Here is a 110,161-nt window from a genome sequence, read left to right on the forward strand (position 1 = left end):
GCCGACGCCCGGTTCGATGGTGTACGAGCGGAGCATGCCGAGGCCCGCGTACTGGGTGAAGGTGTCGCCGTCGACCATCGTCATCACGGTGTCGAGGTGCATGAAGGCACGCCGTTTGGGCATGTCGAGGGCCACGATCGTCTCGGCGGACCCGGCGGCGAACAGCTTGTGCGCGAGCATCTCCACGGCCTGCGGGGTGGTCCGCTCGCTCATGCCGATGAGCACCGCCCCGTTGCCGATGACCAGCACGTCACCGCCCTCGATGGTGGACGGATAGTCGGCCTGCCCCTCCGACCACACCCGGAACGACTCGTCCCGGAAGAGCGGGTGGTGCCGGTAGATCGCCTCGAAGTGCACGGTCTCGCGCTGCCGGGCGGGCCAGCGCATGGCGTTGATGGACACGCCGTCGTAGATCCAGGCGGAGGTGTCGCGGGTGAACAGGTGGTTGGGCAGCGGGCCCAGCAGGAAGTCGTCCAGTTCCATGACGTGGAAGCGCACGGAGGTCGGCTCCGGGTGCGCGTCGAGGAACTCGCGTTTGGTCATGCCGCCGATCAGGACCTCGGCCAGGTCCCGCCCGGGCATGTTCTCGAAGGCGGCTCGCAGCGGGTCGGTGGCCAGCGGGCCGTACTCCTTCTCGTCGAAGACCCGGTCCAGGACGAGGGATCTGGCCGCCGGAACCTCGAGTGTCTCGGCCAGCAGGTCACCGAAGAGGTGGACGGCGACGCCCCGGTCGCGCAGCACGTCGGCGAACCCGTCGTGCTCGGCGCGGGCCCTGCGCACCCACAGCACGTCGTCGAAGAGCAGCGAGGTCTTGTTGCTGGGGGTGAGCCTTTTGAGCTCGAGATCGGGCCGGTGCAGGATGACGCGGCGCAGCCGCCCGGCCTCGGAGTGGACGTGGTATGCCATGCCTCCATCCTGACCACCGGAGGGTGTATTGACGCGCTCCTCGGCCGTTTCCGTGACCACCGGTTCCCCTCGCGCCGGTGGCGGAGGCGACAGGGCCGGGCTCACACGCGCGGCGACGGCTACAGCAGTTCCTCCGGCCGCGCCAGCGTCCGGCGGGCGGCCCGCCCCGGTTCGAGGATCGTCCGGGCGACGATCCAGCCCGCGAGCGCGTGCGGTTCGGCCGGGGCGTCGGCCAGGACGCCGGCGTACCGGGCGAGCGCGGCCTCCGCGTCCCCGGCGGCGAGGTGCTCGTCGGCGGTGCGCGGGACGGCGGGGCGGGTGGCGAAGGCGTGGGTGCGCACATCCGGCCAGGAGGTCCGGTCGCGGCGGAAGCGGAGCTCCGCCGGCCCGGCGGCCCGGGCGGGCACGACGTTGCGCAGACGCCATTCGGTGCGGTGCAGGGCGGCGGCGGTGCGGGCGCGGCCGAGGGCGGCGGACGGGACCGGTTCGCGCAGCCAGCCGTCGAGGGTGCGGGCGAGCCCCGTCACGAGGACCCGGCCCTGCGCGGTGAGACGGCTCTCCACCAGCAGCGTGCGCACGACCAGCCGGCTCTGCAGGCGGCGCAGCGCGAAGTGGTAGCCGGCCAGGTCGGCCGCCCGGGCGTCCCGCGCCGCGGCCAGGCGGTCCCGCCAGAACCCGGCGACGCCGGTGAACGCGTACGCCCCGTGCAGCAGCCCGGTGAGATGGCGCGGGTCCGGACGCCATGGGGCGTAGTAGCGCTCCCTGCGGTCGTCGTCGAGCAGCGGGAAGAGGTGCAGCAGGGCGGCCAGCTTGCTGTGCTGGAACTCGTGCACCAGCGTCTCGGCGAGCGCCGTGCCGCACGACGGGCGGGCGATCACCATGGCCCCGAAGGAGTCACCGCTGGAGGCGGACACCGACACGGTGGGCGGCGCGGGGGGCAGCGTGGTGGTACGCCCCCAGGGCACCACGGCCCGGATCTCGCGGACGTCGAACCGGCCGGGCCCGTCGCCGCCCGGCACGGCGAGCAGCGCCGCGGCCTCCTCGAACAGCCGCTGCCAGGTCCGGGCTTCGTCGAGGTCGAGCCGTGCGGGCGGGAGGGGATCGTCCAAGTCGCGGTAGGGGTCCAGGTCTTCGAGGGGGATGCCGACCGGGCCGTCGGGGGTGCGATGGGTGAGGGTGCGCAGCGGCAGCCAGGCGGGGGTTTCCGCCGACGGTGCCGACAGCGGCCGTGTCGCCGGGCGGACCGTGGCGGCCACGGGGACGCCCGCGCGGCCGGGCCCGGACAGCAGCAGCTCGCCCTCCCCGGTGCGGGCCCGGCCGACCGTCAGCCCCTGCTTCGCCGCCGCGAGTCGGGCCAGGCCCAGGCCCGGCAGCGGCAGCGTTCCGTCGGTGAGGGGCACCCGGAGGTCCGCCCGCGTACCGGCGCGCAGGGACGCGGCGACGGCCAGGGCGCACAGATGCCCGGCCTCGGCCCACAGCGGCGGGCCCGACGCGGTGCCGTGCAGCCGGCGCAGGAGGTGGGCGATCCAGCCGCCCGTGGCCGGGGCGAGCAGCAGCCGGTCGACCGGGCCGGGCGCCGCCGCGGCGGCCTCTTTCAGAACGCCCCAGGCCTCGGCGGCGGAGCTCAACGGCGTGCTCAGCGCGTCGAGCCGGTCCAGCAGGGTCCGCAGGAGCAGCAGTCGCCGCGCCCGCTCGGCGCGTTCGAGGAAGGCGACGGCCTCCGCGGAGCCGCCCCCCGCCGCCAGTTCCGCCAGGATGCGCTCGGGCATGCGGAACGGAGCGTGGCGCGGCTCGCTGGGCATGCGGGACCTCCGGTCGCGGGTGCGGGCGTGGGCCCCGGCACAGTGTCGAGGCCACGGGCGGGCCGCCTGCCGGGGGCTGGAGACCTATTCGGCCCGGGCGCTCCCCTCGCTGCCCCCTCTGATGCCGGCGCGTGCCCGCAGGACCTCACCGAGGAGACGGGCGGAGGGAGCAAGTGGGGCGAGACCGTCCACCTCGGTCAGGGGCAGCTCCGTCAGGTCGGCGAGATCCGACTCCCACACGGCGGTACCAGCAGCCGCGGCCGGCTCGCGGACGGCGACTTCGGCGTGGCACAGAGCGGGCTGCTGGTCCAAGATGCTCCCCCTTCTCGCACGGTGGCACGCGATGCCCCGTGCCCGTTCATTTCCATCATGGCCATTCCTGCCCGGGTCGAAAACCGTACGATCACGCCACCCGATCATTTCCGATCGCTCGGGCGTCGCGCCGACGCCGCGAACTCGGTCAGTGCCGCGCCCAGTTCGCCCTTCAGTTCCGGTGTGTCGTCGAGGGAGACCACGGCGTCGAACAGCTCCCACAGCACCTCCGGCCGACGCCGGGCCACACCGGTGAGGATGCTGACGACATCGGTGCGCGCCTTGCTGTGGCGGGCCAGCGTCGCTGTGACACGGGGGTCCAACGAGGCGATGAGTGCCTGCCGTTCGGTGGGGTCCTGCATCAAGGGGTAGGCGAGGAGAGCGTTCACGGCCCGCTGCAGCGGTGGGACCGGCCGGTCCTCGGGGCCCCGCTCCGCCGGCGCCACGATCTCGGTGCGTTCCGGGCCGCGCAGCCGAATCTCCGGATACTGCAGAGTACGTCCCGCTTCCCTGAGGGCCGCGATACGTGCCCGCACGGCCGGAAACAGTCCCTCCGGATCGGGTGGTGCGGGAAGGACGGCGGCCCGGTCGGCCAGTAGCCCGAGCAGGATCTCGGAGAACAGACCCGTCCCGCGCTCCGGGTCGTTGGCGGCGGTCCGCCCGCGCCCGGCGGCCTGCAGCAGCGTCTGCCGGTGGGCGTGGTTGCGCCACCCCACCGGCAGGGCGTCCGGCGGCAGTGGTTCCCGGAAGGCGAGGTCTTCCTCGAAGGTCTCGCAGGCGTCCACGATCCACAGCTGCTCGCCGAAGGCCGGTACGGCGTCCCCGGCGAACCGGTCGAGCGCGCTGTCCAGGTCGATGCCCAGCTTGTCGGCGGTGCTGGCGTCGGAGCAGAACAACCGCAGACGGCCGGCCCGGTCGAGCACTCCGTGCCCGCCCCACCAGACCCACAGGACGTCGCCCTGCTCCACGGGCAGTTCCCGGACGAGGACACGGCGCAGGGTGGCGTGGTCGGCGGGCCGATGGGCGACGCCGGGGGCGTAGGACGCCAGGGGGGCGAGGTGGAGCCGCAGTCGCTCCTCCGGTACCCCGGCCTCGCGCAGCAGCCGGTGGAAGGCGACCGCGTCGCGGGCCGGGCCGGGCAGGTCCCAGCCGGGCCCGGCGTCGTAGCGCTCGATGCCGACGATCAGGGCGTGCACACGGGCGGGGTTCACGGCAGCCGGTCCACGATGTGCCGGTACACCTCGGGGTTGGTCCAGTAGGCGCTGTGGGAGGCCGGGAAGGGCTGGCGGCTGTCCACCCGCACGTCCGTGACGCGGCCCGGGAAGAGGCCCGCGCCGAGGTAGGAGAGCAGGTCGCGCGGGTCGTAGAGGTTCAGCCAGTCGGGCAGGTGCGGCGGGAGCGGCGACGGGTGTTCGAGGGAGGGCAGCGATCCGGACTCGTAGAGGAAGGGCCCCTGGGAGCCCGCCGTCACCAGGAGCCGGACCTGGGGCAGCGGGGTGGAGATCAGGGTGTCCAGGGCGATGACGCCGCCCAGGCTGTGGCCGACGACGGTGACCGGCGGTTCCAGCCCCTTGACCACCTCGCGCAGGTCGGCGCGGACCGCCTCGCCCCGGCTGAGGTAGCGCAGGATGTCGGCCGCGGCCGGATGAGCGGCCTCGGTGAGGGCGCGTCGGCGGCGCAGGACGGCACGGGATGCCATCGGGCCCGCCACCCGCAGCACCAGGGAGCGCATCCCGCGTTCGGTGCCCCGGGGCGTTGCACCGAGTGCCACGGCCAGTCGTTCGGCGACGGTGTCGCGGCTGTCGCCGACCGGTACGAGGGGGGCGTCCGAGTCCAGGGCGTCGGCGATCATCCGGGCGGTCAGGCTGCGGGCGACGAGGTGCGCGAGGTCGTCGGGGGTGAGGGCAGCCGCGGCCGGTGCGAGCAGGGAGTGGGCGGCGAGGTCGGAGGCGGCGCGGGTGAGGCCGGGCCCCCACTCCACCGCGGGGTGGTCCCCCCGAGTCGCGAGGTCCGCAAGCCGTGCGCGTATCGCCTGGTCAGGGGGCAGGGATCCGGGTGCTCGCTCGGCGGCCCGCGGAGCGCCGGCCGCCGCGAGGGCGAGTTCCGCGTACGGGTCGGTGTAGAGGGCGGCCCAGACGGCGGCCGTCTCCTCCTCGGGATCCGGTCCGGCCGGGCCCCGGGACGTGCCGCCCGGCGCGGCGGGAAGACTGGCGCCACCGGCCGCGAGCGTGGCGCCGTGCGTGTCGCCCCAGTAGTACGGCACGATGCGGAGTTCCCCGCGCAGGGCGGTCAGTCCGGCCGCCACGCGCCCCGCAAGCTTCGAGAAGCCTGGTTCGCGCACCCCTGTTCCATGGATGAAGACGACCGTCGCCATGTGCCCCCCGTGACTCCGGTGCAGTGTTGTGTACGACTGCCGATACGCCGTCAAGTTACCTCTATCATAGGAAGGTTGGGGTCGCGCAGCGGCGCGGCGACCCGTCCGCGGCCGTGGTGCGGGCCACGGCGACTGGACACGGGGGGACGCTGTGAGCCCTGAAACGGTGGTCACGCATTTCCTGTTCGCCTCCGCCCTGATCCTTGCGGTCGGCCATGGCGCCGGCTGGCTGGCCCAGCGGCTGAAGCAGCCGTACATCGTGGGTCAGCTGGCGGCGGGCATCGCCCTCGGCCCCTCGCTGCTCGGCAGCACGGCGCCGGATGCCTACACCGTGCTGTTCCCCCGGGAGATCAGCACCGCGCTGACCGGGCTCGCGCAGTTCGCCCTGGTGGTCTTCCTGTTCGCGGTGGGGTACGAGCTGGATCCGACGGTCCTGGGCGACCGGGCGCGCACGGTGGTGACGGTGGCGGTGGCGTCGTTCGTGGTGCCGATGGCGGTGGGCAGCGGCTGTGCGCTGCTGTTCCGGGGGCAGTTGCGGGAACTGGACATGCCCGCGCCGACGGTCGGCACGGTGCTGTTCGCGGGGGTGGCTCTGTCGATAACGGCCGTACCCGTGCTGACGGCCATCGTGCGGGAGAACAACCTGGCCGACACGGTGCCGGGGATCCTCGCGGTGTCCGCGGCCGGGCTGCTCGATGTGATCGGGTGGACGGTGCTGGCCGGGACGATGCTGGACAGCGACAGCGGTGAGCCCGCCCTGGGCTGGCCGGGGCGGGCGCTCATCGCGGCCGTGTTCGCGGTGCTCATGCTGCTGGCGGCCCGGCCGGTGCTGCGCAGACTGCTGTGGCGCACCCGGATGGAGCCCTCGCTGCGGCTGGCACTGCTCATCGGCTTCGCCTGCGCCTCGGCGTCCGTGACCCAGTTCCTCGGGCTGCACGCCCTCTGCGGTGCGCTCCTCGCCGGCATCGTCTGCCCGCGCGAGGACGACGGCACCCTCGACCCGGATCTGCTGCGACCGCTGCACGTCGTCAGCTCACTGCTGGTGCCGTACTTCTTCGTCTTCTCGGGGCAGTCCGTCGCGCTGAACAACATGGACACCACCGGATGGCTCACCCTGCTGGTGGTGACGGTGCTGGCGGTCCTCACGAAGGTCGGCAGCGGCACGGTGGCGGCCCGGCTGGGCGGGCTGGACCGGGACGACGCGCGCACGGTCGGCGTCCTGCTGAGCGCCCGCGGGCTGACGGAACTGATCGCGCTCAACGCGGGTCTCCAGGCGGGCCTGCTGAGCAAGCCGCTCTACACGGTGCTGGTCTTCATGGCCCTCGCCACCACCCTGCTCACCCAGCCCCTGCTGCACCTGGTCCGCCGCCTTGCGGACCACGAGCCGACCCGCGCCCCGGGACGCGCCGAAGCGGTCCCCGCGCACGGCCCTGGCCCGGTTGACGGTGCGCCCACCACGCCGGTGGCGGACGCGGGCTGACCGTCCGGGGTGGCGTGAGCGCCACCCCGGCGAGCACGCCCGCTACAGCGGCATCGGCGCCATGTCGCACTCGATCCGGCGGCGTTGCCGGGCCGCGAGCAGCCACGGGTGGTCGGCACGCACCACGCGGGCGAACCCGTCCGTCGCCCCGCGCTGGAGCTCGTCGGCCTCCGCTCCGCGTCCCAGACCCCGCAGGTCGAGCCCGAGGTTCGCCATGCAGGAGAACGTCAGCGGGTGCTCCTCGCCCGCGACCTCGGCGAGCAGCGCCAGATTGGCCTGATCCAGCTCGTGCGCCCGTTCGAAGTCGACCCGCGCGTACGCCGTGTTGGCCTGCCCGATGGCCACCGTCAGGGTGGTGACGTGCCGGGAGCCCACCCGTTCGGCCAGCCGGCTCGCCGCGTCGTCCTCCAGTTCCTGGGCCTGCTCCAGGGCGCCCTGCGCGCGCAGTGTGGCGGCCAGGTTCGCCTTGGTCAGCAAGGTGTACGCGTGGTCCGGACCGAGACGCTGCTCGAACCGCCGCAGCGTCACCTCCGCCAGCTCGCGGGAGCTGTCGAGATCACCGGCCAGCCGCTGGTCGACGGAGACGTTGGTGGCCGAGGACATGGCGTCGAAGTGGTCCGGGCCGTAGCGGGCGATGAAGCGCCGCAGGGTCTCCTCCGCGAGTTTGGCGGCCTCCGCGTGTGCCCCGTCGCGGCGTCGGCAGATCGCGAGGTTTCTGGCGACCCGCAGGGTCAGGGGGTGCTCCTCGCCGAGTTCGCTGCGCGCCCTGCGGTACGCGTCCTCCTGGAAGTCGCGGGCGCCGGGGTAGTCACCGCTCTCGCGCATGTCGATGGAGAGCGCGTTGAGGGTGTTGAGGGTGAAGAAGCTGGCCGGGCCGAACAGCAGCTCACGCTGCTGGGCGTTCTCCTGGTCGAGCGGCAGCGCCTCCTTGAACCGGCCGCACAGCCGCAGCGCCACGCCCCAGGCGTGGGTGGCGCGCAGTGTCATCGGATCGTCCGGCCCGAACAGGGACCGGGCCAGCTCGGTGGCCTCCTGCGTCAGGGCCCGGGCTTCCTCGAACCGGCCCTGGTAGCCGTGGGCGTCGGCCATCTCGCACAGCGAGTCGATCAGGTTCTCCGGGTCGACCTCGGTCCTGCGGGAGATCTCCAGGGCCTTCTCGGTGAGCGGAATGGACTCGGGGACCTGGCCGATCTGCCGCAGCAGGAACCCGAGGCTCTTCATCATCCGCAGGACGTTGACGTCCTCCTCGCCCGACGCCGCGAGCCAGGCGCTCCAGGCCTGGCGGGCGAAGCCGGCGGCGCCGACGTGGTCTCCCCAGTAGTAGAGGAACCACACGGTGTCGAAGACCAGCTCCCGCACATAGGTGTCGGTGCTGCTCACGGCCTGGGAGGTGAGCACGTGCGGCAACAGGGCCTGGTAGGCACGCCATTCCAGCGACGAGCCGTAGGGGCCCGGCTTGGCGGCCGAGAGGAGTTGATGCGCGGCGTCCCGCATCCGCTCCCGTTCCTCGGCGCTCAGCTTGGCCAGGAGCACGGTCTGGAGCAGGCGGTGCATCTGGAGGGTGTCGGACCGTGGGTCGACCTTGACCAGGGAGAACTGGCTGAGGTCACGGACGGCGCGGTTCAGTTTGATCGACTCGCGCAGCAGGGGGTCGACCTCGGGCGTGACGTTGACGCCGCGGCTGCCGCGCAGCATCGCCCGGGGAATGGGCTCGGGCGCCATGCTGGCGCAGATGTCGAGCAGTTGCCGCGCGCCCGGGTTGTTCTCCTTGATCCGCTCCAGCGAGATGTCCCAGGCGGCCGCGACGGAGACCGGGTAGTCGGGGGCCGGGTCGAGCTCGAGGATCTCGGGGCTGCGTTCGGCGAGCAGATCGAGGTACTCGTCGACCTGCATGCCCGTGACCGCTCGCCACGCTCCCGCCTGCTCGACCGCGAGCGGCAGGTCGCCCAGCGCCTCCGCGAGCCGGTCGGCGTCCTCGAAGGACAGGTCGGGCGACCGCTTCTGGAGGAGTTCGACCGATTCCTCGCGCTCGAACACGTTGACGGGCAACGACGTGGCCACCCTCTCCCACGCACGGTTCCGGGACGTGACGATGACCTTGCCCGGGCCGTTGGTCGGGAAGAACCGGCGGACCGCCTCGACGTCTTCGGCGTTGTCGAAGACCAGCAGCCAGTTGTCGTAGGGCGCCCCGGTGCGCAGGGCCTCCAGCACGGCCGGGACGGCGGTGTTGGCCGCGGGGGCGCCGAGGTCCTGCGTGGGAGCGACGCCCAGCTGCGCCGCCAGCTGGGCCAGTGCGGCGAGGATGAGGCTCTCGCGCTCGGCGGGGATCCAGCAGATCACCCGGTAGTCGTGCTGGTGGGTGTAGACGTACTCCAGTGCCAGCTGCGACTTGCCGACGCCGCCGAGCCCGTGCAGGGCATTGGGCAGCACCGCCGCCGTGTCCTGCGCCCCGAGCTGCTCCTCCACGGCACTCAGCAGCGCCTGCCGGCCGACGAACGAGGTGTTCCGCAGGGGAACGTTCACCAGGAGGGCGGGCGCTGACGAGGTCGTCATGGTGCTCGGCATGGGGGGCTCAGCCTCCGGGGGTTCTTGAGGGGTGACATCGGATACCAGGGGTGGCACGGGGGGTTCTCCAGGTTCGTTGGGGTCGTTCGACGGTGGCAGACTTCCCGATCCGTCCGACAATCCCCCACGATCCGCTTGGTTCACCTCAGAGAGTGCAGTCCCGGACATTCCCGGACTCACTCGTTCGGTGGCACCGGGCCCGCGGGCCCGGGGCGGTCCGGGCTCGATCCGGCGGGCCCGCTCGGAGTACGGCCCGGAGAGCGCGCGCATCACGGCCAGCTCGCTGCGCACCCAGCCCCGCTCGGCCGCGTCCGGCAGCGTCGCCCCCATCGGATCGCGCAGGGCGGCGCGCAGCGCGACGCCCCGGGCGCCCGCGGCGGGCAGCTCGCCCACCACGCTGACGGTGTGGGCGAGTTGGCTGCGGGTGGTGGTGGCGAGCAGTTCCTCGCGGACCCCGTCGGCGAACTCGGGGTGCCCCTGGCCGTCGCTGTCCCAGTCGATCAGCCCGCCCATCAGGATCTCGGCCAGGTGGTCCGGACCGGTCTCCGGCATGGTGCGCCGCCGCAACTGCTCCACGAGGTCGAAGTCGAAGGGGATCGCGGCCAGTTGGGTGGCCAGCCGCCGTGCGGCCGGGGTGGCGAGCGTGAAGAAGCGACGCACGGCGGCCTTGGCGGCGCGAGGGAAGCGCGGGGCACGCAGTCCCGGCGCGGGCGAGCCCTTGGTGAGGGTGCCGGCCAGGACGACCGGCAGGGCGCGGCGCACTCCGCGCTCCCCCGTGACGAGATCGGCCCAGGCGGCGAGGGAGCCGGGCTTCAGGGAGAGCACCGGCACCGGCACGAAGCCGTCACCCGCGTCGGGCAGCGGTCGCAAGGGGTCGGGGCCACCGGGCGGCGCCCAGTGTTCGAGTCCGTCGTTGGCGACGCCGAAGCCGCCGGCCTCCAGAACGGCCGGGTGGGGGTAGAGCGAGGTGCGGTGGCGCAGATGCGGCGGCAGGAGGTGCACCAGCGCCGTGGGGCCGGCATGGGCGAGCCGGCCGAGCAGGTCGTCGGCGGCGGGCGCGGCCCAGCCGTGGGCGAGTCCGTCGGTGACGACGAGGAAGACACGGCCGCCGCGTCCGTCGAGCAGTTCGGCCGGGTCGGCGGCGGCCCGGCCGGTGGACCAGCGCAGGGTGGCGGTCCCGGTGCGCGGCAGACGCACCCGGACCGTGCGGACGGCCCGGAAGGCGCCGCTGTGTTCGGCGGCCTGGGCGAGACGGGCGGTGGACTCCTCCCAGATGCGCAGGGTCGGCGCGTCGTCGACGAGGACGACCAGGTCGAAGGCGGCCGCCCGGGCGGGCCTCACGAAGGGCATCCACATGCCGTCGACGACGCCCTGCTCGGCGGTGGTCTCCTCGTCGAGCTCCAGCGCTTCGTGGGAGGGCACGCGCCGGGCCAGCTGGTGCAGGGCACGGGCGAACAGGGCGGTGGTACGCCCCGGGGCCTGCCCGGTGCGGTCGTCGGCGGGCAGCAGCGGCTGTCCCAGGCGCAGGGTGAAACGGCCCTCGGCGTCGGGTAACAGGCGGGCCGCGCCGGCCGGTTCCGCGGGCAGGGCGGGACCGGCGGCCCACGGCGGCGGGCGGTCGCCGGGTGCGTTCGGAGGAGCCGGGGCGGCGGGGGCCTGCGGGGGGCGTACGGCGTCGGGGTCCGGGTCGGCGGGGCCGCGCCCGGCGGGCGGGGGCGGGTCCGGTCGGCCCGCTTGGTCCGGGCCCTCCGCGTCCCGGGATGGTGCGGGGGGCGGGGCCGGAGGTGTCGCCCGACGGCCCGGCAGGAGCTCCGGGCCGGAGGGGGTGGGCCCGCCGTGGCGGTTCCAGTACGCGGCGAGCCAGACCGCGTCGGCGAGGTCCTGCCAGCGCGGGACGGGCGCCTCCGGGGCGTCCGGGACCGCCGCTCCGTGCTCTGCCGCCTGGTCGGCGGACTCGGGGAACGCCGAAGGGGGCGACGACCCCGAAACGGGAAATCCGTCGCCGAGCCCGGATGCGTGCTCCCTGGGATAGCCCTTCATTCAGCGGCCCTTCGCGAGGTCGCGCAGGAGCATTTCCACGAGCTTACGCCCGTCACCATCCGCCTGGAAACCACCCGTGGTAGTCATATGGACAGCGCTGAGTAGCTGGTCCAGGGAGTGGGTTCCGCCGGACTGGACACGCTGGACGAACAGGTCGACCAGGTCTTCGGTGCCCTGCGGACGGCTTCCGAGGTGCCCTTCGACCATGGCCAGGAGCTGCTCCCGGCTGGGGGTGCGCATCTCCAGCGGCAGACAGCGCCGACGGAAGGCCGCGGGGAACTCCCGCTCCCCGTTGCTGGTGATCACCACGACCGGGAACTCCCGGCACTCGACCCGCCCGTCGCCGACATCGGCGCGGCCCCCGGGGTCACTGGTGTGGACGCTCGCGGTGTCCGCGGCGTCGCGCACCAGCTCGGGGACGTCATAGCTTCCGTTCTCCAGGACGTGCAACAGGTCGTTCGGCAGGTCGATGTCGCTCTTGTCGAGCTCGTCGACGAGAAGCACCCGGGGACGATCGTAGGGCAGCAGCGCGGTCCCCAGGGGGCCCAGCGTGATGAAGTCACCCAGAAGCGGGGGAAGTTGACGAGGTTTTTGAGAATCCGCCGTGTTGACGTCCGTGGCTTGGCCGGCATCGTCCGGATCCGGGTCCCACGCCGCCGCGTGCCGCAGTCCGGCCCGCCAGGCGGCGATGGCCTGGGCCCGGCCCATGGCGTCGTGGGCGTAGAGGCCGTCGCGCAGGGTGGTGCGGCTGACGATGTTCCACTCCAGGACCCGGCCCAGGTCCAGCTCACGGGAGATGAGGTAGGCGAGGGTCGACTTGCCGACGCCGGGCGGGCCGGTGATCAGCAGGGGCCGGCGCAGCAGCAGGGCCGCGTTGACGATGTCGATCTCTTCTTCGCCCAGCTGCGGGGTGACGTCACCCGGGCCCATCCGGCGCAGCGCCGCCTGCGGGTCGGCCGGCGGCACGGGCCGGGGCGGGCCGCCGCGGAACCGGCGCCAGGGCGGCGGCGCGGGCAGGGCCGGTGGTGCGGCGGGGGCACCGCCCGTGCCGTGGAAGACCCGCCAGCCGTTCGGGGCCGTCTGCTCCTGCGCGCTCATGCCGGTGCCTCCTCGCTGGCGAGATCGCCTGGGTCGGTGGGCTGGAAGTCGACGGGACGCGTCGGATCGTCCCAGAGAAAACCGATATGTCTTCCGAGGAGTTCTCCGGGTCCCCGGCCCTCGCTCTCGGCGTTCCTGCGCAGGAGGTGGACGGCCATGGGGATCCTCGCCGGGGTGGGTGCCGCGGCGAACAGGGCGGTCACCACCTCGCGGCGCTCTTCGCGGAAGACACCTCTGCGGTCCCAGATCGCGATCCCTATCCCCTCCGCGATGGCGGCCTTGAGGGCCTCGAGTGCCAGGACGTCGGTCGGGGCGTCGAGCACCACCGCCGTATGCCGTGGTTCCCCGGCGAGGCCGGACTGCCACGCGCCGAGCCGGCCGCCGTCCGGTGCGCGCCAGCCGTGCACCAGGACGCCGTCCTCGCGCAGGGTTCGCCAGCGTTCCCGCCACTGGTCCCGGACGAGGGCGTCGTCCGTGCGCATCCGCTCCAGACTGCGCAGGTGCACGCCGTACTTCAGGCTGAGCGGAAGCGGCTGCCCGTCGCCGATCCGGAAGGTCAGACCCGCCACATCGTGGTTGAGAAGGTCGTACGGGAGGACGAACTCGATGTACGGCGGTGGCTGCCGCCGTCCACGCGGGTCGGGGTCGCGGGGCGCCGACCAGAGGCGGGCGCCCTGCCGTAACGCGCGCTGGACCGCCGTGCCCAGTTCGTCGAGGGTGGTCGTGGCGGGTTCACCGGGCTGCGGGTTCCAGTGTCCCGGGACGGTGTTGAGCCAGGGGCGGACGACGATCTCGCCGGTGCCGTCCCGGGTCGGTTCGACGGCGACCACCAGGCAGCGCGGGATGTCCGGATCGCCCGTCACCGCGCCGCGCGCCGCACGGCGTTCCTCCATCGCCCCGGTCAGACCGGCGCGCCGCGCCCACTTCTCGGCCCAGCCGGCGAGCGCGGCGCGGTGCGTGGGAGTGGCGGCGAGCCGGGCGGCGTGGTCGACGAGGAGGACGGCCGGGGGCAGCCCGTCCGGCTGGACGTTCCAGTCGAGGACGTGGGCGAGGAGTTGCTCCGGGGTGAGTCCGGTGGGCAGGTCGAGTCCGTTGAGCTCCTCGACGAGGGCGTCGCGCAGTCGGGCCGCGGGCAGGTCCCCCTGGGCGAGGAGGGCGCGGGCGCCGGTCTCGTCGTCGCGGGTGAGGGGGCCTCGCAGCGCGGGGGGCGGGGCGGGCGCGAGCCACTGGTCGAGCAGCTGGTCGAGCTCGTCGCCCGCCAGGTCACCCTCGAGGATCCGCACCACCTCGACCAGTACGCGCTCGCCGCCGGGCATGTTCAGCGCGGCGCGCACCAGCAGCACCACGTCCTCGCGCAACTTGACGCCACGCAGGTCGATCTGACGCCCCAGCAGGTCTCCGAGGACGACACCGAAGTGCAGCCGCCCCTGCGCGTCCTCCATGCAGCCGAGGCCGCACAGGGCGTTGGTGAGCCCCAACAGCAGCCGTAAGCCGTCCCCGCGCCCGGACCCGCCCTCGGGTTCGCCGAGCCCCGCCTGTGTCTCCACCGACTTTCCCCCTGAGCCGGTACACCTGCCTGACCGACCAGCGAAGTTAGCACGGTTACCAGCGGTTAACCAGGGACGAATGGGAACGGAAGGGCGACGTCAGGCCAGGAGTGTCCCAGGCGGGACAAGCCTGGCCGAAATCGTGTGGCCTCCGGCTCACAGCCACGAGCCGACCGGCTCTGGGGCCGACCGGCTCACAGCCTCGGGCCGACCGGCTCACACCCTTTGGGCCGACCGGCTCACAGCCTCGGGTCGACCGGCTCCGACTCCAGCGCCAGCACCCCGAACACCGCCTCGTGCACCCGCCACAGCGGCTCGCCCTCGGCCAGCCGGTCCAGGGCCTCCAGGCCCAGCGCGTACTCACGGATCGCCAGTGACCGCTTGTGGTTGAGGAACCGTGAGCGCAGACGGGCAAGGTTCTCCGGGCGGGTGTACTCCGGGCCGTAGATGATCCGCAGGTACTCGCGGCCGCGGCACTTGACGCCGGGCTGCACCAGGCGGCCCTGGCCGTCGCGGACCACCGCGCCGACGGGCTTGACGACCATGCCCTCGCCGCCGCGGCCGGTCATCTCCAGCCACCAGTCGACGCCGGCCCGCACCGACTCCGGGTCGGCGGTGTCGACGTAGAGGCGCCGGGTGGTCTGGAGCAGGCCGCTGCCGTCGTGCTCGACGAGCCGGTCGAGCAGAGCGAGCTGCTCGTCGTGCGGCAGACCGGCGAGGCTGCGTCCCTGGACGGCGAGGATCTGGAACGGTGCCAGGCGCACGCCCTCCAGGCCGTCCGTGGTCCAGCAGTAGCGGCGGTACGCCTCGGTGAACGCGGCGGCGTCGTCGGCGCGTTCACCGGTGCGGGACAGCAGGCCTGCCACGTCCACCCCGCGGTCCGCGGCACCCCGCAGCGCGGCCAGCGCCTGCGGGAGGACCGCGCCGGACGCGGCGCCCACGGCGGCGTACTGCGAGCGCAGCAGGCCGGAGGCCTTCAGCGACCAGGGCATCAACTCGGCGTCCAGCAGCAGCCAGTCCGTCTCCAGATCGTCCCAGAGACCGGCCTCGCCGGCCGCCGTGCGCACCCGGTCGAGGATCTCCTCGGTGAGGGTCTCGTCGTCGAGGAAGGGGCGGCCGGTGCGGGTGTAGAGGGACCCGGTGGGCCCGCTCACGCCGAAGCGCTTGCCGGCCGCCTCCGCGTCCCGGCACACCAGGGCCACCGCCCGCGAGCCCATGTGCTTCTCCTCGCACACGACCCGCGCGACACCGTCCGCCGCGTACTGGGCGAAGGCCTCGGCCGGGTGCTCCAGGTAGCCCTCGACGTGACTCGTGGCCGTCGGGGCCATGGTCGGCGGGAGGTACGGCAGCAGCCGCGGGTCCACCGCGAAGCGGCTCATGACCTCCAGGGCGGCCGCCGCGTTCTCCTCACGGATCGAGACGCGGCCCTGGTGCCTGGTCTCCACGACCCTGCGGCCGCGCACGTCCGCCAGGTCCAGCGGACGGCCGTCCTGCCCGCCGGGCGCCTCGCTGCGCAGCGGCTTCGCCGGCTCGTACCAGACCTGCTCCGCCGGGACGTCGGCCAGCTCGCGCTCCGGCCAGCGCAGCGCGGTGAGCTTGCCGCCGAAGACCGCGCCGGTGTCCAGGCAGATGGTGTTGTTGAGCCAGGTCGCCTCCGGCACCGGGGTGTGGCCGTAGACGACCGCCGCCCGGCCCCGGTAGTGCTCGGCCCACGGGTAGCGCACCGGCAGGCCGAACTCGTCGGTCTCGCCGGTCGTGTCGCCGTACAGGGCGTGGCTGCGGCCCCGGCCGGAGGTGCGGCCGTGATACTTCTCGGGCAGACCGGCGTGGCAGACGACCAGCCGGCCGCCGTCCAGGACGTAGTGGCTGACCAGGCCGTCGAGGAACTTCCGTACCTCGGCGATGAACTCCTCGCTCTCGCCCGCCATCTGCTCGATGGTCTCGGCGAGGCCGTGGGTGTGCTGGACCTTGCGGCCGCGCAGGTGACGGCCGTACTTGTTCTCGTGGTTGCCGGGCACGCACAGGGCGTTGCCGGACTTCACCATCGCCATCACGCGGCGCAGCACGCCCGGGCTGTCCGGGCCGCGGTCGACCAGGTCGCCGACGAAGACGGCCGTACGGCCCTCCGGGTGGACTCCGTCGACATAGCCCAGCTTGGCCAGCAGGGCTTCCAGTTCGGCGGAGCAGCCGTGAATGTCGCCGATGATGTCGAACGGGCCGGTGAGGTGGGTCAGGTCGTTGAAGCGCTTCTCGGTGACGACCGTGGCCTGCTCGACCTCGTCGACGCCGCGCAGGACGTGCACCTTGCGGAAGCCCTCGCGCTCCAGGTGCCTGAGGGAACGGCGCAGTTCGCGGGTGTGGCGGGTGATGACCCGGCGGGGCATGTCGGCGCGGTCGGTGCGGGCCGCGTTGCGCTCGGCGCAGACCTCCTCGGGCACGTCGAGCACGATCGCGATCGGCAGCACGTCGTACTGCTTGGCCAGGTCGATCAGCGGGCGGCGGGCGTCGGACTGCACACTGGTCGCGTCCACGACGGTGCGGCGGCCGGCCGCCAGGCGCTTGCCCGCGATGTGGTGCAGGACGTCGAAGGCGTCCTTGGTGGCGCTCTGGTCGTTCTCGTCGTCCGAGACGAGGCCGCGGCAGAAGTCGGACGAGATGACCTCGGTGGGCTTGAAGTGCCTGCGGGCGAAGGTGGACTTGCCGGAGCCGGTGGCCCCGACCAGCACCACCAGGGACAGGTCGGTGACGGGCAGCACGCGCCCCTGCTGTGTGTCGGTCATGCCACCTTCGCCTCCTTCGGCGCGGTCTGGGTGAACACGGCCATCTGGGTGGGCGGCCCCACCTCGGGGTCGTCGGGGCCGACGGGGACGAACTCGACGCCGTAGCCGTGCCGTTCCGCCACCGCATCCGCCCAGGCGCGGAACTCGGCGCGGGTCCACTCGAAGCGGTGGTCGCCGTGCCGGACGCGGCCGGCCGGGAGGGACTCCCAGCGCACGTTGTACTCGACGTTCGGAGTGGTCACGAGGACCGTCCTCGGACGCGCGGAGCCGAACACCGCGTATTCCAGGGCGGGCAGCCGGGGCAGGTCGAGGTGCTCGATGACCTCGCTGAGCACGGCGGCGTCATAGCCCTTGAGCCGGACGTCGGTGTAGGCGAGGGAACCCTGGAAGAGCTGGACGCGGGAGGCCTGCCGCTCGCCCATGCGGTCCAGCTTCAGCCGCCGGGAGGCGATGGTGAGCGCGCGCATCGACACGTCCACGCCGACGATCTCGGTGAACGCCGGGTCCTTGAGCAGCGTCTGCACCAAGTGGCCCTGTCCGCAGCCGAGATCGAGGACCCGGGCGGCTTTGGACTGCCGCAGCGCGGTGACGATCGCCTCGCGGCGCCGCACGGCCAGCGGGGCCGGCTTCTCCTCGGCCTCGGTCTCCGCCGCGACGGCGTTGTCGATCTCCTCGACCTCGCTGTCGTCGGCCTCGGCGAGTCGCACCAGCTCCAGGCGCTCGGTGGCCTGCCGGGTCAGCGCCCAGCGGCGCGAGAGGTAGCGGCTGGTGATCAGCCGCTGCTCGGGGTGGCCGGGCAGCCAGCCCTCACCGACGCGCAGCAGCTTGTCGACCTCGTCGGGGGCGACCCAGTAGTGCTTGGCGTCGTCGAGGACGGGGAGCAGGACGTAGAGGTGGCGCAGCGCCTCGGCGAGGGTGAGCGCGTCCGATTCCAGCACGAGGCTCACATAGCGCGAGTCGCCCCACTCGGGGAACTCGGTGTCCAGCGCCACGGGCTCGACGGTGACGGCCCAGCCGAGCGGCTCGAAGAGCTTGCGTACGAGGTCGGTGCCGCCGCGGGCGGGCAGCGCGGGCACCTCGACACGCAGCGGCCTGACCTCGCCGGGGAGCTCCGGCCGGGCCTTGCAGACGCCCTTCATCGCGCTGGAGAAGACGCTGCTCAATGCCACGGCGAGCAGGGAGGAGGCCGCGTAGGGGCGGTCGTTGACGTACTGCGCGAGGGCCGCGTCCGGAGCGCCGCCACGGCCCTTGCCCTTGCCGCGCCTGACCAGTGCCACCGTGTCGACCTCCAGCAGCAGCGCCGCCGTGCAGCGCTGGGCTTCCGCCTCGGGGTAGAGGACGTGAGCCGTGCCGTAGGAGGTGGAGAACGCCTGCGCCTTGTCGGGATGCTTGTGCAGCAGGTAGCCGAGGTCGGTGGCGGGGCGCTCTGGGGTGCCGGTGGTACGGATCGTCAGGAACATGCGGAGGGCCTCTCCGGCCGGGTGGACGGTGTGGGTGTGATACGTGCGAGAGCCCCCAGGAGGGTGATCCTGGGGGCTCGGCAGGACGACGCCCAGCTTCGCACACCCGTGCCCACCAGCGCCTTCGTTTATCGAGGGCGCCTCGGCGGCCCCCCTACGACAGCTGCGGACGCACCTGCGCGGAGATCAGCTCCAGGTGGTCCAGGTCGTCGAGGTCGAGGATCTGGAGGTAGATGCGGCGGGAGCCGATGTCGGCGTAGCGGCCGATCTTGTCGACGACCTCCGCCGGGGAGCCGGCCAGGCCGTTGAGCTTCAGCTCGTCCACCTCGCGGCCGATCGCGGCGGCCCGGCGTGCGACCTCCGCCTCGTCCCGGCCGACGCAGACCACGAGGGCGTTGGAGTACGTCAGCTCGTCGCTGCGGCCCGCCTCCTCGGCCGCGGCGCGCACCCGGCCGAACTGGCGCTCGCTGTCCTCGACGGAGGCGAAGGGCATGTTGAACTCGTCGGCGTACTTGGCGGCCAGCCGCGGGGTGCGGGACGGGCCGTGGCCGCCGACGAGCACGGGGATCTTCCGCTGCGCGGGCTTGGGCAGCGCGGGCGAGTCCGCGAGGTCGTAGTAGGTGCCGTGGAAGTCGAAGGTCTTGCCGGGGTCCGTCGCCCACAGGCCGGTGACGATCTCCAGCTGCTCCTCGAGGCGGGCGAACTTCTCCCTGGGGAAGGGGATGCCGTAGGCCTTGTGCTCCTCCTCGAACCAGCCGGCGCCGAGGCCCAGCTCGACGCGGCCGCCGGACATCTGGTCGACCTGGGCGACCTGGATGGCGAGCACGCCGGGCAGCCGGAAGGTGCCGGCGGTCATCAGGGTGCCGAGCCGGATGCGCTTGGTCTCGCGGGCGAGTCCGGCCAGGGTGATCCAGGCGTCGGTGGGGCCGGGCAGGCCGTCCACGTTGCCCATGCGGAGGTAGTGGTCGGAGCGGAAGAAGGCGTCGAAGCCGAGGTCCTCGGTGGCCTTGGCGACGGTGAGCAGAGTGTCATAGGTGGCCCCCTGCTGGGGCTCGGTGAAGATGCGCAGATCCATGCGCTCCATCCTGCACCTGCGCGACGGGTGGTCACGGGATCGGCCCCCCGTCCACGCCGGTCCCCGGTGGGGTGAAATTACGTCCATACCGCGAGAGCCGGGTGACCGGGCCAGTGACCGGCCCCGGTGGTGATCGTTGGCTCGGGCGGAGCCGGAGCCCCCGGCTTCCGCACCGGGGGTGGACCGCCGGGGCGTCACCCGCGTCGGCCTCCCCGGGGGCCAGGGGCCGAGGAGGCCGTCATGTCCGAAGAGACCGTGCCGCAGCAGGGCGGGACCGGGCAGCCGAAAGGGCTGTTGCAGCAGATGGAGGAGCTGATGGCGGCGTTGAACGCGGACCTGTCGGCGTTGGGCGCGGATCTTCAGGCGGCGGGGGACGTCGAGCGCGGGGCCGTCGAGGAGGGGCGGGCGGGTTAAGGGCCGTACGTCCCGCCCGGCTTCCTGCGCCCGCACGCCCTCGGGGGCTTCGCCTACCCCGCCTCTCGCTCCGGCAGGGGCTCCTCCCGGTCGGCGAGTCTGCGGAGCATCTCCAGGACGCGGTCGCGGGACTCGTCGGCCGCGTCGATGGCCTCCATGCACTGCCAGTACGTGCCCTCGTCGTCGGCGGCGCTGGCCAGGGCGACGAGGGCGATGCCGACCTCGCCGAGGAGACCGCCGAGGCACATCAGGGTGTGGCGGGCCTCGCCCAACTCGGTGAGCCGGCCCGCCCGCAGCTCGCCGGGGGCCAGCTCGGGCGGGTCGAGGACACCGCAGCCGCGGCCCGCCAGTTCCGTCAACCCCAGCGCCTCCCCGCGCAGTTCGGGCGGCCCGGCGACCGCGAGACGGCTTCCTATGGCCTGAGCGAGGGCCTGCGCCTGCCACACCTCGGCCAGGATCTCCCGCGCGTCGCCGCCCGCCGCCAGGGACCGCCTGCTCGTCACGATGAGCCGCACCGCGTCCATGCGCTGCCCCCGTCTTGTCCGACGCGCTGTGCGCGTCCGTCTGCCCGAACTCCCTTGTTCACTACCCAGAGTGAGAGGGAGTGAGACGAAAAGCCAGAGGAAGACGGAAATCTGCGGACAACAATTCGGAATCGGGCCGGATTTTGATTACTCAGCGTACAAGTGGACTGTTCGACTCCCCGGGGCGGGAGCGCGCCGTCAGATCGGGAACCTCCGTTCGTTCCGGTCGATCTTCGCGTCCAGCGCCGCCAGCGGGTCGATGCCGAGCACCTCGCACAGCTGGAGCAGATACGCGAGCACGTCGGCGACCTCGTCGGTCACGCGGTGCGCGGTGCCCGGGTCGGCCATCACCCGGGCCGACTCCTCGGGCGTCAGCCACTGGAAGATCTCGACCAGTTCGGAGGCTTCCACGCTGAGGGCGGAGGCCAGGTTCTTGGGGGTGTGGTACGGCTGCCAGTTCCGCGCGGCGGCGAAGTCGGCCAGCCGGCGTTGCAGTGCCGCCACGTCCGGGGGTTCGCGGCGGGGGCCGGGCGGCGGTGCGTCCAGTGGATCAGTCACGGTCCAGGTGTACCACCGTGGCCCCGTCCGTCCCGGCGGCCCAGGAGCCGTCGCTGACCGAGCCGACGAGCCGGATGTGCCCCCGTTCGCACATCCGGGCCGCGATGCCCAGGAGTTCCCGCCGCTGCCGAGGGTCCAGGCCCCGGTCGAAGCCGTCGGCGAGGACGGTGAGCGTCTGGAGGGCGGCCGGCACCTCGCCGGCCGGGTCGACCTCCAGCACGCCGGGTCCGGTGAAGAGCACCAGCGCGAGGGCGAGGTAGCGCAGTTCGCCGTGGCCGAGCCGCCCCAGGTCCGTACGGGCGCCGTCGCCCCGGTCGACGGCGGCGGTGACCGAGCCGGTGCCGTCCGGCCGGGCCAGCACGTCCGCGACCGGTCCCGCGCATCCCGCCCGCACCGCCGCCACGAACTGCGCGTGCCGCCGCCCGCACTCGGCGCGGGTACGCCACAGGACGTCCGCGAGGTTGCCGCAGCCGCCCAGCAGACGGCCGGATCCGGCCGCCACGGGGCCGCGCATCCTGGCGGGTTCGGGGTCGCAGGCGAAGGCGGAGCGCAGGGCGACGACCATCTGCTCGGCGGCGGCCAGCACCCTGCGCTGCCCGGATGTCCGGCCGGCCACGCGCAGCGGCAGCAGGGGGGTGCCGAGCCGGTCGTCCGGGAGCGGCCCGCGGGTCACCGGCGTCGGCCCGGCGGTGTGCCAGGCGGCCTGCACGGCGCGCTTGCCGGGGTCGCGCAGCGCGGTCTCCAGCAGGACGAGTCCGTCGGACGTCAACCGCTCGCCCACAACGCGCAGTTCGGGCTCGGCCTGCACGGCCACGTCGAGCCGGACCGGCCCGGCGGGGCCGTCGGCCGTGCAGCCGATCCGGAAGCCGCGGCGGCGCTGCGCGTCGGGGCGGGCGCGTTCCGGTACGCAGGCGACGGGGTCGGGGAACGCCTCGCCGAGCTCGGCGCCGCCCCCGAGCCGGGCGAGGGCCTCGTACGCCCGCAGCGCGCTGGTCTTGCCGCAGCCGCTGGGACCGGCGAGGAGGGTGAGGGGCCCGAGCGGGAACGCGGCGCGGCGGTGGGTGGCGAAGGCGGACAGGCGCAGTTCGGTGATGCGGGGGCGGTCGGGGAGGGCGGGCTGGGTCATAGCTGGACGGTAGACCCCGTCGGCGGGACGAACCGTTCCGTCTCCGGGGGCTTCCTACGATCGGGCTACGGTCACATCCCGGGGAGCCCCGCTCCCTCCATCAGTCCGGTCACCTCGGTGCCCGCCGGCGTCAGCAGGAAGACGTTGCGGTCCACCCGGTGCATTCCGCTCGCCAGACCGAAGACGACACCCGTGCTGAAGTCGAGGACGCGCTTGGCGACCTCCGTCTCCGCGCTGGTGAGGTCGAGGAGGACGGGGACGCCCGCCATCAGCCGCTCGGCGACGTCGCGGGCGTCGGCGAAGACGTTCACGCGCAGGACGACGAAACGGCGGCGGGTCTGCGTCTCGGCCTCGGGTATGGACCGGTGGCCGACGGAGGACGGCCAGGCGTCCCGGCCCCGCAGCGGTACGACCTGGGCGAGCCCCTCCCACTGTTCGTCGGTGACATCGTGGCTGTTCACCGGCATGCTCCGTCCTGGGTCGCGCTCGCTGTCTGCATCGGGCAATTCTTGCGCAGAGTCACCCGTTCGGCCCAACAGCGACACGCTCCGCGACCTCATTGCACCTCACAACGGCCTGAGGGCGGCTGTGTGACGGGCGTAACCCCTGATGATCAAGCCGTGTCACAGCGACGTAACGGGCGATTCGTACCGTCGGGGCATGACCTCGACCCCCGGAAGCCGGCCGGACACGCGGCAGGTGCGCACCGTCTGCTCGTACTGCGGTGTGGGCTGCGGTCTGGTCCTCGATGTCGGGACGGGCCCGGACGGGCGGCACACGGTGCTGAAGGCCTCCGGCGACAAGGCGCATCCGGCGAACGCGGGGCGGCTGTGCACCAAGGGCGCCACCACGGCCGACATGCTGGCCGCGCCCGGACGGCTGACCACCGCGCTGGTGCGGGACGACCGGGGTGAGGAGCCGGCCCCGGTGCCGGTGGCCGACGCGATCGCCGAGACGGCCGCACGGTTGCGGGCGATCGTCGACGAGCACGGGCCGGACGCGGTCGCCTTCTACGTCTCCGGGCAGCTGAGCCTGGAGGCGCAGTACCTGGCGAACAAGCTGGCCAAGGGGTTCGTGGGGACGAACCGGATCGAGTCGAACTCACGGCTGTGCATGGCGAGCGCGGGCACCGGCTACAAGCTGTCGCTGGGCGCGGACGGCCCGCCCGGCTCGTACGAGGACTTCGACCGGGCGGACGCCTTTCTCGTCATCGGGTCGAACATGGCCGACTGCCATCCGATCCTCTTCCTGCGGATGATGGAACGGGTCAAGGCGGGCGCCAAGCTGATCGTCGTCGATCCCCGGCGGACCGCCACCGCCGCCAAGGCCGACCTGTTCCTCCAGGTCAGGCCGGGCACCGATCTCGCGTTGCTGAACGGCCTGCTGCGTCTGCTGCACGACAGCGGCCGGGTGGACGAGGAGTTCGTCGCCGCGCACACCGAGGGCTGGGAGGCCCTGCCCGGGTTCCTGGCCGACCACCACCCGGCGGCCGTCGCCGAGATCACCGGTCTCGCCGAGGACGACCTGCGCGAGGCGGCCGGGATCATCGGCGCGGCGGGCCGGCGGTGGATGAGCTGCTGGACCATGGGCCTGAACCAGTCCACCCACGGCACCTGGAACACCAACGCCCTGGTCAACCTGCACCTGGCGACGGGAGCGATCTGTCGTCCGGGCGCCGGGCCGTTCTCCCTGACCGGCCAGCCCAACGCGATGGGCGGGCGCGAGATGGGGTACATGGGGCCGGGGCTGCCGGGGCAGCGGTCGGTGCTCGTCGCGGAGGAGCGGGCGTTCACCGAGGACATCTGGGAACTGCCGCCGGGGACGCTGCGGGCCGACGGGGCCGGGCAGGGCACCGTCGAGATGTTCCGGCGCATGGCCGACCGGGAGATCAAGGCCTGCTGGATCATCTGCACCAACCCGGTCGCCTCGGTCGCCAACCGCCGTACGGTCATCGAGGGCCTGGAGGCCGCCGAGTTCGTCGTCACGCAGGACGTGTTCGCGGACACCGAGACCAACGCGTACGCCGATGTCGTCCTGCCGGGCGCGATGTGGACCGAGGCGGAGGGCGTCTTCGTCAACAGCGAGCGGAACCTCACCCTGACCCCGGCCGCCGCGGACCCGCCCGGGGAGGCGATGGCCGACTGGCGGATCATCGCGCGGGTGGCGTGCGCGATGGGCTACGAGAAGGGGTTCTCGTACGACAGTGCCGAGCAGGTCTTCGAGGAGATCCGGCGGTTCCGGAACCCGAGGACGGGGTGGGACCTGAGCGGGGTCACGTACGAGCGGCTGCGTCGGACACCCGTGCAGTGGCCGGCCGCGCGGGAGGACGGGCCGGAGCGCAATCCGATCCGGTACGTGGGCAACGAGGGGCTGCGCTTTCCGACCCCTTCGGGGCGGGCGGTCTTCTTCGCGCGGCCGCATCTGCCCGCCGCCGAGATGCCGGACGAGGACTATCCGTTCACGCTCAACACCGGGCGGGTGCAGCACCAGTGGCACACGCTCACCAAGACCGGGAAGGTCGCCAAGCTCACCAAGCTGGATCCCGGGCCGTTCCTGGAGCTCCACCCGGAGGACGCCCCGGCGCTCGGGATCGCCGACGGCGACCTCGTCGAGGTGGCCTCGCGCCGGGGGCGGGCCGTGTTGCCCGCGGTGGTGACGGACCGGGTGCGGCCCGGGTGCTGCTTCGCGCCGTTCCACTGGAACGACCTGTTCGGCGAGTACCTGAGCATCAACGCGGTGACGAGCGACGCGGTGGATCCGCTGTCGCTCCAGCCGGAGTTCAAGGTGTGCGCGGTGTCGCTGGCGAAGGTGGCGGCGCCCGCCCCGCAGGCGCCGGTCCCCCAGGCGCTCGCCCCGCAGGCGCCGGCCCTGACGCCCACGGCCGTGACGCCGGGCGTCGCGCACCCCTTCGGTCTGGAACCCGCCCCTCCCCCGGTGCTGTCCGCCCAGGAGCGCCGGTACCTGACCGGCTTCCTCGCCGGGCTCGGCTCGGGTGCCCCCGGGGTGCCGGTGCTGCCGCCCGACGCGCCCTTCTCCCCCGAGCACGCGCTGTGGGTGAACGGGGTCCTGGCCGGCATGTACTCACGGACCGGGGCGGTCGCGCCGCAGGTTCGGCCCGGACGGGAGGTCGTCGTGCTGTGGGCCTCGCAGACCGGGAACGCGGAGGAGTTCGCCACCGCCACCGCCGAGCGGCTGACCTCGACCGGGCACCGCGCGACCCTCGTCGGCATGGACGACGCCGACGTCGCCACCCTCGCCCGCGCGGCGGACCTGCTCTTCATCACCAGCACCTTCGGGGACGGCGACGCGCCCGACAACGGTTCCGGCTTCTGGGACGCGCTCGCCGCCGAACAGGCACCGCGGCTGGACGGGGTGCGGTACGCGGTGCTGGCCTTCGGCGACTCCTCGTACGACGACTTCTGCGGGCACGGGCGGCGGCTGGACGCGCGCCTCGACGAGCTGGGCGGGGTGCGGCTGGCCCCGCGCACGGACTGCGAGCCGGACTTCGAGCCGTCCGCCGGGGAGTGGCTCGACCAGGTGCTGTCGGCGCTGGGCGAGAAGGCCGTCGCCCCGGCCGGGAAACCCACCAGGGCACGGCCCAAGCCCGTCACCACCGCCCGCCTCGTCGGCAACCGGCTGCTCAGCGGGGCCGGGGCGGGCAAGGAAGTGCGGCGGTTCACCTTCGACACGAGCGGATCGGACCTGACCTACGAGGCCGGGGACGCGCTCGGCGTACGGCCGGTCAACGCCTCCGCCCTCGTGGAGGAGTGGCTGGCGGTGACCGCGGTGGACGCGGAGGCGGTCGTGACGGTCGACGGTGTCGGGGAGGTGCCGTTCGGCCAGGCGCTGCACCGGCATCTCGACATCACCCGGATCACCCCCGAGCTGCTGCGCTTCGTCGCCGAACGCGCCCGCGACAAGCACGAGTTGCGCAGGCTGCTGCGGCCCGACAACAAGGACGGGCTGGCGCGGTGGAGCTGGGGGCGGCAGGCCGTGGACGTGCTCGCCGAGTACGCGGTGCGGGCGAGCGCCGAGGAGTGGACCGGGATGTTGCGCGGGCTCCAGCCACGGCTGTACTCCATATCGTCCAGTCCGCTGGCCGATCCTCACCGGGTGGCCCTGACGGTGTCCGTGGTGCGGTACGAGAACCTGCACGGCCGGGCGCGCGGCGGGGTGTGCTCGCCGTTCCTCGCGGACGCCGGACCGGACACGCGGGTGCCGGTGTTCGTGCAGCGTTCACCGCACTTCCGGCCCCCGGCCGACGCCTCGGTGCCGATGGTCATGGTCGGCCCGGGCACCGGCGTGGCGCCCTTCGTGGGCTTCCTGGAGGAGCGGCGGGCGCTCGGCCACCGGGCCCCCAACTGGTTGTTCTTCGGGGAGCAGCACCGGGCGACGGACTTCTACTACGAGGACGAGCTGACGGCGCTGCGCGACGAGGGCGTCCTCACGCGCCTGGACACCGCCTTCTCCCGGGACCAGCGCAACAAGGTGTACGTGCAGGACCGGATGCGCGAGCACGGGCCGGAGCTGTGGCACTGGCTGTGCGAGGGGGCCCGCTTCTACGTCTGCGGCGACGCCTCCCGCATGGCGAAGGACGTGGACCGGGCGCTGCGGGACATCGCGATGGCGCACGGAGGGCTGGGCGAGGCGGAGGCCGCCGCGTACGTGAAGCAGCTCGCTGCGGACAAGCGGTACATGCGGGACGTGTACTGAGGCGGGTCCTGAACGACTGGTGAAGCGGGGGGGGGGACGGTGACGCTGGTCCGGCCGCGGATCATGCCCAGCCGGTTCCCGTCACGAAGGAGCAGCCCGAGCCGCGCCCCGGGACGGCCGGTGCCTTGGCCCGGCCGGTGCCCTGACCGGCCGGAGCCCTGACCGGCCGGAGCCCTGACCGGCCGGAGCCCTGACCGGCCGGTGCCCTGGCCCGGCCGGAGCCCTGGCCCGGCCGGAGCCCTGGCCCGGCCGGAGCCGGGAGGCCGGTGACCTGGCCCGGCCGGTGCCCGGAGAGCCGGTGACCTGGCCCGCCGGTGATCTGGCCCCACCAGTGCCGGGAGGGCCCCGGTGATCTGGCCCGGCCGGTGCCGGGAGGGCCCCGGTGATCTGGCCCCACCGGTGCCCGGAGAGCCGGTGACCTGGCCCGCCGGTGATCTGGCCCCACCGGCGGCCTAGGACGGCAGGTGGTCTGGGCCGACAGGCGCCGGGAGAGCCGGTGCCGCGACGGCCAGTGACCTGACCCGGTCGGCGCCCTGGGCCGGCCAGTGCCAGACAGCCGGAGCCGGGGCGGCCGGAGCCGGGGCGGCCCGGTGCCCGGACGGCCGGTGCCCTGGGCCGCCGCCGGGCCTACAGGCCTGCGCGCCTACAGGCCTGCGGGACTGCGGGCCTGCGGGACTCCGGGACTCCGGGACTGCGGGACTGCGGGACTCCGGGCCTGCGGGACTCCGGGCCTGCGGGACTGCGGGACTGCGGGCCTGCGGGACTGCGGGACTGCGGGCCTGCGCAGACTCCGCGGGATATGCCCGATGCGCCGCTTGCGCGGGTCTGCGCCGCGGAGAGTCGCCGCGGCCCCCGCGGCGCCTCGCGCTCCCGGGCGGCTTCATCTACACGGCCGTAGAATCCGGGAACACCGGTGTGACGACGAGCGTTGTACCGGAGACACACCACACATAAGGAGCACGTCCTTGTCCGCCAGATCGACGGACCCTCCGGGGCACAGTCCCCGACCATCCCGCCACGACATGAGTGACCGCGGCACCCGGCGGGGTGGTGTTCGATGAGTGCCGCCGAGGCCTTGCTGGGCCTGCTCGCCGTGTTCGTGCTGACCGCCGGCACCGGCTACTTCGTCGCCCAGGAGTTCGCCTACGTCTCCGCCGACCGGCTCACCCTCGCGCGCGAGGCCGAAGCCGGGGACCGCGGGGCCGCCCGCGCCCTCAAGGTGCTGGAGCGGCTGTCGTTCATGCTGTCCGGCGCGCAGCTCGGCATCACCGTCACCGGGCTGGTGGTCGGCTTCATCGCCGAACCGTCCGTGTCGGCGCTGCTCAGGCCCGCCCTGACGGGGTTCGGCCTGCCCGACGCGGCCGTCGGCGGCATCGCCGTCGCCCTCGCCTTCGTGCTGGCCACGGTCGTGCAGATGGTGCTGGGTGAACTCGCCCCGAAGAACCTCGCGATCGCCGTGCCCGAGCGGCTGGCGAAGGCACTGGCCCCGTCCACACTGGCGTATCTGAAAGTCGTCGGCCCTGTCGTGAGGATCTTCGACAGCGCGGCCGACCGGCTGCTGCGCAGGGCCGGGATCGAGCCCGTCGAGGAGCTGCACCACGGCGCCACGCTGGAGGAGCTGGGTCACCTCATCGGCGAGTCCCACGAGCGGGGTGAGCTGCCCGAGGACACGGCCGCGCTGCTGGACCACGCGCTGGAGTTCTCCGAGCGCGCCCTCGACGAGGTGATGGTGCCGCGCGTCGACGCCGTGTTCATCCGCAAGGACGCCGGCGCCGAGGAGGCGGTCGGCCTGATCGCCCGGCACGGCCACTCCAACTACCCGGTGCTCGGCGACCACCCGGACGACATCGTGGGTGTGCTGGGCGTGCGCGAACTGATGGCGCTGCCCGCCGCCCGGATGGCCGGTGCGCGGGCCGGTGACGTGGCCCGGCGGCCGCTGCTCCTGCCGGACACGCTCGCGCTGCCCGACGCGGTGGCGCGAATGCGGGAGCAGGACGACGAGTTCGCGGTCGTCCTCGACGAGCACGGCGGCGTGGCGGGCATCGTCACGTACGAGGACATCGCCGAGGAGCTGGTCGGCGACATCGCCGACGAGTCCGACCAGGTCACCGTGCTGGCCGTCGCGGACGGCGACGGCTGGCTGGTGGACGCCGGCCGCCGGGTCGACGAGGTGGCCGAGGCGACCGGTGTCCGGCTGCCGGAGGACGAGGACTACGACACCGTGGCCGGCCTGGTCGTGGACCGGCTGGGCCGCTTCCCGACGGTCGGCGACCGGGTCACGGTCGAACTGCCCGGGGGCGGCCGGGCCGTGATCGACGTCCGCACGCTGGACCGGCACGTGGCCGACCGCGTCCGGATCAGCCCGCTCGTACGGGCCGAGGAAGCCGAGGAGATGGCGTGAGTTTCCCGATGGCGGTCTTCGTGACCGTGCTGCTGCTGATCGGCAGCGGCTTCTTCGTGGCGGCCGAGTTCGCGCTGGTCGCCGCCAAGCGGCACCGCATGGAGAAGGCGGCGGCCGAGGGGCGGCGCGGTGCCGGGGCCGCGCTGGCCGGGATGCGCGAGCTGTCGCTGATGCTGGCCGGCGCCCAGCTCGGCATCACCGTGTGCACGCTGGGCCTGGGCTCGGTGTCCAAGCCGGCGATCTCGCACGAACTCGATCCGCTGCTGCACACCCTGGGCCTGCCCGGTGCCGTGAGCTACGGCGTCGCCTTCGCCGTGGCCATGGTCGTGGTGGTGTTCCTGCACATGGTGGTCGGCGAGATGGCCCCCAAGTCCTGGGCCATCGCCCACCCCGAGCGGTCGGCGATGCTGTTGTCGCCGGCCTTCCGGGCCGTGGTGCGGGTCGTACGTCCCGTGATCCGGCTGCTCAACTGGGTCAGCAACGCCCTGGTACGGCTGTGCCGGGTGGCCCCGCGCGACGAGCTGGCCTCGGTCCACAACCGGGAGCAGCTGACGCACCTGGTGGAGGAGTCGGAGCGGCTGGGACTGATCAGCGCGACCGATTCGGAGCTGCTGACCCGCTCGCTGACCGAGCCGGAGACACCGGTCGCCGCGCTGCGGATCCCCGCCGCCGAGATCACCTGGGCCGAGGGCGGCGCGGATCTCGACGCGCTGCTGCGCTTCGCCGCCGAACACGACCGCACCCGGCTGCTGGTCCGGGAGAACGGCGTCGTCCTCGGCTCGGTTCACGCCCGGGACGCCCTGGTGGCCCGGGCCCGGGGCCGGGACACGACCGCGCGGGACCTCGCCCGGCCGGTGCCCGAACTGGCGGAGACCGCCACGGTCGCCGACGCGATCGAGGTGCTGCGCCGCCGCCGGTCGTCCCTGGCCGTGGTCCGCGACGGCTCGGGACGGCTCACCGGTCTGGTCACCCTGGACGACCTGCTGGCCCGTCTGATGCAGCCGGACGCGGCGGCCTGACGCCGACGGGGCCGGAACATCCAGCACATCTGCACACCGCGTGCCGGGAGGCGGCGGGGCGCCCGGCCCGCCGCCGAATCCGAGGGTCGCCATGGGAACTTGGCGGGGAAGTGCCCGCTTCGCGAATCGGGGCGCAACCCTTCGGCGGCCGTCCGGGCGACGGGCTGTGTGAAGGAGTGGGCGCATCCGGTGACCTCGTGGTCACAGCGGTGAAGGCGGTCGCGGAACCCGGCCGCACGGCGCCGGTGGGCGGTTGGTCCTCCTCCCCGGGGAGTGCTTTGATCCTCCGCACGGCGGGAGCGGCCGGGGCGGGATCCAGGTCCCCGGATTCCGGCGTCACCCCGTGCTCACCGCCACTGCGAGACATTCACGCGAAGGGAAACACCCCATGAACCTCACCTCTCGGGTCGACACCGCCGAGCTCTCCGACGCCGACCTGGACACCGTCGCCGGCGGCAACGCGGGCGGCGTCGGTGTCTCCGCGGACCTCGCGGGCGGCCTCTCCGCCGGCCTGGTCGGACCCCTGACCGGCGAGGCGTGCGCCACCGTGCAGGCGGTCCTCTCGCCGGAGGGCGCCGCCGCGGGCGCGCACGCGGGCGTCCACACGACGTCGCTCTGACGACATCGGCACCGAAGGGCCCCGGGAAGCGATTCCCGGGGCCCTTCGGGTGCGCCCGGCAGGCGTCGGCCGTGGGTTGCGGACGTGGGTCGCTGACGTGGGGGATTCGCGAAGCACGTGAAGGAAATCGGGACACCACGGGGGTGGGTAACGCGGTGGGAGGCCGTGACGCAGACTTACTCGGACCCTTCAGATCCCGACTGCAAAGCGATAGGAACACCACTGTGACACCCGACTCGCCCCGGACCGGAGAGCTGCCGATCTACGAGAGCCTCATACGCGAACGAGGTGATGTCGTCGAGGAGACCCGTGTGGTGGCCGAGGAGACGCAGCACCAGATGAGCCAGGCCCTGAGCGGCGTCGCCCCGGCCCCGCAGGAGACCGGCGCGCTGTGATCCCCGGGGGCCGACGGATCTCCCCCGACCACGGACCTCCTCCAGGGGGCGCTCCCGGCGGCCGGGTCCTCACCCGCCGAGCGGGTCGTGGCCCCAGTTCATGAGGGAGTGCCGCCACCGCGTGTCCCGTACGTCCCCGGAGGGCCGCTGGGCCAGGTGTCGGCGGACATAGCCGACGACCTTGCGCATGTGCCGGTAGTCGTCGTCCGTGAGGTCGCCCTTGTCGGCCCGCAGGATCGCCACGATCCGCCGGCCGGAGGCGTGCCCGGTGGACTCGCCCCCGTCCTGATGCTGCCCGGCGCTCCGTGACGCGTCGGACGCCAGCCACTTCTCCAGACCGGCCGGTGTCATGTTCACCAGCTCACGGAAGTCGCTCCAGGTCTCCTCGCGCTCCTCGTCGTCCACGCCGCCTCACTTCTTCTTCGTGAGCGCGGACGGCTTGTGTACCGCGGTCCTGCCGGACTTCTCGCTGCGCACCTCGTACTGCGGGTCGTCCGGCGAGGCGTCGACCGTGCGGCCGGATGCCTCGGTCCGCTCCGTGATCTCCCTCTCCACCTCGCCCTCGGTGCGGCTGCCGTGACTGCTCCAGGTGACCTGGTCGCCCTTCTTCGGCTTCCCGCTGTCGCTGCGGCCCTTCGCCATGCCGGTGCTCCCTCGCGCAGACGCGTGCTGTCCCTCCAGCGTGCGGGCTCGGCGGTCAGGGCGCAGCTCAGCACCCACCTGCCCGGGTCGTGGCCGTGTGACGGAAGGCCCGCGCCATGCCGGGCTCCGTCACCCAGCGCAGGACCCGTGGTGCGGGCGGTGCCCGCCGCGAACGTGTGGTGCACGGGCCCCGGCCTGCCCGTGCCGAGGTGACGCCGGCGGCCTTACGGCTCCTTCCACACCAGCACGGTCAGTACGGCGCTCGCGACGGTGACCGGCACGACGGCCTGGTTGAGCAGCCGCACCCGCGCGCCCCGGCCCGACGCGATGCGCTTCGTCACCGGCAGGACGGCGTAGGTGCTGCCGCCCGTCCCGACGATCTCGTGGATCGGGTGGTCCGCGCGGAGCTGGTCCCCCTGGTACTCCGACATGCGCGCCTGGAGGACCGCGCCCGTCGGCAGACCGTCGATGTGGAGACTGAGGGTTCCGCTGAAGCGGGCCGGGCCTCGGACGAAGACACTTCCGCCGGTGGCGTGGTCGCCGGTCTCGTCGGTCCACTCCGCGGTGAACTCGACCGAGTCCCAGGCGCCGGGCGCGAGTCGATACTGCGCGGTGGCACCGAGGTTGACGTACTCGGGCATGGGGTCCTCTCCTTCCCACCGGCCCGCCGGACGGGCCAGGGCGTCGGCGACGTCACGGCGGAAGCCGGCCATGTCGAATCCGCGCGGATCGACCTTCCAGTCGCTCCATTCCAGGTGGCCGATGGCGCTTTTGGGGCCCCAGCCGTGTGCGCGGCAGATCGCGGCGGTGGCCTTGACCATGGCGACGTACTGGGCGGGCGGCCACGGGTCCCTGCCGTCGCCCTTGTTCTCGCACTCCCAGCCGTACAAGCGGGCGTTGCCGTCGACCGCGCCTCCCGAGCCGTCGTGTTCGTGCGTCGGGGGCGGATACGCGCCGTATGACTCGGTGATGACGGCGTTGAGCACGTCGCCGTCGCCGCCGCCGGCGTGATTGGCCCGGCCGTTGCCGACGAGGTGGACGACGCCGTCCTTGGTGATGCACCCGGTGGCGAGCGGGCCGGGCAGGGCGCTGTGGCCGTGGAAGATCAGTCTGACGACGTCCGTGCCGGGGCCGGTGACGGTGTGGTGGATCACCACACCGTGCACGGGACCCCAGGGGCCTTTGTGGTTGCGGTTGTTGGTGCGCCAGCCGGCGACCTCGTGAACGGCGCAGCCCTCGGCCTTCAACGCGGCGACGAGCCGGGCGGCGGTGAGCGGGGTGGCCATGAGTCAGTCCTCCGTTCCGGCGCGTGGGGGCCGGTCTGAAGACGGTCCGATCACAACTGGGGAGCGCGCCTGTTCGCGCGGCGTGCCCGATGTGGGGGTGGTGCTGATCTCGGAACGTGCTGATCTCGGAGCGAGCCTGGGGGGAGCGTGCGTCAGGCTCCCCCCATTCTCGCGCCGCTCACCTCGTCGCTCACCTCGCCGTACACAACGTCCGTGAAATCGGCGCGATTGCGACGCTGCGGCACCAGAGAGGGCGACGTCGGCCGGTACTTGGGGAAGGACTGGGCGCGGTGACGCGGCCGGGGTGTCAGGGGTTCGGCGGAGACTCGACCGGCGTCCGCGTATCCGGCGCCGACGACGATGGCGTCGTAGGGCTTGCCGTCGGCTGCGGCGGCAGACCCGTCGCGGTGACGGCACCGGCGGTGAGCGCGGTGGCGCCCGCCGTCTTCAGGAGCGTTCTTCTGGTGACACGTCCGTGGGCGCGAGAGGTCGTGCTGTCGCCGTTTACGGTCATGGAACACACCTTTCGCGAAGAGCGGGAATTGCGCGACGGAAAAGGCACGGAAGCGACGGACGCAAACGAGGGACGAAGGGCGCGGCCGATTCCGGGACGCCGGTGTTTCGGGCATGGGGAAAGGGCCGGTTCCGACGGGGGATTCGGAACCGGCCCCTTCGTCAGGGGGCGAAGCGAATACCGGGCCCGGTGCTCACTGGTTCGGGCGGCGGTAGGCCTTCACGACGCTGGCGTAGCTGTTCTTGGCGTGGCCCTGGGCGATGATGCCCTCCATCAGCGCCTCGGAGTACTTGGGCAGTTCGGTGTCGACGCCGAGCGCCTCGCTCTCCTCGACGAGGTGCTTGAGCGCGCCCAGGTGCGTCTCCAGGGTGGCGTCGTTGGCCGGGAACTTCTCGTCGCCGGCGTCGATCTGGGCGGCGTAGTCGGCCGTGAACATCTTGATGGCGTCGAGCCACATGTGGGCCCAGGGCAGGTACTCCTGGGCCTTGACGCCGCCGGTCTCCACGATGGCCACGCCGTGGAGGAAGCTGTTGAGGGCACCCCACATCAGACCGAGCAGCGACACGTCGAACAGGGCGGGCTTGCCGTGGTCGGTGCCGAGGTAGGTGGTGCCGCCCCCGAGGAGCTTGAGCACCGGCTCGTGGGCGTCGAAGACGGCCTGGTCACCGGCGTAGAAGAGGACGGAGGTCGCGGCGCCGATACCGGGCGGAGTGATCATGATGGCGCCGTCGAGGTACTGCGCGCCGTTCTTCTCCGCCCACTCGGCGGTCTGCCGGGCCTGCTCGGAGGAGCCGGTGGTCAGGTTGACGACGGTCTTGCCGCGCAGGGCGTCGCCGAGCGAGCCGATGACGTCGTGCACCACGTCGTACGTGGACACGCACACGACCACGAGGTCGCCGGCGGCGACGGCCTCGGCGGGGTTCGCGGCGAGGACCGCGCCGTCCGCGACGAGGCCGTCGGCCTTGTCCGCCGACCGGTTCCACACGGTCGTGGCACGACCCGCCTTCAGGAAGGCGGCGGCCAGGGCCTGCCCCATCAGGCCGAGGCCGAGCACCGACACCGAGGTGTGGTTGTCACCCATGAATGTGTTCCTCCAGTACGAAAGTGGTGTGCTGTACGGTCCGGCACGCGGGGCGGGCCGGTGAAAAGACGGTCCGACCTCGGTGTTGGCGAGGGCATTCAGGGAGAAGCCCTGGCTGTGCGCCCGCCGCCCACCACGTCAAGCGGTCCGAGAACCTTGAATTCCACGCCTACCCCGGTACGTCGAACGCCCGTGATGAGTCATGGCAGGCGTCGTTGCCCACCCGAGCGGCGCTCGCCGAGCGGACGCCGCGCAGTACCACCCCGGCCACGTCGTCGAGCCGCTGGTCCACATAGAAGTGGCCGCCGGGAAAGACCCGCACCTCGGTCTCGGCGTGGGTGAACGCCCGCCAGCCGGCCGCCTCCTCGACGGAGACGACCGGGTCGGCGTCGCCGCACAGCACGGTCACCGGCGTGTGCAGCGGCTCCCCGGGTGTCCAGGAGTACGCGGCGAGGGCCGCGTAGTCGGCTCGCAGGGCCGGCAGCACCATGTCCACCAGCTCCGGATCGTCGAGCAGGGCCACGCCGGTTCCCCCGAGCCGGCGTACGGCGGCCAGGATCGCGTCGTCGTTCGCCGGCACGTCGTGCGGACTGCGCCGCGGCCCCGGCGCTCCCCTGGCCGAAAGGAAGAGCCTGCGGGGTGGCCGGGCCCCGCGCCCTTCCAGGATGCGGGCGGTCTCGTAGGCGACCAGGGCGCCCATGCTGTGGCCGAAGAACGCGAAGGGCGTTCCGGTGTCCCCGGTCCCCCCGGCGCGGGCTTCGGCCTCCGCCTCGTCCTCCAGCTTTCGGGCGACGGTCGCGGCGAGTTCCCCGATGTCCGCCACCGGCGTCTCCAGTCGGCGGTCCTGCCGGCCGGGGTACTGCACCGCCCGCACCTCGACGTGCGGCCGGAGCAGCCGGGACAGCGGCTGGTACGCGCTGGCCGCGCCCCCGGCGTGCGGGAAGCAGATCAGCCTGAGAGCGTCGGGCTCGGGATCGCCGAAACGTCGGAACCACTGGCCGTCCATGACGCGTTGCGCTCCTGTCTGTTCACCTGGGGTATGGGGTAGCCGCGCTCCGCCCGGGCCCGGTGCAGCACACCGGCCCACCAGCTGAGGCGGTCGAACATCAGCCGGGCCGACAGGTCCCAGTCGTCGGAGGCGGCCGGCGAGCCGTCGGGCCCGAGACGCTCCCAGTAGTTGTGGAAGCTCAGCCAGGCCGTGGCGAGGTCTATGACGTCCACGTCGAAGTCGGGCCGCAACCGGGCCCGGGAGGCCAGCCATTCCGCCGCGACGTGTCCGAACCGGCCCTTCCTGATGCTGCCGATGATGATCGCCAGCCGCAGTCGTTCATTCTCGGCCACCTGCCCCCGCATTCCGCACCAGCGCCGAACCGCATTCCTCGGGGAACCCTGGCACATGCTTCTTCGGATTCGCTTCGGACGACTTCGGAAACGCTGCGGGGACGCCCTTCGGGACGGTGGCCGAGCCGTCTTCGTCACATCTCGCGCCTGTCGTCGGCCGGTTACGCTGAGATCATGGAATTCGGGGTGCTCGGGCCGCTGGAGGTGCGCACGGACGAGAGTCGTGTCGTGCGGGTACCCGAAGTCAAGGTGCGCATGCTCCTCGCCGGTCTGCTCGCCCAACAGGGGCAGGTCGTCCCGGCGGCGCGGCTCATCGAGGACCTGTGGGGCGGCTCGACGTTCACGGCACGGCCGACGGCGTCGCTCCAGGCCAAGGTCTCCCAATTACGGCGGGCCCTGGAGGACGCGGAGGCGGGCGGCCGCGAACTGGTCGCACACCGGCCGCCCGGATACGTCCTGGACGTCCCGGCCGGAGCGCTCGACGCCGGACGGTTCCGCGACCTGGTCGCCCGGGCCCGCTCCGGTGAGGACCCGGTGACGCGGGCGGCGCTGTACACCGAGGCCCTGGCGCTGTGGCGCGGCCCGGCCTTCGCCGAGTTCGCCGACCAGCCGTCCGTGCGGCCGACGGCGGCCGGCCTGGAGGAGGAGCGCCTGACGGCGGTGGAGGAACACGCCTCGGTGCGGCTGGAGTTGGGTGAGCACAGCCTGCTGGTGGGCGAGCTGACGGAGCTGGTGGAGCAGCATCCGCTGCGCGAGGGGCTGCGGGGCGCGCTGATGTGGGCGCTGTACCAGGCGGGGCGCTCCTCCGACGCGCTCGACTGCTTCAACGATCTGCGGCGCCGGCTCGACGAGGAGTTGGGGCTGACCCCCGGACCGTCCCTGGAGGCGCTGCAGCGGTCCATCCTGCGCCACGACCCGGTTCTGGCCCGGCCGGAGCCGCCCGCGGCGTCTGCCGCGGGGCTGCGGGCGGGGCCGGGCCCGACCGGTTCGGCCTCGCCCCTGGTGGGCCGCGAGCAGGACGTACGGGCGATCAGGGCGCTGCTCTTACAACGCCGCCTGGTGACGCTCACGGGCCCGGGCGGGGTCGGCAAGACCCGTCTCGCGCAGGCCACGGCGGAGAGTCTGGCGGGCGTGTTCGGCGAGGGCGTCTGGCTGGTGGAGCTCGCGGACGCCGGGGGCCTGGAACGGTTCGCCGGGGCGGATGCGCTGGCCGAGCAGGTCATGGCGACGCTGGGCATCCGGGAGAGCACCGCGGACGACCCCGCCAAAAGTCCGGCCGACCGCCTGGCGCACGCCCTGGCGGGCCGGCGGCTGCTGCTCGTGCTGGACAACTGCGAACACGTCGTGGAGGCCGTCGCGCACCTGGCCGGCCAGGTGCTGAGCCGGGCCGCACACCTGCACATTCTGACGACCAGCCAGGAACCTCTGCGCACCCGGGACGAGACGGTGTACCCGGTGGCGCCCCTGTCGCTGCCCCCCGAGGACCACCCGGACCTCGACGCGCTGACGAGCGCGGGGGCCGTACGCCTCTTCCTGGACCGGACCAGGGCGACGGACCCGGAGTTCGTGCTCGACACCACCACCGCCCCCCTGGTCGCCGATGTGTGCCGGCGTCTCGACGGCATCCCGCTCGCGTTGGAACTGGCCGCCACGCGGGTGCGATCGCTGGGCATCAGGGAACTGCACGACCGGCTCGACGACCGCTTCAAGGTGCTCAACAGCGGCTACCGCGACGCCCCTTCGCGCCACCGGACGCTGCAGGCCACCCTCGACTGGAGCTGGAGCCTGCTCGACGACCGCGAGCGGACCGTGCTGCGCCGGCTGTCGGTGTTCGCCGAGGGATGCGGTCTGCGGGCCGCCGAGGACGTGTGCTCCGGCGGCGGCGTGTCCCGCTCCGACGTCCTCGACGCGCTGAGTCTGCTCGTGGAACGCTCCCTGGCCGTCCGCACCGAGTGCCCGCAGGGTCCCCGCTACCGGCTGCTGGAGTCGGTCGCGGTCTACGCGCGTGACAAGCTCGCCGAGTCCGGTGAGCACGCCGAGACCGCCGCGCGGCACCTGCGCCACTGCGTCCGGCTCGCCGAGCGGGCCCGGCCGCATCTGCACGAGCGGGAGCAGTCCCGCTGGTTCCAGTACCTGGACCTGGAGGCGGCCAACGTGCAACGCGCCCTGGCCGAGGCCGACCGGGCCGGGGCCGCGCAGGAGGCACTGCGCCTGGTCAACTCACTGACCTGGTACTGGTATGTCCGTGGCCGTCTGGGCGAGGCCCGCAGGGCGCTGGCCACGGCCCTGGACACGCCGGGCGAGGCCGCGCCCGAGGAGCGCGTGGAGACGGTGTTCTGGTACACGGGCATCCGTCTGCTGCTCGGCGAGCACGACCGGGCGTGCGACACCCTGGAGGAGTACCCGCCCGGGTCGACCCTGGAGTCGACCAGGGCACAGTGGTTCCTGGCGCACGCGCAGTGGACGGTGGGGGCGCTGGCCATGGGCGAGCAGCGGGTCGAGCGCGTCCTGGTCCGCTTCCGCACCCTGCGCGACGCGTGGGGCACCGCCGCCGCGCTGACCACACGCGCCTGCTTCGCCCTGGCCCGCGGGGACTTGGAGTCGCTGCGCTCAAACGCCGAGGAAGCCCGCGCCCACTTCGCGGAACTGGGCGATCTGTGGGGCCGTCTGAAGACGACCGACGTGCTCGGCAGGCTCGCCGAGATCAACGGTGACTACGACCTGGCGGCCCAACTGCACCGGGAAGGCCTGCGGATCGCCCAGGCCCTGGAGACCTGGCCGGAGATGTCGACGAAGCTGTCGGGCCTCGGCAGGATCGCCCTGCTCACCCAGCGCTACGACGAGGCCGACGACCTGCACACGCGGGCCCTGCGCATCGCGGTCGGGCAGGGCAACCAGCCGGCCGAGCAGTTCGCCGCGCTGGGCCTCGCGCTGAGCGCCCGCCGCCAGGGCCGCCTGGACGCCGCCGAGGAGTGGCTGCGCCCCTGGCTCGCCTGGAACCGCCGCCGCGGTGACGGCCCGGGCCTCGCACTGGTCCTGGCCGAGCTGGGCTTCATCGCCGAACAGCGCGGCGACGCCGGCCGGGCCCTGGCCCACCACCGGGACGGCCTCGCCGCCGCCACCACGACCAAGGACCCCCGCTCGGTCGCCCTGGCCCTCGAAGGCCTGGCGGGCGCCTACTCCCTGGCAGGCTCCCCGGAACGCGCGGCCCGCCTCCTCGGCACGGCGGCGGCGGCCCGGGAGCGGGCCGGCGCCCCGCACCCCCGGGCGGAGCGGGGAGACGTGGAGCGCATCGCGGCCCGCCTGCGCGCCACCCTGGACGAGGCCGCGTACACACGCGCGTTCACGGCCGGCACCCGGCGCCACCACGAGGCCGAGGCCCTGGCGGAGTCGACGCCCCCGCAGCCGGGGACGGGTGGCGCGGACGGGTAGCCGTCGGTGCCCCGTCCCGCCGTCCGGCCCGGTCAGACGAGCGGATCCAGGAAGGTCAGCACGGAGGCGTCCTCCTCGATCAGCGGGGTGAGGGCGGCGTTGAACGGGCCGCCGTACGGGGCGTTCAGGTGCGCCTGGAAGGCGTCCTCGTCCCGGTACACCTCGAAGATCCAGAAGGCGCGCGGGTGGGCTGCCTTGGTGTAGACGTCGAAGGCGAGGTTGCCTTCCTCCTCGCGCACCTTCAGGGCGTAGTCCCCGATCATGCGGGCCACCTCGGCCTCCGCTCCCTCACGGGCGGTGAACTCGGCGAGCAGGGTCTTCTTCATGGTCCGGTGTCCTTGTCAGTCGTGTGCGGAGTCGAGGTGCCAGACGCGGGCGCGGTCCAGCCTCACCGAGCCGTTCTCGGCGAAGATCTGCACTCCCTGGGCGGCGGGGTCGGGGAAGATCTGGTCGGTGATCACGGCCTCGCCGCTGCCGCCGAAGACCTCGACGGACGACCAGTCGACGAGGATCCGCAGCCTCACCTTGCCGTTCTCGGCCTTCAACGGCGCGGTCTGGACACCGGGGAAGGTGCTGTGGAAGTCCACGGCACCGGAGCGGGTGCGGTCGACGTACAGCTCCTGGGTCGTGGTGTCGTAGCCGATGACGGTCTCCTCGCCTCCGGCGCCGGTGCGCACCTTCAGGCCGAAGCGTTCGGCGTCCTCGAGGGAGAAGGTCGCCTCGATGTCGAGTGCCTTGCCCTGGGCGGCGGGGCCGATCAGTGGCCGGGTGGCGCTTTCGACGGTGACGCCGGACGCCGTCGGCGGCCCGCTCTTCCGGAGGGACTTCAGGCTGTCCACCGGCTTGCTGGTCAGCCGGATCCGGCCGTCGATCGTGCGCAGGGCCATCTCCCGGGGAATGCTCTGCGCGCCGCGCCAGGGCGAGGTGGGGGTGGCGCCGCTGTAGTCCCAGTTGCTCATCCAGCCGATCATGTGGCGCTTGGCGCCCGGCGCGTTCTCCCAGGACACGGCCGCGTAGTAGTCCTTGCCGTAGTCGGCCCAGTCGGCGCGCTGTACGGCGGACCGGGCGGGGGCGTCGGCGGCGGTGAACCGGTCGGCCAGGATGTGGCCCCAGCCGCCGGTGTTCAGGTCGACGATCTGGATGCGTGCCTTCTTGCCGGCGTAGGGACGCAGGTCGAAGGAGGCCCAGTCCAGGGTTTCGCTGTCGGCGCCGGTGGCGCTGCGGACGATCCGGCCGTCGACGACCAGGTTGACGGATGTCTCCCGGGAGACGGGGTGCGCCTCGGCGTCGGACAGCATGATGTGGTCGACGTTGATGTGACCCCAGCCGCCGGTGTTGTCGTCGACGATCCTGATCCGCGCCTTCTTGCCGGCGAGGTCCTTGACGTTCCAGGAGGCCCAGTCGAGCGCCTCGCCGTCCTTCCCGGTGGTGCTGCGGACCACCTGGCCGTCGACGAGGAGTTCGACTGCGGTGGGGTGGTCGGTGCCGGTGGGATGGTTGCCGCCGCCGACGAGGAAGTTGACGTGGTCCTTGTCGAGGGTGAATTCCGGCGAGGTGAGGGTGCCGGTGGTGGAGTCGCCGTTCAGGTAGCTGTTGACGAGGCCGCCGCCCCGGAACCCGGAGACGTGCTGCTGGTCGGGGAGGGTGCCGGTGGCCGGTGCCGAGCCGAAGGCCTGGCCGGTCGTCGTCCAGTCGCCGTAGCTGCCGCCTTCGAAGTCGGCCAGGACCGTTCCCGCGGGCGGGTCGCCCTGTTCCAGGGGCGTCCCGGACACGTGCGGGTGCCGTCCGCCACCGACCTTGAAGTTCAGGTAGCGGCTGTCGACGGTGAACTCGGGCGAGGTGAGGATGCCGGTGGTCGCGTCACCGCCGTGGAAGCTGTTGGCGAGCCCCTTGCCGTCGAAACCGTCGACGGTCCCCTGTCCGTCCAGCGCCCCGGCCGCCGGTCCGGCGCCGAACGCGGTACCGGTGGTCGTCCACGCGCCGAAGTCGGTGTGCTCGAAGTCCTGCGTCACCGTGCCGGCGGGCGGGGTGTAGGTGCCCTTGTCCTCGGCGGTGAACTTCTTGCCGTCGAAGTCGCCGAGGAAGTACTGGGCGGCCGAACCGCCCGCGATGCCGCCGGGGTTGATGTTGACGACGAGGACCCACTTGATGTTGTCCTTGTCCCCGTCGACCGCGAGGGGGAACAGGTCGGGGCACTCCCACACGCCGCCCGTCGCGCCGGCCGGCCCGAAGTCGCTGAGCAGCTCCCAGTCCTTGAGGTTCTTCGACGCGTAGAACCGCACCTTGTGCTCGGTGGACAGCGACACCGTCATCAGCCAGCGCTTGGTCGGCTCGTGCCACTGGACCTTGGGGTCGCGGAATTCCTTGGAGCCGATGTCGATGACCGGATTGCCCTGGTACTTGGTCCAGGTACGGCCGCGGTCGGTGCTGTAGGCGAGCGACTGGGCCTGGATGCCCGTGCTCTTGTGATGGCTGGTGTAGACCGCCACCATGGGCGGGTTCTGCCTGGTGCCGAAGCCGGTGGTGTTGTCCCGGTCGACGACCGCGCTGCCGGAGAACACCATCTCCTCGTCGTCGTGCGACAGAGCGAGCGGCAGTTCCTTCCAGTGCACGAGGTCCTTGCTCACCGCGTGCCCCCAGGACATGTCGCCCCACACGTTGCCGCTCGGGTTGTACTGGTAGAAGAGGTGGTACTCGCCCTTGTGGTACACGAGGCCGTTGGGGTCGTTCATCCAGTTCTTCTCCGGGGTGAAGTGGAACTGGGGCCGGTATCTCTCGGAGCGCGGCGGGGGATCGGCGGCGACGGCCTGGGGGGCCGGTACGGCTGCGGACAGGGCGCAGACGGTCGCCACAGCGGCGATCATCCGTGCACGGGCCTGCCGGGATGCACGTCCTGAGCTCATCGCGTCTCCTGTGCTGCGGCCGTCCGCACGGCGGAGTCCGACGCCCGGGCGGAACCGGCCAGAGAGTGACACCCTCCGGGCGCTGTCGTCCACCGCGCGGAAAGGGGTGTCATCGTTGACTTGTGTCATCGATGACATCGAGTGGCCCGATGATGGACGCAATCCGGTCGACGCGTCAACGGTTCGGCCAGGATGCCGTGTTGGGCGGGTCGACCGTCCCTCATACGCGGTCGGCTGCGGCGAACTGCTCCAACTGGCTCTGCCACGGAGGGTTGGGGCCGGCGACCGAGCAGGTCAGGGCCGCGACCCGGGTGGCGAAGCGGCACGCTTCCGCGATGTCGTCGAGACGGGTCTCCGCCAGGCGGCCCCCGAGGAGGCCGCGGACGCCGAGGTGGTGCAGCAGCCCTGCCGTGAAGGAGTCCCCCGCCCCGACCGTGTCGGCGACAGTCGTCTGCACGGCAGGCACCTCCACCCGTTCGCCGGCGAGCGAGGCCAGGGCGCCGTCGCCGCCCCGCGTGATCACCACGAGCCTCGCGCCGGCCGCGTGCCAGAGGTCGCACGCCTCCTCGGGCGGCGTGCCCGGCAGCAGCAGTTCCAGGTCGTCCTCGCTCAGCCGCAGCACGTCGGCGAGGCCGCACCAGTGCGCCAGCCGGGCGCGGTAGACATCGGGGTGGACGAGCAGCGGCCGGACGTTGGGGTCGATGCTGATGGTCGCGTGCGGGGCGGCCGCCGCCAGGAAGTCCTCGACCACCGCCGCTCCGGGCTCCCGCACCAGGGCCAGGGAACCGGTGTGCACGCAGGCGGTCGCGGAGAGGTCCACCCGTGCCAGTTCCCGCGCCGTCCACTGCCAGTCGGCCGTGTTCTGCGCGTGGAAGGAGAACGCGGCCCGCCCCTGGGCGTCCAGCTCCGCCACGGCCAGGGTGCTGGGTTCCGCGGCCCGGACGGCGCTCGACAGGTCTACACCGGACGTCTCCAGGTGGGCACGGAACAGGCGGCCGAAGACGTCGTCCGACAGCCGCGCGAGGAAGCGGGCCGGGGTGCCGAGCCGGGCCAGTGACACGGCCGTATTCGCAGGTCCCCCGCCGGGCAGCACCCGCAGGGCGAGTTCGCCGGAGGCGCTTGCGGGTTCGGCGAACGCGTCCGCGACGCACTCCCCCAGGACGGTGATCTGGCGCGGGCTCATGGGCTGCTCTTCTCTGACGGACGTACGGGCACACCGGGCGGGTGGTGGCGCGGTGGGCGGGCGGGGACGGTGCGGACGGCCGCGGCGTCGGCCGCCATCACTGCGGGGAGGTCGCGAGGCGTTGCCGATTTGTGACGAACGCAGGGCATTGACGTTTCCGGGAGAGGGAGTCCATCATCCTCGCCATGCGGTGTCAACGATGACATAAGTCAACGATGACACTCCGAGCGGCCAGCTCCGTCGCCAGCCCTCTGCCGCTCGCCACACCTCAGGAGTCGAACATGCCTCGCACCACTCGTCTGTCCTCCTCCCTCCTCAGAGCGGCCGCCGTCACAGGTGTCGCGGCCCTCACCCTGACGGCCTGCGGATCCGGCTCCGGTTCGGGCTCCGCCGGCTCATCGGGCTCGGGCAGTGTCAAGGTCGGCCTGATCACCAAGACCGACACCAACCCGTTCTTCGTGAAGATGAAGGAGGGCGCGGAGAAGGCCGCCAAGGAGAACGGCGCCGAACTGTCCACCGCCGCAGGCAAGTTCGACGGGGACAACGCCGGTCAGGTCACCGCCCTGGAGAACATGGTCGCCGCCGGAGTGAAGGGCATCCTGATCACTCCGAGCGACTCGAAGGCGATCGTGCCCGCGATCGAGAAGGCCAAGGCCAAGGGTGTTCTGGTCATCGCCCTGGACACCCCGACCGACCCGCAGAGCGCGGTCGACGCCCTCTTCGCCACCGACAACCTCAAGGCGGGCGAGCTGATCGGCCAGTACGCCAAGGCCGCCATGAAGGGCAAGTCCGCCAAGATCGCCGCCCTCGACCTGGCGCCGGGTGTCTCCGTCGGCATCCAGCGGCACGACGGCTTCCTCAAGGGCTTCGGCGCCACCGACAAGGACGTCGCCTGCGCCCAGGACACCGGCGGCGACCAGGCCAAGGGCCAGACCGCCATGGAGAACTGCCTCCAGAAGGAACCCGGCATCAACGTCGTCTACACGATCAACGAACCGGCCGCCCTGGGCGCGTACACCGCGCTCAAGGCCAAGGGACGGGAGAAGGACGTGCTGATCGTCTCCGTCGACGGCGGCTGCACCGGCACCCAGGCGGTCAAGGACGGCAAGATCGCCGCGACCTCGCAGCAGTACCCGCTGAAGATGGCCGCCGAGGGCGTCAAGGCCGTCGTGGCGTTCGCCAAGGACGGCAAGAAGGCGTCCGGTTACACCGACACGGGCGTCACGCTGATCACCGACAAGGCGCAGGACGGCGTCACCTCCAAGGACACCGGCTACGGCCTGGAGAACTGCTGGGGCTGAGCCGCCCCGACGACCGTACGACGGCGCCTCCCCTCCCTCGGGGCGGCCGGCCCCTCCTCCCGACCGAGGGGACGGCCGCCCCCTCGTTCCCTTGTCCTCCGGCTTCTGCTCTTCCTCCGGCTCCTCCGCCGAGGGCGGACGGGGACGGACAAGGACTCCGTCTTCCGACAAGGACTTCGCATGACCGCCACGTCCACGCCTCCGAGCACGTCCTCGCCGTACGCCGGGCTCAAAGCGCCGACCACGGCCCGCCGACTGCTCACGGCACCCACCACCGGCCCCCTGGCCGCCCTCCTCCTGGCCTGCCTCTTCTTCTCCTTGTCGACCGAGCAGTTCCTCACGGGCGGCAACTTCTCGCTGATCGTGCAGCAGGTCATGGTCGTCGGCACCCTCGCCATCGGCCAGACCCTGATCATCCTCACGGCGGGCATCGACCTGTCGTGCGGCGCGGTGATGGCGTTCGGCAGCATCATGATCGCCAAGATGGCCGCCGAGGGCTCGCTGCCCCCGCTCGTCGCCATCGCCGTGGGCATCGGCGTCTGCGGCGGATTCGGGCTGCTGAACGGGCTGTTGGTGCAGAAGATCCCGCTGCCGCCGTTCATCGTCACCCTCGGCATGCTCAACGTGGCGTTCGCGCTGACCCACATCTACTCCGAGGAGCAGACGGTCACCAACCTGCCCGGCCCGCTGACGGCCCTCGGACAGACCTTCCCGCTCGGCAACACCGACATCACCTACGGCTCCCTGGTCACCATCGCCCTGTTCCTCCTCCTCGCCTACGCGCTGAGCAGCACCGGCTGGGGCCGTCACGTCTACGCCCTGGGCAACAGCCAGGAAGCGGCGCGGCTGAACGGCATCCGCACCTCCCGCCTGACCATCGGCGTCTACACCACGGCCGGCCTGCTCTACGGCATCGCCGCCCTGCTGCTCATCTCCCGCACCGGAGTCGGCGACCCCCAGGCGGGACAGACCGACAACCTCGACAGCATCACCGCCGTGGTCCTCGGCGGCACCAGCCTCTTCGGCGGACGCGGTGCGGTGCTGGGCACCTTCATCGGCGTCCTCATCGTCGGTGTCTTCCGCAACGGACTTCAGCTGATGGGCGTCGCCTCCATCTACCAGACCCTGATCACCGGCGTCCTGGTGATCCTCGCGGTGACCGTCGACCAGATCTCCCGGAAGAAGGCCCGATGACCTCCTCCACGCCCGTCCTTCAGGCCCGCGGTCTGGTCAAGCGCTACGGCCATGTCACCGCCATCGACGGCGCCGACTTCGACCTGATGCCCGGTGAGGTCCTCGCCGTCATCGGAGACAACGGAGCGGGCAAGACCAGCCTCATCAAGGCACTCACCGGTGCGGTCGTCCCGGACGAGGGCGAGATCCGCCTCAACGGCGAGCCGATCCAGTTCTCCGGCCCGCAGAGTGCCCGCGCCCACGGCATCGAGACGGTCTACCAGGACCTGGCCGTGGCCGCGTCCATGGACATCGCCTCGAACATGTTCCTCGGCCGTGAGCTCCGCCGCCCCGGCGTCCTCGGCAGCGTCTTCCGCATGCTGGACAAGAAGCGCATGCGGAAGGAGGCCGCCGAGCACATGGCCGACCTGAAGATCGGCCTGCGCTCGCTGACCCAGTCGGTCGAGACGCTCTCCGGCGGACAGCGGCAGGCCGTCGCGGTCGCCCGTTCCGTCGCCTGGGCCCGCAGTGTCGTCGTCATGGACGAGCCCACCGCCGCCCTCGGCGTCAAGGAGTCCGGACAGGTCCTCGACCTCATCCGCCGGGTCCGCGACAAGGGCATGCCGGTGGTGCTGATCAGCCACAACATGCCCCATGTCTTCGAGATCGCCGACCGGATCCACATCCACCGGCTGGGTCGGCGCGCCGCCGTGATCAAGCCGGCCGACTACTCCATGGCGGAGGTCGTGGCCATCATGACCGGCGCACTCACCGTCGACGCGGCCGGGGATACTGTCGTAGCGGATTCCGCGGCGGCGAAGGCCGCTGGAGTCCAGGCCAACTGAAGCACTCACAGGTACCGGCCGAGGCCGCGGCCGGGACCGACGAGCACAGGAGACTGTTTCCTCCATGGCAGCGAACCGCCGCCCGACCATGGCAGACGTCGCCCGAGAAGTGGGCGTCAGCGCCAAGACCGTCTCCCGGGTTCTCAATGAGGACGGATACGCCTCGGAACAGACCAGGGAACAGGTTCTCGCCGCCGTTGCCAAGCTCGGCTTCCAGCCGAACCTCATGGCCCGCAACATCCGGGTGGGAGGGCCCGACACCACGATCGGACTGGTCGTCCCCGACCTGGCCAACCCCTTCTTCGGGGCCGTGGCCAGGAGTATCGAGGACACGGTCCGCGACCGGGGCCTGACCCTGCTCGTGGGCTCCTCCGCGGACGACCCCGACCGCGAGCGCTCGTTGACCGACAAGTTCCTCGCCCGCCGCGTCAGCATCCTCATGGTCGTACCGTCCGTCGGCGCCGACCACTCCCCTCTCAAAGCCCACCGCACCGCGGGACTGCCCGTCGTCTTCATCGACCGCCCCGGCACGGGCCTGGCCACGGACAGCGTCGTCAGCTCCAACCGGGACGGCTCCCACGAGGGCGTCGCCCACCTGATCGCCCATGGACACCGGCGCATCGGCTTCATCGGCGACCTGCCCACCAAGCTCTACACCCGCCGCGAGCGCCTGGCCGGCTACCGCGCGGCGCTGCAGGAAGCCGAGATTCCCTACGACCGCTCACTCGTCGTCAGCGCGCACGACCAGCAGGGCGCCGAGGCGGTGACCGCGAAACTGCTCGACCTGGCCGATCCCCCCACGGCCCTGTACGCGGGCAACAACATCATGGCGATGGGCATAGTGGCCGAACTCGCCCGCAGCAAGCGCAAGGACGTCGCCTTCGTCGCCTTCGACGACGTCTCGCTCGCCGAAGCCCTCGAACCGGCGCTGACCGTCGTGGCCCAGGACCCCGGGGAAATCGGCAGGACCGCGGCGGCGACCGCCCTCGCCCGCCTGGACGGCGACCGGTCCCGGGCACGGACCGTCACCGTCCCCACCCGCTTGATCGTCCGAGGCTCGGGCGAACAGCGGGCGCCCGGCACACGGGAGTCATGAACGGGCCGTCTCCGCCGGGGCGGGGGCATCTGCCCTGTCATGTGGCCGGGCCGGACACGGACTCGATCCACTCCTCGACGGCGACGACATCCGCCCACTGCGGGAACAACCGCTCGATGAGGACCCGGTGCACCTCCGGGTCGGTGTCCAGGCAGGCGTCGGCGAGGACGGTGAGCCCGAAGTCCAGATCGTTCGCCTGGCACACGGTGGACAGCACCACGGCGCTGGTGGCGATGCCGGTGAGCACGAGGCTGTCGATGCCGCGCGCCCGCAGCACCACGTCGAGATCGCTGCCCGAGAACGCGCTCGCCCGCCTCTTGGTGACCACCACACCCGGCCGGGGCGCGACCTCGGGGTGGATCTCGGTGCCCGGGGCGCCCTCGACGTAGAGGCCGGCCTGTGCGACGGCGGCGAGAGCCCTGTTGCGCGTCCCGACCTCCGGGAAACCGGGACGCAGTGCGATGACCACGTAGATCACCGGGATGCCCGCCGCCCGGGCCCCGTCGATGGCCCTGCGCAGGCGCGACAGGTATCCGGAGCCGTCGTCGGCGATGTCCACGATGGCCCGTTGGACGTCCATCACGAGTAAGGCGTTGCTCAAGTGGCCTCCAGAAGAGTGGAGTTCAGGTGCCGGAAGGGTCCGGCTTCCGACGGTCGAATCGTACGGCCCTAGGCCCCGGGGGGCTGGACGCCGCTTCGACCGGTGGCGGGGCCGGGATCCGGCGGAACTCAGCGAGGAGTGTCGGATACGCCATCGCCGCGTGGCGCCACATGGAAGTCGAACGCGAGCGTCCCGGGATCCAGGGCCGTCGCCCCGCCGTCGACGGTGAGCACGGCGCCATTCACATACGACGCCGCCGGGGACAGCAGCCAGTCGACGGCCTCCGCGATCTCACGCGGCTCACCCGGCCGACCCAGGGGAAGGAGCCTGGTCACCTCTTCGTAGGCCGCCCCCACACCGTCTCCTCCCAAGTCCGCTTCCTCGGCGAAACGCGCCATGCGGCGGTCGGCCATCTCGCTTCTCACCCAGCTGGGACACACGATGTTGGCACGCACGCCCTGACGTCCGTAATCGACGGCGACGGAACGGCAGAGCTGGAGCAGGGCCGCCTTGGACGTGGCGTACGGGGCGTTGCTCGTGCCGTTGCGCAGCGCGGACACCGAAGCGACCGCGACCACAGCCCCGCTCGTCTCCACCAAGTGCGGGATCGCCGCGCGAAGGAGCAACAGCGGGCCGGTGACGTTGGTGCGCATCACCTCGTCCCAGTCCTCCATCGACAGGTCGCCCACGGCCCCACCACGCCCGATACCTGCGTTGAGTACGAGTCCGTCGATGCGTCCGTACGCGGCCAGGGCGGCTCGGACGAGACCGCCGACGGCCTCGGGGTCCCCGATGTCGGACGGATGCGCGAGTGCTCCGGTCTCCGTCTCAAGGCGTCGCAACGGCTCGCTTCGCCGGCCGGAGACGACCACGTGGTGACCTTCTTCGCGCAGGAGCCGGGCGGTGGCCTCCCCAATGCCCGTACCTCCACCGGTCACGATGACAACTCGTCGGTGCACGACTGCTGTTCCGGCTCCTTCCGGGTCGCAGGACGCAGCCGAGTCTAGAACCCGCTGATGCATCGCTGACGACTTTGAGACACAGCACGGTGCGGTGGCGGTGGTAGGGGGAACCCGCCACCTGATTACCTGTCGTCCAGCCGAGGCAAGCCCTTCACCCGGCCCGCCCGCGGCATCGGCACGTCCTGGCCGGAACGTGCTCGCCGCATCGCTCCCACGGCCTTCTCGGCTTTCAGAAGTCAACTTGGCACAGCAAGGCGCCGCTCCGGCTCTCGAGCCATGCCGGAGCCACTGGGCGGGCAACTGGTCCGGATGGAACAAGGGTTCACGCACCCCGCCGTCGTGGGAGCGACGGCGGGGTGCGCACGGTTCACGGTCCTGCCGACGAGCGGCCCGCGAGCGAACGAGCAGGCTCGGCCTCGCGCCCACCGGGTAACGGGGCCCGTGCCCGCTCCCGGCAGAAGGGCCGTAGGCCTTCGGTCACTTGGCCAGGAAGGTGAGGAGCGCCTGGGTGACTTCCTGGGCGTGGGTCCACAGCAGGCCGTGCGGCGCGCCGTCGATGACGACGTAGTCGGCCTGCGGGAGTGCCTGGTGGAAGAGGTTGCCGGTGGCCTCGATGGGCAGGATGCGGTCGGCGGTGCCGTGCAGGATCAGCGCTGGGACGTCGATCTTGGGAAGGTCGGCACGGAAGTCGGTGGACCAGGTCGCCACGCAGGCCAGGGAGGCGTACGCGGAGGCTCCGGCGGCCACGTTCCAGCTGTTGCGTACGGCTTCCTCGCTGATGCGGGTCCCGAGGTTCTCGTCGAGGTTGTAGAAGTCCTCGTAGAACGCGGTGAAGTAGGCGTAGCGGTCGGCGGTGACGGCCTCTTCGATGTCCTTGAAGACGGCGCCGTCGACGCCGCCGGGATTGTCGTCCGTCTTGAGCAGGAACGGCTCGAGGGAGGCGAGGAAGGCGGCCTTGGCGACCCGGGCGGATCCGTAGGTGCCCAGGTAGCGGCCGACCTCGCCGGTGCCCATGGAGAAGCCGACCAGGACGACGTCGTTGAGGTCGAGGGTCTCCAGGACCGTGTGCAGGTCGGCGGCGAAGGTGTCGTAGTCGTAGCCGGTGGTGGGCCGGCTGGAGCGGCCGAAGCCGCGCCGGTCGTAGGTGATCACGCGGTAGCCGGCCGACAGCAGGGCGGCGGACTGCTTCTCCCAGGAGTGGCCGTCGAGCGGGTAGCCGTGGATCAGCACGACCGGCTGCCCGGCGCCGTGGTCCTCGTAGTACAGCTCGATGCCGGTCGAGTTCTCCTGGCCGACGGTGATGAACGCCATGGCGGTTACTGCCTTTCGGTGGATACGCGTCTGGTGATGCAGTGCCCTGGTGGGCGCGAGTGTGGGGCGTGTGCTGAGACGACGGTGTGGAGCCGTCGGTCAGCGGACCGTGCGGGCCGCCCGCTCCACGATGCGGGCGACGGCCTCGGGGCGGGACACGGATACCGCGTGTGATGCGTCGACGGTCGTGGTGCGGGCCCCGGCGCGGGCCGACATGTAACGCTGGGCGGCCACGGGGATGTTGAGATCCTCGGTCGTGACCAACGACCAGGAGGGGATCGTCTTCCAGGCGGCTTCCGTCGACTTCTCCTCCAGCGCCGCGGCGGCGATCGGACGCTGTCCCGCTGCCATGAGCCTGGCCTTGGCCGCCGGCACGTCCGCGGCGAACTGGTGGCGGAACTTCTCCGGCTTGATGTACACGTCCGCGCCCTGATCGCCGTTCGGCAGCGTGTAGTTGACGGACTCGATTGCCTGGCCCAGGGTGCTGCCGGGGAACTTGTTCGTCAGCCCGAGCGAGCTCTCGCCCGTGTCGGGCAGGAACGCGGCGATGTAGACCAGCGCCTTCACCTTGCCCTCCAGGCCCGCGGCGGCCTGGCTGATAACGGTACCTCCGTAGGAGTGACCGACCAGGACGACGGGCCCCTCGATGTGGTCGACGACGCTGCGCAGGTAGGCGGCATCGGTCGCCGGACCACGCAGCGGGTTGGCGGCGGACACCACGGGGTGGCCCGCACGCTGCAGCCGAGTGACCACACCGTCCCAGCTTGCGGCATCGGCGAAGGCCCCGTGCTCCAGCACGATCGTGGGACGTATCGGATGATGGGGCGCCGCACCGGCCGCGCCGGGCAGGGTGACGGCGGCCACGGACAGCCCCACGGCCGCTGTGGCACCGAGCAGGGCGGTTCTGCGGCTCGGACGGGCCAGGCGGGTGATGCGCATGCGTGAATGTCCTCTTCCTTGGTTGTCGGCCCTCACCGGGCCGCGCCGGAGCGGCGAGTGCCTTTGTGGATGACCGAGTTGATGTGCGTTCCGTCTGAGCCGGCTGGTCGGCACGGATCGGAGGATGGTGGGCGACGCGCGACTGCGGCCCGGAGAGCGGCCGGCGGGCTGCGGCCCGACCCGGCCCCGGAGCATCGCCCGACCCCGCAACGGCCGGGGCGGAACGTCTTTCGTCCTGTCCTGCGAGGAGAGGACAGGGCCGGTTCACCCCGGGAACGGGATGTTCGTTCGCGGGCGTCGAACGTGGCTGCGTGAGGCCGGGTGGTCCGCCACTTCCCGATGTGATCGAGCCTGTGGTCGTGGGCGTTCCTCGGTTCTCACGCTTCGTGAGGATCCTCAGTCGGTGGAGTCCAGGACGTCGTAGACCTGCCTCATGTAGCTGAGGGTGCGCTCCGAGCCGAGGATTCCGTCGCCCAGCCGGTTCATCGTGTACGAGAACGTGACGCGCCGGTCGAGGTCCATCATGACGATCGAACCGCCCCGGCCGACCCAGAAGCAGACTCTTCCGGTGGGCATGTGCGGCATCGTCCTCGCATCGGCGAGCGCGAAGCCGAGGCCCCAGCGCACGGGAACGCCCAGGAACAGGTCGACCCCGTCAGCCTGTACGTCGAGGGCCTTCTCGACCGTCTCCGTGGAGAGGAGCCGTTGGCCGTTGACCTGTCCGCGCCGTGAGATCACGGAGAGGGCACGGGCCATGCCTCGTGCGTTACCGTGCCCGTTGACGGCGCCGAGTTCGGCGCGGCGCCACCGCGGGGTGTCGACGTGCTCGTCCCGGGCGGGGCTTCCTAGCAAGGTCTTGGTGAAGATCCCCTCGGGGTCGAGGCCGGCGGGTATGCCGGAGAGCGGCGACGGGGCGACCAGCTCGGCGATACGCGGCCAGTCGGCCTCCCGCGCACCGATCTGGACGTCGGCTCGCGACGGTGCGGCGATCTCGGTGTCGACGAACTCGGTCAGCGTACGGCCGCTGACCCGCCGGACCAGCTCTCCCACGAGCTGCCCCTGAGTCTGCACGTGGTAGCCCGAGGCACTGCCCGGCTCCCACCAGGGCGCCTGCGCGGCCAGCCGGGCGCTCGCGGTCGGCCAGTCGTACAGATCGTCCACGGTGAAGGGCTGCTCCCAGCCGGAGAGCCCCGAGGTGTGGGCCAGAACATGCCGCACCTCGATGCCCTGCTTGCCCTGAGCAGCGAATTCGGGCCAGTAGTGCGCGACCGGACGGTGAAGGTCCAGTGCCCCCCGGTCGACGAGGACGAGGGCCGCCAGATTGCTGAGGGTCTTGGTGGTCGACCACAGGCTGACCAATGTGTCCTCGTGCCACGGGACGGTCCGCGCTTCGTCGGCATGCCCTCCCCACAGATCGACTTCCATGACTCCGTCCACATCGACGGCGATCGACGCCCCCAGCTCCTCGCCGGACTCCAGGTGCGCTGCCAGCGCCGCTCGGACCGGTTCGAACCGGGCGGTGTTCGTTCCTGCGACGATGACCATGTCTTTCCCTCGCTCCTGACGACGACCGTTCGCTCCGTCAACGGGGAGAAGGCCACGCTGGTTCACGCCGCGTCGCAGGTGAGACGCGTCTGTATCGCTGCCTTTCGCGCAGGAGGTCATTGGCCGTCCCGATCCGTGGCCAGGGTGGTCGAGCACCCTGGCATGGCCCGTGCGCGCGGCCGTCACCTCCCCCTCGGCGAGCACTCGGCCGAGGCATGCCGGCGGCGGGGGCGGCCGACGTGGCGGCCGGTCCGGTGTTCGAGCAGGCTGGTCTCGTCCCGATCCACGGCGCACACCGTGCTCGGCGTTCCACGGACCGGGGCTCCCCCGTGGGCGAGGGAGCCGCACAGCGTATGGCCGCCGGCAGGGGCCTTCCGGTCAGGACGGGCGGCGTGCGGCGTGGCTGCGGGTCCCGCCGCGTGGCGGGAGCGCCCTCGCCACGGCGGCCCGTCACGGCTCCGACGACGTCGATCGCGCCCGGTGGCGCCCTGCTAATGTCCTGACCGGTATGCGGGAAGCGGACGACGAGGTCCTCGCCCCCCCCTCCCCTACTCCGGTCCCTCGCTTCGGCGGACGGGTCACCGCGTGGGAGAGCCGCGGGGGCCCGGGTGGGCCGGCACCCGATGTTCGTCACCGCGGCAGTGGCAGTGGATCTCCCACATGTGCGCGGGTCATGGTCATGTGGGTGGCCCGACGGTGGCGCCGTCGAGCAGGATTCTGGGTGGGTACGGTGACAGCTGCGGGGCGGGGTCTCGACTTCGGACTGCTGGGTCCGCTGGTGGTACGGCAGGCGGGCGCGGTACTCGATCCGGGCCGGCGCAGGCAGCGGCTTCTGCTGATCCGCCTGCTGCTCGCCGACGGCCGGGCGGTCGCTCCGCAGACGCTGTGCGAGGAACTGTGGCCGCAGCGACCGGGACAAAAGCCGGGCGGAGCGATGGGCTCCCTGCACGCCCATGTCAGCAAGATACGGGCGGTCCTGGAACCCCGGCATCTGCGCCGGGAGGGCCCCTTCGAGGTACTGGTCACCGAACCCCTGGGCTACGCCCTGCGGGTACCGCCCGAGAGCCGTGACACCGTGCGCTTCGAGCAGACCCTCGCCCAGGCACGCCGGTTCATGGATCAGGGCCGGGCCGAACGTGTCGTGGAAGAGGCCGGAAAGGCCCTGGAGATGTGGCGTGGCAGCGCGTTCGCCGACGCCGCGCACCACCTGTTCGCCCTCCACGAGGCTGCACGCCTGGAAGAACTGCGGCAGACCACCCGCGAGATCCGCACCACTGCCCTGCTCCTGCAAGGACGGGTTGCCGAAGCACTGGACGCGGCGCAGGGAATGACGACAGAGCATCCCCTGCGGGAGACCGGCTGGGCCCTGCTGCTGCGTGCCCTGTACCTCGCCGGCCGGCACCCCGAAGCGCTTCAGCGTTACACCGACCTGCGTCGGCACCTCGCCGACGAACTCGGCCTCGAACCCGGCCCCTCCCTGCGCGCTCTGCACCACGGCATCCTCCACCACGATCTGCCTCCCCTCCGCTCAGCCGATGAGCTGCACAGGTCCGGCGCGGCTACGGTCCGCGGCGAGGCGTCCGGGCGCGGCCACGCCCCGGTCGGCCCCGCCGTGTCCGGAGGCCCTGACGAGGGTCAGGCGGCAGCGTCCGCCGGCCCGGCCGCCGACGAACCGGCCGAAGCAGCCGATCCGTCCGGTGCGAGTCGCGACCCGGCCGCGGATGACGAGGGAGCCGTGCCGGCGCCCTCGGCACGTCCGGCACAACTGCCGCGCGGTCTTCCGGTGTACGTGGGGCGGGAGGCCGAGGGCGCGTGGCTGTCGGCCGTGAGCGGTGCACCGGGCAGGCTCGACCCGGCCGTTGCCCCTGTCGTCGTCATCAGTGGTGCTCCCGGTGTCGGCAAGACCACCTTCGCCGTCCACCATGCCCACCGCATCGCCTCCGCCTTCCCCGACGGACAACTCTTCGTCAATCTGAACGGATTCCACTCCCACGCACCCGCCGTCGAACCCGGCAACGCCCTGCACGGCTTCATCACCGCCCTCGGCGTTCCCGCCCAGCGCATCCCCGAAGACACCTCCGGCCGCAGTGCTCTCTTCCGCAGTCTCCTCGCCGACCGGCGGGTCCTCCTCGTCCTGGACAACGCCCGCGACGAGCAACAGGTGCGCCCCCTGCTTCCCGGGGGAGCGGGCTGCCTCACCCTGGTCACCAGTCGCAACCGACTCCCCGGCCTGATCGCCACCGACGGCGCCAAACCCCTCACCCTCCCGCTGCCCTCACAGACGGAAGCCCACCAAGCCCTCGAACGACGCCTGGGAACCGAACGACTGGTCGACGAGCCCACCGCCACGGCCGACATCATCCGCCTGTGCGGACGACTTCCCCTGGCCCTGTCCGTGGTCGCCGCCCGCGCCGAACTCGATCCCTCCCTCCCCCTTCTCGCCATCGCCGACGAGCTGCGGCACACCCACGGCGGCCTCGACGCGTTCACCGGCTTCGACACCACCACCGACGTACGCGCCGTCTTCTCCTGGTCCTACCAGTTGCTGGACGAGTCCACGGCCCGGCTCTTCCGCCTTCTGGCCCTGCACCCCGGGCCCCATGTCACCGCACCCGCCGCCGCCAGCCTCGCCGGGCTCACCCTCGCGCGAACACGCCGCGCACTCGCCCACCTGCTCGGTTCCTGCCTCGTGGAACAACCGCTGCCCGGCCGCTACAGCCTGCATGACCTCCTGCGCGGCTACGCGACCGAGCTCACGCACCTCCACGACACCACCCAGGAACGCCATGACGCCACTCTGCGGTCCATGGACCACTACATGTTCACCGCCTACGAGGCCAACCAACTCCTCAAACAGGACACGTCGTCCGACCTCGACCTCGGTGCGCCCGCCCCGGGAGTCACCCCGGAGAACCTCCCCACCGTGCAGCAGGCGGCCCGGTGGCTCGCCGCCGAGCACCGGGTGCTGTCCGGTCTGCTCCACACCGCGGTCGGCCGGGAACTGGACCACCACACCACCGGGCTGGCCTGGTCCCTCAAGGAGTACCTCAACCGCCAGGAGTTCTGGCCCGAGGCCATCGCCGCGCTGACTCCCGCCCTAGAAGTGGCCCGACGCCAGAACAACCGCCTTGAGGAAGGCCGTTGCCTACAGCACCTCGGCGGCATCCACGGTTATCTCGGCCACGAGGAGCAAGCCCTCCAGCACCTGCGACGCGCCGTCGCGATCTTCGAGGAGCTGGACGCAACCGGTGAGCAGGCCCGGGCCCACTACGTCACGGCGTGTGCGCTGTTCCTGTCCGGCCGGACCGAGGAAGCCGTGACGTCCTCCGAACGGGGGCTGGAGCTGTCCCGGGAGACAGGTGAGGAGCTGTGGTTGGCCGAGTGCCTCATCGAGCTCGCCTGGTTCCACTCCAACCTGGGACATCTCGAGCAAAGCCTGCTGTACAGCGAGGAGGGCATCGCCCTGTTCCGGCGTCTGGGCGCGCCGTGGCAGCTGGCCCAGGCCTGGGACATCCTGGGCTACAACCTCCGTATGCTCGGCCGTCACGAGGAATCGGTGGCCACCTACCTGCAGGCGACGCGGGCGTTCGAGGAACTGGGCGACCACAGGAACGCCATCGGCTCACTGATGCGGCTCGGCGACACCCGGCTGGCCCTGGGTGACCGGGAAGGCGCACGAGCGGACTGGGTCCACGCCCTCGGCAGGGCCGACGAGCAAGCCATGTCCCACACCGCCCAGCAGGTGCGTGACCGGCTCATCGCCCTGGACATGGATGCGGATCCCACGCCCACCGTGCCGGAGAGGGCGGTGGGAAGCCATCGGCTCCCGGTCCCGAGGAGTGTGGATCCTGCGCGCCAGGACTCCGACCGGGACGGTTCGGCAGATGGTCACTCGTCCTCGTCCGCCCTCCGGTGAGCCCTCGGCGGGCGAAGGGTTTCTCCCCTCTCTGCATGTGCCGCTCTCCTGTGAACGACCGGAGCAGGGCGGCGGTTCACCCTGTCTCGCGAAAGCCCCGCCGCCCGGGCGCGATTCCCGCCGGTGATGACCGGCATCACCTGCCGGCCGCCGACCTCCCCCTGCTCCTTGTCGCTCTCGCCCAGAGGCACGACAAGGAAACGACAAGGATGGGCCAAGGGCTCCCAACGAGTGTTGAGCCACTCGACCGCGCTTGCGGAAGAGCACGCCTCAGAACACTTGAACAGGAATGGGCACTACCCATGAACGGGATCATGGACGCGGGGGCCACCCTCCTCGCTCCGGCTCGGGCGCACGCCCGGCCCGTCGCATCGGACACCGACTGCGATGCCTTCGTCCGAGACATCTACGATCAGTACGGGCCTCTGCTCCTGCGGTACGCCACACGGCTGCTGGACGGCGACTGGCACAAGGCCGAGGACATCCTCCAGGAGACCGCGGCCCGCGCCTGGAAGCACGCCCGGTTCCTGGGCACCCGCGGCGAGCACCTGCGGCCGTGGCTGTTCACGGTGACGAGGAATCTCGTCACCGACCACCATCGGGCCCGGCACATCAGGCCGCTGGAGCTTGCCCCGGTCGAGGACCGGGACGCCTCATGGGACAGCACGGAATCCACGATCACCTCCCATGCGGTGCTGAAGGCCCTGCGGGAACTGAACGAGCAGCAGCGAACCGTCATCCGCCTCATGTATTACCTGGAATGCAGCGTCTCCCAGACGGCCGAACACCTCGGCATCCCACCCGGTACCGTCAAGAGCCGCGCCTTCTACGCCGTGCGGGCACTGCGCAAAGCGTTGCGAAAGCAGGGGGTTTCCGGGCCATAGCCACGGCACGACGGTCGAACCCCCCGGACCCCACTGCCAGCACGACAGGCGTCACCCTGCCCGGACTCCCCTCCTGAGGGACAACGGGGAGCGGGACGGGCGGTGGGTGTGCAGCACGAGCAGAGCGAGGGCGCCGGTCGCCGCGGACCAGGTGACGGAGAGCAGGCCGTGGGACCAGGGAATGTGCGCGGTGAGGGCTGAGCTCAGCGCCAACTGGTTCACGCCGTACAGAGGAAGGGCGGACACGCCGGCCACATCCATGAGTGTGTTGAAGACGGGGTTCTGCAGGCCGGTGTCGACCAGGCTGAGCATGATGATGAGGAAGAAGCCCTCCAGCTCGCCGCGTACCAGAGAGCCGAGCAGAAGGCCGATGCCGCCGTAGGCGAGGCCGGCACCCGCGAGGGCCAGCCCCAGGGGGACCGGGTGGCGTACGGGCAGGGAGGTCCAGAGCAGGATCGTGGTGTAGAGGGCCAGCAGGGCGGCGGTGAGGGCGACGGCGGCAAGCTTCGCCAGCAGCATCGGCAGCCGGGGGTAGCCGGCCAGCAGCAGACGGCGGTCCAGCTGCCGGGACTGGAAGGTCTCGATGAAGGTGACGAAGCCCGCGACCATGGTGACGGCGCCCAGCGCGCTCGCCACCTGGCCCACCTGACTGGCCGGGGAGGAGACGGGGGTGCTGATGGCGTCCAGGCGGATGCGCACCACCTGGTCGGAGGTGCACAGGTGCGCCACGGCGATCCAGACGGGGATGAACACGACCGCCAGGACCAGAGCCAGCCGGTTGCGCAGGTGGCCGAGCAGAGTGCAGCGCAGCAGTTCGGTGAAGGCCGTCCAGGTGAGCCTCAACGGTCGGTCTCCTCGAAGTGCAGACGCCCTTGGCGCAGGTGAGCGATCGCGTCGAAGTGGTGCTGGTCGTGCAGCAGATGCGACACCACGATGATCGACCGGCCCTGATCACGCAGGTCGGCGGCCAGGGTCCAGAACCGCTGATGGGTGTCCCAGTCGAAGCCCTGGTAGGGCTCGTCCAGGACCAGCAACTGTGGATCGTGCATGAGGGCGATCAGCAGATTCAGCTTCTGCCGCGTTCCGCCACTGAGTTCGCCGACCTGCTGTCCTCGGCAGCCGGTCAGCGCCAACAGCTCCATCAACTCGCCGGCGCGCTCCAGCGTCGGCATCCGGTAGGCCATCTGGAACAACCGCAGATGCTGTCCGACGGTGAACGCGTCGTTGAGTACCGCCTGTTGTGGGCAGTACCCCACCGCCCCGGTCCGTGTCACCGTTCCTCGATCGGGTGCGAGGTGTCCCACGGCGATCCGCAGCAAAGTGCTCTTGCCCGCGCCGTTCTCGCCGACGACTCCCACCAGCGTCCCGGCCGGCACGTCAAGGTCGACGTCGCGCAGGACCTGCCTGCCGCCGAACGCCTTGTGGACTCCGCTGATCCGCAGTCGTGGCCGGTGCCGCGTCGTCACTGCCTGCACGTGAGCCCTTCGAACGATCGGACAGATGGAGCGAGTCGACCCGGAACCGCCGCGGAGACCGTGCCGCGCAGGCCCGTGTCCTCTGGCCCGTCTCGCTCATGACTGTTCGGCTGCGCCCGGCCGGAGGATCCGGGCGCTGGGCGGCCCCCCGCGCACGCAGGGCACGCTGCCGCCCGCTGTCTCAACGAGCCCGTACCGCCGGTGTAACGGCGCCCACCCGCTGTGCCGGCGAACAGCCGGCATCACCGCTCCGAAGGCTCGGCCTTCCCGTCGAGCGTGACGTGAGCCGGGGGCTGCCGTTGTAGGAGGCGATGCCCACGACACCACAGCGAGACGTCAGCGCTCCCGCGATCGTGATCGGAGCCGGTCCCCACGGCCTGGCGGTCGCCGCACTACTGCGCCGCTCCGGCGTACCGGCCGTGATCCTGGAACGGTCGGACCGCGTGGGAGCGAGCTGGGCGCAGCGCTACGACCATCTGAGGCTGCACACCACCCCTGGCACCTCGAAACTCCCCGGCCTGCCGGTGCCGCGCCAGGCAGGCCCGTGGGTGAGCCGGGACGACTACGTGCGATACCTGGAGCGATACGCCGACCATCACCGACTCGACATCCGGGTTCACACCCCGGTGCGGCGCATCGAGCGGTCCGATCCCGCTTCGGGCGCCCGGTGGCGGGTCCGCACCCCCGACGGTGCGGTGCCCACGGGGGCGGTGGTGGTGGCCACCGGCCGCTGCCACATCCCGAACCTTCCCCGGTGGCCCGGGAGTTCGACGTTCACCGGCACGCTGCTGCACTCGGCCCACTACCGTTCTCCGGCCCCCTACCGTGGGCAGGACGTCCTGGTGGTCGGCGCCGGTAACAGCGGTACCGAGATCGCGAGTGTCCTGGCCGGGGCCGGAGCCGGGCGGGTTCGGATCGCGGTTCGCACCCCACCCAACATCCTGCCCCGCTCCAGCGCCCGTTGGCATGCGGCCGGCCGGCTGACGGACGTCCTCCCGCTCGCGTGGCGCGACCGCACCTCCCTGCTCACGCAGCGTCTGTCGGTGCCCGACCTGACCTCACGGGGACTGCCACGGCCCCGCACCGGGCTGTACACCCGCAATGCCCGCGAAGGGGTCAACCCCGTGCTCGACCACGGCTTCGTGGACGCCGTACGGTCCGGTCGGGTCGAGCCGGTCGCGGCCGTCCAGGCGTTCGAGGGTCCCGAGGTGGTACTGGCCGACGGCACGCGTCTGCGACCCGACACGGTCATCGCCGCCACCGGCTACCGGCCCGGCCTGCACGACCTGGTCGGGTCCCTGGGCGTGCTCGACGAGGCCGGGCGACCCCTCGCCGTGGGGGGACAGAACCATCCGGCAGCCCCGCGCCTGTACTTCGCCGGATTCACCAATCCCCTCACAGGTGTCCTTCGCCAGGCGGGTGTCGAGGCGCGCGCCATCGCCCACGCGTTCCGCCACGAGAGGACGCGGGCAACCGTCCCCACCCCCCGGCCCGGCGACCGCACGGCCGACGCACTCGACAACGGGCCCGCTCCGGGCTGACGGAGCTTCCCGGCCCTGGGACGGCGTGCCCCGCGCGGCGATCGGACGCCGCGGTGACGGCCGGAGAAAGGTGTGGACGCCTCGGCGGAGCCCAGCGCAGGGGACCACGTCCAGCACCGCGCCGGAGCCACGCACCGCCGCAGCAGACCGGCCTCGTACACCGCGTCCGGCAATACGAAGCGGGACTCCGCCACCCCCACCTGGCCATGCCCCTGCAGCCGGCGCGTCAACCGCCGCAGCCGGCGCCCGCTCACCATGGGGTGCGGTACGTCAGGTCCTCTCGATGGTGACCCGCAGCGGCCCGGCCCCCCTCCGGTCCGGCACCGCAGGGCATGTGGCGGCCCTCGCCGAGGTGGAGAGGTTCCTCACCCTGCTGTGGGAGTGCAGTGTGGTGGGCGGCGGCGGGTACTGGCTGCACCTCGCGGGTGACGTACCCGAATCGGTGTTCGACCAGGACGGCAACGCCCGGCTGACGCTGATCGTCCAGCCGGCGTCGCTGCCGGCATCGGAGCCCGACCGGAGCCTGCACCCCTTCACCAACGCGGTCGTCGTCGGCGACGGCGTCGATCCGGCGTCGGTGGCGCTGTCGGTGCGCGCGGATCCCCCGGAGCTGCGGTCGGCCGCCACCGCCGATCCCGGCCGGATCGGCTTCACCGCGCGGCTGGCCAAACCGGACGACGAGGACACCACCCCTCAGGAGCAGTTGCGCCGCCTGTACGGGCTGCTGGGCTACCAGCTGCTGGACGAGACCGGCCTGCCCCTCAGCGGCGAGGGCCGGCCTCTGTCGCCGCGCCCGGCCGACGGCTCCGACGCCCTCGGACTCCCGGTGACGGCGGACGAGGACGCCGAGGCTGAGTGGGAGTTCAGCCGGGCCGTCGACATCAGCCGCTTCGCCGCCTCCCGCGTCCCGCAGGTGCCGGGCATGCCGCCCGCCGACGGCGACCCGTACGCCGGTGACGCCGCCGACGCCACGGCGACGATCTCGGTGTGGTTCGGCGACGTGTTCGGCAACCGTTCCGGCGACCCCTGCGAAGTGCCCGTGCCGGTGCGCTACACCGACCCGGTCCTCGGCGTCGGCGCGTTGCCGTCCACGACCACGCGGTACACCGTGGAGAAGGCCGGCGACCTGGCGGAGCTGAACGTCGCCGTCGACCTGCAGGCCGTCGCCTTCCAGCCCGGCCCCCTCGGCACCGGCGCCGAGGCCGCCGCCACGGCGGCAGGCGGCCGGGAACGGTTCGCGGCCGCCTGCCGCCAGCTGATGCAGCCTGACGTCACCGCCCGCCTGCTCACCTCGCTGCAGCAGTCCCCCGGCGCCGAGCCGACCCCGCTGCCGGCCGGCAGCGGGCCGCTGCGCCGATACGTCGCCGGCACCTACATCCTGCTCGGCTGCCTCTCCGCCGTCGGTTCCGCCGTCGCGACCGGTGCCTCGACGCTCGACGAGGTGTGCCGGCGGTACGGCGTCGGCTTCGACGCGCTGGCCGCCGTCAATGCCGGCACCTCCCTGGACCTGCTCGTCGGTGGCAGCGTGGCGGTGCCGGTGAGCGCCGTCTTCCGGCACGGCGACACGGTCACGGCGCTGTGCGCCGCGCTCACCTCGCCGCCGGACCCCGGCGGCGTATTGCTGGACGAGGACAACATCGTCCTGCCGCTGAGCCCCGGCACCGAACTGGCCGTGCCGCCGCACGAGGAAACCGTGCCCGGCGGCTCCCCGTCCGCCGCCGCGCTGGCTGCCCCCTTCGGCTGCTCCCTGGCCCGGCTGGTCACGGCCAACCTGACTAGGCCGGGGTTGCTCACGCCCGGTTTCGTGTTCGAGGTCAACGGCCTTCAGGTGGCCGTCGCGACCGACCCTCCGGAGAGCGAGGCCACCCTGGCCGGGGTCACCGGCGTCTTCAACAGCGCCGACGTGCCGCTCGGCGCGGTGGAGATCGTGGCGCTGAACGCCGACCAGCCGGGGATGTTCCGCACCGGTGCCGCCGTCGTCGTCGACGGCTATCTCGCCGTCAGCGGCGACACCCTGGCCGCCAACGGTGCCGAACGCACGCCCGACGAGCTGGCGCCGCTGAACACCGGCACCCCCGACCTCTTCCCGCCCGGCACGCCGGTGTTTCTCACCACCGTGCCCACGCCCGTGCCGTCCGGCGAGACCCTGGCCCGCTTCGCCGAGGTCCACGGCACCACGCCCGGCGATCTGCTGCGGCACAACGGGGCCGCGCCGCTGCCGGCCGGCACGGCGCCGGTCGTGCCGGGACGCTGGGCCTGGCCGGACTCGCCGACGCGGTTGCGGGTGCCGTACACCGTGCGCACGGGCGACTCTCTCGCCGCTCTCTCCGAGCGGTTCCCCGGCGCCGACCTGGTGGAGGTCAACGCGGGCACTCCGGGCACGGTGGCTCCCGGGGTCACCGTCACCGTCGACGGCCTGTCGGTGACCACGACCGCGGCCGCCTCGTTCGACGAGGTCCGCAGCCTGTTCACGCCGCCGGTGACGCCGACCGCACTAGCCACGGCACTCGGCGAGCGGACCGACGTCCTGGCGCCCGGCGCGCTGCTGTTCTGCCCGCCCGGCGTGGTGCCCGCCGCGCCGTCCGGCGAGACCGGCGTCACCCCCCAGGCCGCCGCCGACGCGTTCGGCATCACCGCGGTCGCGCTGCTCGCCGCCAACGCGGGTACGCCGGACCTGCTGCTGCCGGACCGGCCGCTGCGCGCCGGCACGACCGCGAGTGACGGCGGCGAACCCGGCGAACTGGTCGAGGTGACCACGGCGTCCGACACGCTCACCGCCGTGGTCGAACGCCTGCGCCGCCGCGGTATCAGCACCGACGTCGAAACCGTCGCCGACGCGAACGCCACCGAGCCCGTCCTGCGCCCGGGTGCCCGCGTCGTCGTACCGCCGGCCACCGCCTGCCTGAGCGCACGGCTCGGCGAGGGCGGATGGGTGTTCCCCGGGCCCGTCTTCCCGGTGACCGTGACGCTGGAGGTCTCCCGCGACCCCGCCCGGGTCGATCCCGCACTCGCCGAGTCGGCGACCCGGCACCGGACCGCCGTTCCGGCTACCCGTACCACCGACCCCGCGCAGGGCGGGGCCCGCGGGCTGGCTGCGTTCGCCGAGCGGTTGCATCACGCCGTACCGCCCCTCCGACTGGCCACCGGCCATGCATCGGGCACCGACCTGTGGGCGGTCGTCTTCGGCGAGAACGGCATCAAGTCCGTCTCGATCGGCACGTCCGGCCAGCCGCGCACGTTCGCCCTGCGGCCCCTGTCCACCACGCTCGTCAGCCTGCAGCGGGTTTCGACGCCCGTGCTCGATGGAGGAAAGATCATCAGGTGGGAGGAGCGCGATCACCAGGGCGCGGACGCGGAGGTGTGGGCGCGCTCCTTCCTGGCCGACGTCGAACGCGTCCTGTCCCCGGCGTGCGTGCGCGGTGCCTACGGCGTGGCGCCCGCCGAGCTGAACCATCTCGTCGACGTCAAGGAGCGGCTGGCCGAGGCCGTCGCGAACGGTCTGGCTCCCGTGCTCGCCGCGGACGGCGAGGACGCCGACGACGCGCGGACGGCGGCCGCAGAGACTCTGCGTCAGGAGCTGCTGGCCTCCCTCCCCCGCGGCTACGAGACCCCAGCCGTCCTCCAGTACGACACCAGTGTGGACTCGGTGTGGCCGGACACCTACGCCCGGCTGACCGCCTCCCCCGTGCTCGGCGCCGTCGACGCCCCGCTCGGCCCGGGAGCGGCCGCCCTGTCGGGCGGCAAGATCTCGCTCGCCGACTCCGAACACGGGCGGCTCAGCCTCCTGCTGTCGCTGCCGGACCCCGCCGAACACGCCGCGCTCGACCTCACCCCGCACCTCAGCCTGCCGGAGATCGAGTTCGGCATCGAACCGGGTACCGACGGCTACGAGCGGTCCGACTGGCTCACGTTCCTCACTCCGCTGTCCAGCGGGGACCCCGCAGAGGTGACCGTCGAACTCGGCTCACCACGGGTCCCGATCCCGCTGCGCACCTACCCGCCGACGCCGGTCCTGCTCGACCACCAGGCCCTCGTCCCCGTCTTCGCCGGCACCCTGCGGGACGCGTTGCACTGGCAGTACCGGTGCACGGTCCGGCACCAGTCGGCCGAACAGGACACCGTCGAGCTCACGATGGTCTTCAACCAGTCGACGGCCGCCACGGCCCTGGCCGTGCCCAGCGACGGACTGTTCATCGTCCTGGCCCGCTACACCGCGGTGGCGGCGCCGCTGACGGGCCTGCTCAGCGGCCTGCGGGACCGGGAGCCCCCACCCGGTGGCGTGTCCACCGCCGAGGAGGATCAACTGGCTGACGCCCCGCACACGTTCACCCGGCTCGCCTCTATGGTGGCCGCTGCCTGGGCGGAGCACTGGAACGATGGCGCCGGCACCGCCGCGGTCTACCCGGCGGTGGCCGAGGCGCCGCTCGCGGAGACGTACCGGTACACGCTGCGCGTGAGCAGGATGACGACCGCTCCACGGTCGAGGCCGTGGAGCGGTTGCCGACTTGCGCCGCCACCAGGCACGATCACGCACCAGCCTGAGGAAAGTAGATCAGCGTGCCGTGCTCGCCACGCTGCAGGCGCTGCGCCCCTGCCCGCCCCATAGTCCCCCGGTTCCCGGGGCGTCACGGCACGTTGGCAATTCACCGGCGCTATCCGATCCGGGACGCCGCAGCACGCTCCGTCAGAATCAGCGTCGAACGAGCGTCAAGCCATTTCCCGAACCCGTCCCTCACGGAGTTGAGGCAGAGCGTTCTCGACCAGCGCCCCGCTCCGAAACCGCAGGTGAGGCTTGTGACGGGAACCTGCGTCGTGCTCCACGCGGTGGGCCTACGGAAACATGTCGGCACGACCCGCCCGCAACCTGGGAAACCAGAAGAACAGCAGGTCAGACGCCCTTTGCTGCGGGCTCAAGAATCGCTACACACTCCACATGCGACGTCATCGGGAAGCCGTCGGCTTGAACACGCTACGGAAACACCAGGTCAGCGTTTGTTTCTCGGCCAGCCGACCGCGTGCGGACGTCCCGAGCGTCAAACGAGCGTCATGACGGACAGGCCGTCCGTCCACTTCACCGACGCCGCCAGGCCACCAAGCAGGACTTCGAGGTGCGTCAGGTCGGACCGGACTGCCCGAGCGGCCAGTGTGGTGTCAATCCTCGTGGTGCTCGGGTCGACCGGTGGGCGGAGCAGATGATCGCCCGACGGAGTGGGGGGCTATGTCGCACAGGCCCCCCGCCCCCGACGGAGTGCAACAACTGCGGGGCCTGTACTACGACACGGCAGGCACTGCCTTCCCCCGCCAGGTCCCCGCGCTGCTGAACCTCGCCGAACCGGAACGCGTGCTGTTCGGCAGCTACTACTGCTGGACGCCTCCCGCACTGGCCGACGCCCACATCGCGGCGGTCGACGCGGCCGAGTCACCGGCCGAAGGGGTCACGTGGCGTTCCCTGACCACCGCCAACGCCAAGCGCCTGTTCCCGGGCGGGTCACGGTGATCTCCATCGACTTCCGTACGTGTCCCGGCCCGATCACCTCAGGGGGCGGCGCCGGCACCGCCCCGCCGCCCCGATCCCCGCGGCCAGGCCGCTGAGACCCCGGACGGCGGTCCGCCGCGGTCACCCGGCTCCGTCGGTCCCGGCGGCGTGCGATGGCACGGTGGTGTGGGTCCCGTCCGGGGCGACCATCACCGCGTGCCCCACGCAGTGCAGCATGGGCAGGTCGGAGGGATGGTCGCCGTAGGCCCAGCAGTCGGCCGGGTCGATGTCGGGGTGGCGGGCGAGGAGCCGGCGCACCAGGGTGCGCTTGCCCTCGCCGATGGCCGGGGGGCCGATCAGTTCGCCGGTGAGCAGCGGTCCGCATCGTTCGAGTCTCGCGCCGAGGGCGAACTGCGCCCCGACCGCCTCGGCGATGACGGCCAGCAGCGGCGGGAAGGTGCCGGAGACCAGGGCGACGGACGCGCCCTCGGCCCGGTGCCGGCGCAGCGCGGCCAGTGTGGTGGGGAGATATAAGCCGTCGGCCCGGCTGTGCTCCCCGTACCACCGGCGGGCCGCGGCCTCGGCCTCCGCGGCCGGGCAGCCCCGGAAGGCCCGGTGGAAACGGCGGTTGGCCTCGGCGCGGGGCAGACCGGCCAGTGCGCCGAGCAGTTCGTCGGCCCGGCGCACTCCGTCCGCGCCGTGCATCCGCGCGAAGTGGTCGCGGAGGAAGTCCGGGCCGCTCTTGCGGCCGATCAGCGTCTCGTCCACGTCGAAGAACACCAGCCGGCGGGGGCCCTCGGGGCGTGCCCGCGCAGCGGGCCGGGAGGGTGTGGGGCGGGGAGGCGGCGTCGCGGGTCGCGGGGACCGGTTGCGCCCGCTGCGGGTGTCAGTGGACACCGGCGACCACCTCCGCCGGCGCGGAGTGCGCCGTGAACCGGGGCGCGGCCGCCGAGCAGGCCGCCGGCAGCTCGGCCGCCTGCTCGGGACGGTCTTCGAAGTCGGCGAACACCGAGTCGGCGTAGAGGGCCGCCGCGGTCTCCCGGCGCACGGCCTGGTGCGCGGCCAGCACGTGGACGTCGCGCCAGGTGCGCTCCAGCGGCCCGGAGCCGCCGCATGCGTGGGTTCCGGCCGCGCGGAACAGCCGCTCGACGGCGGTGACCAGGTGCTGTGCGGCGGCCGCCGCGACCCGGCGGTTGCGGGCCACGTCCCGCTCGGCGCGGGTGCCCGAGTCGGCCCGCAGCGCCGCGTCCCCGAGCAGCAGTTCGGCGGCCTCGATGTCGTCGGCCGACTGCGCCAGCGTCAGCTGGAGCGTGGCGCGCTCCGAGGTCCGGCCGGCTCCCCTGCGCGCGGCCCACGCGGTCCACTCCCGCAGGGCGTGGCGGGCCGCCCCGAGGGCGGGCGCGCACAGCAGCAGTCCCGTCCCCAGGTACGCCGGGGCGGTGTGACAGCGGGACCGTCCGGGCCCGGGAGAGCCCGCCAGCACGTCCGACAGCGAGCAGGTGCGGTGGTCGGGGACCACCACCGGGCCGTCGAGGACCGCGGTGTGGCTGCCGGTGCCGCGCATTCCGGTGCTGCGCCACGTCTCCCGTACGTGGATCTCGGCGGCGGGGACGGCGAAGAGCCGACACCGGCCGCCAGGTAACCGCGGTTCGTCCGGTTCCGGGGCCGCGAGCAGCAGCCAGTCCGCGTCCGCGACCCCGCTGACGCACTCCCAGGTGCCGCTGAGCAGCCAGCCACCGGAGCAGCGGGCGGCCGAGCCGGAGGGCCGCAGTCCGGCGGCGATCCGCACATCGGGCGATCGGCCCCACAGGTCGAGCTGCCCTTCGAGGGGCAGGTGGGCGGCGTATCTGCCGTGGGTCGCCCACAAGGCGGCGCACCACGCGGCGGACGCACATCCCTCGCCGACGGCCGCCACCTCGGCGAGGAGGTCGCTGAAGGTTCCCTCGGTACCGTGCCAGACCCCGGGCACGAAGTGACGGGCGAAGCCGGCGCGGGTCAGCAGCGCGACGGTCTCCGCGGACAGCCGGCCGGTGGCGTCCGTCGCCGACGCGTGTGCCGCGGCGGAGGCCACGGCGCCCGCCAGTTGTCCGCGCGCCCGCGGCGCGCCACCCTGTGCCCCCTGGCCTGTGCAGATTTGACGCCGGTTCACCTATCGCTCTCCTTTACTCAACGACTAGAATTCGTTCGGGAACGAATCTTTCTCGGCCGGTCCTTCACCACCGGGCCGGGGTGAAGGAGGTGATCAGCGTGGTCAAGCAGGCGCGTGCCCTTCGGACGCACGATCGCGTCCTCGACGCCGCCGCGTACGAGTTCGCACGCTACGGCTACGTGAACGCGAACCTGCAGCGCATCGCCGACCGGATCGGGTTGACCAAGGGCGCCCTGTACGGGCACTTCTCCAGCAAGGAGAAGCTGGCCGCCGCGCTGACGGAACATCTGTCCCGGAGCGTGCGGACGCTGCTGGACGGGGCCAGGACCTCGGCCGAGCCGGCCACGAGCCGGCTGGAGGCCCTGGTGCTCGGACTCGGCAAACTCTTCGAGACCGACCACAGGGCGCAGGCGGCCCTGCGGCTGGAGGTGGAGGCGGCTCGGGCGGCCGACACGGTGGCTCCTCTCTTGAGCGACACCCATTGCATCGCGCTCGAACTCGTGGGCGAGGTGCAGCGGGGACGGCACTGGGACAAGGCACCGCCGGCCGACGCCCTGGCCGATCTCATCGTCGCGGCGTTCTGCACCGCGCTGTGGACCGGCGTCTGCGCGGGCCCGGACCGGCCCGGGCCCAGCGTCGCCGCGATGTGGGGCGTGCTGACGCGCGCGATGGGGACACGCGCGTCAGCCTGAGCTCCGACGACCGTGCGGCCCCGGGTCCGGGCCGGTGGGCCGCCGCTACCAGGAGGCCGGGACGGCCGCCGCCGGGCGGGTGCCCACGCAGGCCCAGGCAGTCCGTGCGCGGGCCAGTACGGTGCCACCCTGGACCGCCGAGACGGACAGCTGAAACGTTTCCTGCGGACGGGCGCCCGACGCGCACTCATCGACCACCAGCTGGGTGGGCCGGTCGAACTCGCCGAAGGCCAGGCACTGCACCGTGGTCCGGGCCAGCGCGAACGACAGGTCGGCGAACGGGCCGTCGCACGCCTCGTGCACCTTGAGGTGGCCGAGCTGGCGGAAGCCCTCCAGCATCACCATCATCGGGATGTGGTCGGTGGGGTGATCGAAGAGCACCGCGTGGTCGCGGTCCACGCGCAACCGCCACTCGTCGGGTCTCGCGGCCTCTTCCAGGACGCAGTCCCGCCAGCGCAGCCGCCCCACCCGATGCGGGGGCGTGCGCGGCGCCCCGGAGGCGGCCGTCCGCGCCGGTAAGGTGGCCGACGCGTCCGAGGCGCCGCCGCCGAGCCGGCGCAGCAGGCGGTAGCGCCGTTCGTCCACCATCAGCATGCTGATGGTGCCCCAGCCGCACGCGCGGCCGCCGACGACGAGCCGGAAGTCCATCCGGGCCCCGCTCCTGCCCCGCGCGTCGTCGCCGTCCCAGGTCCACTCGCCCACCAGGAACACCGAGAGCGGTACGCCCTCGACCCGCAGGGCGGCGGGGTCGGTGATCTCGAAGTCGATGTCGCGGCCGATGAAGCGCCGGCCGAGCGGCACACCGCAGTGCCGGTGGGCGACGTAGACCATCCCCTGACGCAGGGTCTCCGCGAACAGCAGGGGATCGCTCAGACCGTTCTCGTCCGGGTGGTAGAGCGCGTGGTCGCGCGGCCACTGAGCGGCGACGACGAACTCGCGGTCGCCGGCACGGGCACCGTCGGTGACGAACACCTCCGCGACGGAGCTGCGGTGCACCAGCTCACGCGTCACGGGACGTGCAAAGCTCAACGAATCACAGGCGTGAACCATTGCTGACGCCTGAGGGATGCTGGGATGATTGAGTACGACTGACATCTGGGATTCGCCTCCCCCGTACTGGAAGACCAGGACCATGCGAACTGACAGACGTGCGGCGCCCTTCGGCACGAAATTAATATACCTTCGGGAAGGTATCTTGCAAGGCTCGGGCGGAGCACAGCGGATGATCGGTCATCCCTGCTGGTCAGAGGGGCGAAACCCGCGAAGCGTCCGCACGTGCCCCGGCCCAATCCCCCCACGAACCGGCCACCGAAAGCAGCGGACGGCACGGCACGAATGGACGTCATGAGCGAACACAGCGACGCGACACAGACCTCGCGCATCTCCGGCGGCACCTCGGTCGACGACACCTCGCACCTCAAGCAGGAGCGTGCCATCCGCACCCGGCGCACCATCCTCGACGCGGCCGCGGAGGTCTTCGCCCGGCACGGCTACCCGAACGTCACCATCAAGGACATCGCCGACGGCGCGGAGATGACCAAGGGCGCGGTGTACTTCCACTTCTCCAACAAGGAGGCCCTCGCGGTCGCCGTGACGGAGGAGTTCTACCGCAGGCTCAACGAGATCGTCACTCCCGCGCTCGAGGGCGACCACTCCTCGCCCTCGACGGTGGTGGACGTGATGCTGCGCACCGCGGGCGGGTTCCGCGACGACGTCTACGTCAAGGCGGGGGCGCGCCTGCAGATCGAACGTCCTTACATCAAGGCGGAGATGCCGGTCCCGTACGTCGGTTTCACGTCACTGATCGTCGAACTCCTCCAGGAGTGCCAGGCCGCGGGCCGGCTGCCGGAAAGGGCGGTGCCCGAGGCCCTGGCCAGGGTCCTGGTCTCCGCCCTGTTCGGCGCCCAGCACATCTCCTGGGTGCAGAACGACCGGGCCGACATCGTGGAGCGGGTCGAGGAGATCCTCGACGCCTTCGCCCTGCTGTCGGTGCCGGCGCGGTAGGACCGTGTGGCCGGGAAAGTGCGGCGGGAGCCGGTGAACCGCTCCGTCGGCCGCACCCGCCAAGCCGGCCGGCGGCGGGCCGGCCGGTTCAGTCCAGGAAGGCGGCCTCTATCCAGCGACGCAGGGCGCCCGGACGCATGCGGTGCAGCCGGTCCGCGCTGTCGGACACCTCGTGCGGGCCGCCGACCGACAGGAACTTCTCCCGCACCAGGTCCGCGTGCCGGACCCGGGTCTCCGGGCCGGCCGCACCGACCGGAATCAGCCGGGTGCGCGACACCGTACGGCCGTCGGTCAGCCGGACGGTGACCCGGGCACCGGTGGCCTTCGTGGCACGGGAGAAGTCCCGGTCGTCGGCGCTCAGCGGGCCCAGCAGGTCGACCAGCTCGTCCCCGCCGAAGCCGCGCAGCCACGGCACGGCACGCTCCCCCGCCTCCCGTACCGCCTCGCCGAACGGGGCGTCGGACAGGAACAGTTCGCGCGTCATCTCGGTGTCGTGCTCCAGACGCACCCGCCGGGCCAGCGCCCAGCGGGACGGGTCGTCCAGGTGCGGGGAGGAGAAGTCGTCCACGGTGAACTCGCCGGTGAGCAGGGTGGTCGCGACGGGGTAGGGCACGTCGAGGACCAGGGCGCCGAGCGGAGAGCCCGGACCGTTGACGTACCGGGCGGCGCGCTCACCGGCGAAGAGCGTGTACAGGGACGCCTCGACGACCACCTCGGCCACGTCCTCGGGCCGCAGGCCGCCCAGTTCCCGGTGGATCTCGGCGGCGCAGTCCACAGCCGCGTCGATGCCCGGCCCGCCGGGGTGCATCTTGAAGGAAAGCGTGTCGGTGTGCCAGCGCCGGCCCAGCCCCTTGGCCACCGCCTGCGGCAGCGGCACGGTGGCGAACCGGGCGAGGAAGCCGTCCTCGTGCTCGACGATGTCGGGAGCGCCGCGCAGCCCCGCGTACGCCGCGTCGCAGGCGTCCATGGCGGTGCGCACCGGGGTGAAGGTGTTGAACAGACGGGCGTCGCTGGCCAGGAAGGCGCGCATCAGGGGCCAGTTGGGCATGGCGAAGGCCAGCCCGAAGGCGTTCTCGAAGAGCGCGGCCGGGGCCCGGTCGCAGTGCAGCCGGCCGGCCACCGCGCCCGCCAGGTGCGTGTGCACGGCGCTCTGGCCGCGCAGCGGGCCGAGGGTGGCCGAGGCGGTGATGCGGGCCGCGCACTCGTTGGCCGCGATGACGGCGGTCAGCAGGGACAGCCCGTCGAGCCGGCGGGTGTAGGCGAAGGCGAGCGGTACCGCGACGGTGGAGTTCGACAGGTGCCCGGCGTAGGCGGTGTCGTCGAGATTGAGCCAGGACCCGAGGGCGGCGAAGACGCCCGCGGCGGTGCGTGGGTCGCGCTGCATGGGGTGCCCGAAGGCCGCCACCAACCGCCGTCCCAGCGGGTGCTGGAGCCCGGCCCTGATGGATGCAGCCTGCGAGAGCACCTGACTGGCGGCGAGCTTCAGCACCCGGCACGGGATGTGCTCGGGGCGCAGCGTCGCCGCCCACTGGGACAGTTCACGCAGCGGGGTGTCGGTGGGCCGGCGAGGACGCCTGGGCGCCGTGCTCCCCCAGTCGTCGCACAGCGCCCTGGCCACGCTCTCACCGAGTACTGCCGTCATGGCGCGAGGCACCTCTCTTGCCGTACGCCGGCCGGGGCGTGCCGAGGCCGGCGGCTGGTCGCTCCGGGCGGGTGGGAGCGGCGGCGGGAGCACCGTCGGCCGGTGCTCCCGCCGCCGCGGGAGGGGTTCAGGCGGCCGGCACCTTGTCCAGGAAGCCGTAGACGGCCTTGATGCGGCCCGCCTCGTCGGCGACCAGGACGTCGAAACCGATCGCGATCGGCTCGGCGCCGGGCTCGGTGACCAGGCCCCACTGGAACCGGGCCTGGTTGTGGTGGGCGTCGACCGTGCCGTGCAGTTCGAAGGTCAGGCCCTTGAACTGCTCGCGGGCGCCCGCCACCACCGCGCCGAAGCCCTCGTGGCCCTCGACGGCGGCGAGCGGGTCGATGTACGGGGCGTCGGCGGTGAAGAGCTCGGCGATGGCCGCCGCGCGCTTGTCGGCGTCCGCCTCGTTCCAGATGGCCAGGTAGCGGTCGACGGTGGTGGTCAGGTCGCTCATGCGTGTTCTCCTCGTTTCCGTTGGTGCGGCTGACCCGACGTGCCGTCGCCAGGCGCGCGGTACGACGGGGGTTCTGGATGTCTCAGGGGGTCTCGGGGCAGTCCGGGGCCGGCGCCCACACAGGGAGGGCGCCGGGGCGGACCTCGAAGGTGGCCGTGGAGCCGATGCCGTGCTGGTACTCGCCGTCGTGCTCCAGCGGCAGCCGGCGGCCGTCGGTGCGCTCCACGGTGATGGTCCGGCCGCGCGCGTACCGCGTGGCGGGGTGGCCGATGTGGGCGGCGGTCAGGGTCAGCCGCGGCACGTCGGCGGCGGCGATCCCGTCGCCGATGACGCAGACGTCGAGCAGGCCGTCGTCGAGCAGCGAGTCGGGCAGGACGTTGAACCGGCCGCCGCGGTAGGGGCCGCCGCCGACGTTCGCGAGGACGGTCGGGCCCTCGTGCACGACCCGCCCGTCGACGGTGACCCGGCCCGGGTACGGCGCGTAGCCCGCGGCGGTGTCGGCGAAGGCACGGGCGTACCGCTCGCGGCCGGTCAGCGGCAGGTCGCGGGCGGTGATCAGCGCGTCGGCGATCACACCGGAGCAGGCGCCCAGGTAGACGTACTGACGGGTCTCGGCGAGACGGGCCAGGTCCAGGCGGCGCGGGCGGGCGCTGCCGCCGATGCCGGAGTCGGTGAGGATCGCCTTGAGGGACTCCGTCCAGGGGCGGTCGCCCCACAGCATCTTGTAGCCGGAGTTGCCGGTGCCGCCGGGCACCACCGCGAGCGTGGCGCGCCCGGAGGCGGGCACCAGGCCTTGGACGGCCTCCCGGACGGTGCCGTCGCCGCCGATGACGACGACCAGGTCGGGGGCGCCGGTGTGCCGTTCGAGGGCCCTGCGCACCGCGACGGTGGCGTCACCCGGTCCGGTGGTCGGGTGCACCTCGGTGCGCTCCAGGTACGAGTCGCACAACTGGCGCACCTGTTCCACCAGTTCCGGGCTGTGGCTGCCGGAGGCCGGGTTGGCCAGGATCAGTGCCCGGGTCGGGACCGGGGCTGCTGTATCTGCCATGCGGGCGTACTCCTTCGTGGGACGGCGCCGGCGGGTCCGGGGCCGGGGCCGCGCCTGCGGCTCCGGACCCACGACATCGACTCTGCCGCCGACCGCTGTCACAGCGCTGACGTGCGGCTGACGCCGACGAGGCGCACGGGCACGGGGAGGCAGGGCAGGGACACGCCGGGCATGGGGACGCGGGGCCGAGGGCACGCCCGGCCCGCCGCGGACGCCCGCGGTGCGCCGGGCCGGGCGCCGCGGGCACCCTCGGCGTGACTGCGGGCGCCGCGCCCGCAGTCATGCCCCGACGCCCCGGTCCGCGGGCATGTGAGGCGCGTGTGCGAGGTGGGTCGGGAGTGGGAGCGAGGGGAGGGCGGGGCGCGGGCCGGGCGGTATGCCCGGCCGCCGCCCGGCCGGGGCCGGGCGGCGGCAACGCGGGAGGCCCCGCCCTCGCGGTCACTGCTTGGCGAAAGCCAGCAGGTCCGCGTTCAGACGGTCGGCGTGGGTGGCGAACAGGCCGTGGGCCGCGCCCTCGTAGGTCAGCAGGGTGCTGCCGGGAACGAGCTCCGCGGTGCGGGGACCGCACAGCGGATACGGCGCCCCGAGGTCGGCGGTGCCGTGGACGACCAGGGTGGGCACCCGGACGGCCGCCGTCTCCGCTCGCTGGTCGGTGGTGAACAACGTGCGGTAGATCTCCGTGGCGGCCCGCGGCGAGGTGTCCATGGCCAGGTCCGTCAGCCACTCGGCCAGTCGGGGCGAGAGCGGCGTGCTCGCCGGATCCGCCTCGGGGCCGGCGAAGAACGGCCAGGTCAGTGATCTCAGCCAGGCGGCCCGGTCGGTCCGGATGGCCTTCTCGATCTCCTGGAACAGCGCCATCTCCAGGCCGTCCGGGTTGTCCGGGGCGCGCAGCAGGAACGGCGTGGTCGAGGCGACCAGCGCCAGCTTCCCCACCCGCCCGGCGCCGTACCGGGACAGGTAGCGCACGGCCTCACCGCCGCCCGCCGCGTAGCCGACCAGCAGGACGTCCCGCAGGTCGAGGTGGTCGAGCAGGTCGGCGAGGTCCGAGGCGAGGGTGTCGTAGTCGTAGCCGCTCCAGGGGACGTCCGAGCGCCCGGTGCCGCGCCGGTCGTAGGTGACGCAACGCAGCCCCTGACCGGCCAGGAACGGCGCCTGGAACTCCCACATCCGCGAGTCCGCCATGGCGGCGCTGAGCAGCACCACGGGACATCCTTCGCCCCAGTCGGTGCAGTGGAGCCGGGTCCCGTCCCGGGTGGTGACGTACGGCATGACGCCTGCCTTCCTTGGTGGTGGGGACCCTTAGCGCCGTGCGGTGCGACCCGGCGCCGCCAGGACCAGGGCGGAGGCCAGGAGTCCCAGGGCGATGAGCGGGACGAGCGTGACGGCGAACGCGTGCGGGTAGGCGCCCGCCGAGCCGCCGGCGTCGGCCAGGGTGGGGAAGAAGACCGCACCGGCGATCGCCACGCCGACGGCCGCGCCGCCCTCCTGGGCGGTGTTCAGCAGTCCGGAGGCGGAGGCCGCGTGCTCGGGCGCGGCCGCGCCCAGCACCAGGTTGGTCAGCGGGCCGGTCGTCAGGCCCATGCCGAGCCCGGCGACGAGGAGGGCGGGCAGCAGCCACAGCACGTGTCCCGTCGTGTCCAGGCGGTCGGCGGTCAGGGCGACCGCCGCGTAGCCGATCGCGAGGGTCAGCGGGCCGACGGCCACCCTGCGGGCGGTGACCGAGGCGGCCTTGCGCGACGACACCACCGAGGCGCCGAAGTAGCCCGCGCCCAGGGCCAGGAAGACGGACCCGGACTCCAAGGGCGACAGGCCCCGGCCCAGCTGCAGGTAGAGGGCCAGCACGAAGAAGAAGGAGCCCATCGCGAGGAAGTAGACCACCGTCGCGGCCAGCCCCACCGAGAACACCCGGCCCTTGAACAGGGCGGGTTCGATCAGCGGGCCCCGGTCGGCCGCCGCCCGCCGACGCAGGTGCCAGACGGTCACCGCCAGCAGGACGGCCGCACCGGCCAGCGCCTCCCACACCCACAGCGGCCAGCCGCTCTCCTGGCCCTCCAACAGCGCGAAGACGATGATGCCCAGGGACGCCGTGACCAGCAGGGCGCCCACGAGGTCCAGCCGGGTGCCGCCCTCACCGCGCGACTCGGGGATCGTGCGGCCGACGAAGGCCAGGGAGACCAGGCACAGCGGGACGTTGATCAGGAAGATGGTCCGCCAGCTCAGTCCCGCGATGTCGACGGTGATCAGGGCACCGCCGATGAACTGGCCGAAGACGCCGGCAATTCCGATGACCAGGCCGTAGGCGTTGAAGGCGCGGTCGCGGGCGGCGCCGGTGTACACCGTGCCGATGATGCCGAGCACCTGCGGCACCATCAGCGCGGCGGCGGCGCCCTGGGCGATGCGGGCGACGACCAGGATGGTCGCCGTGGGTGCCAGGCTGCACGCGGCCGAGGCCAGCATGAACAGCACCATGCCGAGCGTGAACATCCGCCGGCGGCCGAAGAGGTCGCCGAGCCTGCCGCCGGTGATCAGTCCCGCGGTGAAGGCGACGCCGTAGCCCACGACGAACATCTGGGCCTGGGCGGCGCTGGCGCCCAGGTCGGCCTTGATGGCGGGGACGGCCACGTTGGCGATGAAGAAGTCCAGCACCGTGATGAACGTGCCCACGAGCACCACCAGGAGGGCACCGGCCGAGGGGGCGGCGGCCGGTGCGCCGCCGGGGGGCGTCGGCGCACGCCCCTCGACGACGACTTCCGTGCTTGTCTCAGAAGTCATGACGACTCCGTTTCTCGATCATTTCGGGTGGTTGGCCGGTGGTGCCGGTACCGTGGCCGGTCACCAGGTCACGGGAAGGTGTGTCACCCCGTGGAAGACGGTGCCGCGGCGGAAGACCGTGCGCGGGTCGGCCGCCAGCCGCAGGTTCGGGAAGCGCCGCAGCAGGGAGCGCAGCGACAGCTCCATCTCCAGCCGCGCCAGCGGGGCCCCCTGGCAGTAGTGCGGCCCGAAGCCCCACTGCAGGTGGCCGCTGGTGTCGCGGTGCGGGTCGATCCGGTGCGGGCAGGCGAAGACCGACTCGTCGTGGTTGCCGGCGGGCACGGAGATGACGACGGCGTCGCCCTTGGAGACGGCCACACCGCCGAGTTCGAGGTCCTCCACCGCCAGCCGGACCATCGCGTCCTGGGAGATCGACCAGTAGCGCATCGACTCCTCGATGAAGTTCGGTATGAGCGCGCCGTCGTCGGCGGTCACCCGCGCCCGCAGGTCGTCGTCGCGCAGCAGCGCCAGGATGTTCAGGGCGATCTGGTTGGTGGTGGTCTCGTGTCCGGCCACCAGGACCAGCCGGGCGATGCCGACCAGCTCGTCCAGGGTGATGTCGCCCTTCGCGTGGTGGTTGACGGCGAGGCGGCTGATCAGGTCGTCACCAGGACTCTCCAGCTTGCGCAACGCCAGTTTGGCCAGGTACTCGGACATCTCCTCGAAGGCGGCCAGGGAGACCGCCGGGTCCTCCTGAGAGATGGTGACGCGGGTCTTCTCGATGAAGAACGCGGAGTCGTCCTCCGGAACGCCCAGCAGCCGTGCGATGACGAGGGTCGGCAGCGCGCGGGAGAACACCGCGTGCAGGTCGGCCGGCCGGGGCAGTGCTTCCAGTTCGTCCAGCAGCTCGTCCACCAGCCGCTGGACCGGTTCGCGCAGCCGCTTCACCCGGCGCGCGGTGAACTCGGTCTGGATCATGCGGCGGAGCCGGGCGTGCTCGGGGTCGTCCAGGCGCAGGAAGGAACTCGGGTTCCCGCCGGGCGGGACCTGGATGCGCACCGGGGCGCCGGGCAGCCGTTCGTCGGCGCTGAGGCGGGGATCGCCCAGCGCCTGCCGTACGTCGGCGTACCGGGTCACCAGCCAGGCCAGGCGGGACTCGGCGGCTCCCGCCGGGAGGCGCACCACGCAGGGGGGCGCGTTGCGCAGTTCCGCCAGGATGGGCGGCGGGTCTCCGTCCTCGGTGCGGGCGAAGGGCCAGTCCAGGACATCGGTGTGGTCCGCGAGCGACACGTCGGCCTCCAGGGGTGAGGGGGCAGGCAGGTGGATTACGGGCACCGGCTTTCCTCCGTGGTCGGCCTCGGACGCGCTGACGCCGCCGGGGCGGTGGGGACATGGGTGGTGTCCCGTCCAACGCCGCGGACGGTCGTGCGCCACTGTCGCGCAGTCCGCTGACACGGCGCTGATATGAGGGCCGACCGGGCTGTGGAACCCCCGGGGAACTCGTGTGGGGCCGGTGCTGGGGGTGTGGTGCAGATCGGGAAGGCGCCGTGACGGGGCGCCTTCCCGGTGCCGCGCTGGTGCTGTGGCCGGGAAGGCCGGCCGGTCGACTCTCCGGTCGGGGCGCTGGTGCCGCGGCAGGCGACGTTCGCCCGTGAAGGAGCGGCGTCCGGTGCGTGCTCTGGGGGAGTGCCGGCCGGAAGCCCTCGTACTGGACGTACTCAGGCTTGCGGCCGGTGCGCCGAGAGGGCGTGCCGGGCGTCGCGACGGGGCGAACGATGCCTGCCGCGGCGCTAGCGCGCGTGGTGGGCGGCGATCCGCTGCAGGCGGTGCGCGAAGTGGGCGGTGACGGCCTGGGCGTGCGTGTCGATGTAGAAGTGGCCGCCGGAGTACTCGTTGTGGCCGAGGTAGCTGGGGGTGCGTCCGGCCCAGTGGGTCATGGCGTCCAGCTCCTCCTGCAGGGGGTCGGAGCGCCCGCCGTAGGAGGCGAGCGGGCAGGCGACCCCGGCGCCGTCGTCGGCGTACTGGGCGGCGACCCTGAGGTCGGCGCGGAGCGCGGGGACCACGAGGGCGAGCATCTCGGGGTTGTCGTAGATCTCGGCCGGGAAGGAGCCCAGCTTCTTGATCCACTCGACGAGCTCGGACTCGGGCATCCGGCTCTGCTCCTCGGTGGGCTGGAAGAAGCCCACGGGCGACCAGCCGGACATGCCGACCATGACGGGCGCCGGGCCGCCCTCCTCCTCCATGCGGATGGCCAGCCGGAACGCGAGCTGGGCGCCGAGGCAGTGCCCGAAGAACGCGAAGGGCCGGTCGTCCACGTCGTCGAGCACGGCCTCGTGCAGGGCTTCGAGCAGCGGCCAGAACTCCTCGTACGTCGGCTCCTCCCGGCGGTTGTGACGGCCTGGCAGGGTCACCGCCTGCGGGGCGATGTCGGGCGGCAGCAGGCTCTCCCAGTCCCGGTAGATGATGGCGCCGCTGCCCGCGTGCGGGAGCAGGAACAACCGGATCGAGGCGTCGGGCGAGGGCTCCACCGGGTGGAACCACTGGCCCGCACGGGACATCTGGCTGCCGGCGGTGACGGTGGCGCCGGTGTCCGTTGCGCTGGTGGTACTGGTCACGACTGTGTACTCCCCACGGTGGTGGACGGGCCGAGGGCGCGTACCGCGGGCAGCAGCACCTCGGCGATCTCCTTCAACTGCGGTTCCGGGTCGAGCGATCCGATCCTCAGGACCATGTGGCGGGCGCCGGCCCGGACGTAGCCGCCGAGCCATTCGGCGCACTTCTCGGCGCTGCCCCAGGCGTAGGCCTGGATGGTGCGCATCTGGTCGAGGGAACGGCCGTAGTAGTGGCTGATGTAGTGCTCCAGTTCGGCCTCGGCCGCCCGCTCGTCTCGGTTCACCGTGATCGTCGCGTAGAGGGCGGGGGTGACGGCGCCGGCGGGGCGGCCGGCCTCCTCGGCGAGCTCGGCGATCCGGCGGCGGGCCCGGCCGTAGGCGTCTGAGTCGGGCAGGAACGGCAGCCAGCCGTCGTAGCGGGTGGCGGCGCGGGCGAGCACCTTGGGGGTGTCGCTGCCCGCCAGCCACAGCGGCGGGCCGCCGGCGGTGGCCGGGGAGGGCAGCCGGTCGAGGTGGTCGGCCTGCCAGTGCCTGCCCTGGAAGTCGGCCGGTTCGCCCTCCTGTCCGGCGCGCCAGGCCGTGCGCCACAGGGCGGTGATCTCGTCGAGGCGTCCGACGCGGCCGGGGAAGCTGGCGCCGACCGAGGCGAACTCCTCCTCCGTCTCGGGCATGGGGAAGCCGGAGCCGAGCCCGAGGACCAGCCGGTCCGCGGCCACGTGGCTGAGGCTCGCGACCATGTTGGCACCGATCAACGGGTGGCGCAGGGCCGGGGTCAGGGCGGCGGTGCCGACGGTGATCCGCTCGGTGGCGGCGGCAGCGGCGGCCAGGACGATGAGCGGGTCCAGGCGGGGGCGGGCGGTGAGCGAGTCGCCCGCCCAGAGGGAGTCGAATCCCAGGGCCTCGGCCTGCCGGGCGAAGCCCAGCAGCGGGGCCGCCGCGTAGGTGCCGTTGATGGCCTGTTCCCGGGTGGGCAGCAGGATGCCGACGTGCAGGGGCCCGTTCATGGGCGACGCCTTTCTGTCCGTGGTGGCTGACGCGGTGTCATACGACCGTGCCGGCCAGCTGGTCCCGGGCCGGTGCCGTCAGCCGCTCCCGCACCGCGCGGCGCAGGATCTTGCCGGAGGGGTTGCGGGGCAGGGAGTCGGTGAAGTGGTAGGCGGTGGGGATCTTGTAGTCGGCGAGCCGGCCGCGCAGGGAGAGCAGCAGTTCGCGCGGGTGCGCCTCGGCGCCGGGGCGCAGGACGACGACCGCGTGCACGCTCTCGCCCCAGTGCTCGTCGGGCAGGCCGACGACGGCGGCGTCGGCCACGGCCGGGTGCGCGACGAGCGCCTTCTCGACCTCGGCCGGGTAGATGTTCTGCCCGGCGACGATGATCGTGTCGTTGATGCGGTCGCACAGGTGGAGGTAGCCGTCCTCGTCGAGGTAGCCGGCGTCCCCCATGTGCAGCCACTCCCCCACCAGGGTGCGCGCGGTGGCCTCGGGCAGGTTCCAGTAGCCGAGCATCCGGGACGGGGCGCGCACGCAGATCTGGCCGATCTCCCCGGGCGGGAGGGGGTCGCCGTCGGGGCCGATCACCTTGACCTCGTTGCCGGCGCACGGCCTGCCGACCGAGTCCAGCACCGGGCTGCCCGGGTAGTGTGCTTCGGGCGGCAGGCACACCGCCACACTGCCGGTCTCGGTACTGGCGTAGATCTGCGCGAACTCGCAGCCGTAGGTCTCCAGGCACTGCTTGAGCAGGGTCTCGGACATGGGCGCCGCGCCGTAGGCGATCTTGCGCAGGGAGGTGAACGCCTCCGGTCCCGCGCCGCGTTCGGCGGCCATCATCTGGAGCATGGCGGGGGCCGCGAAGGTGGTGGTGACCTTGTGGGTGCGGATCAGCCGGACCGCTTCCTGCGGGTCGAACTGCGGCATGATCACGTTGGTGCCGCCCGCGTTGAAGGTGTGCAGGAACCAGCCGATGCCCGCGACGCCGAAGCCCGGCAGCGAGATGAGGCTGACGTCGTCGGGCAGCCAGTCGATCCAGGCGACGCCGTGCTCGCGCATCGCGTGCGGCAGGGTGAAGAAGCTGCGGTGGGCGAGGACGGCGCCCTTGGGCAGTCCGGTGGTGCCGCTGGTGTAGATCTGCACCACGGCGTCGTCGGGGCCGGTGCCCGGCACCGGCTCGGAGTCGGGCTGGTCGGCGGCCCAGGCGGGCAGGCCCGCGCCGCGGGCGGGTTCGCCGTCGGCGTCGGTGCCGTCGACGCGGATCACCCGCCGCAGACCGGGCAGTTGGTGGCGCACCGCGGCGACGGTGTCCCAGAACTCGTCGTCGACGAAGATCAGGGTGGCGCCGGAGTCGCGCAGGATGTGGTCCACCTCGGCCGGGGTGAGCCGCCAGTTGACCGGCACCAGGACCGCGCCCGCCTTGGCGCAGGCGAGCATCACCACGTAGTAGTTCTCCGACTCGCGCCCCAGGTAGGCGATCCGGTCGCCGCGCCGCGCGCCGCCGGCGCGCAGGGCGTGCGCGGCACGGCTGCTGTCGCGGTGCAGCTTGTCGTAGGTGGTGACGCGGCCCTCGCAGATGATGGCCGGGTGGTCCGGCCGGCTGCCGGCGTGGGCCCGTGAGGAGTGGGTGAGCGTCCAGCGCTCCCTCGGTATGCCGCTGGGTGTGTCAGTCATGATCCGTCCTTGTGTGCGTCAGGCGGCTGGCACCGGCTCGAGCTGCCCGCAGAGGAACTGGGCCAGTTGCCGCACGGTCGGGTGGTCGTGGGTGAGCGAGGCCGGCAGGGGCAGCCGGAACGCCTGCTCCAGGGCGGCCTTGACCTGCTGGGCCATCAGCGAGTCCAGGCCCAGGGAGACGAACTCGGTGTTCGGGTTCAGTTCGTCGCCCTCCTCCAGGTGCAGGACGGCGGCGACCTTCTCGCGGACGACCCCGGTCACGGCGGCGGTCCGCTCGGCCGGCGGGAGGGCGGCGAGCGCGGTGAGGTCGAGGCCTGTGTCGTCGTCGGAGGCGTTGCGGGCGAGCCGGTCGTAGAACAGGTCGCCGGTGACGCTGCCCGCGACGTAGCGGTCCCAGTCGAACTCGCCGACCACCCGCTGGGTGCGGGGACGTCCCCAGAGCCTGGCCAGGGTGTCCAGGGCGCGGGTCGGGGAGAAGAAGCGCACGCCGCTGCGTTCGATCTCCTGGCTGAGGTGCTCCTCCAGGCGGGCCGACATGCCGACCCGTGCCCAGGCGCCCCAGTTCACCGACAGGCCGGGCACGCCCCTCCGGCCGCGCCACTCGGCGAGGGCGTCGAGGGCGGCGCTGGCCGCGGCGTAGTGGCCCTGGGTGGCGCCGCCGAGTACCGAGGCGATCGAGGAGTAGGTGACGAAGAAGTCCAGTTCCGGGAAGGAGGACTGGGCGGCCTCGTGCAGCAGCCAGCCGCCGTACGCCTTGGCCTCCAGCTGGGCGTCGATGGCCTCCCAGGTCAGCTCGGCGACGAGCTTCTTGTCGTAGGCGCCTGCGGCGTGCACGATCCCGCCCACCGGGTGCGGGCCGGCCGCGAGGTGCTGCACCAGCCGCCGCACGTCCTCGGCACGGCCGATGTCGGCCCGGACCAGGTCGAGTTCGGCGTGCTCGGCGAGGTCGGCGAGGACGGGGGCGGCCTCCTCGGTGGGCCGTCCGCTGCGGCTGACCAGCGTCAGGTGGCGGGCGCCGAGGGCGATCAGCTTGCGGGCGGTGACCAGGCCGAGGCCGCCCAGACCGCCGGTGACGAGGTAGGTGCGGTCCGGGCGCAGGGCGGCCGAGACCTCCTCGGCGGGGGCGGCGGACTCCGCCTCGGAGGCGTCCGGGAGGGTCACCCAGGACTGTCCCGACGGGTCCGACAGGGCCGTCCGCAGCGCCTCGCCGGTCTCGTCGAGGCGGAAGTGCCGGGCGCCGTCGTCCTCTTCGGCGGGCGGGGCGTGCACCACGGCCGCAGCGGGGACGGTGAGCGTGGAGCGGAACGTGCCGTCGTGGCGTACGAGGACGTCGTCGCCCGGCGCGAACCCGGTGCCCTCGGCCGCGGCGAGGACCGTGCCGGTGGCCGCGGTGCCGAGCAGCGGCGGGGGCTCCTCCTCCGCGCCGAGCAGTTCCTCGCGCTCCGCGCGGCCGGTGTCCAGGGCGGTGCGGGCGTCGTCGGCGGTCAGGCCGACCGACCGGACGCGGATCTGGACCTCGTCGGCCCCCGGGGGCACGTCCGTGGCGGCGACCAACGCGAGGTCGGACAGGTCGCCCGAGTCGGGGGCGCGCAGTTCGAAGCCGCCGGACCAGGTGAGCGGGGCGTCGCCGGAGAGGAGCCGGCGGACGTAGCGGCGGCCCGGACGGTAGGCGACCTGGTACTCGCCGGGCGGTTCGGCGTGCCACTCCTCCAGCAGCGGGGCCAGGCCGCTGCCGGGGGCGACGTCGACCAGGGTGGCCCGGTACTGGGGGTACTCGGTGAGCAGCACCCGGCCGAAGCCCCAGAGCGTGGCGGCGGCCAGGTGTCCGCCGTCGCCGGCCGGGTCGCCGGGCAGCCACTGGGCTCCCTCGGTCACCAGCCACAGGCGGGGCGGCCGGGGGGTGCCCGCGGCGTCCAGCGCGGTGATCAGGGCGAGCAGTTCGCGGTAGTTCTCCTCGCACTCGGCGCGCAGCCGGTCGGCGGACATGGCCTGCGGGAGCTGCCGCCATACGCGGCAGACGTCGGTGACGGTGGGGTCCTCCAGGGCCGCCTTGAGTTCGGTGAGGCCGGCGCCCCGGGTGACCTTCAGGCCGGGCCGTCCGGCGAGGTCGGCGGCGCGGGAGGGCGACGGGTCGAGCAGCACGACGTGCCGGGCGGGGGCGGTGGTCTGCGGTGCGGGCAGGGCGCGGCGGACCCACTCGGGGCGGTGCAGGAACCGGCGGCGGCCGGTGCTGCCCTCGGGGCGGGCGAGCCGGACGCCGAGCAGTTCGGCGACCGGGTCGCCGTTCTCCAGGAGCAGCACGTCGGCGGTGCGGCGGTCCTGGTCGCCGTGCACCCGGGCGAGGACGCGCAGCTCCTCGCCGCGGGGCTTGCGGAAGTGGCGGACCGAGGCGACGCCGCGGGGCACGAACACCGGGCCCTCGGGGTCGAGGACGACGCACGCCTGGACGGCGGCCTCCACGAGCTCCGCCGGCACGTGTTCGACGGCGGAGGCGTTCCGGCCGGTCAGCTCCCCGATGACCAGGCCATCGGCGTGCCGGGCGGCGCGCAGCAGCAGCCGCATCCGGGGGCCGTGCGGGCGGCCGACGGAGGCGAGGTCGGTGTAGATGTCCTCGTCGTCGATCTGCGTTCCGGCGGGGGCGAGGCCCGCGTCCAGTTCGGCCAGTTCGGAGACGGGGACCACCGGTTCGGGGTCGGCGGCGATCACCGCGGTGGCGTGCACGTCCTCTTCCCCGCCGACGACCGTGAACACCGCCACCTCGGCGCCCCCGCCCGGCAGCGGCCGCCAGCGGGTGGTCAGGGCGGTCCTGGTCTCGGCGGGAACGTCGAGCGGCGCGAGCAGCCGGAGGTCGCGCACGGCGGACCGGGCGTGGCCCCGGACCGCGTCCTGCACCGCGAACAGCAGGTCGACGTAGGCGCCGGCGGGCAGGGTGGTGTGTCCGCCGTCGGCGAGGTCGGCGAGCGGGCCGAGGTCCTCGGCGGCGAACTCCGCGGTGAACTCCCGTACCCCCGAGGCGAAACGCTCCTCGGTGCCGAGCAGCGGGTGGCGGGCGGTGCCGCCCGCGGCGGCGCGGCGGGGTCCGGCGGCCGGCAGCCAGTAGCGCTTGCGCTGGAAGGCGTAGGTGGGCAGGTCCGCCTTGGCCGGCACGGCGTGCCCGGCGTGGTAGCCGGGCCAGGAGACGGTGAGTCCGGCGGCGTAGTACTCGGCGAGTGCGGTCAGGGTGGTGGTGGCCGTCCGGTCCCGGCGGCGCAGGCTGGCCAGCCACAGGTGGTCCTCGGCGACGACGCCGCGCCGGGCGAGCGCGGTCAGCGCGGCCTGCGGGCCGATCTCGATCATGGCGTGCCGGCCGCGCCGGGCCACCGCGCGGATGCCGTCCAGGAAACGCACGGGTTCGCCGATGTGCCGCACCCAGTAGTCGGGGGTGGCGATGTCGCGGAACCGGGCGAGCCGTCCGGTCACGTTGGAGATCAGGCTGATGGCCGGCTCGTGGAACTCGATCCCGTCGAGTGCGGCGCGGAACTCGTCGTAGACCTCGGCCATCTGCGGGGAGTGGAAGGCGTGCGAGACCGCAAGCCGGTCGATGCGCACGCCGCGCTCCTTGAAGATGCCGCAGACCTCGTCCAGGGCGGGGAGGGCGCCGGAGACGACGCACTGGTCGGGGGCGTTGACCGCGGCCAGGGCGAGGTCGGGGCGGCTCTCCAGGAGCGGCTCGACGTCCTCGGCGGGTGCGGCGACCGCGGCCATGCCGCCCTCGGCGCGCACCGCCTGCATCAGCCGGGCCCGCGCTGCGACCAGCCGCACGGCGTCGGGGAGGCTGAACAGGCCGGCGACCGCGGCGGCGACGACCTCGCCGATGCTGTGCCCGACCAGCACGTTGGGGCGCACGCCCCAGGCCATCCACTGCCGGGCGAGGGCGTACTCGAGGGTGAACAGGGCGGGCTGGGTGTACTCGGTGCGGTCGATCGCCCCGGGGTCTTCGGCGGTGCCGAGCAGCAGGTCGCGCACGGAGCGGTCCAGGTGCTCCGCGAACAGCCGGTCGCACGCGTCGACGTGGGAGCGGAACTCCGGGAGGGCCGCGTAGAGGGCGGCGCCCATGCCGGCGTACTGGGAGCCCTGGCCGGTGAACATGAAGGCCGTCTTGCGGATGCCGCTGGGGCCCTCGTTCTCCTGGCCGGCCGCCCGGTCCAGGAGCCGGGCCAGGGCGGCGCGGTCGGCGACCGGGGCGGCGACGCGGTAGGGGTGGTGGGTGCGGGCGACGTTGGCGGTGTGGCAGAGGGCGTCGAGAGGGAGGTCGGGCCGCTCGTCGAGCAACCGCCGGTGGTTTGCGGCCTGCTCGCGCAGGGCGGCGGAGCTCTTGGCGGAGAGGGTGAACAGCGGGGCGGCTGGCGTGCCGGAGGACTGCGGCGCGGGGCTCGCCTCCGGTGCCTGCTCCAGGACCACCGCGCCGATGGTGCCGGCGAAGCCGAAGCTGTTCACGACCGCGCGGCGCACCTCGGCCCGCCATGGCTCGCAGGCGGTCGGCACGCGCAGCGGGTAGAGGTCCCAGGGGATGCGCCCGGACGGGGTGGTGAGGTTCAGGTGCGGGTAGATGGTGCCGGAGCGCAGCTGCAGCACCGTCTTGATGACGCCGACGATGCCGGAGGCCGGCTCCATGTGGCCCAGGTTGGTCTTCGCCGACGCGGTGAGCACGGGGTTGTCGGCGGTGTGCGACTCGGCGAACACGTCCCCGATGGCGCCGAACTCGATCGGGTCGCCGAGCGGGGTGCCGGTGCCGTGCGCCTCCACGTACTGGATGTCCTCGGGGGCGAGGCGGGCGGTGGCCAGCGCGGCGCGGATCACCTTCTCCTGCGCGGGGCCGTTGGGCACGGTCAGTCCGGCGCTGTCGCCGTCCTGGCCGACGGCGGTGCCGCGCACCAGGGCGAGCACCCGGTCGCCGTCACGCTCGGCGTCGGAGAGCAGCTTGAGGACCAGGACGCCGCAGCCCTCGGCGCGCGCGTAGCCGTCGGCCGACTCGTCGAAGGTCTTGCACTGCCCGTCCGGGGCGAGCATCTGCGCGTTGGAGAACATCACCGGGATGCGCGGGTGGTGCAGGGCGTTGACGCCGCCGCACAGCGCGATGTCGGTCTCGCCGGAGCGCAGGGCCTGCACCGCCAGGTGCAGGGCGACGAGGGAGGACGAGCAGGCGGTGTCGACGCTCATGCTGGGTCCGCGCCACCCCAGGAAGTACGACAGCCGGCCCGACAGCGGGAACATCGTGATGCCGGAAGCCAGGTGGCCGTCCATCTCCTCGTACGGCAGGGACTCCAGCTCCAGCGCGTAGTCGATGGAGCTGGCGCCGACGTAGACGCCGCCGTTGCCGCGGCGCAGCGGTGCCGGGTCGATGTTGGCGTGCTCCAGGGCCTGCCAGGCGGTCTCCAGCAGCAGGCGCTGCTGGGGGTCCATGTACCGGGCCTCCTTCGGGGAGATGTTGAAGAAGGCGGCGTCGAAGAGGTCCACGCGGTCGAGGAAGCCCCCCGCGGTGGTGTGGATCTTCCCCTTGTCCTCGGGGCTCTCGGGGGTGAACGCGGCCACGTCCCACCGGTCCTGCGGGATCGGGCCGATCCCGCTGCGCCCCTCCCGCAGGAAGGCGTCGAACTCGTCGGGCGAGGTGCTGCCGCCGGGGAATCGCAGACCGATTCCGACGATCGCGACCGGCTCGGGCGGCTGCTGGGATTCCGCACGCGGCATGGAGGGGCTCCTTAGTTTTCCTGAGAGGAACTGGCCTGGACGGCTTGGGTCAGGTGGTCCACCAGATGGGCGACCGTCGGCTCGTTGAAGAGCACGCTGACGTTGATGGAGAGATCAAGGAGCCGCTCCAGGCTCTGCCGTATCTCGGTCAGCCGCAGTGAGGTGAGTCCGAGATCGAAATAGCTGATGTCGAGCGGGAGGTCCTCGGATTCGTCCATGAGGAGAACCGCCCTGAATTTCTTCAGGACGATCGACTCGATTTCTTCGGCGAGTTCGGCGCGCGGCAGATCACGCAGGCGCTGAACAGTGCTGTCGACGGGTGGCATGCGGTCATGCAAGCAACGCAGGCTGACGCCCCACTGACGGACGGCTGGGCCGGCTTGGCTGAATCAGCCCCCTGTCAGCGCCGGGTCAGATTCCACTGCCACGCTCGCACTGCTTCGAAAAATCCGCTCGCCACAGGTGAAAGGCTGAAGATGCTTCGCGAAGCCGCGCAGGAGGAGAGTGCCGAGGCACCTTCCGATATCAAGAGTTACGACCTCTACATCGCGGGCAAGGACGTCGCGGGTGACGGGTGGGTGTACACCGTCAGCGGCCGGTCCCTGCTGGAAGACGTGTTCACCAGCGTGAGCCTGAAGCGCGCCCTGGAACAGGACCCGGAGTCGGAGGCGGCCAGGCACCCGTACGTCGTCGGGCGCTGCGCGGTCGCGGACGACGCGTCCATCGACCTGGCCACGCAGGCCGCGGCCGCCGCCGCACCCGACTGGGCGGCCGTGCCGCTGGAGCGGCGGATGCGCCTGGGCACCCGGTTCCGCGAGGAACTCATCAAGCACCAGGACGAGTTCCTGCGCATGCTGGTCGCCGAGTCCCACCCGGTCAAGCTGGCCCGCTGGGAGCTGAGCTGCCTGCTGCAGATCTACTCCCCGGGCTCCCTGCGCTGGTACACCAAGCAGATGCGGGTGGAGAAGGAGTACGCCGGCCGCACGCTGGTGCTGCACCGCCAGCCCGACGGCGTGGTGGCCTTCAACCCGCCGCAGAACGCACCCCTGCCGAGCGCCGCCCTGTGCGTGCTGGCGCTGATGGCCGGCAACGCGGTGGTGGTGCGGGCGCCGCGCAGCATCGCGCTGAGCACCATGTGGCTGCTGCGGGACGTGGTGGCGCCGCTGCTGGAGGAGATGGACGCGCCGGCCGGGGTGCTCAACGCGGTGTGCAGCAACCCCAAGCAGACCATGGACCGCTGGATCGCGGACCCGCTGATCAACGACATCTTCTACATCGGCGGCAGCCAGGAGGGCCTGCGCTTCGAGCAGCAGTGCGTGGCGCACGGCAAGAAGCCGATCCTCGAACTGGCGGGCAACGACGGCATCGTGGTGTGGAAGGACGCCGACATCAAGTGGGCGGCCGAGGCCATCACGGAGGCCTTCTACGGCTCCGGCCAGATCTGCATGGTGCCCAACTACGTGCTGGTGCACCCGGACGTCGCGGACAGCCTGATCGCCGAGGTGAAGGAGCAGGTCAAGGGCATCCGGCCGGGCCTGCCCGAGGAGGAGGACGTGCTGCTGTCGCCGGTGCGGCGCAGCGAGCGGTTCTTCCGGCTGCTGCGGCAGGCGCTGGACAACGGCGCCGAGCTGGTCACCGGCGGCCACCGCACCGAACTGGACGGCACGCCCTCGGAGACGGGGGTCTTCCTCCAGCCGACGGTGGTGCGCGTGGACGGCCTGGACCGGGCGCGCACCTACGACGTGGTGCGCGAGGAGACGTTCTTCCCGCTGGTGCCGATCGTGGTCCCCGAGCGGGAGGACGACGACGCGCTCCTGGAGGCGTTCCTGCGCTTCGTCAACAGCAACGACTACGGGCTGCGCAACTCCCTGTGGTCGCGTTCCGACCACGTCATCGAGACCTTCGTGCGGCGGGTCGTCAACGGCGGCCTGCTGAAGGTCAACGACTCCCACATCGGCTTCCTGCCCTACCTGCCCAGCCACGGCGGCACCGGCCGCACCGGCGGCGCCTTCGGCGAGGCCAACTACCCGATGCTCAAGACCTCCCACGTGCAGGGCGTCAGCATCGCCCGCGGCGTCAGCCCGTACGACGCGGTGTTCGGCGCCTGACCGCCCTCCGCCCCTGAACCCCGCCGTTTCCGCTGGAGGTTTCCGTTGCGTTCCCTCGACCTCGCCCGCTCCGTCTGCGAGCGCTTCCACCCCGGTCTGCTCAAGGAGCTGGACCAGATCCCGTACACCGACCGCGAGCGGCCCGGCAGCCCGGTGATCGACCTGTTCCGCATCCACGGCGGGGTCGGTCTGCTGATCCCCGAGGAGTACGGCGGCCACGGCGCCGACGCCCTGGACGCGCTGCGGGTCCAGCTGGCCCTGGGCGCCGTGTCCCCGTCGCTGGTGGCGGCCGTATCGATGCACCACTTCACCATCGCGATGCTGTACTCGCTGGCCGTCAAGGCGGGCCGGCTGACCGACGAGCAGACGGCCCTGCTGCGCCGGATCGTGCCCGACCAGCAGGTGATGGCGTCCGGCTGGGCCGAGGGCCGGACGGCGCAGAACATCCTCAAGCCGGCCGTGACCGCCCGCCCGGTGCGCGACGGGTTCCTGCTCACCGGCGCCAAGAAGCCGTGCAGCCTGTCCCGTTCGATGAGCCTGCTCACGGCGAGCGTCGCCATCCACGGCGACGACGGCGAGCCGGAGCTGGCGCTCGCCCTGGTGCCGGCCGACGCGCCCGGCCTGACCGTGTACCCGTACTGGGGCAACGACCTGCTGGCGGGCGCGGAGAGCGACGAGGTGCGGCTGGAGGACGTGTTCGTGCCGGCCGGCATGGTCGTGCGGGCCGGCGCCGACGACCCGCACCGCCTCGACGACCTCCAGTCGGCCGGGTTCGTCTGGTTCGAGATGCTGATCTCCGCCGGGTACGCGGGCGGTGCGCTGGCGCTGGTGGAGCAGGTGCTGGAGCGCGAGCGCGGCAGTGTGGCGGAGCGGGCCTCCCTCGCCGTGGACATGGAGGCCGCGGTCGCGCTGCTGGAAGGCGTCGCGCGGGCGACCGGCCCGGAGCCCGGTGACGAGGAGTCGGTGGCCCGCGTACTGGTGGCCCGGTACGCCGTGCAGAACGCCCTGCCCGACATCGCCTCCCGCGCCCTGGAGCTGCTGGGCGGCCTGGACTTCATCAGCGGTTCCGGTCCGGCACAGGCCGCGGCGGCGCTGCGGGCCCTCGCCTTCCACCCGCCGTCGCGCGCCGCCGCGGCCGAGCCGCTGCTGCGCTGGTTCGACGGCGGCGAGCTCGTCCTCGCCTAGGGCCGCGGCCGGGACGGTTTGCCGGCCGGTGAGAACCCGGTCACGGCACCACTGCCGCAGCCGGACAGGATCCCGGCCCGCAGCACGGTCCCGGTCCTGTCCGCACGACCCCACGATCCCTTGGAGTGAGCCACACGTGACCGTCATCCAGGAATCCCCGGCGACTTCGTCCGCCGACGCCGAGGCGGAAATCCTTGGCCTGTACCGCGCGCATCTGAGCAAGGGCCGGGCCACGCTCGCCGAGCTGTTCGGCAGCCACATGGAGGTGGCGTCCGAGGGCGCCTGGCTCACCACCAGCGACGGTGAGCGCTTCCTCAACGCCGGCGGCTACGGCGTGTTCGTGATGGGCGCCCGCCACCCGATCGTGATGGAGGAGGTGGAGCGCCAGCTGCGCACGCACCCCACCGCGACCCGCATCCTGCTGGAGCCCACCGTGGCCCGCGCGGCCGAGGCACTGGTCTCGGTGCTGCCGCCCGGTCTGGACCGGGTGCACTTCGCGCTGTCGGGGGCGGAGGCGGTGGAGACCGGCCTGAAGCTGGCCCGCGCGGGCGGTTTCAAGCGCACGGTCTCCATGCGCGGCGGCTACCACGGCAAGACCCTCGGCGCGCTGTCGGCCACCGCCAAGGAGGTCTACCAGCGGCCGTTCCGCCCGCTGGTGCCCGACTTCCTGCACCTGCCCTTCGGTGACGCCGACGCCCTGGAGGCCGAACTCGCCGCCCACCCGGGCGAGGTGTGCGTCATCCTCGAACCGGTCCAGGGCGAGGGCGGTGTGATCATCCCGCCGAAGGGCTACCTCAAGCGCGTCGAGGAGCTGGTGCGCGAGTACGACGGCTTCCTCATCCTCGACGAGGTGCAGTCCGGCTTCGGCCGGCTCGGCGAGTGGTGGGGCGCCGACATCGAGGGCGTCCTCCCGGACGTCCTGCTCGCCGGCAAGGCGCTCGGCGGCGGGGTGATGCCGGTCTCGGCGGCCGTCGCCACCCGCAAGGCCTTCCGTCCCTTCGACAAGGACCCCTACGTCCACACCGCCACGTTCTCCGGCCAGCCGGTGCTGATGGCCGCGGTCCAGGGCGCCATCCGGGCCGTGAAGGAGGAGCGCCTGGTCACCAGGGCGATGGACCTCGGCGCCCGGCTGCTGCCGGCGATCACCGAGATCGCGCGCCGCAACATCCCCGACCTCGTGGTGGACGTGCGCGGCCGGGGCCTGCTGATCGGCGTCGAGCTCGTCGAGGCCGGGCTGGCCGGCGAACTGCTGATCGAACTGTTCAACCACGGCGTGGTCGCCAACCATTCGATGAACGGCAGCTCGGTGGTGCGGTTCACCCCGCCCGCCGTGCTCGGCGACACCGACGTGGACTTCCTCCTCAACTCCTTCGACCTGGCCACCCGCGACCTCGTACGGGGCGCGGCCAAGATGCCGGAAGGCGGTAACTGATCGTGAGGCACGTCGAACTCGATGCCCTGATACCCGGGGAGCAGGCCGAGACGGTCCTGCACGCAATACGGCGCTGGGAGCGGTACCCGGACCTGGCGCCCCACGTCAACGCGACCACGGTGCACGCCGCCTACCCCAACCCCGCCGCCTCCTCCAGCTGGGAGCTGCACTTCCGCAGCGGCCTGCTGCGCTGGACCGAGGACGACACCGTCCTGCCGGAGCAGGGCGAGATCCGCTTCGAGCAGTCCGACGGGGACTTCGACTCCTTCTCCGGGACCTGGTCGGTGACGCAGAACGGCGACGACGTCGCGGTCCGCTTCGACGCCGACTTCGACTTCGGCATCCCGAGTCTGGAGGGCATCCTCGACCCGATCGCCGAGCGGGTCATCAAGGAGACCGTGGCCTGGGCGCTGACCGGTCTGTTCCCCGCCGTGCGCATCAGCGGCGGCATCGAACTCACCCCGCCCGCCGCGGTCGGCGCCTAGCGCATCAGGGAGCCACTGACCATGGACCAGGCAAACCCGTTCGAGACACCGCGCACGTACTCGCTGCACCGCGCCGAGTACCTGGTGGGCTTCGCCGTCACCACCGGCCTGATGATCGCCCACTTCGACGAGATCCGCTGGCTGCCGGCGATCGCCCTCTTCCTCTACATCGACCTGATCGGCTACATCCCGGGCGCGATGGCGTTCCGGCGCAGTGGCGGGCGGCCGATCCACAAGGCGTACTACGTCCTGTACAACGTGATGCACAGCCTCATCACCCAGGCAGCCGTGGCCGCGCTGTGGTGCTGGCTGGTGAAGCCGGAGTGGGCGCTGCTGGTGCTGCCCTTCCACCTCTTCGGCGACCGCGGGCTGTTCGGCAACTTCATGAAGTCCTTCGCACTGCCCTTCGAGCCGGTCCGCCAGCCCGGCTACCTGCGGCTCCTGGACGACCTGGGCCTGCCGCACCCCAAGCCGGTCGGGCATGTGACGGACCCGGTGCCGGTCGGGCACGTCCCGGTCCGCAAGCCGGTGCCGGCGCCGCGGGCGGACGCCGCCGCAGCGCAGGAGGCCCCGGCGCAGGCCGCCGCGGCCGGAGAGTCCGCGGCCCGGCAAGCGGAGGTGCTGCGATGAGCACCGCGACCGCGACCGGCCCGCGCACACGCCGGCCCGTCCGCCAGGACCCGGCCGAACGGCGCCGGGCGCTCTACCACCTGGCGTCCCCCGTGTCGGTGCTGACCACCGGCCCGGAGAGCCGGATGCACGGCACCACGGCGAGCACGGTCACCCTGGTCTCACGCGAGCCGCTCCTCGTCGGCGTCGTGCTGCGGGCCGGGTCGTCCTTCGCGCGGCGGGCCGCCGCCGAGGGCCGGTTCGCGATCAACGTGCTGGGCGGTGACCAGGCGGAGGTGGCCCGCCGGTTCGCCGACAGCGGGCGCCCCGACGGCAGCGCCCAGTTCGCGGGCCTGCCCTGGACGACGGACCCGTACGCGCAGGCCCCGCTCATCGCGGGCGCGCTCGCCCACTACACCTGCCGCTTCCACTCCGCCCACGCCGCGGGCGACAGCGAGCTGCTGCTCGGCCACGTCGTGCGCGCCAGGGCGGACGAAGGGCTCCCCCTGCTGAGTTACGCCGGCCGCCTGCACGCCGGCACCCTGCATCCGGCGAAGGAGGCCGCCACGTCATGACGCAGTCCAAGGTACTCGTGGCCCCCGAGGCCGACTGGGACAAGGCGCCCGGTCTGCTGGACGGGGCGAAGGAACTCACCCTCGGTCCCGAGGAGTGCGACCTCGCCTACTGGATCACCTCGGTGGCCCAGGGCACGCTGCGCGACCGCGGCGTGACCGGCCACCACGACGACGCGATCGTCCCGGACTTCCTGAAGGAGCCGGGCCCGCTGCGCGAGGCGCTGGTGCTGGAGTTCGGTCTGCGCGGGCTGTCCGAGGAGCTGGCCACCCGGCTGCTCGGCCACTACGTGTCGATCGCGCCCGGCATCCCCGAGATGGAGTTCTACGCCACCCAGCTGCTCGACGAGGCACGGCACGCCCGGGTGTTCCGCAACCACCTGGTGGAGCTGGGCATCCCGGCCGACACGCTCCTGAAGAGCATCGACGAGATGGCCCGGGACTACCGCGCCCGGGTGCTGGACCCGGTGGTCGACTTCACCCTCGACATCGTCCGGGACCAGGCCGACTTCCCCGGCGGTGTCGCCGTGTTCGCCATCGTCATCGAGGGCGTGCTGGCGCCGGCCGCCGAGCTGAGCGAACGCAAGTGGACTCCCCTGTCCCCGGCCACCGGCGAGATCTCCCGCGGCACCGCGATCGACGAGATCCGCCATCTGACGGTGGCCAGCACCATCCTGCGCGACCACGTGGCCGCGCACCCCGAGTACCGTCCGCGCCTGCTGGAGATCCTGCGGGCCGGCGTGCGGCTGTGGGACGAGATCCCCGACCGGGAGTTCGTGATCCACCGCGAGGAACTGTTCCAGGAGGGCATGCTCCGGCACGCCGACCGGATCGGCGACTACGAGATCTGGCCCGGCGTACGGATGCTCGACACCACTCCCGAGCAGCGCTACGACATGGCCGAGCGGTGGACCGACGAGATGGCCGAGGCCCGGATGGCCTACATGGGCCTGCCCCTGGAGATCCTCAGCAGTCCGGGGCCGGGCGCGTGAGCACCGGACGGGCCGCTGTGGTCTGCGGGATCGGGTCGTACGTCCCGCCCGACGTGGTCACCAACGAGGATCTGGCCCGGCGCCTGGACACCTCGGACGACTGGATCCGCTCGCGCACCGGGATCGCCCGGCGCCGTGTGGTCGCCCCGGGCACGGCGACCAGCGACCTGGCGGTCGAGGCGGGCCTGCGGGCGCTGAAGTCGGCGGGAGACGGGCGGGCGGGCGCGGTGGTGCTGGCCACCACCACCCCGGACCAGCCGTGCCCGGCCACCGCGCCGCAGGTCGCGGCGCGGCTCGGCCTCGGCGAGGTGCCCGCCTTCGACGTGGCCGCCGTCTGCTCCGGCTTCCTGTACGGCCTGGCCAGCTCGGCGGGCCTGATCGCCGCCGGGGTGACGGACCGGGTGCTACTGATCGCCGCGGACGCGTTCACGACGATCATCAACCCCGAGGACCGCACCACGGCGGTGATCTTCGCGGACGGCGCGGGCGCGGTGCTGCTGCGGGCCGGCTCCCCCGAGGAGCCGGGCGCGGTGGGCCCGCTCGTGCTGGGCAGCGACGGCGGGCTGAGCCATCTGATCGAGGTGCCGGCCGGAGGGTCGCGGCAGCGGTCGTCCGGCCGGGAGCCCGCACCGGAGGACCGTTTCTTCCGGATGGTGGGCCGCGACACCTACCGGCACGCGGTGGAGCGGATGACCGCCACCTCCACCGAGGCGGCCGAGCGGGCCGGCTGGCGGCCGTGCGACGTCGACCGGTTCGCCGCGCACCAGGCCAACGCCCGCATCCTGGAGGCGGTCTCGGAGCGGCTCGGCATCCCCGGCGAACGGCGGCTGAGCAACATCGCACGGGTCGGCAACACCGGCGCCGCCTCACTGCCGCTGCTGCTGGCCGAGAGCGCGGCGGACGGACGGCTCACCGCCGGGCACCGGCTGCTGCTGACCGCGTTCGGCGGCGGGCTGTCCTGGGGCGCGACCACGCTGGTCTGGCCCGAGGTGCAGACCGTCTGACATCCCGTCACAAGCGGGGCCCGGGCCGGCCCCTCCCACAAGCGCTGTCCGACACAGCGGAGACCGGGCGCTTGCGCCTTCGAGAGAACTGTCGAAAGGAACCGACATGCTGGAGCAGCTCAAGGAAATCCTGTCCAACAAGCTCAAGGTGTCGCCCGAGGCGATCACCCCGGAGGCCACCCGGGAGGACATCGAGCTGGACTCGCTGGCCGTGGTGGAGCTGTCGCTGCTGCTGAAGTCCGAGCTCGGCCTGGACGTCAGCGACGACGACCTGCTGGAGGCGGAAACCGTGGCCGACATGGTCCGGCTGATGGAGGAGCGGAGTGCGAAGGTCTGATGGCCGGCATGGACATCGCCGTCACCGGGCTCGGCCTGGTCACCCCGGGTGGTATCGGGGTCGGACCGAGCTGGGCGGCGGTCTGCGACGGCAGGCCGGCCGCCGCCCTGGATCCGCTGCTGACGGATAACCCCGTACGTATCTCCTGCCGGGTGCCCGGCTTCGACCCCGAGCGCCTGCTGAGTGCGCGGCGGGCCCACCGCCTGGACCGGTTCGTCCAGTTCGCGCTGGTCGCCGCGCACGAGGCGGTGGCCGACGCGGGCCTCGATCCGCAGACGTGGGACGGGGCGCGGGTGGGTGTGGTGCTGGGCTGCGCAGACGGCGGCCCGGGCACCGTCGAGGAACAGCACCACGTGCTGCGCGAGCAGGGCGCCGACCGGGTCTCGCCGCTGCTGCTGCCCATGCAGCTGCCGAACATGCTGGCCGGGCAGACGGCCATCGAGTTCGGGGCGACCGGGCCCAACCTGGTGGTGGCCACCGCCTGCGCCTCGGGCGCGACCGCCATCGGCACGGCCCGGGACCTGCTCGCCCTCGGCCGCTGCGACATCGTCCTCGCGGGCGGCAGCGAGGCCATGGTCACCCCACTGGTCATGGCCGGCTTCGCCCAGATGGGGGCGCTGTCGAAACGGCACGACGACCCGGCCTCCGCGTCCCGGCCGTTCGACGCCGACCGGGACGGCTTCGTCGCCGGGGAGGGCGCCGGCATCCTCGTCATGGAACGGGTGGCGGACGCCCGCGCCCGCGGCGCCCATGTGCACGGCCGGATCATCGGCTACGGCGCCACCGCCGACGCCCACCACATGACGTCGCCGCACCCCGACGGCGCGGGCATCGAGGCCGCCGTCCGCGCCGCGCTCGCCGACGCGGGCGCGGACCCGGACGACGTCCAGCACGTCAACGCCCACGGCACGTCGACACCGCTGAACGACCTGGCGGAAGCCCGCATGATCGGCCGGACGCTGCGCGGGGATCCGCTGGTCACATCCACGAAGGGAGTCACCGGACACCTGCTCGGCGCGGCCGGGGCGGTCGAGGCCGCCTTCACCGTGCTGAGCGTCGAGCACGAACTCGTGCCCCCCACCGCCAACCTCGTCATGCCCGACTCCAGGATCGACATCAAACTCGCGCAGACCGCCACCTACATGCCCATCGACCTCGCCCTGAGCAACTCCCTGGGCTTCGGCGGCCAGAACACGGCCCTGGCCATCGCCCCGGCCTGAACGGCCCGGCCACGTACCGGCAGCCGCCCGCGGAGCACCTCCGCCGGGCGGCTGTTCCCGTGCGGCACCCGGCCGCACGGCGCCCACCCCGCCGGTCCGCGGGCACACCCCACCCCGCCCCACGTCAGGAGTCCACCGTGCACGATCCCCAAGAACTGCTGAAGGACGGGCCGCAGGCCGTACGGCGGCTGGCCCGCCGCCGCCACGACCTCGACCCGGCCGCGCTGGCCGACGCCCTGCGCGAGCGCAACGGCGCGCAGGCGGAGGTGACCCGGCTGCGCACCGAGCTGAACCGCACGGCCAAGGCCAGCCGCTCCGGCCCGCCGACCGAGGAGGAGAAGGCGTCCGCCCGGGCGCTGCGGGCCGAGGTGCAGCGGGCCGAGGCCGCCGCCCGCACGGCCGCAGCACACCTGACCGAGCTGCTGCTGTCCGTCCCCAACATCCCCCTGGACGCGGTCCCGGACGGCGACTCGGAGAAGGAGGCCGTGGAGATACGCCGGGGCGGTCCCGCTCCGCGTCCGGCGGACGGCGCCCGCCACCACGCCGACATCGGGGAGTGCCTCGGCATCCTCGACGGCCCGGCCGCGGCCCGGCTGTCCGGTGCCCGCTTCGCCGTCGCCCGCGGGGCCGGGGCACGACTGGAGCGGGCCCTGCGCGACTTCCTCCTCGACCTGCACACCCGCGAGCACGGCTACACCGAGCAGTCGGTGCCGTTCCTGGTCGACCGCGACACCATGACCGGTACCGGACAGCTGCCCAAGTTCGAGGACGACCTGTTCCGCACCCAGGTCGGTGAGCGGGAGCTGTTCCTCATCCCCACCGCCGAGGTCCCGCTGACCAACCTGGTGGCCGGCCGGCTCCTCGACTCCCGCTGGCTGCCGCTGGCCTTCACCGCCTGCACGCCGTGCTTCCGGGCGGAGGCCGGGGCGTACGGCCGGGACACCCGCGGCATCCTGCGGCTGCACCAGTTCGAGAAGGTGGAGCTGGTGCGCGTCTGCGCCCCCGAGGACGCCCCGGCGCAGCTCGAACTCATGGTGAACCACGCCGAGGAGTGCCTGAAGCGCCTGGAACTGGCGCACCGCGTGGTGCTGCTGCCGGCCGGCGACCTCGGGTTCTCCGCCCGGATGACCTACGACGTCGAGGTGTGGCTGCCGGGCAGCGACTCCTACCGGGAGATCTCCTCGGTCTCCGACTGCGGCACCTTCCAGGCGCGTCGCGCGGACATCCGCGTCAAGCGGCCCGACGGGAGCAGGACGCCGGCGGTCACGCTGAACGGCTCGGCGCTGCCGATCGGCCGCACGGTCGCCGCGCTGCTGGAGCAGGGCGTGCGCGAGGACGGCTCGGTGGTGCTGCCCGAGGCCCTCGTCCCGTACACCGGCTTCCGCCGGATCCTGCCGGGCGGGGACACCGCGTAGGCGCCGGCGGGTGCCACCGCGAAGGGGCGGGAGCCGGGTCCGCGACCCGCTCCCGCCCCTTTCGCCGCGCCCGGCCCGGGGCTCAGGCGCCCATCATGTGCACCCCTCCGTCGACGTGCACGATCTCCCCCGTGGTGCGCGGGAAGAAGTCCGACAGCAGGGCGACGACCCCGCGGGCCGCCGGGTCCGGGTCGGTGGGGTCCCAGCCCGCCGGGGCCCGATGCTCCCAGACCCCGGCGAGGTCGGCGAACCCGGGGATGGACTTGGCCGCCATGGATCGCAGCGGTCCCGCCGCGACGAGGTTGCAGCGGACGCCGCGACCGCCCAGGTCCCGGGCGAGGTAGCGGCTGGTCGACTCCAGGGCGGCCTTGGCGACGCCCATCCAGTCGTAGCGCGGCCAGGCGACCGCGGCGTCGAAGGTCAGCCCGACCACCGAGCCGCCGCGCCGCTCCATCAGCGGCAGGCAGGCCGTGGTCAGCGACTTCAGGGAGTACGCCGACACGTGCACGGCGGTCGACACGTCGTTCCAGTCGCCGTCCAGGAAGGAGAAGGCGCCCCGCGGCCCGTAGGCGATGGAGTGCACCAGTCCGTCCAGGGTGTCGGTGTGCTCGCGGATCCGGTCGTTGAGGCCGTCCAGTTGCCGCTGGTCGGTGACGTCGAGTTCGAGCACCGGGGCCGGCTTCGGCAGCCGTGCGGCGACGCGCTCGATCAGGGAGAGGCGCCCGAAGCCGGTGAGGATGACCTCGGCGCCCTCCTCCTGGGCGATGCGGGCCGTGTGGAAGGCGATGGACGCGTCCGTGACGACCCCGGTCACCAGGATCCGCTTGCCGGCGAGGAGTCCGCTCATGTCCGGGTCACCGCCTCGGGCAGGGCCCGCACCAGCGGGGAGTCGTGGCCGAGGGCGCCGAGTGCGGCGGCGCCGCCGGGCGAGCCCACGGCGGCGAAGAAGTCGGCGTTGGATGCGGTGTGGTCGCCCCACTCGGCGGGCACGTCGTCCTCGAAGCAGATCGCTTCGACGGGGCAGACGGGTTCGCAGGCGCCGCAGTCGACGCACTCGTCGGGGTGGATGTACAGGGCCCGGCGGCCCTCGTAGATGCAGTCCACGGGGCACTCGTCGACGCAGGAGCGGTCCTTGACGTCGACACAGGGCAGGGCGATGACGTAGGCCATCGTCAGCTCCTCTTCGTCACGGGGGTGGTCGGGGGGCCGGGGACGCCGTCGACCGGAGCCCCGGTGGTGCGCTCGCCCAGCAGCAGGACGGTCGCCGCCAGGGCCGCCATCGCCGCGGCGATGACCCCGAACAGGGCACCGGGGCCGTGCGCGTCCAGGACCGGCAGCAGGACGAACGGCAGTGCGGCAGCGCTGAGTTTGGACAGCGAGTAGGCGGCGCCGGACGCGGTGGCGCGGATCGCGGTCGGATACTGCTCGGAGAGGTACACGTGCGAGACGCTGGAGAAGACGTTGCTGCACAGGGTGTAGACGAAGCCGAACGCCACGATGTGCGCGGGGGATCCGGCGTAGGCGAAGCCGAGGCCGGCGACCATCATCGCCGCCGCGGAGGCCGCGACCAGCGTCCGGCGCTCGAACCGGTCGACGATCGGCAGGGCCAGCGCGGAACCGACCGGGTAGCCCAGGAAGGACAGCGCGGTGAAGCCGATGCCCGCGACGATGCCGTAGCCCTTGGCCGCGACGATCTGGGGGGCCAGCGTGCCGAAACCGTAGTAGCCGACCACGGACAGCACGCAGAAGATCCACAGCACCACCGTGCGGCGCCGCATGCCGCGGCCGAACACGTCGCGCACACGGTGGCGCACCGCGGCCGGTTCCACCGGTCCGGCGGTGTCCGCGGCCACCGGGCGAACCGTCGCGGGACGGTCCGGGTAGGCCTGCTTCTCCATCTCGGCCACCAGCAGCTCGGCCTCCTCGGTGCGGCCCTGGGCGGCCAGCCACCTCGGCGACTCGATCAGCCGGCGGCGCAGCACCCACACCACGGCGGAGCCCAGCGCCCCGATCACGAACAGCCAGCGCCAGCCGTCGATGCCCAGCGGGGACAGGGGCACCAGCCACAGCGCGGCGAAGCCGACGGCGGGCACCCCGCAGAAGGCGACGGTGTAGGCCCAGGCGATGTACCGGCCGCGCCGCTTGGCGGGCAGCACGTCGGCCAGGTAGCAGTCGGACAGCACCTGTTCGGCACCGATGCCGATGCCGGCCATGAAGCGGGTGACGATCAGCCAGGTGGCGTTGGGCGAGAAGGCGCCCAGCAGGGAGAAGCCCGAGTAGATGGCGAGGTTGATCAGGAAGGCCCGGCGCCGGCCGAACCGGTCGGCGATCCGGCCGAGCACCAGCGAGCCGATGAACTGGCCGATGAACACCGAGGCCAGGACGAGTTTGAGCTCGGTCGCCCCGAAGGCGAAGTCGTTCTGGAGCACCTTGGCGATGGTGCCCGAGAGGTTGTTCTCGAACGTGTCGAAGAGCAGGCCGATGCCGATGACCATGGTGAGTCTTCGGTGCATCGGGGTGATCGGCATGCGGTCCAGGCGGACCCCGATCGCGGCGGGAGCGGTGACACCGCCCGCCACCGTGGTGGTCTGGGACATGGGGAGGCTCTCCTTGGGCTCCTGGTTCTCAGGGACTCCGGTGAGGGAACCGCCCGGGCCGACGGCGGGCCCGGGCGTGCGGCCCGGGGGCCGGGGCTGTGGACGTGTGGGGGTGCGGGGCCGTGCGGGACCGGAGCGTGGGGGGTCCCGGACCGGCGGCGGCCGAGGGGCACGGGCCGGGTCAGGCCGCCTGGGCCGCCCGGCGCCTGATCTCCTCCTCCACGGTCCCGGCCCGCACCGGCTCACTGACCTCGTGCAGGTAGGAGGCGACCTCCCGGTAGGACGCCCAAAAGCCGACCTCGTGGTACGGCACCCCGCGCTCGGCGCAGTAGGCGCGGGTCAGTTCCCGGGCGCGCGCCAGGTGCTTCTGCGGCATGGCCGGGAACAGATGGTGCTCGACCTGGTAGTTGAGGCCGCCGTAGAGGAAGTCGACCACCGGGTTCGGGCGGATGTTGCGGGAGGTGAGGACCTGGCGCTCCAGCCAGTCCAGGGTCTCCTCCTCGCCGTCGCGGACGTCCATGCCCTTGTGGTTCGGGGCGAAGATCATGCCGAAGTAGACGCCCAGGGCGGCGTGCTGCACGAGGATGAACGCGACGGCGAGGACCGGCGAGAGCACCGTGAAGACCAGGGCGCAGTAGACCGCGGCGCGCAGCACGATCAGGAACGACTCCAGCACGGGCCGCTTGGTCTTGCCCTGCGCGATGGACACCACGGCCGTCCGGAGCATCTTGAAGCCCTCCAGGACGAGCAGCACGAAGAACAGCACGCTCTGGTGGCGCACGACGAACTTCTGCGTGCCCCGCCGGCTGGGGTACTGCTTGACGTCGAAGATGGCGGTGCGCCGGCCGATGTCCGGGTCCTTGTCCAGGTGGTTGGGGTTGCTGTGGTGCCGGTTGTGGTGGTTGACCCACCAGCCGTAGCTGACCCCGTTGACGAGGTTGGCGTGGATGTAGCCGACGGCGGAGGCGGCCTTCTTGCTGCGGAACATGGCCTTGTGTCCGGCGTCGTGCCACATGAACGCCGACTGGCCGCCGCACAGCCCCATCCACAGGGCCGTCAGCAGCTGCCACCAGGAGTCGCCCACGGCGAAGAACGCGGCGAATCCGATCAGCAGCAGGGTGGTGTTGATCGCGAGACGGCCCACGTAGTAGCGCGGGTCGAGGTCGAGGAGACCTTCCGCTTTGACGCGTTTGAGGAGCTCGGCGAACGTCGCCGAGGCACCGGTGCGCGGGCCGGCCGCGGAGGCGGCTGCTGCCCCGGCTTCTTGTGTGTGCGGACGCTGCATGCGTTGCTCTCCTTGGGAGAAGTGCCCGGTTCGGGCGGCGGCGCCGCTGCCCCGCGGACCTGCGGGCGCCGCGAGTCGACAGTGCTCCCGCGGACGGTCGGGAACGCGCGGGCGTGCCCGCCCGGCGGTCCGGGAACGCCGGAGCACAGTGCGGTACTCCGCCGGAGGACCACCGGACGAACACGTGTCCAGCGTGCTGCGCCGCGCTGATGTGCCACTGATGCCGGTCTGATCGGCGGCGGCCGTCAGGCGGCGGACTCGGCGCGCAGCCGTTCGTCGAGCGCCAGGACGGCGGCGTCCGCGTCGCGCGCCACGTCCTCGTCGTCGGGCGCGCCGATGACGGCCATCAGCCGCTCGACCACGGTGTGCTGGAGGACTTCGGTGCTGGTGTCGGGTCCGTTGTCGCTCATCGCTGGTTCTCCTGTTCCGGAAGACGGGTGGTGCGTGAGGGCGGTGCGGGGAGGGTGACCCGCGGCGCGCCGCGACGCCGCGCCCCGCTGCGGGCACGGTCGGTCCGGAGTTCCCCGCTGCGGGCGTGGCAGATGACGGATCGTCAGAACGCCTTGCAGGCACGGAAGACGTGGGCGAAGGACGCCAGCGAGGCCTGCGGGCCGTCGAAGGCGACGTACTCCGGGATGACCACGTCCGGAGCCCACTTCTGCTTGTACGACAGCTGGGTCTGCGCCGGGTACAGCGCGGCCCCCTCGGCCCACAGGGCGTGCATCAGCCACTGGAACGCCGGGCTGTGGCCGTCGATCTCGTGGCCGGCGTCGAGGCCGGTGAACGGGGTGAAGCCGAAGTGCAGCCACTTGACGCCCTCCGAACGGAACACCTCGACGGCTGTCGCGTTGATGGCCTCCATCAGTCCTGGGGAGCCGTCCGGGACGCGCCGGCTCAGGTCATGCATCCAGCCGGCCCGGCCGCCGTACACCGGCGAGTAGGAGATGTACGCCACGGGGCTGCCGTCGATGGTGCCGGTGAACAGCCGGCGGTGCGCCTGGGCCGGTCCGCCGATCTGGCCGACCAGGAACTCCAGTTGCTGGGCGCCGCCCTTGGAGCCGAGCCAGGCCCGGTCGATGGTGGCGATCGCGTCCTGCCAGTCGTCGGCGGAGACCTCCTGGACGACCAGGCCGTTGCGGTGGGCCCGGGAGATCTTGTTGCGCAGCTGCATGAAGCGGGTGCCGCGCAGTGTGAAGTCCGGCAGGCCGACGGCCCAGGAGGCGCCGACCTGGTTGACGGTGAAGCCGCGGCGGGCGTAGTGCTCGGCGTCGGCGCGCTGGAGCTGGATGCCGACCAGGGTGCGGCCCTCGTCGCGGACGTGCCGGCGGAAGGCCTCCAGGAGGGGGTCGTAGGCGTCAGGAGCGGCGAAGGGGCCGCCGAACTGGACGGCGAACCGGCCCGTGCGGCGGTACACGACGACGCCGTCGGCACCGGGCAGTGTGAAGACGTCGTTTCCGCTGTTGAGGGCCAGGAAGGCGCTGGGGTTCTCGCTTGACGTATGGGTGCGTATCGCCTCGAGAACCGGGTTGTCCATGGCGGTCACGGTCATTGTTTTCCCCTTTCGGGAGCGTTTTCCGTCGTCCCGAGTAGAGCATCGAGGGAAGGTGCGGGAAAAGACCGGAAGGGAATTCTCCGATCGAGTCAGAAAGACGTCAGCGCTTTGTCAGGCCTCCCTGCCAATGTTGTTCTCGTGAACGGCACGGGAGACCGGAAGCCGGGAACGAGGAGAGGTGCCCGGAGCGGCTCATCGGGGACCAGAGAGCAATCTCACGGTCGGGCCCACAAAGCCCACGCAGGTTCGAATCCTGCCCTCTCCGCGAAAGCGGCCACGCACCAACGGCCGCACAAGGAGAGGTGCCCGGAGCGGCTCAACGGGGACCAGAGAGCAATCTCACGGTCGGGCCCACAAAGCCCACGCAGGTTCGAATCCTGCCCTCTCCGCGAAAGCGGCCACGCACCAACGGCCGCACAAGGAGAGGTGCCCGGAGCGGCTCAACGGGGACCAGAGAGCAATCTCACGGTCGGGCCCACAAAGCCCACGCAGGTTCGAATCCTGCCCTCTCCGCTCGTCATATACGCCCCGGCGCCCGGTTTCCGGCGCGGCCCCGCCCCTCCGGCCCGCGCGGCCCCGGTGCCGCACGCACCGTCGGTGACCCCCGCACCGGCGGACACACGCGCCCCGGCGCACCGCCCGGCACTGGGCGGTGCGCCGGGGCGCAGACACGTCCGCATCCACCACCCCTTCCGGTTGACCTCTGTTGTCCGGCAACCGCACAGCTCAGCGCCCCTGTCGGCACGACTCGGGCTCGTTCCAAGAAAAATACCTTCTCAAAGGAATTATTTTGTGTCAGGATGGAGTCGGGAGGAAACCCCGGGACGGAACCGGCCCGGGAGACCGCCCTGCGGCCTCGGCCGCAGAGACGGACCGCCGTGACCGGCCCCCCGACCACTCTCTGCCGCACTGATCGCCAAGGGGGAAACATGCTGACGTTCTCGATCCTCGGGGCACTGCAGATCCGCACCGCGTCGGGGCCGGCCGAGATCTCCGGCGATCTGCAACGGACCCTGGTCCAGACACTGCTGGTCAGCGAGGGCCAGTCGGTCTCCGGTGAGGCGCTGGTCGAGGAGATGTGGGGCGAGGGCGCCCCGGACAACCAGGCCAACGCCCTGCAGGCCCACGTCAGCCGGCTGCGCCGCAAGCTGCGCGGCCTGGAGCCCGACCGCACCACCTCGCGCGTCACCATCCACCCCTCGGGCTACCGCCTGACGGTCAACGAGGGGGAGCTGGACGCCGCCGAGTTCGTCAGGACGGTCCGCCAGGCCGAGACCCTCGGCTCGGGCTCACCGGAGGAGGCGGCCCGGTTACTGAGGCAGGGACTGGCCATGTGGCGGGGGCCGGTCTTCGGCGGCTTCACCGGCGGGACCCTGTGCCAGCTCGCCGGCGCCCGCTACGAGGAGTACCGCATGCGGGCCATGGAGCTCCGCTTCGACGCCGAGCTGCGGCTCGGTCGGCACGCCGCCGTCCTGGCCGAACTCGCCGAGACCCACACGAGCCACCCGCTGAGGGAACGCTTCTGCGAGCAGCTGATGATCGCCCTGTACTGCGCGGGCCGCCAAGCCGACGCCCTGGACGTGTTCCGCCGTATGCGCCGCCACCTCGCCGACGAACTCGGCATCGAGCCCTCCCCCGCGCTGCGGCAGGTCGAGAGCGCCATCCTGTCCCACGACCCGGCCCTGTCCGGTGACGTGCGCGCTCCCCTGCTCCAGCTCACCTGACGCCACCGGTCCCGACGCCGCGTAAGCGGCACGTCAGCCGCTGGTCAGCACTGCCTGGAACGATCCGGATCGGAAGTGGAAACCACCCCCCGACCTTTGGAGAACCACATGACCACGAGCCAGTCGCCTGCCCGCGCCGTGACGACCCAGGGGCGCGCGGAGGCCGCGCGTCCGTTACGTCTCTTCCTCGGCCTCGACGCCGTCGTGACCGGCGGCAACGGCCTCATCTACCTGTTCGCCGCCGGTCCGGTGGGGGACCTGCTCAGCCTCGACACCGGCTTCCTCCGCGGCATCGGCGTGTTCCTCACCGTCTACGGCGCACTGGTCGCCGTGCTGGCCAGCCGCCCGGTGCCGTCCACCGCGGCCACCAAGGTGGTCATCGAGGCGAACCTGCTGTGGGCGGTCGCGAGCGTGGCCGCCGTGGTCTTCGGCTGGCTGGACCCGAACACCGTCGGCACGGTGTGGACCCCGCTCCAGGCGGCCGTCGTCGCGGCCTTCGCCGTGCTCCAGATGAACGGTCTGCGCCGGCTCGGCAACTGACATCCCGTCCCATCAGGGGGAAGACATGAGGTCCCACGTCGCGGAGCTGGCCGAGATACGCCGCCAGGTGTTGGCCGGCCCTGGTGAGAAGGCGACGCGGGCGCAGCACGCCAAGGGCAAGCTGACCGCGCGCGAGCGCATCGGCCTGCTGTTGGACGAGGGCTCGTTCCGCGAGGTCGAGCAGCTGCGCCGGCACCGGGCGACCGGATTCGGTCTGGAGGCCAGGAAGCCGTACACGGACGGTGTGATCACCGGCTGGGGCACGGTGGAGGGCCGCACGGTGTTCGTCTACGCCCACGACTTCCGGATCTTCGGCGGTGCGCTGGGCGAGGCCCACGCCACCAAGATCCACAAGATCATGGACATGGCCATCGCGGCGGGCGCACCGCTGGTCTCCCTCAACGACGGCGCCGGCGCCCGCATTCAGGAGGGCGTCACCGCGCTCGCCGGCTACGGCGGCATCTTCCAGCGCAACACCCGGGCGTCCGGCGTCATCCCGCAGATCTCGGTGATGCTCGGCCCGTGCGCCGGAGGTGCCGCCTACTCCCCCGCACTCACCGACTTCGTGTTCATGGTCCGCGAGACGTCGCAGATGTTCATCACCGGACCGGACGTCGTCAAGGCGGTCACCGGTGAGGAGATCACCCAGAACGGCCTCGGCGGCGCGGACGTGCATGCCGAGACCAGCGGCGTCTGCCACTTCGCCTACGACGACGAAGAGACCTGCATCGCCGAGGTCCGCTACCTCCTGTCCCTGCTCCCGCAGAACAACCGGGAGAACCCGCCCGCGGTGCCGTGCGACGACCCGCACGACCGTCGCTGCGACACCCTCGCCGACCTGGTCCCGGCGGACGGCAACCGTCCGTACGACATGGCGGAGGTCCTCGAGGAGATGGTCGACGACGGCGAGTACCTGGAGGTCCACGAGCGCTGGGCGCGCAACATCATCTGCGCGTTGGCCCGTCTCGGCGGGCAGGTGGTGGGCGTCGTCGCCAACCAGCCTCGGGTGCTCGCCGGTGTCCTGGACATCGAGGCCAGCGAGAAGGCCGCCCGCTTCGTGCAGATGTGCGACGCCTTCAGCATCCCGATCGTCACCCTCCTGGACGTCCCCGGGTTCCTGCCCGGCGTCGACCAGGAGCACGGCGGCATCATCCGCCACGGCGCCAAACTGCTGTACGCGTACTGCAACGCCACGGTGCCGCGGATCTCCCTGATCCTGCGCAAGGCCTACGGCGGCGCCTACATCGTCATGGACTCCCAGTCCATCGGCGCCGACCTCACCTACGCCTGGCCCACCAACGAGATCGCCGTCATGGGCGCCGAGGGCGCGGCCAACGTCATCTTCCGCCGCCGGATCGCCGAGGCCGAGGACCCCGAAGCCATGCGGGCCGAGCTGGTCAAGGAGTACAAGGCGGAACTGATGCACCCCTACTACGCGGCCGAGCGGGGCCTCGTCGACGACGTCATCGACCCCGCCGACACCCGCGAGGTCCTCATCCGCTCACTGGCGATGCTGCGCACCAAGCACGCCGACCACCCCGCCCGCAAGCACGGCAACCCCCCTCAGTGACGGCACGGCCGCCCCACAGTGACGGAGGTCCCATGCTCACTCCCCCGCCCCCCATCCGCATCGAGAAGGGCCAAGCCACGGACGAGGAACTGGCCGCCCTCGCGGCCCTGTTGCTCAGCCGTGCCGCCCGGGCCGGCGTCGACGCGCAGGCGTCCACCCCCGGCACCACCTCCTGGCGCCCCCACCCCTTCCACGCCCCGCACAGCTGGCAGACGCCCTGAGCGGTGACCCGCCGAAGCGCCGGGCCGGCCCCCTCCCTCCGAGGGGGCCGGCCCGGCGCTTCGGCGCACCCGGCTCCCGCCGGGACCCGGCGGATTCTCCCGACATGAGGCCCGGCGGCCGGGGTACTTCACCCGCTCGGACTCTCGACGAGGAGAGTGCTCGTGACGTGCAATCCTCTGGAGCAGCGGAGTATCCCGCTGGACCGCCAGCTGCGCAGCTGGCGCGAACTCGACGTCGCTGTGATCGATCCCGACCACTGGACCCGTACACCCGCTGCCGCATCATCACGATGAACGGCATCGAGGTCGAGGCCATCCTGGTCGGCCACCAGTTCGGTGTGCTGCAGGACTTCGACCACCTGGACCGGTACGCGAACCATTCGTATGCTGTCAGCTTTGAAGGCTTCGGAGCGGCAATCTGCGATCTGTCACACGTGATCTCTTCGAAAAGAACTCAGTGCGGCCGCACAGCATCAAATCGCAGGATCTAGTGTTTTTCCTCATGGAGTTGAGTCAACTCCGAGCTAGTTCGAGTGACCCCGCTAGATCAGCTAGGGCGAAAATTCCTCGCAGACCACCCAGCATTCTTCGTCTTCCTCGCTGGTCGCACAGATGCGCTCCCCGTCCATGGCCAAAGCAATGAACTCGACTGACCCATTAACCTTCAGCAGCCGGGAAGGCAGATCGCTGCCAACGAGGTCCTTCACGCAGAGCCAACCCCTTTCGCTCGCGCCCGGCCCAGCCAGCAATATATGGCAACCGCCGAGGCCCAGACCGACACCGCGAACGCCGGGCAGGACATTCGACATGAGTTGTTACTGAGGTTGAACTCGTGGAGTCGTAGGGGCTGACGGCTCGTCGTGCGTGCGGTAACACCGG

The 110,161-nt window shown here is 72.4% G+C and carries 89 protein-coding genes and 3 pseudogenes (1 of these 92 cut by a window edge); 39 read left to right on the forward strand and 53 right to left on the reverse strand.

Features of this window, described 5'->3' with window-relative positions; translation table 11 throughout:
• The 5 genes from QNO09_RS14130 to QNO09_RS14150 all read right to left on the reverse strand — a co-directional run.
• A protein-coding gene (locus tag QNO09_RS14130; RefSeq protein ID WP_283970505.1) for an arginine deiminase crosses the window boundary here: on the reverse strand, nucleotides 1-906 show its 5' portion. The gene continues 318 nt to the left of window position 1, outside the view; 906 of the gene's 1,224 nt are visible here — the first part of the coding sequence; its start codon is at nucleotides 904-906; its stop codon lies beyond the left edge, outside the window.
• 119 nt (nucleotides 907-1,025) lie between these two features.
• Nucleotides 1,026-2,675, reverse strand: a complete 1,650-nt coding sequence (locus tag QNO09_RS14135; RefSeq protein ID WP_283970506.1) for an aKG-HExxH-type peptide beta-hydroxylase — start codon at nucleotides 2,673-2,675, stop codon at nucleotides 1,026-1,028.
• A gap of 117 nt (nucleotides 2,676-2,792) precedes the next feature.
• Nucleotides 2,793-3,020 (reverse strand): hypothetical protein, encoded by a 228-nt coding sequence (locus QNO09_RS14140; protein ID WP_283970507.1) that lies wholly within the window; start codon nucleotides 3,018-3,020, stop codon nucleotides 2,793-2,795.
• A 104-nt stretch (nucleotides 3,021-3,124) separates the two neighbouring features.
• Nucleotides 3,125-4,231 carry an effector-associated domain 2-containing protein gene (locus QNO09_RS14145; RefSeq protein ID WP_283970508.1) on the reverse strand — a complete coding sequence of 369 codons (1,107 nt, stop codon included), beginning with the start codon at nucleotides 4,229-4,231 and terminating at the stop codon, nucleotides 3,125-3,127.
• Entirely contained in the window at nucleotides 4,228-5,394 is a 1,167-nt protein-coding gene (locus tag QNO09_RS14150; RefSeq protein ID WP_283970509.1) for a hypothetical protein, read from the reverse strand. The genes QNO09_RS14145 and QNO09_RS14150 overlap by 4 nt, the downstream gene beginning before the upstream one ends.
• A 151-nt stretch (nucleotides 5,395-5,545) precedes the next feature.
• Between QNO09_RS14150 and QNO09_RS14155 the strand changes: the two genes are divergently transcribed.
• Nucleotides 5,546-6,874 (forward strand): cation:proton antiporter, encoded by a 1,329-nt coding sequence (locus QNO09_RS14155; RefSeq protein ID WP_283970510.1) that lies wholly within the window; start codon nucleotides 5,546-5,548, stop codon nucleotides 6,872-6,874.
• Nucleotides 6,875-6,916: 42 nt separating this feature from the next.
• On the opposite strand, the gene fxsT is transcribed toward QNO09_RS14155, so the two are convergent.
• The 6 genes from fxsT to QNO09_RS14185 all read right to left on the reverse strand — a co-directional run bounded on the left by fxsT (nucleotide 6,917) and on the right by QNO09_RS14185 (nucleotide 19,439).
• Nucleotides 6,917-11,479, reverse strand: coding sequence for an FxSxx-COOH system tetratricopeptide repeat protein (gene fxsT / locus QNO09_RS14160; protein ID WP_283970511.1), 4,563 nt, complete (start codon nucleotides 11,477-11,479; stop codon nucleotides 6,917-6,919).
• The gene (locus tag QNO09_RS14165; protein ID WP_283970512.1) at nucleotides 11,480-12,577 is read right to left on the reverse strand and encodes an AAA family ATPase; all 1,098 of its coding nucleotides are present in this window, start codon (nucleotides 12,575-12,577) and stop codon (nucleotides 11,480-11,482) included.
• Nucleotides 12,574-14,124: a VMAP-C domain-containing protein gene (locus QNO09_RS14170; protein WP_283970513.1), complete on the reverse strand. Its 1,551-nt coding sequence runs from the start codon at nucleotides 14,122-14,124 to the stop codon at nucleotides 12,574-12,576. Before QNO09_RS14170 ends, QNO09_RS14165 begins: the two co-directional genes overlap by 4 nt.
• A gap of 239 nt (nucleotides 14,125-14,363) precedes the next feature.
• Entirely contained in the window at nucleotides 14,364-16,904 is a 2,541-nt protein-coding gene (locus tag QNO09_RS14175) for a polynucleotide kinase-phosphatase (protein WP_283970514.1), read from the reverse strand.
• Nucleotides 16,901-18,364 carry a 3' terminal RNA ribose 2'-O-methyltransferase Hen1 gene (locus tag QNO09_RS14180; protein WP_283970515.1) on the reverse strand — a complete coding sequence of 488 codons (1,464 nt, stop codon included), beginning with the start codon at nucleotides 18,362-18,364 and terminating at the stop codon, nucleotides 16,901-16,903. The genes QNO09_RS14175 and QNO09_RS14180 overlap by 4 nt, the downstream gene beginning before the upstream one ends.
• Nucleotides 18,365-18,518: 154 nt before the next feature.
• Nucleotides 18,519-19,439, reverse strand: coding sequence for an LLM class F420-dependent oxidoreductase (locus QNO09_RS14185; RefSeq protein ID WP_283970516.1), 921 nt, complete (start codon nucleotides 19,437-19,439; stop codon nucleotides 18,519-18,521).
• A gap of 240 nt (nucleotides 19,440-19,679) precedes the next feature.
• Here QNO09_RS14185 and QNO09_RS14190 point away from each other — a divergent pair, with 240 nt between their 5' ends.
• Nucleotides 19,680-19,853 carry a hypothetical protein gene (locus QNO09_RS14190; protein ID WP_283970517.1) on the forward strand — a complete coding sequence of 58 codons (174 nt, stop codon included), beginning with the start codon at nucleotides 19,680-19,682 and terminating at the stop codon, nucleotides 19,851-19,853.
• Nucleotides 19,854-19,906: 53 nt separating this feature from the next.
• Here QNO09_RS14190 and QNO09_RS14195 read toward each other — a convergent pair whose 3' ends face one another.
• The 4 genes from QNO09_RS14195 to QNO09_RS14210 form a co-directional block, all read right to left on the reverse strand.
• A complete protein-coding gene (locus tag QNO09_RS14195) occupies nucleotides 19,907-20,377 on the reverse strand; it encodes a DUF6099 family protein (protein WP_283970518.1) in 471 nt (156 codons plus the stop codon).
• 198 nt (nucleotides 20,378-20,575) lie between these two features.
• The gene (locus tag QNO09_RS14200) at nucleotides 20,576-20,935 is read right to left on the reverse strand and encodes a nucleotide pyrophosphohydrolase (protein ID WP_283970519.1); all 360 of its coding nucleotides are present in this window, start codon (nucleotides 20,933-20,935) and stop codon (nucleotides 20,576-20,578) included.
• On the reverse strand, nucleotides 20,928-22,061 hold the full coding sequence (locus QNO09_RS14205; RefSeq protein ID WP_283970520.1) for an AAA family ATPase: 1,134 nt from the start codon (nucleotides 22,059-22,061) through the stop codon (nucleotides 20,928-20,930). The genes QNO09_RS14200 and QNO09_RS14205 overlap by 8 nt, the downstream gene beginning before the upstream one ends.
• 71 nt (nucleotides 22,062-22,132) lie before the next feature.
• Nucleotides 22,133-22,528, reverse strand: a complete 396-nt coding sequence (locus QNO09_RS14210) for a cell division protein SepF (protein ID WP_283970521.1) — start codon at nucleotides 22,526-22,528, stop codon at nucleotides 22,133-22,135.
• A 193-nt stretch (nucleotides 22,529-22,721) separates the two neighbouring features.
• Between QNO09_RS14210 and QNO09_RS14215 the strand changes: the two genes are divergently transcribed.
• The 5 genes from QNO09_RS14215 (at nucleotide 22,722) to QNO09_RS14235 (ending at nucleotide 31,208) form a co-directional block, all read left to right on the forward strand.
• Nucleotides 22,722-26,774, forward strand: coding sequence for a bifunctional nitrate reductase/sulfite reductase flavoprotein subunit alpha (locus QNO09_RS14215; protein ID WP_283970522.1), 4,053 nt, complete (start codon nucleotides 22,722-22,724; stop codon nucleotides 26,772-26,774).
• A gap of 1,057 nt (nucleotides 26,775-27,831) precedes the next feature.
• Nucleotides 27,832-29,175 carry a hemolysin family protein gene (locus tag QNO09_RS14220; protein WP_283970523.1) on the forward strand — a complete coding sequence of 448 codons (1,344 nt, stop codon included), beginning with the start codon at nucleotides 27,832-27,834 and terminating at the stop codon, nucleotides 29,173-29,175.
• Nucleotides 29,172-30,194, forward strand: coding sequence for a CNNM domain-containing protein (locus QNO09_RS14225; RefSeq protein ID WP_283970524.1), 1,023 nt, complete (start codon nucleotides 29,172-29,174; stop codon nucleotides 30,192-30,194). The genes QNO09_RS14220 and QNO09_RS14225 overlap by 4 nt, the downstream gene beginning before the upstream one ends.
• A 388-nt stretch (nucleotides 30,195-30,582) precedes the next feature.
• Nucleotides 30,583-30,813, forward strand: a complete 231-nt coding sequence (locus QNO09_RS14230) for a hypothetical protein (protein ID WP_283970525.1) — start codon at nucleotides 30,583-30,585, stop codon at nucleotides 30,811-30,813.
• A 224-nt stretch (nucleotides 30,814-31,037) separates the two neighbouring features.
• On the forward strand, nucleotides 31,038-31,208 hold the full coding sequence (locus tag QNO09_RS14235; RefSeq protein ID WP_283970526.1) for a hypothetical protein: 171 nt from the start codon (nucleotides 31,038-31,040) through the stop codon (nucleotides 31,206-31,208).
• Between the two features lie 69 nt (nucleotides 31,209-31,277).
• Here QNO09_RS14235 and QNO09_RS14240 read toward each other — a convergent pair whose 3' ends face one another.
• The 7 genes from QNO09_RS14240 to QNO09_RS14265 form a co-directional block, all read right to left on the reverse strand.
• Entirely contained in the window at nucleotides 31,278-31,613 is a 336-nt protein-coding gene (locus tag QNO09_RS14240) for a DUF3140 domain-containing protein (protein ID WP_283970527.1), read from the reverse strand.
• Between the two features lie 6 nt (nucleotides 31,614-31,619).
• On the reverse strand, nucleotides 31,620-31,850 hold the full coding sequence (locus QNO09_RS14245) for a hypervirulence associated TUDOR domain-containing protein (protein ID WP_283970528.1): 231 nt from the start codon (nucleotides 31,848-31,850) through the stop codon (nucleotides 31,620-31,622).
• 224 nt (nucleotides 31,851-32,074) lie between these two features.
• A complete protein-coding gene (locus QNO09_RS14250; protein WP_283970529.1) occupies nucleotides 32,075-33,136 on the reverse strand; it encodes an N-acetylmuramoyl-L-alanine amidase in 1,062 nt (353 codons plus the stop codon).
• Nucleotides 33,137-33,443: 307 nt separating this feature from the next.
• Nucleotides 33,444-33,650 carry a hypothetical protein gene (locus QNO09_RS39935; protein ID WP_451520316.1) on the reverse strand — a complete coding sequence of 69 codons (207 nt, stop codon included), beginning with the start codon at nucleotides 33,648-33,650 and terminating at the stop codon, nucleotides 33,444-33,446.
• A 193-nt stretch (nucleotides 33,651-33,843) separates the two neighbouring features.
• The gene (locus QNO09_RS14255) at nucleotides 33,844-34,731 is read right to left on the reverse strand and encodes an NAD(P)-dependent oxidoreductase (protein ID WP_283970530.1); all 888 of its coding nucleotides are present in this window, start codon (nucleotides 34,729-34,731) and stop codon (nucleotides 33,844-33,846) included.
• Nucleotides 34,732-34,900: 169 nt separating this feature from the next.
• Nucleotides 34,901-35,737 carry a thioesterase II family protein gene (locus QNO09_RS14260; RefSeq protein ID WP_283970531.1) on the reverse strand — a complete coding sequence of 279 codons (837 nt, stop codon included), beginning with the start codon at nucleotides 35,735-35,737 and terminating at the stop codon, nucleotides 34,901-34,903.
• Nucleotides 35,680-36,072, reverse strand: a complete 393-nt coding sequence (locus QNO09_RS14265; protein ID WP_283970532.1) for an NADPH-dependent FMN reductase — start codon at nucleotides 36,070-36,072, stop codon at nucleotides 35,680-35,682. Before QNO09_RS14265 ends, QNO09_RS14260 begins: the two co-directional genes overlap by 58 nt.
• Before the next feature lie 174 nt (nucleotides 36,073-36,246).
• On the opposite strand from QNO09_RS14265, the gene QNO09_RS14270 reads away from it, so the two are divergent.
• The gene (locus tag QNO09_RS14270; protein ID WP_283970533.1) at nucleotides 36,247-39,504 is read left to right on the forward strand and encodes an AfsR/SARP family transcriptional regulator; all 3,258 of its coding nucleotides are present in this window, start codon (nucleotides 36,247-36,249) and stop codon (nucleotides 39,502-39,504) included.
• A 32-nt stretch (nucleotides 39,505-39,536) separates the two neighbouring features.
• Here the strand turns inward: QNO09_RS14270 and QNO09_RS14275 are convergent, their stop codons facing one another.
• From QNO09_RS14275 to QNO09_RS14285, 3 genes are all read right to left on the reverse strand, one after another.
• On the reverse strand, nucleotides 39,537-39,830 hold the full coding sequence (locus tag QNO09_RS14275; protein ID WP_283970534.1) for a putative quinol monooxygenase: 294 nt from the start codon (nucleotides 39,828-39,830) through the stop codon (nucleotides 39,537-39,539).
• 15 nt (nucleotides 39,831-39,845) lie between these two features.
• Complete coding sequence (locus QNO09_RS14280) at nucleotides 39,846-42,407, reverse strand: GH32 C-terminal domain-containing protein (protein WP_283970535.1); 2,562 nt, start codon at nucleotides 42,405-42,407, stop codon at nucleotides 39,846-39,848.
• A gap of 220 nt (nucleotides 42,408-42,627) precedes the next feature.
• Nucleotides 42,628-43,590, reverse strand: coding sequence for a carbohydrate kinase family protein (locus QNO09_RS14285; RefSeq protein WP_283970536.1), 963 nt, complete (start codon nucleotides 43,588-43,590; stop codon nucleotides 42,628-42,630).
• A 281-nt stretch (nucleotides 43,591-43,871) separates the two neighbouring features.
• Here QNO09_RS14285 and QNO09_RS14290 point away from each other — a divergent pair, with 281 nt between their 5' ends.
• From QNO09_RS14290 to QNO09_RS14305, 4 genes are all read left to right on the forward strand, one after another.
• Nucleotides 43,872-44,891: a sugar ABC transporter substrate-binding protein gene (locus QNO09_RS14290; protein ID WP_283970537.1), complete on the forward strand. Its 1,020-nt coding sequence runs from the start codon at nucleotides 43,872-43,874 to the stop codon at nucleotides 44,889-44,891.
• 180 nt (nucleotides 44,892-45,071) lie between these two features.
• The gene (locus QNO09_RS14295) at nucleotides 45,072-46,085 is read left to right on the forward strand and encodes an ABC transporter permease (protein ID WP_283970538.1); all 1,014 of its coding nucleotides are present in this window, start codon (nucleotides 45,072-45,074) and stop codon (nucleotides 46,083-46,085) included.
• Nucleotides 46,082-46,909 carry an ATP-binding cassette domain-containing protein gene (locus QNO09_RS14300; RefSeq protein ID WP_283970539.1) on the forward strand — a complete coding sequence of 276 codons (828 nt, stop codon included), beginning with the start codon at nucleotides 46,082-46,084 and terminating at the stop codon, nucleotides 46,907-46,909. The genes QNO09_RS14295 and QNO09_RS14300 overlap by 4 nt, the downstream gene beginning before the upstream one ends.
• Nucleotides 46,910-46,973: 64 nt before the next feature.
• On the forward strand, nucleotides 46,974-48,005 hold the full coding sequence (locus QNO09_RS14305; RefSeq protein WP_283970540.1) for a LacI family DNA-binding transcriptional regulator: 1,032 nt from the start codon (nucleotides 46,974-46,976) through the stop codon (nucleotides 48,003-48,005).
• Between the two features lie 37 nt (nucleotides 48,006-48,042).
• On the opposite strand, the gene QNO09_RS14310 is transcribed toward QNO09_RS14305, so the two are convergent.
• The 5 genes from QNO09_RS14310 to QNO09_RS14330 form a co-directional block, all read right to left on the reverse strand.
• The gene (locus QNO09_RS14310) at nucleotides 48,043-48,585 is read right to left on the reverse strand and encodes a cysteine hydrolase family protein (protein WP_283970589.1); all 543 of its coding nucleotides are present in this window, start codon (nucleotides 48,583-48,585) and stop codon (nucleotides 48,043-48,045) included.
• A gap of 149 nt (nucleotides 48,586-48,734) precedes the next feature.
• Nucleotides 48,735-49,544: an SDR family NAD(P)-dependent oxidoreductase gene (locus QNO09_RS14315; RefSeq protein WP_502962294.1), complete on the reverse strand. Its 810-nt coding sequence runs from the start codon at nucleotides 49,542-49,544 to the stop codon at nucleotides 48,735-48,737.
• A 501-nt stretch (nucleotides 49,545-50,045) separates the two neighbouring features.
• On the reverse strand, nucleotides 50,046-50,879 hold the full coding sequence (locus QNO09_RS14320; RefSeq protein ID WP_283970542.1) for an alpha/beta fold hydrolase: 834 nt from the start codon (nucleotides 50,877-50,879) through the stop codon (nucleotides 50,046-50,048).
• A 99-nt stretch (nucleotides 50,880-50,978) separates the two neighbouring features.
• Nucleotides 50,979-51,818 carry an alpha/beta fold hydrolase gene (locus tag QNO09_RS14325; RefSeq protein ID WP_283970543.1) on the reverse strand — a complete coding sequence of 280 codons (840 nt, stop codon included), beginning with the start codon at nucleotides 51,816-51,818 and terminating at the stop codon, nucleotides 50,979-50,981.
• A 396-nt stretch (nucleotides 51,819-52,214) separates the two neighbouring features.
• Entirely contained in the window at nucleotides 52,215-53,363 is a 1,149-nt protein-coding gene (locus QNO09_RS14330; RefSeq protein ID WP_283970544.1) for a serine hydrolase domain-containing protein, read from the reverse strand.
• Nucleotides 53,364-54,084: 721 nt separating this feature from the next.
• Here QNO09_RS14330 and QNO09_RS14335 point away from each other — a divergent pair.
• Together QNO09_RS14335 and QNO09_RS14340 are read left to right on the forward strand one after the other, a co-directional pair.
• Nucleotides 54,085-57,279, forward strand: coding sequence for an AfsR/SARP family transcriptional regulator (locus QNO09_RS14335; protein WP_283970545.1), 3,195 nt, complete (start codon nucleotides 54,085-54,087; stop codon nucleotides 57,277-57,279).
• Between the two features lie 302 nt (nucleotides 57,280-57,581).
• On the forward strand, nucleotides 57,582-58,163 hold the full coding sequence (locus QNO09_RS14340; protein ID WP_283970546.1) for a sigma-70 family RNA polymerase sigma factor: 582 nt from the start codon (nucleotides 57,582-57,584) through the stop codon (nucleotides 58,161-58,163).
• Between the two features lie 51 nt (nucleotides 58,164-58,214).
• On the opposite strand, the gene QNO09_RS14345 is transcribed toward QNO09_RS14340, so the two are convergent.
• Nucleotides 58,215-59,006 (reverse strand): hypothetical protein, encoded by a 792-nt coding sequence (locus QNO09_RS14345; protein ID WP_283970547.1) that lies wholly within the window; start codon nucleotides 59,004-59,006, stop codon nucleotides 58,215-58,217.
• Nucleotides 59,003-59,629, reverse strand: coding sequence for an ABC transporter ATP-binding protein (locus QNO09_RS14350; protein WP_502962293.1), 627 nt, complete (start codon nucleotides 59,627-59,629; stop codon nucleotides 59,003-59,005). The genes QNO09_RS14345 and QNO09_RS14350 overlap by 4 nt, the downstream gene beginning before the upstream one ends.
• 320 nt (nucleotides 59,630-59,949) lie before the next feature.
• On the opposite strand from QNO09_RS14350, the gene QNO09_RS14355 reads away from it, so the two are divergent.
• From QNO09_RS14355 to QNO09_RS14365, 3 genes are all read left to right on the forward strand, one after another.
• The gene (locus tag QNO09_RS14355; protein ID WP_283970549.1) at nucleotides 59,950-61,179 is read left to right on the forward strand and encodes a flavin-containing monooxygenase; all 1,230 of its coding nucleotides are present in this window, start codon (nucleotides 59,950-59,952) and stop codon (nucleotides 61,177-61,179) included.
• 283 nt (nucleotides 61,180-61,462) lie between these two features.
• Nucleotides 61,463-65,785: a LysM peptidoglycan-binding domain-containing protein gene (locus QNO09_RS14360; protein WP_283970550.1), complete on the forward strand. Its 4,323-nt coding sequence runs from the start codon at nucleotides 61,463-61,465 to the stop codon at nucleotides 65,783-65,785.
• Between the two features lie 612 nt (nucleotides 65,786-66,397).
• The gene (locus QNO09_RS14365) at nucleotides 66,398-66,676 is read left to right on the forward strand and encodes an amidohydrolase family protein (RefSeq protein WP_283970551.1); all 279 of its coding nucleotides are present in this window, start codon (nucleotides 66,398-66,400) and stop codon (nucleotides 66,674-66,676) included.
• A 120-nt stretch (nucleotides 66,677-66,796) separates the two neighbouring features.
• Here QNO09_RS14365 and QNO09_RS14370 read toward each other — a convergent pair whose 3' ends face one another.
• Nucleotides 66,797-67,552 carry an HAD family hydrolase gene (locus QNO09_RS14370; RefSeq protein WP_283970552.1) on the reverse strand — a complete coding sequence of 252 codons (756 nt, stop codon included), beginning with the start codon at nucleotides 67,550-67,552 and terminating at the stop codon, nucleotides 66,797-66,799.
• On the reverse strand, nucleotides 67,542-68,804 hold the full coding sequence (locus QNO09_RS14375; RefSeq protein ID WP_283970553.1) for an acyl-CoA dehydrogenase family protein: 1,263 nt from the start codon (nucleotides 68,802-68,804) through the stop codon (nucleotides 67,542-67,544). Before QNO09_RS14375 ends, QNO09_RS14370 begins: the two co-directional genes overlap by 11 nt.
• 89 nt (nucleotides 68,805-68,893) lie before the next feature.
• Here QNO09_RS14375 and QNO09_RS14380 point away from each other — a divergent pair, with 89 nt between their 5' ends.
• Complete coding sequence (locus QNO09_RS14380) at nucleotides 68,894-69,496, forward strand: TetR family transcriptional regulator (RefSeq protein WP_283970554.1); 603 nt, start codon at nucleotides 68,894-68,896, stop codon at nucleotides 69,494-69,496.
• A 45-nt stretch (nucleotides 69,497-69,541) separates the two neighbouring features.
• Here the strand turns inward: QNO09_RS14380 and QNO09_RS14385 are convergent, their stop codons facing one another.
• Entirely contained in the window at nucleotides 69,542-70,507 is a 966-nt protein-coding gene (locus QNO09_RS14385) for a ScbA/BarX family gamma-butyrolactone biosynthesis protein (protein WP_283970555.1), read from the reverse strand.
• Between the two features lie 333 nt (nucleotides 70,508-70,840).
• Here QNO09_RS14385 and QNO09_RS14390 point away from each other — a divergent pair, with 333 nt between their 5' ends.
• Nucleotides 70,841-71,500 (forward strand): ScbR family autoregulator-binding transcription factor, encoded by a 660-nt coding sequence (locus tag QNO09_RS14390; protein ID WP_283970556.1) that lies wholly within the window; start codon nucleotides 70,841-70,843, stop codon nucleotides 71,498-71,500.
• 88 nt (nucleotides 71,501-71,588) lie between these two features.
• Here the strand turns inward: QNO09_RS14390 and QNO09_RS14395 are convergent, their stop codons facing one another.
• The 11 genes from QNO09_RS14395 to QNO09_RS14445 form a co-directional block, all read right to left on the reverse strand.
• Nucleotides 71,589-73,142, reverse strand: coding sequence for an MmgE/PrpD family protein (locus QNO09_RS14395; RefSeq protein WP_283970557.1), 1,554 nt, complete (start codon nucleotides 73,140-73,142; stop codon nucleotides 71,589-71,591).
• A gap of 127 nt (nucleotides 73,143-73,269) precedes the next feature.
• A complete protein-coding gene (locus QNO09_RS14400) occupies nucleotides 73,270-73,638 on the reverse strand; it encodes a nuclear transport factor 2 family protein (protein WP_030234889.1) in 369 nt (122 codons plus the stop codon).
• 82 nt (nucleotides 73,639-73,720) lie between these two features.
• Entirely contained in the window at nucleotides 73,721-74,686 is a 966-nt protein-coding gene (locus tag QNO09_RS14405; protein WP_283970558.1) for a diacylglycerol/lipid kinase family protein, read from the reverse strand.
• Between the two features lie 438 nt (nucleotides 74,687-75,124).
• Nucleotides 75,125-75,955 (reverse strand): alpha/beta fold hydrolase, encoded by an 831-nt coding sequence (locus tag QNO09_RS14410; RefSeq protein ID WP_283970559.1) that lies wholly within the window; start codon nucleotides 75,953-75,955, stop codon nucleotides 75,125-75,127.
• A gap of 30 nt (nucleotides 75,956-75,985) precedes the next feature.
• On the reverse strand, nucleotides 75,986-77,458 hold the full coding sequence (locus QNO09_RS14415) for an MFS transporter (protein WP_283970560.1): 1,473 nt from the start codon (nucleotides 77,456-77,458) through the stop codon (nucleotides 75,986-75,988).
• 60 nt (nucleotides 77,459-77,518) lie between these two features.
• Nucleotides 77,519-78,772 (reverse strand): cytochrome P450, encoded by a 1,254-nt coding sequence (locus tag QNO09_RS14420; RefSeq protein WP_283970561.1) that lies wholly within the window; start codon nucleotides 78,770-78,772, stop codon nucleotides 77,519-77,521.
• Between the two features lie 455 nt (nucleotides 78,773-79,227).
• On the reverse strand, nucleotides 79,228-79,995 hold the full coding sequence (locus QNO09_RS14425; RefSeq protein ID WP_283970590.1) for a thioesterase II family protein: 768 nt from the start codon (nucleotides 79,993-79,995) through the stop codon (nucleotides 79,228-79,230).
• 53 nt (nucleotides 79,996-80,048) lie between these two features.
• Nucleotides 80,049-81,053, reverse strand: coding sequence for an LLM class flavin-dependent oxidoreductase (locus tag QNO09_RS14430; protein ID WP_283970562.1), 1,005 nt, complete (start codon nucleotides 81,051-81,053; stop codon nucleotides 80,049-80,051).
• Between the two features lie 37 nt (nucleotides 81,054-81,090).
• A complete protein-coding gene (locus tag QNO09_RS14435; protein ID WP_283970563.1) occupies nucleotides 81,091-82,707 on the reverse strand; it encodes a fatty acid--CoA ligase in 1,617 nt (538 codons plus the stop codon).
• Nucleotides 82,708-82,725: 18 nt separating this feature from the next.
• Nucleotides 82,726-88,434 (reverse strand): type I polyketide synthase, encoded by a 5,709-nt coding sequence (locus QNO09_RS14440; protein WP_283970564.1) that lies wholly within the window; start codon nucleotides 88,432-88,434, stop codon nucleotides 82,726-82,728.
• Between the two features lie 11 nt (nucleotides 88,435-88,445).
• On the reverse strand, nucleotides 88,446-88,760 hold the full coding sequence (locus tag QNO09_RS14445; protein ID WP_283970565.1) for an acyl carrier protein: 315 nt from the start codon (nucleotides 88,758-88,760) through the stop codon (nucleotides 88,446-88,448).
• Between the two features lie 150 nt (nucleotides 88,761-88,910).
• Between QNO09_RS14445 and QNO09_RS14450 the strand changes: the two genes are divergently transcribed.
• The 11 genes from QNO09_RS14450 to serS all read left to right on the forward strand — a co-directional run bounded on the left by QNO09_RS14450 (nucleotide 88,911) and on the right by serS (nucleotide 99,793).
• Nucleotides 88,911-90,542, forward strand: coding sequence for an aldehyde dehydrogenase family protein (locus tag QNO09_RS14450; protein WP_283970566.1), 1,632 nt, complete (start codon nucleotides 88,911-88,913; stop codon nucleotides 90,540-90,542).
• Nucleotides 90,543-90,587: 45 nt separating this feature from the next.
• A complete protein-coding gene (locus QNO09_RS14455) occupies nucleotides 90,588-91,727 on the forward strand; it encodes an acyl-CoA dehydrogenase family protein (protein WP_283970567.1) in 1,140 nt (379 codons plus the stop codon).
• A 136-nt stretch (nucleotides 91,728-91,863) separates the two neighbouring features.
• Nucleotides 91,864-93,159 (forward strand): aspartate aminotransferase family protein, encoded by a 1,296-nt coding sequence (locus QNO09_RS14460; protein WP_283970568.1) that lies wholly within the window; start codon nucleotides 91,864-91,866, stop codon nucleotides 93,157-93,159.
• 2 nt (nucleotides 93,160-93,161) lie between these two features.
• Nucleotides 93,162-93,644: a type II toxin-antitoxin system RatA family toxin gene (locus tag QNO09_RS14465; RefSeq protein ID WP_283970569.1), complete on the forward strand. Its 483-nt coding sequence runs from the start codon at nucleotides 93,162-93,164 to the stop codon at nucleotides 93,642-93,644.
• 21 nt (nucleotides 93,645-93,665) lie between these two features.
• A complete protein-coding gene (locus QNO09_RS14470; RefSeq protein ID WP_283970570.1) occupies nucleotides 93,666-94,274 on the forward strand; it encodes a hypothetical protein in 609 nt (202 codons plus the stop codon).
• Entirely contained in the window at nucleotides 94,271-94,828 is a 558-nt protein-coding gene (locus QNO09_RS14475; RefSeq protein WP_283970571.1) for a flavin reductase family protein, read from the forward strand. The genes QNO09_RS14470 and QNO09_RS14475 overlap by 4 nt, the downstream gene beginning before the upstream one ends.
• On the forward strand, nucleotides 94,825-95,817 hold the full coding sequence (locus QNO09_RS14480) for a ferritin family protein (protein WP_030854087.1): 993 nt from the start codon (nucleotides 94,825-94,827) through the stop codon (nucleotides 95,815-95,817). The genes QNO09_RS14475 and QNO09_RS14480 overlap by 4 nt, the downstream gene beginning before the upstream one ends.
• Nucleotides 95,814-96,821 (forward strand): beta-ketoacyl-ACP synthase III, encoded by a 1,008-nt coding sequence (locus QNO09_RS14485; protein WP_283970572.1) that lies wholly within the window; start codon nucleotides 95,814-95,816, stop codon nucleotides 96,819-96,821. The genes QNO09_RS14480 and QNO09_RS14485 overlap by 4 nt, the downstream gene beginning before the upstream one ends.
• A gap of 106 nt (nucleotides 96,822-96,927) precedes the next feature.
• The gene (locus QNO09_RS14490) at nucleotides 96,928-97,158 is read left to right on the forward strand and encodes an acyl carrier protein (protein ID WP_018888444.1); all 231 of its coding nucleotides are present in this window, start codon (nucleotides 96,928-96,930) and stop codon (nucleotides 97,156-97,158) included.
• Nucleotides 97,158-98,378 (forward strand): beta-ketoacyl-[acyl-carrier-protein] synthase family protein, encoded by a 1,221-nt coding sequence (locus tag QNO09_RS14495; protein ID WP_030234941.1) that lies wholly within the window; start codon nucleotides 97,158-97,160, stop codon nucleotides 98,376-98,378. Before QNO09_RS14490 ends, QNO09_RS14495 begins: the two co-directional genes overlap by 1 nt.
• 137 nt (nucleotides 98,379-98,515) lie before the next feature.
• A complete protein-coding gene (serS, locus tag QNO09_RS14500) occupies nucleotides 98,516-99,793 on the forward strand; it encodes a serine--tRNA ligase (protein WP_283970573.1) in 1,278 nt (425 codons plus the stop codon).
• An 82-nt stretch (nucleotides 99,794-99,875) separates the two neighbouring features.
• On the opposite strand, the gene fabI is transcribed toward serS, so the two are convergent.
• From fabI to QNO09_RS14530, 6 genes are all read right to left on the reverse strand, one after another.
• The gene (fabI, locus tag QNO09_RS14505) at nucleotides 99,876-100,640 is read right to left on the reverse strand and encodes an enoyl-ACP reductase FabI (protein ID WP_283970574.1); all 765 of its coding nucleotides are present in this window, start codon (nucleotides 100,638-100,640) and stop codon (nucleotides 99,876-99,878) included.
• Nucleotides 100,637-100,963, reverse strand: coding sequence for a ferredoxin (gene fdxA, locus QNO09_RS14510; RefSeq protein ID WP_150483456.1), 327 nt, complete (start codon nucleotides 100,961-100,963; stop codon nucleotides 100,637-100,639). Before fdxA ends, fabI begins: the two co-directional genes overlap by 4 nt.
• Before the next feature lie 2 nt (nucleotides 100,964-100,965).
• Nucleotides 100,966-102,390: an MFS transporter gene (locus QNO09_RS14515; RefSeq protein ID WP_283970575.1), complete on the reverse strand. Its 1,425-nt coding sequence runs from the start codon at nucleotides 102,388-102,390 to the stop codon at nucleotides 100,966-100,968.
• Between the two features lie 181 nt (nucleotides 102,391-102,571).
• A complete protein-coding gene (locus tag QNO09_RS14520; RefSeq protein WP_283970576.1) occupies nucleotides 102,572-103,675 on the reverse strand; it encodes a fatty acid desaturase family protein in 1,104 nt (367 codons plus the stop codon).
• 245 nt (nucleotides 103,676-103,920) lie between these two features.
• The gene (locus QNO09_RS14525; RefSeq protein WP_167537461.1) at nucleotides 103,921-104,085 is read right to left on the reverse strand and encodes a hypothetical protein; all 165 of its coding nucleotides are present in this window, start codon (nucleotides 104,083-104,085) and stop codon (nucleotides 103,921-103,923) included.
• 143 nt (nucleotides 104,086-104,228) lie between these two features.
• Nucleotides 104,229-105,224 (reverse strand): DUF2156 domain-containing protein, encoded by a 996-nt coding sequence (locus tag QNO09_RS14530; RefSeq protein ID WP_283970577.1) that lies wholly within the window; start codon nucleotides 105,222-105,224, stop codon nucleotides 104,229-104,231.
• 175 nt (nucleotides 105,225-105,399) lie between these two features.
• Here QNO09_RS14530 and QNO09_RS14535 point away from each other — a divergent pair.
• The 9 genes and pseudogenes from QNO09_RS14535 to QNO09_RS39945 all read left to right on the forward strand — a co-directional run bounded on the left by QNO09_RS14535 (nucleotide 105,400) and on the right by QNO09_RS39945 (nucleotide 109,773).
• Nucleotides 105,400-105,492: pseudogene (locus QNO09_RS14535) on the forward strand.
• 31 nt (nucleotides 105,493-105,523) lie between these two features.
• Nucleotides 105,524-105,616 (forward strand): annotated as a pseudogene (locus tag QNO09_RS14540).
• A 31-nt stretch (nucleotides 105,617-105,647) separates the two neighbouring features.
• Nucleotides 105,648-105,740, forward strand: a pseudogene (locus tag QNO09_RS14545).
• Between the two features lie 416 nt (nucleotides 105,741-106,156).
• Nucleotides 106,157-106,951, forward strand: coding sequence for an AfsR/SARP family transcriptional regulator (locus QNO09_RS14550; protein ID WP_283970578.1), 795 nt, complete (start codon nucleotides 106,157-106,159; stop codon nucleotides 106,949-106,951).
• Nucleotides 106,952-107,059: 108 nt separating this feature from the next.
• The gene (locus tag QNO09_RS14555) at nucleotides 107,060-107,491 is read left to right on the forward strand and encodes a hypothetical protein (protein ID WP_283970579.1); all 432 of its coding nucleotides are present in this window, start codon (nucleotides 107,060-107,062) and stop codon (nucleotides 107,489-107,491) included.
• A gap of 25 nt (nucleotides 107,492-107,516) precedes the next feature.
• A complete protein-coding gene (locus QNO09_RS14560) occupies nucleotides 107,517-109,061 on the forward strand; it encodes an acyl-CoA carboxylase subunit beta (RefSeq protein WP_283970580.1) in 1,545 nt (514 codons plus the stop codon).
• A gap of 32 nt (nucleotides 109,062-109,093) precedes the next feature.
• Nucleotides 109,094-109,282 carry an acyl-CoA carboxylase epsilon subunit gene (locus QNO09_RS14565; protein WP_030234973.1) on the forward strand — a complete coding sequence of 63 codons (189 nt, stop codon included), beginning with the start codon at nucleotides 109,094-109,096 and terminating at the stop codon, nucleotides 109,280-109,282.
• A gap of 162 nt (nucleotides 109,283-109,444) precedes the next feature.
• Entirely contained in the window at nucleotides 109,445-109,576 is a 132-nt protein-coding gene (locus tag QNO09_RS39940) for a hypothetical protein (RefSeq protein WP_283970581.1), read from the forward strand.
• Nucleotides 109,573-109,773 carry a hypothetical protein gene (locus tag QNO09_RS39945; protein ID WP_283970582.1) on the forward strand — a complete coding sequence of 67 codons (201 nt, stop codon included), beginning with the start codon at nucleotides 109,573-109,575 and terminating at the stop codon, nucleotides 109,771-109,773. The genes QNO09_RS39940 and QNO09_RS39945 overlap by 4 nt, the downstream gene beginning before the upstream one ends.
• A gap of 60 nt (nucleotides 109,774-109,833) precedes the next feature.
• Here QNO09_RS39945 and QNO09_RS14580 read toward each other — a convergent pair whose 3' ends face one another.
• Nucleotides 109,834-109,989: a hypothetical protein gene (locus QNO09_RS14580; protein WP_283970583.1), complete on the reverse strand. Its 156-nt coding sequence runs from the start codon at nucleotides 109,987-109,989 to the stop codon at nucleotides 109,834-109,836.
• Nucleotides 109,990-110,161 lie beyond the last annotated feature (172 nt).

The sequence above is a fragment of the Streptomyces sp. 378 genome, assembly GCF_030124145.1.
Taxonomy (GTDB): domain Bacteria; phylum Actinomycetota; class Actinomycetes; order Streptomycetales; family Streptomycetaceae; genus Streptomyces.

Bases quoted from the DNA above. Each gene is read 5' to 3' on its own strand.
- QNO09_RS14245 (WP_283970528.1), bottom strand. From the start codon at position 31,850: ATGGCGAAGGGCCGCAGCGACAGCGGGAAGCCGAAGAAGGGCGACCAG.
- QNO09_RS14530 (WP_283970577.1), bottom strand. From the start codon at position 105,224: ATGACCGTGACCGCCATGGACAACCCGGTTCTCGAGGCGATACGCACC.
- QNO09_RS14365 (WP_283970551.1), top strand. From the start codon at position 66,398: ATGTCGCACAGGCCCCCCGCCCCCGACGGAGTGCAACAACTGCGGGGC.
- QNO09_RS14405 (WP_283970558.1), bottom strand. From the start codon at position 74,686: ATGGCAGATACAGCAGCCCCGGTCCCGACCCGGGCACTGATCCTGGCC.
- QNO09_RS14300 (WP_283970539.1), top strand. From the start codon at position 46,082: ATGACCTCCTCCACGCCCGTCCTTCAGGCCCGCGGTCTGGTCAAGCGC.
- QNO09_RS14150 (WP_283970509.1), bottom strand. From the start codon at position 5,394: ATGGCGACGGTCGTCTTCATCCATGGAACAGGGGTGCGCGAACCAGGC.
- QNO09_RS14395 (WP_283970557.1), bottom strand. From the start codon at position 73,142: ATGACGGCAGTACTCGGTGAGAGCGTGGCCAGGGCGCTGTGCGACGAC.
- QNO09_RS14290 (WP_283970537.1), top strand. From the start codon at position 43,872: ATGCCTCGCACCACTCGTCTGTCCTCCTCCCTCCTCAGAGCGGCCGCC.
- QNO09_RS14270 (WP_283970533.1), top strand. From the start codon at position 36,247: ATGGAATTCGGGGTGCTCGGGCCGCTGGAGGTGCGCACGGACGAGAGT.
- QNO09_RS14330 (WP_283970544.1), bottom strand. From the start codon at position 53,363: ATGGTCATCGTCGCAGGAACGAACACCGCCCGGTTCGAACCGGTCCGA.
- QNO09_RS14215 (WP_283970522.1), top strand. From the start codon at position 22,722: ATGACCTCGACCCCCGGAAGCCGGCCGGACACGCGGCAGGTGCGCACC.
- QNO09_RS14355 (WP_283970549.1), top strand. From the start codon at position 59,950: ATGCCCACGACACCACAGCGAGACGTCAGCGCTCCCGCGATCGTGATC.
- QNO09_RS14205 (WP_283970520.1), bottom strand. From the start codon at position 22,061: ATGACCCAGCCCGCCCTCCCCGACCGCCCCCGCATCACCGAACTGCGC.
- QNO09_RS14275 (WP_283970534.1), bottom strand. From the start codon at position 39,830: ATGAAGAAGACCCTGCTCGCCGAGTTCACCGCCCGTGAGGGAGCGGAG.
- QNO09_RS14310 (WP_283970589.1), bottom strand. From the start codon at position 48,585: ATGGACGTCCAACGGGCCATCGTGGACATCGCCGACGACGGCTCCGGA.
- QNO09_RS14175 (WP_283970514.1), bottom strand. From the start codon at position 16,904: ATGACCGACACACAGCAGGGGCGCGTGCTGCCCGTCACCGACCTGTCC.
- QNO09_RS14440 (WP_283970564.1), bottom strand. From the start codon at position 88,434: ATGCCGCGTGCGGAATCCCAGCAGCCGCCCGAGCCGGTCGCGATCGTC.
- QNO09_RS14180 (WP_283970515.1), bottom strand. From the start codon at position 18,364: ATGTTCCTGACGATCCGTACCACCGGCACCCCAGAGCGCCCCGCCACC.
- QNO09_RS14325 (WP_283970543.1), bottom strand. From the start codon at position 51,818: ATGCGCATCACCCGCCTGGCCCGTCCGAGCCGCAGAACCGCCCTGCTC.
- fdxA (WP_150483456.1), bottom strand. From the start codon at position 100,963: ATGGCCTACGTCATCGCCCTGCCCTGTGTCGACGTCAAGGACCGCTCC.
- QNO09_RS14520 (WP_283970576.1), bottom strand. From the start codon at position 103,675: ATGCAGCGTCCGCACACACAAGAAGCCGGGGCAGCAGCCGCCTCCGCG.
- QNO09_RS14285 (WP_283970536.1), bottom strand. From the start codon at position 43,590: ATGAGCCCGCGCCAGATCACCGTCCTGGGGGAGTGCGTCGCGGACGCG.
- QNO09_RS39935 (WP_451520316.1), bottom strand. From the start codon at position 33,650: ATGACCGTAAACGGCGACAGCACGACCTCTCGCGCCCACGGACGTGTC.
- QNO09_RS14450 (WP_283970566.1), top strand. From the start codon at position 88,911: ATGCTTCGCGAAGCCGCGCAGGAGGAGAGTGCCGAGGCACCTTCCGAT.
- QNO09_RS14360 (WP_283970550.1), top strand. From the start codon at position 61,463: ATGGTGACCCGCAGCGGCCCGGCCCCCCTCCGGTCCGGCACCGCAGGG.
- QNO09_RS14470 (WP_283970570.1), top strand. From the start codon at position 93,666: ATGGACCAGGCAAACCCGTTCGAGACACCGCGCACGTACTCGCTGCAC.
- QNO09_RS14565 (WP_030234973.1), top strand. From the start codon at position 109,094: ATGCTCACTCCCCCGCCCCCCATCCGCATCGAGAAGGGCCAAGCCACG.
- QNO09_RS14480 (WP_030854087.1), top strand. From the start codon at position 94,825: ATGACGCAGTCCAAGGTACTCGTGGCCCCCGAGGCCGACTGGGACAAG.
- QNO09_RS14515 (WP_283970575.1), bottom strand. From the start codon at position 102,390: ATGTCCCAGACCACCACGGTGGCGGGCGGTGTCACCGCTCCCGCCGCG.
- QNO09_RS14295 (WP_283970538.1), top strand. From the start codon at position 45,072: ATGACCGCCACGTCCACGCCTCCGAGCACGTCCTCGCCGTACGCCGGG.
- QNO09_RS14250 (WP_283970529.1), bottom strand. From the start codon at position 33,136: ATGGCCACCCCGCTCACCGCCGCCCGGCTCGTCGCCGCGTTGAAGGCC.
- QNO09_RS14400 (WP_030234889.1), bottom strand. From the start codon at position 73,638: ATGAGCGACCTGACCACCACCGTCGACCGCTACCTGGCCATCTGGAAC.
- QNO09_RS14445 (WP_283970565.1), bottom strand. From the start codon at position 88,760: ATGCCACCCGTCGACAGCACTGTTCAGCGCCTGCGTGATCTGCCGCGC.
- QNO09_RS14165 (WP_283970512.1), bottom strand. From the start codon at position 12,577: ATGAGCGCGCAGGAGCAGACGGCCCCGAACGGCTGGCGGGTCTTCCAC.
- QNO09_RS14340 (WP_283970546.1), top strand. From the start codon at position 57,582: ATGAACGGGATCATGGACGCGGGGGCCACCCTCCTCGCTCCGGCTCGG.
- QNO09_RS14555 (WP_283970579.1), top strand. From the start codon at position 107,060: ATGACCACGAGCCAGTCGCCTGCCCGCGCCGTGACGACCCAGGGGCGC.
- QNO09_RS14305 (WP_283970540.1), top strand. From the start codon at position 46,974: ATGGCAGCGAACCGCCGCCCGACCATGGCAGACGTCGCCCGAGAAGTG.
- QNO09_RS14475 (WP_283970571.1), top strand. From the start codon at position 94,271: ATGAGCACCGCGACCGCGACCGGCCCGCGCACACGCCGGCCCGTCCGC.
- fabI (WP_283970574.1), bottom strand. From the start codon at position 100,640: ATGAGCGGACTCCTCGCCGGCAAGCGGATCCTGGTGACCGGGGTCGTC.
- QNO09_RS14495 (WP_030234941.1), top strand. From the start codon at position 97,158: ATGGCCGGCATGGACATCGCCGTCACCGGGCTCGGCCTGGTCACCCCG.
- QNO09_RS14135 (WP_283970506.1), bottom strand. From the start codon at position 2,675: ATGCCCGAGCGCATCCTGGCGGAACTGGCGGCGGGGGGCGGCTCCGCG.
- QNO09_RS14220 (WP_283970523.1), top strand. From the start codon at position 27,832: ATGAGTGCCGCCGAGGCCTTGCTGGGCCTGCTCGCCGTGTTCGTGCTG.
- QNO09_RS14425 (WP_283970590.1), bottom strand. From the start codon at position 79,995: ATGTCCCGTGCGGGCCAGTGGTTCCACCCGGTGGAGCCCTCGCCCGAC.
- QNO09_RS14560 (WP_283970580.1), top strand. From the start codon at position 107,517: ATGAGGTCCCACGTCGCGGAGCTGGCCGAGATACGCCGCCAGGTGTTG.
- QNO09_RS14210 (WP_283970521.1), bottom strand. From the start codon at position 22,528: ATGCCGGTGAACAGCCACGATGTCACCGACGAACAGTGGGAGGGGCTC.
- QNO09_RS14190 (WP_283970517.1), top strand. From the start codon at position 19,680: ATGTCCGAAGAGACCGTGCCGCAGCAGGGCGGGACCGGGCAGCCGAAA.
- QNO09_RS14185 (WP_283970516.1), bottom strand. From the start codon at position 19,439: ATGGATCTGCGCATCTTCACCGAGCCCCAGCAGGGGGCCACCTATGAC.
- QNO09_RS14230 (WP_283970525.1), top strand. From the start codon at position 30,583: ATGAACCTCACCTCTCGGGTCGACACCGCCGAGCTCTCCGACGCCGAC.
- QNO09_RS14415 (WP_283970560.1), bottom strand. From the start codon at position 77,458: ATGACTTCTGAGACAAGCACGGAAGTCGTCGTCGAGGGGCGTGCGCCG.
- QNO09_RS14260 (WP_283970531.1), bottom strand. From the start codon at position 35,737: ATGGACGGCCAGTGGTTCCGACGTTTCGGCGATCCCGAGCCCGACGCT.
- QNO09_RS14255 (WP_283970530.1), bottom strand. From the start codon at position 34,731: ATGGGTGACAACCACACCTCGGTGTCGGTGCTCGGCCTCGGCCTGATG.
- QNO09_RS14490 (WP_018888444.1), top strand. From the start codon at position 96,928: ATGCTGGAGCAGCTCAAGGAAATCCTGTCCAACAAGCTCAAGGTGTCG.
- QNO09_RS39945 (WP_283970582.1), top strand. From the start codon at position 109,573: ATGAACGGCATCGAGGTCGAGGCCATCCTGGTCGGCCACCAGTTCGGT.
- fxsT (WP_283970511.1), bottom strand. From the start codon at position 11,479: ATGAAGGGCTATCCCAGGGAGCACGCATCCGGGCTCGGCGACGGATTT.
- QNO09_RS14525 (WP_167537461.1), bottom strand. From the start codon at position 104,085: ATGAGCGACAACGGACCCGACACCAGCACCGAAGTCCTCCAGCACACC.
- QNO09_RS14390 (WP_283970556.1), top strand. From the start codon at position 70,841: ATGAGCGAACACAGCGACGCGACACAGACCTCGCGCATCTCCGGCGGC.
- QNO09_RS14280 (WP_283970535.1), bottom strand. From the start codon at position 42,407: ATGAGCTCAGGACGTGCATCCCGGCAGGCCCGTGCACGGATGATCGCC.
- QNO09_RS14435 (WP_283970563.1), bottom strand. From the start codon at position 82,707: ATGACTGACACACCCAGCGGCATACCGAGGGAGCGCTGGACGCTCACC.
- QNO09_RS14550 (WP_283970578.1), top strand. From the start codon at position 106,157: ATGCTGACGTTCTCGATCCTCGGGGCACTGCAGATCCGCACCGCGTCG.
- QNO09_RS14430 (WP_283970562.1), bottom strand. From the start codon at position 81,053: ATGAACGGGCCCCTGCACGTCGGCATCCTGCTGCCCACCCGGGAACAG.
- QNO09_RS14195 (WP_283970518.1), bottom strand. From the start codon at position 20,377: ATGGACGCGGTGCGGCTCATCGTGACGAGCAGGCGGTCCCTGGCGGCG.
- QNO09_RS14320 (WP_283970542.1), bottom strand. From the start codon at position 50,879: ATGGCGTTCATCACCGTCGGCCAGGAGAACTCGACCGGCATCGAGCTG.
- QNO09_RS14410 (WP_283970559.1), bottom strand. From the start codon at position 75,955: ATGCCGTACGTCACCACCCGGGACGGGACCCGGCTCCACTGCACCGAC.